The organism is Hungatella sp. L36 (assembly GCF_014288035.1).
On record NZ_JACOPC010000010.1, the window covers coordinates 1 to 115,343 of the forward strand.

The following is a 115,343-nucleotide window of genomic DNA, read 5'->3' on the forward strand; positions in this document are numbered from 1 at the left end:
CACCTGTCTGAGCGCAGCGAGTTTGGGGATTTTCACTGGTTTTTAGAAAAATCCTGCACATTTAGAAATGCTTATGCCCGAAACCGGAACTGGAAAGGTCCAGGAAACGAAAGCGCCGGGCCGGGCAGCGGCAGCTGGAAGCGGAGGCTGAACTGTTACATAATATCTTTACAGGGTCTCACGCACAGCCCGAAGCGCCGCAGTGCACTCCTCCGGCCGCTCGTACATGGGATTATGCCCTGCTGCCGGAATCATGGCCATCGTTTTAAGAGGTGCATCAATCGTATCAAAGTATGCCTTGCTGAGCGCCGTTGGCGTAATGTTGTCGTTCTCCCCAAGTATGTAGTGAACCGGCACCTCATAGTGCGGCAGGATTTCGCCAAGATTAAATGACAGCATCTGCAGATGGAGTGGATGATTGACTTTCATAATCCGCATAAAACTGACGAGATCGCCCCATTGGAAGGAAGGGCTGCGCCGTAAGGTTTTAAATAGCTCACCTATACCGGAACCGGAAACCGGGCCATTGTCGTATGCCTCCTGTATTTTTCGTAATTTGGGAAGCTGCTTCAGCAGTAATTCCGGATTATCGGGGGGATAATCTCCCATACGCTCCAGCGCCTGTATATGCTTTTTGTTTCCCGCTTTCCTGGCCAGCTCTGATACTTCCTGATATGCAGTCCGTTCATTCTCCATGATGCTGATTACCTGCCCTATACCGATATAGGCCAAAACATTTTCCGGATGCTGCAGCACATACAGGCTGCCTAGCAGGCTGCCCCAGGAATGACCCAGGATGACAAGCTTCTCCACTCGATATTTCTGCTGCAAATGCTTGACGATGCCATGTAAATCTTCCAGCATCTGATCCACATTTTCCGGCATGCCGGTCTTCTTGTTTCTGCGGAGCGTTTTGCCCGCACCGCGCTGGTCCCAGTGTACGTGAGTAAATAAATCTCCCCAGGCTTTATCCAGCTCGTATGCGAAAAGCGATTCAAAGCTTCCGGGGCCGCCATGGAGATACAGGAGCACCGGGGCGTCGGAGGTTTTGGGGTAGTGTAACAAAAAGTGCTCGATGCCGTTTACCAGGATGTACTCTTCTTCAAATTGATTCATGGTCAGCTCCTTTGTTATGTAGTTTCATCGCATTTTACCCGCTTCGATGAATTCTGCTCATACCAGCCACTATTTAAAATTTTTACATAAGCTTTCAATATACTGTCTCTTAGCAACCGCGTTCAGCCATTCGGATGGAATGTTTTCGCTCCCGTAATAAATCCCTGCCAAACCTCCGGCGACTGCTCCAACCGTATCGGTATCATCCCCGAGGTTTACAGCCTTTAAGACACAGTCTTTATAGGAATCTGTATTCAGCAGGCACCATATGGCGGCTTCCAGTGTATGGACTACATATCCGCTGCTCTTTATCTCATGATCCGGCAACGCGCTAAACCCGTTTATGTTTCTCAGCCTTTCATAGGCCGCCGTCTCCGGATTCCCCGCTGCATCATAACAGGAAAACGCTGCATTGACTCCCCGTTCTACGGAATCCTTTAAAGTCCCCTTCTCCCGGATTAATTCTTTTGCAGTGAGGACATAGATCCCGCAGCCCACGAGGCTTCTCATATGGCGATGCGTTAAGGAAGACACTTCATGGATCAGCCTGATTTGATCCTTCACAGGCAATTGATCATGTAAATACAGATAAAATGCCATCGGCAGAATGCGCATTAAGGAACCGTTGCCATTTTCGTATTCAGATACCATACCGCACTGCAGCGGTGCAGTCCCGTGTCCATAATTCATGATTGCCCTGCCTGTAGCATTCCCTACATCAAACACCTCGCCCGCCGCCGTATAATCTCCATACAGCAGCCATGACGAAAATCTTTCCATGATATCCTTGTAATCTATACCGCTGCATTTTACAATGCTGTCCACCAGAGCAAGCGTCAGGCTTGTATCGTCCGACCATACGCCCCTGGCCTGATGATGGGTTCCATATTCCCTCATTTCCCGAACGGGATTCTCCTCTATTTCCTGCCGCGTTTTAAACTCAACAGGTACACCGAGCGCATCTCCGATTGCCAGACCAATCATTCCATCGTATAATTTCTTCAAAATCTCCTCCATTAAAATAATTCATTGCCAATACCATGCCGCTTGCTTCCAAAAATATATAGACAATTATACCATGGCCTTTTCAATAATGCTATAAAAGTATAGCGCAGTACTGTTTTGTCTCGTCATGAGTTCGGGAAAAGCGGGCAGAGGGAACGTCAAAAAAGTAAACAAAAGAAACGCCCGCATTTATTATCATGAGGCGTTTCTTCTTATAATTAATTTTAATCTGTATTTTCCTTTCCCTATCGCTAATTCCGTATCCGGCGCAGTTTAATTACCTGGTGATCCTCATTTGCGTGCGTTGGGAACAGGAATAGATCGCCCTGCTTATTGGCCGCCAGATCGTGGGCACGCAGATCGCAGTTCATGGCAGCTTCTGTTTTTGCGGTCTACGCTATAATTTGCCATTTATAGTAAGCATAACACAGTTTATGCAATTTTCACAATCAGAAAACAGGGCGTTATAGAAAATAATCATTTTCTACAACGCCCTGCCTTCTGGTAAATTCTTTAATTAAATTCTTCTGCTAAATCCTGCTGTTCCGGTACTCGTTCGCCGATATCCCTTCCAGCTTCTTAAAAACCTTGGAAAAATGTGCCACATCCATGAATCCCACCTCTTCTGAGATATCACCGATCCGAAGCGACGGATCCTTTAACAGCTTCTTCGCCTCCTCGATCCGGATGTGGTTTAACAGTTCGGAAAAGCTCTTTCCGGTATGGCCGTTTAACAGCTTGCTCAAATGCCACTGGCTGACATACGTCTTTTCCGCCACCTCAGCCAGGGTGATCTTCTGGGTGTAATTCTCTTCCATGTACTTGAGAGCCGTCTTCACAATAAAACTTCCGGCATTATGTTCAGATGAATCTTCATTACCGCCAGTCTCCTGCTCCGCAGCCCCTTCCGGTTCTGCTGCCGGAGAACCGGGGACTTCCGCCGTGTTCTGCGTCTTTAAAGCGTTCTCCTGTTCCTTTCGTTTGTTCAGCGTATCCGCCATGAACTGAAGCGCTTCCTTGATCTCATCCATATTGGACGGTTTCAGCAGGAAACGGTTCACCCCCAGGCGTATGGCCTTCTGCGCATAATCAAAGTCCCGGTAACCGGTCAGGATGGCGATCATCATCTCCGGGAACTCCACACGGAGCGCCGCAATCATGGACAGCCCATCCATTCCGGGCATGGAAATATCCGTAAAGATAATATCCGGCCGCAGCTTTCGGATTATCTCCAGCCCCTCTAAGCCGCTGCAGGCGGTCGCTGTCACTTCACAGCCATAATCCGCCCACGGCACCACCTTGGAAATACCTTCTACTATAATCGGTTCATCGTCTATAATCACCACTCTATACATCTGCTGCCCACTCTTCCCCGAACGTCATTTTTACAAACGCTCTGCTGCTATCAGTATACCATATTCGGGCGTTTCAAAGAACCCCGAAAATAATTTTCCCTTTTATCAACCCTTGACAGCGCCGGCCGTCATGCCCTTGATAATATACTTCTGAAGGAAGATATAGACAATCAGGATCGGAATGATAACCAATGCCACAGATGCGGCCATAAGGCCGAAGTTCGTTCCTTCATTGGAAGTCAGCTCGTTTAACAGACGCGTGATGGCACGGTGCTGCGGAAGACGAAGCAGGAACATCTGTGTAAACAGATCGTTATAACTCCAGAGGAAGGAAAAGATCGCTACTGTCGCAAAGGACGGTTTTGCAAGGGGCACTACAATCTTGTAAAAGATCTGGAATGGATTACAGCCTTCCAGATAGGCCGATTCCTCCAGTTCAATCGGGAGACTCCGCACGTAGCCGGTCAGTACGACTATGGCGAAGGACATATTGCCTGCTACCTGCGGAAGAATCACGCTCGTTAAGGAAAGCGCCAGACTCTCCGTATTGACCATGTGGGCGGAACTCAGCATACGGTATACCGGAATGATTGTGGAGAATACCGGGAACATCATGCCTGCCACCACCAGTGAATTAAGCGGTTTGCGAAGCTTGAACTCGTAGCGGACCAGGCCGAACGATGCCATGCCGGCCAGAACGATAACGATAGCCGCCACCGAAGTGGATATAATCATACTGTTGCGGTATGCGCTGAAAATACTGAGACGCTCAAATGCGGTCCGGTAGTTGGCCAGGGTAAACATTGCTCCTGTAGGAAGTGCAAAGGAGTTCGAAAGGATCTCGCCCTTCGCCTTAAAGGAGTTGATGATGACCCAGAAAATCGGATAAATCGTGGTAAGTGCCCAGAAGCCCAGAACGATGTAGATTACCACACTTCCCAGCGATATTTTTTTCCCTCTGCTCATGATGAATCCCCTCCTAATAATCTTTCTCTTTGAAAATTGTGTTGATCACTTTCGCCGTCACAATTCCAAGAACTACGATCAGAACCGCTATGGCGGAGCTGTAATCGACATTTTTCGTATTAAAGGTCTGGTAGTACATGTATGTGCCGGTCAGCCATGTCTCACCCAGCGGAATTCCCTTCGGGAACATAGTCCATGGGAGGTCGAATACCTTTAATGCACCGGTAACGCCGAGGACCACACAGGTACACATAACATTGTGAAGCAGAGGAATGGAGACATATCTTACTTTCTGGAATCCTGTTGCACCATCGATAGCGGCCGCCTCATACAGTTCGCCGGATATATTATTGAGTCCGGTGATCAGGATTACAAAATAGAAGCCCACATACTGCCACATAACAGGCAGCATCATCGTGATGAGCGCCAGCTTCTCGCCTTTCCAGTCGATGAGTTCGGTGACGCCGAGACTCTCCAGCAGCTGATTCACCATGCCCTTGTCGTACAGGAAGATCAGATTGAACATAAGACCTAACGCAGTGGCGGAAATGACGATGGGGAAGAAGTAGACAGTCCGGAAGAATTTTGCTCCGTGGCTGATATTGTCAACCAGAAGCGCCAGGACAATGGCGATTCCTACCTGGCCGATGATGGTGACTACCATCATGAGGATGGTGTTTCTGACTGCCACACGCATGTTCTCATCCTGGAACATGGTCACGTAGTTGGTGTACCACGGATCATTCCATCCCTTGCTGGCGGCTCCCAGTTCTGTAATCTGCTTAAAACTGTTTAAGATGTTCTGTATAAATGGATAGTACAAGAAAATTGCCATGAAGGCGAACGCCGGAACCAGAAAAAGGAACAGCGGCTTTTTGTTTTTATAGATATTTGCTCCCATATTCTCACCCTATTTTTCCGTAAAAAAGCCAGAGACGAAAGGCCATTACGTCTCCGGCTTTGTATTGACAGTTATTTAGTTTGCGTGGTAAATCTCCAGGCCTTCCTTGACAGCGTCTTCTGCTGTTACCTTGCCTGTTACGATCTGCGGCATGCCGTCAAAGGTTGACGTTCTGCATTCGCCCTGGAAAATATCCTGAACAGCCGGTGTTAAGGAGGTAACGCCGCTCATCATATCCATTGCCTTTACCTGTAAGGAGTTGAACTGGCTCTGGTCTACCGCCGGCGCTTCTTTCAGTGCGGAAGCTGTATGCTGTGCGAAGATCGGTACGATTTCATTGGAAGTCATATACTCTACGAAGTTGACTGCAACCTCTCTCTTATCCGGATCATCCCATGCTTTCTTCGAGATGTAGTAGCCCATGGATAAACCGCCGATTAAATCAGTTGCTTTTCTGTCTCCCATGCCTGGTACGTAAGTAACGGTGAATTTGTCGAGCTTCTCGGTATCCATGGTGGTTGGGTCATTCGGGTCGGACTGGCATGCGCCTGCGATTCCGCCGACTTTCCAGGAACCGTCGATTAAGAATGCAGCCTTATCTTCTGTGAAGGCAAGGAATGTATCATCATCGGTTGCGGATAATGTATTCTTCGGGAAGTACTCTTTTTCATATAAGTCTTTGACATCGTTAATGCCTGCTACCCATGACTGGCCCTGTGTATCTTCTACGGTTTCCGGAATGTCACAGTGGTTTGCCGGTGTGTTGTGATTGAAGATGGTGTACTCCCACCAGTAATGAGGAATGTTGCCGAGCGCCGCTGCGATTGGGCTGTAGCCTGCTGCCTTGATCTTCTCACAGTCTGTCAGGAACTGATCCCATGTGTAATCCGGTCCCGGTACAGCTACGCCTGCTGCGTCCAGAACTGTTGTATTGACGAACATGGCCTCCCAGAAACCATTAACCGGCACTGCGTATTTCTTTCCGTCTACGAGAGATGCGGCGATTAAATCGTCGTTCATATTGGAAGCGTACTCCGGATATTCCTTGCGGATATCATCGATGGACATAACCTTGCCCGCCTCGATGAAGGAGTTGGCGTCTGCGCCGTTAAACCAGAACAGTACGTCCGGCTCGGAACCCATCTGAAAATCACTTGCCACACGGGCCTTTACGGTCTCGTCGGAAACTGCTGAGGAATCGTTTACGGTGTTTCCAGTCGAAGCTTCCCAGTCCTTCACTGCCTTCTGGTAGTTCGGAGCGTTGCCATCCTCGCCTGCGAATGTGGTCATAACGTTTAATGCGACTGCCTTCTTTGCTTCGGTCGGGGCCTCTGTCTTCGCCTCTCCCTCTGTTTTCGCCTCGGTTCCTGCCTCGGTCTTCGGAGCAGCCGTCGTATCTGTTGTGGACTGTTTGGAGCAGCCGGTGAATACGGTTGTTGTCATAGCCCCTGCCAGTAATAATGCCATCGTTCTTTTCTTCATATTAATTGCCTCCTGTTTTTTTATACACCCTTTGCATTCCTGCAATTTGTATACCTCATGTCATTATTATCGCTGATTTGGGTGCAAAAATGAATAACCAGTTCTGCCATTTGTTGTATTTTCTTGTTCATTTATCACAGAACAAGAAAATACAACAAATGGCAGAACTGGTGCTCTCTACTGGACAGCTATCGTAAGACGTGCGATGACATGCTGTTCCTCGTCTTTCTCTATTGTAAGGCCGCATGGCTCCCCATACAGGATCCTCAGACGCTGGTTCACGTTGGCAATGCCCAGGTTTCCCGAGGGTTCCCGGCTGAAGTCATAATCAGGCGACAGAAGGCGGCAGATCTTCTCCTCCTCCGCAGGTGTCAGGGTTCCGTCATTCACGATATCCAGATAGAGAAATCCCTCCTTCTCATAGCCCCGCAGGATCACGGTTCCCCGGCCGCTGGGCCTGACGCCGTGTTCGATGGCATTTTCAATAACGGGCTGCAGAATCAGCCGCGGCACTTCATACTGCATGATGGATTCATCCAGCTCCTTGATTACGGTGAGCCGTTTGCCGAAGCGCTCGGAATTGATGTATAAATAGGCGTTCACATACATCATCTCCTCGGAAAGAGGGACAAAGGTCCGCTTCTTCCGGTCCATGGCCGCATCCATCAGCGTAGCAAGGGCCTCGATCATCCGGGATACCTTCTCATTTCCGCCCAGGCGGGCCTCCCAGTTGATGATCTCCAGCGTATTATTCATGAAATGAGGGTTAATATGGGACTGGAGCGCCATAATCCTGGCATCCCGCAGCGCGATCTCCTCCTCATAGATGTGGTCAAACTGATACTTCAGCCGTTCGGACATCTGGTTAAAGGACTCCATCAAGTACTTAAACTCCAGATTTTCCGGTTCCTCCTTAATCTGATAGCCAAGATTTCCCGTCTCAATCTGATCGGCTCCCTCCATCATGTCCGTAATCGGCTTCGTGACATTCCGGTTGAATACGCGAAGCAGAATCAAAAGCAGAGGCACCAGGAACAAAAGCATGCCTGCGACAACGAACGGATAGCCATAAAACGGCGCCTGAATAATCCGTTTATCCGCCTGCATCATCACCGACAGGGTGAAATACTCTTCCTTCTGCGTGTCATAAACGTAGAGATTTCCGTTTTTGCGGCTGTATCCCGTCTGCCGTGCGGCGGCGCTGCTTTCTTTTATCATCTCTTCGATATCTCCGCCCTTCAGCAGAATGGCCTGGCCGTCGAGGCGGACGAGGACATTCTCCCCCTGCGGGGAATCGATGAGGGGGCCAAAACAGTATGATTTGTCCAGGCGCATGATCAGCGCTCCGAACTGATAATACGAATTGTCAAGGAGGTTTCTGACCATGTAGATCCTGCCGTCCAGATTGATGTACCCCAGTGCCGTGTCCAGGGTGGAGAGAAACGCCTTAACCCTTTCATGATCCTCTCTCCAGTAGGTCTGCACCTGCTGATACGTACCGCCGGCCGCGTTGTTGTAGACGCTGCAGTTCATCCGCTCCGGCTCCTCGTAGCACCACAGAATGGTAGTGGAAAAACACTGGTTCTGGCGGTACTCCTTATTTAAATAGTCATTGCTCGCGGAATAGAGGCCACCGTAGCTTAAGCTGCCGCGGGTATACTCTCTCCACGCCTTCTCCAGCGTTTGGTCATAGGTCGCCTTCCGGGACGCGTTGATGCCGTAATTCAGCCGTTCCACACAGATCTGCCCGTCATAGACCACCTGGTCCACGACGCCCTGCGCCACGGTCCCGTAGCGGTTGCTTAAAATATAGTAGCCCGCCACTCCGATGATCAGGCAGAACGGCAGCAGCCAGCACATCAGCATGATGCCTATCATTCGCCATTTCATGGAAATTTCGTTTTTTTCCTGCTTTTTCATCTCTGCTCCCCTGCCGTGCCTGACGGCTGTTTTCCTATTTGAATCCCATTTTCGGCCCTAAGGCCATATGCATAAATTGTACTATTATTATTAAAACAAATCAATATCATAATGTCCCGAACGTTCCTGGAAATAAAAGCGGCGCCCCCTGTATGATCAAAGACCATATAAGAGACGCCAATTCCATAATTTATCTTTTCTACAGTAAGCCCGGCAGATGTGCCTGGAATACGGATAAGATGCAGACGAACACAAGTGCGGCAACTCCCGTTATAAAACCTCCGATCGTCCATGCACGTATCGTATCCTCAACTGAGATTTTGTAAAAACGGTTAATCGCCCAGAAGCCGGAATCATTGGGAAGGGATAAACCGATTCCGCCTGCGCAGATCGCAATACCGCAGAGAACAGGCGATATCCCGCTGGCGGCAATCAATGGGGCAAACATGGAGGAGGTCGTAATCAGCGCAACTCCTGTTGAGCCCTGTGCACAGCGGAGTATCTGGGCTATAATGAAGCACAGCACCAGTACCGGGATATGGAACTGAGACAGTGAGGCAGCTATAAAATCAGCGATTCCCGTTGACTGAAGCATCTTTCCAAAGGCACCGCCCGAGCCGGTAATCAGAAGCACCAGGCCCACCTGACCGGCGGCATCGTTCATCACATCTCCAACCGGTTTTTGCAGATATGGAAGAGAAACAAGAGCGGCATAAATAACGCCGATCAGCATCGCAATATTCTTATCCCCCACAAAGTTCAGTATCTTAACGAGCGTCCCGCCCTCCGGCAGGATCATAGGTCCAAAGCTTCCAAAGAGTATCAGCATAATTGGAACCAGAAGAATTGATACCGCCACACCAAAGCCCGGAACCTTTCTTCCCGCAGCCGATGTTCTGCTCTCCTTTTCAAAATCCTCGATATCCTCAAATGCATATTCATGATGATTTTTCCGGTCCTGCCAATCCAGGAATCTGCCATATCCCAAGCCGCCTACAATGGTACCGAACAAGCCTGCAAGCGCAGCATAGAGGAAGAAGACACCATAGTCCAGCTGGAGATTTTCCGCTACTGCCATGGGATTCGGAGTCGGTATTACCATCGCGCCTGTCGCCACAGTCGCACAGACAGTCGCACAGCACAGGGAAACGATTGATACCTTCGTTTTCTTTGAAATCACACGCACCATAGGCGCATACATAATATGTACAACGTCTCCAAAGACAGGAATTCCGGTGATAAAGCCTGCCATAGCCACTGCTATTCTGGATTTTGAGCCATTGAATCTTTTCAGGAATGTATCCGCAATGACCTCAATTCCACCGGATTCATACAAAAATCTTCCCAGCATTACACCCAGGCCGATAATAACACCGATGCTCCCCAGTGTATTGCCGAATCCGTTTCCGATTACTTTCGAAATATCCGAGACCGGCATCCGTACCATAAGGCCTGTTCCAATTGTTGTTACCAGCAATGCAATAAAAGCGTTGACTTTGAATTTAATAATTGTAATCAGTAAAATTGCGATCGCAATCAGAAAAATAACGATTAACCATCCTCCAGTAACCATATAAACCTCCCACTTAATCTCCCTTAATCATGCCCAGATTTACCAGGCCCCTTTTAAGCTTCCTCATTTCCTCTTCCGTCAGATCTCTGAACGGAAAACGAGACGGTCCCATATCAAAGCCTTTTAATTTTAAGGCTTCCTTATGTGCGATTGTCGGCATAACAGAGCGAAACAGTTCCCGAATCTGTAAGACTGTTTTCTGCGACGCTTTGGCCGCCTCTATGTTTCCTTCTTTAAAATTCGACCATATGCTGAATGAAAGTTCAGGAAATACGCTGGCAACAGCGATAATCCCTCCGGCGGCTCCTGCCATAAGGGCAGGGAGCACCTGGGCATCATTTCCCGTGATCAGCTCAAAATCCATCTTTTCCATTGCAACCTGATAGTTGAGCAGGGTCATAAAATCCATGCTGCTGTCCTTCACTCCGCAGATATTCCGATGCTGCTCTGCCACTGTTTTCAACACCATCGGCGTGATGGGATTATTCGTCATGCCGCTCATATTATAAAGATATACCGGCATTCCCTCCGCCGCTTCCGCCACTTTTCCAAAGTACCGGCACAGCGCCTTCTCATCATATCTGTGATAGTACGGAGCGGTAACAGAGACCGCATCCGCACCTTCCTTCTTAGCCCATTCGATCATATGGTACAATTCATGCTCGTTCATGGCAGTCACATTAAAGAGTACTGTTACATCCTCTTCTGCCGCATCTTTCGCAGCAGCCAGGAGACGCTCCCTCTCTTCCGTTCTGAGATTAACGAATTCACCGCTGGTTCCGCCTACAAAAATCCCTCTTATTCCGCAGCCGGTGATATACTTAATTAACCTTGCATACTCTCCGGTATTGACTTCACCATTTTCGCAAAAGGGAGTGAGTACCGGAGCTGTAATTCCCTGCAATGTTATATTCTTCATTTACTTTCTCCTCACTTTAAGACAGCGCCTTCATCCGCAGAGGAAACTTCCCTCGCATAACGGTAAAGATACCCCTCTGTAATTTTATATTGAAATTCCGGCAGCTTTTTCAGCCTTCCTTCTATCTCGTCCTCGGACAGTTCCACCGACAGGCTGCCGCCATCGATATCGATGGATATTCTGTCTCCATCCTGCAATGCCGCGATGGGCCCCCTTTGTGACGTCTCCGGTGAAATATGGCCGATGCACGGCCCCCGTGTCGCACCGGAGAAGCGGCCATCCGTAATCAGAGCCACCGTTTCTGAATATCCCATGCCTACCAGTGCTGCCGTAGCGGTCAGCATTTCCCGCATTCCAGGGCCCCCTTTCGGACCTTCGTTGCGTATGACGATGACATCTCCCTCCTTAACCGCACCTTCGTAAATCGCCTTTACCGCGTCCTCCTCACACTCAAAGCAGCGGGCTGGTCCGGTATGCTTTCTCATCTGCGCCACAACCGCGCTCTGCTTGACGACGCAGCCCTTCGGCGCCAGATTTCCATGCAAAACTGCAATGGAGCCTTCAGGTGCATAGGCGTGTTCCACAGTCCGGATCACCTCCTGATTCCAGCTTGTCAGCCGGTCTGCATTCTGTCTGTGAGTTTTACCATTCACCGTCATCAGGTCCAGATCTGCCATTCCGGACAGGGCTTTCAGCACGGCGCCCACTCCGCCGGCTTCGTCGAAATCCAGCATGGTGTGCACACCGGACGGCTTAATCTTAGCCAGATACGGCGTTGTCTTTGATATCTCTCCCAGCTCGTTCATTGTCATATGAAGCCTGCCTTCTCTCGCGATTGCGGGATAATGAAGTGTGATATTGGTCGAACCGCCGACACTGACGCATACTCTCGCCGATAATTCCAGCATCTCCTGGGTGACAATATCCCGCGGACATATATTTTCCTCTACAAGGGAGACAATCCGGACACCGCTCTGTCTTGCAATGCGCTTCTTTTTGCCCGCCACTGCATGGGCTCCCGCACAGCCCGGCAGGGTCAGTCCCATTGCTTCCGCTGCAATGGACATGCTGTTCGCAGTCCCCATCATAGCGCAGGAACCGGGTCCGGGTGACATAATGCCTTCCATTTCCTCATACTCTTCCTTTGAGATCTCACCCTTTAACAGTTTTCCAGCCATTTCCTTCAATTCGTAAGTTGCATAGCTCTTCGACTGATAGACGGCAGGCATCATCGGTCCGCCCGTTACCAGAATTGCCGGTATATTAATCCGCAGCATGGCCATCAGCATGGCCGGGACAATCTTATCGCAGCCGCCTAACAGTACAAGCCCATCCAGCATATGGGCGTTTACATACACTTCAATGGAATCCGTAATCACTTCCCTGCTGGGAAGCACACTGCACATCCCGGCATGGCCCTGCGTAAAACCGTCGCAGATGGAGATTGTATTAATCTCAAACGGCACGCCTCCTGCCTCCGATACCCCCGCTTTAACCTGCTCTGCCAGCTTATCCAGATGGACGTGGCCCGGATGCATCTCATTATGTGTGTTGATAATTCCAATGAATGGTTTTCTTAACTCTTCATTCGACAGGCCCATCCCCCTGAAGTGTGCTCTCGGCCCTGCCATACTCATTCCATTTACGACAACCGCACTTCTGTATTTCGTATTTTTATAAGTAAAGTCCTCCATATGTCCTCCTATGCCTGTAATTTTTCTGTTATTGCCGCTGCGCTTCGTTTCACCTCTTCCGCAAAGGAACAGGCCTTCTCCGGTGAGAATCGGTAATCCGGAGCAGATATTCCTATCGTTCCGGCAAGATTTCCATCAATTCCAAAGATCGGTGCCGCAATACAGACGATATCCGGATTATGCTCCCGGTTATCCAGTGAGTATCCCTGCTGCCGGATCAATTCCAGCTCTCTGTGCAGAGTTTCTTTATGGATAATCGTATTATTCGTATACTGCTTAAGTGGGTTATAGTTCAAATAACTGTCCACCCATTCTCTGCTGTGATACGCAAGAATCAGCTTTCCTCCTGATGTACATTGAAGAGGAATCTTCCATCCAATCCTGGATCTCAGCTGAATCTGGTTTTTTGCATCCATCTTTCCTATGTATACTGCCTTATCGTTATCCGGCGCGATCAGATGAATGGTCTCTAACGACAGCTCATTTAACCGGATCATCTCCTCCTGCGCCGCTTCCAGCAAATAATCCGACATATTTACTTTCAGGGCAATATTCATCATGCCCATCCCCAGTTTATACTGCCTCGCCTCTTTGTTTTTTGAAACAAAGCCGCATGCCTGGAGTTCCTGCAGAATCCGATGAACCGTACTCGGGCTTAAACCGGTTGCTTCTGCGATATCACTGATATTCACCCAACCTTTCTGCTCTGCTAAAGCTAGAATGATCTGAAGTGCTTTCAAAGCACTATACTCTTTCATTTGTTCCTGAAGGTCCATGGCTCCTCCTTCTATTCCATATATGGAATCATCTTTTTAAATGTAGAATCAATTGATATTGTCATTATAAAAAGATTGGATCGTATCGTCAATGGATAAAAAGCAAAAAAAGCAGCCGTTTTTTTGTCTGATAGTTACAAAAAAATGGCTGCTTTTTTCGATATATTTCAAATATAAAATATGATATTTTTCATGCTCTTTTCTATTCTAAATATGAAATTCTCAGGGGAAGCCGGTCAGAACTTACAATCAGAGAGGATAAACAAAAAAATCCCCCATAAAAAGGGAGGAGCCGGTGGAATGTGGGTTCCACCGGCGAGTTATGAAAAAAAGTCTTTTTATTAAACAAGTTTTTCTTGTCTATGTTTATAGTATACGCAAGAGTTATGAAGTAAGTTTGTAGAAGATGTAAATAAATTTTGTACAACTTGTGAAATATGTGTGAAATATGAATTCACTTTCCAAAAAGTTTCCAGAAAGACAAATCCTGGCCATCTCTTCATCAGTCGTAGTAATCGTCTGTCAGCACTCCATTCGTCTCAAAGTAGTACAAGGTTCCGTCGATTTCCATATCCCCGGTCACCATGTGGCCGTCAGAGGCCAGATAGTACCAGTCGTCCCCCAGAATGAGCCAGCCTGTTTTCATATAGCCGTTGGCGTCGAAGTAATACCACCTGCTGTCAATCTCCTGCCAGCCGTCTTTGTAATACTGGTTCTCCCCTTTGCAGTAGTACCAGCCGCTCGCGTCCTGATACCAGCCAATGGCAGCCGCCTGGGTCTCCGGCTGAGTCTCTGCCTTCGTTTCCGGCTGTGCTGCCGGCTTCTGCTCCGCCTGCTTTGATGTCTGCTTGTCCTCCGAGGCATTCCCCGACTGATAAGGGCATACGCCGTTGGGATGCAGGTGCGCCGGATGGCCGCCGCAATGGTAATGGTAGCTTCCCAGGCCACTCTTATTCTTGTTGTCTTTGTGGCCTCCGTTGGCATCCGTACGCCCGGGGTGCGCCTCCGCCTCGATGGAAAACGGGGTTCCGGGAACCACGGTGAAGGTGGACACCAGAAGACTGCCGCTCATGAAATAAACCGCCAATTTTTTGCATTGCTTTTTCATATAGTCCCTCCTGCAAATCGTATTTCTTTCATTATACGATAAAGTGCAGGGGAAAGCTATAGCAGCCGCATCTTTTCATCTAATGAATCAGCGCATTGGCAAGGGGCAGCCCTACCAGAAGCGCCAGCACCAGTTCCAGCACCACGTACATGATGTTGTAGCGGTAGATATCTCCGGATTTCAGCCAGCTCTTATTGCTGAACAGCATGGCCGCGAACGGAGATGCCGCCGGAGTCGCAATGGCACATGAGAGCACAAAGATTCCCATGATGGATACCAATGGAGCGGAATTAATCCCGGCCTGGAGGCAGTAGGTGGCTACCACCGGCTGAAGGATCATGCCGATCACCAGGGAATTACAGACATTGGTCAGCACACATCCGATGATCAGGAGCATGGCGCCGAAGACCAGCGGGCTCATACCCGTAAAGATCGGGGAAAGGATTGCATTTAAAAATGCAGTCACTCCTGTGCTCTCATTCGTCAGCACGCCTCCCAATAATATCGCGGATGTCACCAGGAAATACGTTCCCCAGGCAAATACCTTAACATTTTCTTCAATTGTGATAGCCGGAGCCCCATCGATTTTCACAGCAAATAAGATCACCAGGAACAAAAGGGCCATACCGAAGGAATTGGCGCTGAGCCATGCCATGCCCGGAAGTGTGGGGAAAAGGCTTGGCAGAAGCATGCTTAGCAGGAAACAGACACAGATCAGGGCCACAGCCTTCTGTCTTCTGCTCAGCGGAGGCAGCGGATTTTTGTTGAGCTGTTCCAGCGTCAGATTCTTCAGCCTGCTCACGTCGGGATGCAGGACATATTTAGTGAAGAGGATCACAGCTGCGCTGCACACGAAGCCGTAAATCAGCGCAACGAACAGCCACTGACCGTTGTTGATAGTAACGGTTGTTCCCAGAAGGTTCTGAGACACGGTTGTGTAGTTGGAGATCAGCGCGAGGCCGTTGCTCATATAAGGCGGAACCGGGAAACCGATGGCACAGGCCACGACAATCAAGATAATCATAATTGTCGGATACGCCTCGAAGGGCTTCATGCCGATATCATCAAAGATATCGTATAGGATCGGCCAGAACAGGAAAATCGGCGCAAAGCAGCCTACAAACGCGGCTATCAGCATGGAGCCTACAAAGAGTATGGCGGTAAACGCCCACGGACGGCCGATAATAAATTTTCTCGTCAGAAAGAAGCGGCCGATATACGCGCTGATCCGGTTGGTCTGGAGACTGTTCATCAGGATCATCAGAAAGAACAGCTGGACAACCGTTGGATTGCCGAATGCGGTGTTCAGTACGGCTCCCATCGGCGCATAGCCGGAGGTGCCGATCATGAAAATACAGAGGATGCTGGACCAGACCGGGTCGACCGTCGTCCATAAGTAGAGCGTTCCGATGAAGATGCCGAAGATCTGCTTTCCCACAGGCGTAATGTTGGGCATGTTAATCGGAAGCAGACGAAACAGGAGCATAATCGCGATGCCGATCAGGCAGTGAAACGGATACATATTTTTCTTTTGTCTCATGGTATTTCCCCCTAGTACGTTTTATTGTCACAATATTAACATACTGATATCACACATACCAATAGCAGGTGCTAAGATTCAAAATGCATTTTTCAGTGGATACCGGAGACAAGGTGTGCTATAGTTATATCAGTAAAAAAAGATTTATACGGGAGGATGACCATGGAACCATATCAGATCAGAGAAGATTTTATTCGCTACGGGGTTCGAAAAGAGGCGAAAAAGAATCAATATCTGTTTGATCCATCGCGGGAGGGCTGTGACAATATCTGTTTTCTGGATGAAGGAATCGCCGCACTGACGCGGATCAATGATGATGGAGAGGAGCATATTTACCTCTATTTCGGAGAAAAACGGCTGGTCGGCTTCGCCAATGCGCTGGTGAAGCACTTCCCCTATGACTGGCAGCGCTACATCACTCCCTCCCCGTTCTGGATCACAGCAAAGACAAACTGCGTCTACTACAGCATGAGGGCAAAACAGTTTGAGTCCATGATGGATTCTTCCCCGTATTTCACCCAGTGCGTTCTGGGCGCAACGACCTTAAATTATCTGGAACTGGTGAATAAGATCCAGTGGATGATGGACGGCGACAAAACTGCGCAGTTCTGCAAGTGGCTCCTGACCTACTGCATCAAGAAACAGGGGAAATCCATGATCCCCAAGGCTTTTTCCTTCGTAGAGGTCGCCAACTATCTGGGCATGCATCCGGTGACCGTAAGCCGCATTGCCAGGAAGCTGAGAGAGACGGGAATCCTGGCCCGGGAAGACGGGTGCCTGATTATACAGGATGAAGAAAAGTTAAGAGCGATGACGATGCTGCAAAACGGCTGATCAAGGTAATTCATTTTCAATAACGGAGGGCAAAACTGAACGATTCAGTTTTGCCCTCCGACATCCGTTTACCAATCTGTTTACTTTCTTTACCAGTCAATCCATTAATTCCTGTTTCCCTTAATATCAAGAAACTCTTCAAAACTCTCGCACATTCTCACCGCGTCCTTCGGATCTCCCATCTCACAGAATATCCTCAAAAGCGGTTCCGTTCCGGAAAATCTTGCGATAATCCAGCCGCCGTTCTTAAAGTACACCTTGCAGCCATCCAGATAGGAAATCTTATCGATCTCCAGATCCATTTCCGGAAGCTGTTTCTGGATTAAGAGGGTGTCATAAATCTGATCCTTCTTCTCCTGGCTGAACTTGTAATCGCGCTCCTCCATATGGATCGCGCCGTACTCTTCTTCGATATCCTTAGCGATCTGGGACAGCTTCTTACCGGTAACGGCGATCATCTCCACCAGAAGTGTGGATGCGTAGATACCGTCCTTGCCGTTGATGTGGCCCCGAACCGTCAATCCGCCCGAGGACTCGCCGCCGATGATGGCATTCGTCTCATTCATCTTCGCAGAGATATACTTAAAGCCTACCGGCACCTCGTAGCACTTCTCTCCGAAGCCCTCCGCCACCTTGTCGAGCATATGGGTGGTCGCCACGTTGCGGACTACCGCGCCCTTCCAGCCTTTGTACTTAACCAGATAGTAATAAAGCATGACCAGAATGTCGTTGGGATGGAGGAATTTGCCCGTATCGTCGATAACGCCCACGCGGTCGGCATCTCCGTCGGTGGCGATTCCGATATCGCACTTGCGGTCTACCACGTAATTCTGCAGGCTTCTCAGCGTAAATGCGGACGGCGCCGGCAGTTTTCCGCCGAACAGCGTGTCATGCTCTTCGTGAATCACCTGTACGTCACAGCGTGCCGTCGCCAAAATGGTCCGCAGCGACGTGTTGCTGACACCGTACATGGGATCGATGGCAATTCTTAAACCACGGTCCCGGATGGCCTGCATATTGACCGCGCCGATAATATTATCCAGATACTCATTTAAAGGATTGATCTCCTCGATGATTCCGGTCCCGATCCCTTTCTCATACTCCATGATGCGAACCGCCGGTTCCCCGGCTTCAGAGCCGCGGCTGACACAGGCCGCTTCCAGAACCTCCTCTTCGATTCCGTGAATATACCGTTCAATCTCCTGGGTCTGGAGTTCATCCGCATCACGGCCGCCCTTTGTGAATACCTTGATTCCGTTGTAGACCGCCGGATTATGGCTGGCCGTAATCATCATGCCGTAAGGCAGTTCATGGCGCATGACAAAGAACATGATGAGCGGGGTCGGTGCGGAACCGAGGATAAACTTCACCGGAACGCCCTCTGCCGCGAACACTTCACTGGCCCAGATCGCGGATTCCTTCGATAAGAATCTCCTGTCGTAGCCGATAGCCACGCCCTGTTCCGCGACTCCCTCGTCCTTCATCTTGTTTACGAGAGCCTTGGACAGCTTCTGGATATTCTCCCTCGTAAAATCATCGCCGATGACGGCTCTCCAGCCGCCTGTGCCAAATTTAATCATGATTCTCCTCCTTCATTTCCCATGACAACAGTTACTTCATGACTGCTTCCTGCTTCGAAAGCAGGTATCTTACTTACCTTTTTGCCATCCAGTATCAATTCCTTTACGCCCTTCATCACGCTCTCCGGATTCTTCACGGAGATACGGTACTCTGCGCCGCGCCATACGCGTTTTACAGAGAATTCCTTCCAGTCGGCCGGAATACAGGGATCAATCTGAAGGCAGTCAAACTGCGGACGGATCCCCAGCATATAGCGGGTGGCGGAAAAATACGCCCAGCCGCCGCTTCCAGTCATAAACGGGTGGCGTGCCCGGCCGTAAGCCGTGTGATCCTTTCCCATAATAAACTGACAGTAGGAATACGGCTCCGCCTCCCTGATTTCTATTATATCATTCTGATAGTAAGGACACAATGCATGATAGAACTTCATTGCCCGGTCGCCTCTTCCCAGCTTACATTCCGCGGCCCACGCCCATGGGTTCGGGTGGCTGAAGACGGATCCGTTTTCCTTTACACCGGGATAAACTCTGGTGACAAAGCCGATATCATCGTCAGGAACCGTGTAGGACGGGCCATTGAGCATAATTCCGTACGGTGTGTATAAGTATTCATCCACAGCGTCCATCGCCTGGATTCCCTTTTCGTAATCCGCAGCGCCGGACAGAACCGCCCAGCTGTTGGACTCCAGATGCAGCCTGCCTTCCCGGTCCTGATGGGTGCCGATCTTCCTTCCGTTTTTGGTGATGCCGCGGATATACCAGCCGTCATCCCACAGCTCCCTGTCACAGATCTCCTTCACGGTATGGCGCATATCGGTATAGTGCTTCACATCGTCCTCTCTCCCCAGCCAGGAAGCCGCCTCCAGGAAGTTGTCGATGGCCCAGTAATGAAGGAAGGATACGAGTGCGCTCTCTCCGCCTCCCAGATTCAGGCAGTCGTTCCAGTCGGCACGAAGCCCCTTGCAGACGCCGTGACCCCCGATCTGCTCCGCGGAAAAATCCAGGATTTTCTTCATATGCTCATAGACCGTGCCGCTTCCGCCGTCGGCATAGGTGATGACCTCATCGAAGAATCCGTACTCTCCGGTCTCCTTTACATATTCCACAATGGAGGCGATCAGCCAGAGCGCATCGTCAGAGCAGGTATCCTCAAGGCCGTGAATCATATCAGAAACCTTCGGAGTCGGCACAACCGTAGGCGATTTAAACGGCTTCACCTCCGTGTCCGGATCGAACCACTCCGGCTGGAATAAGTGCAGGCCGTATCCGGCCGACACGAGGCCGCGAAGCAGCTCTACCAGCCTCTGGCGGCATTTCTCCGGATTGGAGTGAGGCACCGTCATGGCATCCTGCGCCGTATCCCGGTATCCCAGTCCGGTCCGGCCGCCGACCTCGATAAAGGAGGCGAACCGGGAGAACATGACGTTGATCTCCGCCTGGTACAGCGTCCACGTATTGATCAGCGTGTTCATGCCTTCGTCCGGGGTATCGATCTGAAGCCGGTTTAATTTATTGTCCCACAACGCTTTCAAATCGCTGTATGCCTGATCGACGGCGCTGTGATCCGCATACTTTGCCCGCATGGCGCGGCCATCCTCCCGCTTCCCCTCGCCCAGCAGGAAGATGAGTCTCGATTCCTCTCCGGGTTCCAGTTCCAGGCATTTTTTCAGGGCACCGCAGTGATTGCCGCCCTTTTCGAAGCTTCCGCTCATCTCGCCGCGTTCCACCGCCGCCGGATTATCCTCGGTGCGGTAGAGGCCGATGAATTTGTCCCGCAGACAGTCGAAACCATCCGGATCAAAATCTGAGGTGAAATACTGGTATCCAAACTCCTCGTAGAACAGATCGTGTTCGATAATGCCGTCTTCATACGTAGATCCTGCGGCATACAGACTCATCTGAAAGTTCTTATTATCCATTTCGATGTGGTGGAAGGAAAGCTCGCAGTAAGAGTAAACGCTTAATTTCCGTTTTCTTCCACTCTGATTTTTGAGCTTTACATCCCAGAGCTCCACCGGATCATCTGCCGGAATAAACAGTGTCTGCTCCGCCTCGATTCCCTGGTAATCACAGCTGTACGTCGTGTAGGACAGGCCGTGGCGGCATGTGTATTTCGCCTGATCCAGAGGTTTTCCCACTGGCTGCCACGAAATACTCCAGAATTCCCCCGTCTCATCGTCTCTCACATAGACGTAATGGCCCGGCCGGTCCATCGGAACGGCATTCCCCCGAAACCGTGTGATTCTATGGTATTCCGGGGATTTATAGAAGAGATATCCGCCTGCCGTATGGTTCACGACGGCGCACATATCCTTCACTCCCAGGTAATTGGTCCACGACGTGGGCAGGTCCACCCGGTCGATCACATATTCCCTTTTTTCATTATCAAAATGTCCGTACTGCATCCCGTTATCCTCCTCGCTATGAGCACTTAGAGACTGTATTTTAGTCTCATACGTTCTATCTCAATTATAGATTTTTCAAAAAAAATAGGTATGGCTGAGAGTGTGAAAATTTGTCTAACCTTGCGCGATCACAAAAAGCGGGGGTTGCAAAGCCATCGTTTCTATTATAGAATAGGAGGAGCGTCAAAAAAGGAGAATATACACATGAAGAAAAATGCAATCGTTGGCCAGTCCGGCGGCCCTACCGCCGTCATCAACGCGAGCCTCTACGGCGTCATAAGGGAAGGCATAAACCAGGAAGCCATTGATCACGTCTACGGTATGATTAACGGAATCGAAGGCTATATGTCCGGTACCTGCATGGATTTAACCGCGGATTTAACTTCAGATGAATTAGAGATTTTAAAATTAACACCGGCGGCCTATTTAGGTTCCTGCCGCTATAAACTGCCGGAAGACTTATCCTCACCGTTCTACCCGGCCCTGTTTGAGAAGTTTCGGAAGATGAACATCGGATACTTCTTCTACATCGGAGGCAATGATTCCATGGACACGGTCAGCAAGCTGTCCCGCTACGCCTCCCATCATCACAGCGAGATCCGTTTCATCGGTGTTCCGAAAACCATAGACAACGATCTCGTTCTGACCGACCATACCCCCGGTTACGGAAGCGCCGCCAAGTACGTGGCCGATACGGTCCGGGAAATCGTTCTGGACTCCTCCGTCTATCAGCAGAAATCCGTTACCATCGTGGAACTGATGGGCCGCCACGCCGGCTGGGTAACCGCGGCCAGCGCCCTTGCCCGCAAATACGAGGGGGACAACCCGGTACTCATCTATCTTCCGGAGACTCATTTTGATTTTGAACAGTTTACAGAGGATGTGACTGCCGCCTTATCGAAGAACAGCACTGTCGTCATCTGTATCTCCGAGGGCATTTCCGACGCCAGAGGCAAGTTCATCTGTGAATATGCGGATGCCGCCCGGCTCGACACCTTCGGCCATAAAATGCTGACCGGCAGCGGTAAGATGCTGGAAAACTTCATACGGGACAAGTTCGGCGTCAAGGTCCGTTCCATCGAGTTAAACGTTAATCAGCGCTGTTCCGGCATGATGGCTTCCGCCACCGATATTGAGGAATCCGTTCTCGCCGGCCGTGAAGGCGTAAAGGCCGCCGTCTCAGGGCTTACCGGACGCATGATTTCCTTTATACGGAATGAAAACGGTCCATACCATCTGGAATGCGGCACGGTTGATGTTAATGAGGTCTGCAACAGGGAAAAACTCTTTCCATCTGAATGGATGAATCCCCGCGGCACCGATGTGACGCAGGCGTTCATCGATTATGCGCTTCCTTTGATTCAGGGCGAAGTGCAGAGGAAGACGGAATCAGGCCGGCCGGTTTATCTTTATCGCAAGAGTCCGGTTCAAAAATAAATAAATATTCAGCGCCCTCAATACCTTCTGTTTCAAAAGTATTGGGGGCGCTTTTTTCTGTTTTATTCATACCGATAACTGACAAACACAAAGCGACAGCTGTCCGGAGCCCAGGAATTCACATTGATTGTTCCCTGTCCTCCAAACAGGCTAACAATACATTTCGGATTACTGCCATCATAATCCATGAGCCACAATTTCACATTTTTGTCAGATACATGCTGCCACACCTCCAAATCATCCTTTTGGAAGGAAAGATACACTACTTTTTTGCCATCCGGCGATACATGTGGAAACCAGTTATTGCTTTCACTATCTGTCACCTGTATCAGACTGCTGCCATCTCGATTCATTCGATAGACCTGCATGAGTCCATTCCTTGTACTGTTAAACCAGATATGGCGGTCATCCGGTGAATATTCCGGTCCATCATTATACCCTACCCCATCTGTCAGCCTTCTTTCCATGCCCCCAACTATCGATGTTGAGTAGATGTCAACACTTTGACCACGAATTGCACAGTAAGCTAATTCCTCCCCGTCATTGGAACAGCCATGCAAATATGATGGTCCATTCTCTACTACCAGTCTGGGGATTCCACCACCTATAGGCAGAACAAAGATTTTGGATACCTGTTCAAATTCCCCTTGAGCTGCACAACTGATATAAAGTTCTTCGTTGCTTGATGACGGAACGTGATCGTTGTTACAATGATTGCACTCTCCTGTGTCTAACTGATGCGATTTTCCGGAAACAATGCTGTATTTCCATATCCGGCCATCTTTATTGTATAATAACGTATCTCCATCCTTAAGCCAGTTTGGTGCCTCAATTACACCTTCAAACTCATGAAGCACTTTTCTCTCTGCTTTTTCTATATCATATACTTCCAATACACTTATTTTTTTCATAAGTAACCTCCCGTTTCGTTTAGAAGTCTTGAAAATCCGGATTATATCCAAATCTCTTATTCATGTTAAAGGAATCAATTTTACACATTTCCTCTTCTGTCAGTTCAAAATCAAACACATCCTTTGCATGCTCCATTTCTGTCCGAAAAATTCCTTTCACCAGAACAACCGCACCATGCTGCAGTACCCATCGATTAATAACCTGTCTGGCATCTTTTTCATACTTTTTTCCGATCTCTACGATTGGCGCAGCGTGCTTATAAAAGTCCTCCTCTTCTCTGGGATTATTGTTTCTGTCAAATGGATCAACGCTGGATTTTTCACTGTTTCTGCTGTGCGTGCTTGTATATATCAGTTGTTCTGGATGGCAAGCCTCATAGTATGCTCTTAAGCCATTCCGATTCATCTCGATCCCCATCTGATTCGCCTTCCTGTGGCGTTCATCAACTTCCCATAATTCTCCATTCTTTCCAACATCTGTTGCATATGTAGCATTCTGGACCTTCACCAGTTCATTTATTTCGGTCCCCTGAATAAATACAATTCCATTCTGTCTGCAGTATTCTCTAAGCGTCTCGCAGGTATATAACGGATGAAATTGATTTTCATCTGTAAAAGGCAAGATTTTAAAATTTGTACTCTTCTTCAGTTCCTCTAGATGATGGATATCAAAATTACATACACCTATCGCACGTGTCAAATCCGTTCCTAAATCCTGCATACTGATTCGAAATCCATTTGCATTTTTAGGCAGATCCGGATCTCCATTCCACACAAGATCCATTGTCATAAAATAGGGCCATGACATTGTCAACAAATCAATGGGACCGCCAAAATCATATGCAATTTCATCCGCATAGGCTGCTATATTGGCATTTGTGCGTCGCGGTACACTGCAGGATACAAAGAATTCGTCTCGATCTATCCCACTTCTTTCAATAGCTTTTTTTAACGGAATAATACACCGATCCATATAAGAAGTGCTGAAATAGCGAAATCCCAGGTCTATCGCTTCTCCAAAAAAATCCATCTGTGACTTTAGATTCTCAGAATGTTTTTCTGTACTATATCCCATAACCGGCATTTTCAGCCCATTTCGCAATGAAACCGTTGAATTAAAATTTATGTTGCTCAATGACAACACCTCCCTTTTAAAAATTGAAATTATCCATGTCTCTGTTTGAGATGGCCTCTACATTTAGACTATCAATTTTTCTCATATCCTCTTCTGCTAATTCAAAATCAAATATATTTGTATTAGCAAAGATATGATCCCTGTTTGCCGATCTCGGCACTGGCGTAATCCCGTGCTGAACATCCCAGCGCAGTATAATCTGATTTACCTCTTTATTATATTTATCTGCCATTTCCATCAATATCTTGTTGTTTACTAATCCACTCCTCTGTAATGGTGAGAACGCTTCAAAATAAATATTGTGCTCTTCACAATAAATCCTATTATATTCATTCATACGAAGCGGATTAAATTCATCCTGCTGAACCTGCGGCTTCACATTACAAGATATCATAATCTCCAGCCAGTCTCTTCTTTTACAATTTGAGATACCGAGTGCTCTGACATGACCGCTGTAATAAAAGTACTCCATAAGTTTCCATGTCTGCTGCAGCATCCCATGCGGCGGCCAGTGAATCATGTATAAATCAATATAATCGGTTTGAAGATTTCGGAGGGAATCTTCAAAATTACGGATAATCTCCCTTTCCCCCAGATGAATTGCCATAGAAGCCAATTTAGTCGTAATAAAGAAGTGTTCTCTTGGCAGACCACTTGCTTTAATCGCTTCTGCAACGCCTCTCTCCGTCTGGTAACTCCATGCTGTATCCAGCATTCTGTATCCAGCTTCAATTCCATACCCAAAGATCCTGGCCTGTTCTTTTATCGACGGGGAGGTTTCAGATGTCCCCAGACCTAAAACCGGTATCTTTACTCCGTTATTAAGCAGTCTTGTAGAATTGATCGTTAAATCACTCAATTTCCCTTCCTCCTGATTCACTGAATAATATATTTTTCTAATAGCCTGTCCGTTTCAAAATTTGCCTTTAGTATTCCTTCATCAACCGTCCCCCCAGAATATAATGCAGTCAAAACATCGGTCAGGCAGCCACTGGAAATCAGCTCATTAGCATAACTCGGATAATGTGGCTGTGGGTAAAAAATGGTTGATACATTGTTTACAAATAAGTTTTCCTCAAGCCAGTCGCAAATCAAATTATTATCTTTATAAATTCTCACTGCATTTTTCCTCAGGCATGGTACCCTTTCTGCATCCGCCTCCGTCCAAAGTTCTGTATTATGCTCATACCACCACTTCAGCACTGCTAACGTATCACTGTCATGGCCGCTACGAATTCCATAATATCCCTGAAATGATATTGGATGATACGAAATTCCTTTTGCTTCAGTTCCGCTTAACATGGGTAACACTCCATACTTTCTGGTATCTTCAGGGATAAAATTGGGAATGCCTCCGGAATACATTGCCGCTTTTCCATCTAAAAGTAATTGTTTTGCCTCCTCTTCTGTATACTGTAAAACATTTTTAGGCTGATACGCATTTTTTATGTTCCCGTCGTAGAAAGACCATACCTCCATACATGCTTTATTGCCATAATCCGCCTTACCTGCCGTATCTATCATAGACGTGCCATTAGATCCGAGCCAATATGCAAGACACTTCAGGCTTGGCCCACCTGTGGTCTCTGTACCATTAATCCATGGTACAATATCCTTCTTTACCAACTGATCACAGACCAGCCCCCACTCTTCGTATGTCTGCGGCAATTCCGTTATCCCTGCCGCTTCAAATATTTCTTTGTTGTAGATAACTCCATATCCTGTCTGTGTAACTGGAATTCCATTTTGAATCCCTTTTGTTTCAAAGAATTTCCAGGCAAGCTCCGGCAGTTCTTTCAGATAAACGCTGTCTTCCTGTTCCCATTGCTCCAAAAGCGGCCTCAGATCAATTGTCACCCCGATTCCTGTATATAAAGATGGATTTTCCGGTGTTCCAAAGACAATATCTGGGGCTGTTCCCTGAACATATGCTTTTAAGAACTCCTGTTCGTATGCTTCTTCCGGTACTGCCATTGCTACCACATTATATTTTTTTCCATTGATATCCGCCATGCTGGCTTTTTCTGCCAGCCCAGACAAAGTCTCCTGAAACTTTTCCGTTCCTCTGTCATATTCCCATATTATGATTGTTTGTACCTGTTCTTCCACCCCCCAGGTGCCTCGTTCTGTCTGTTCATATAATTGCATTTCCTCTTCAGACTGATTTAAACGACACCCTGCCAATAGCAGGACAGGCAGAATCAATATTCCTGCTTTACTCAATAAATTCATTATATTTCTTCCTATATTGTCCCGGAGATATTCCTTCTACTTTTTTAAACTGACGGTAAAAATAACTTACATCACTGTATCCAAGTGTTATCATAATTTCATCCATGGTTTTTGTTGTATAACGCAGCTGTCTCTTCGCATCTTCGATTTTCAGCCTCGCCACATATTCTCCAATACTCAGCCCATACTTTTTTTTAAATACTGTTGTCAGATATTCTTTGTTATAATGAAACTGATCTGCCAGAATATCGAGGCGGATATTTTCCATATAGTGTTCATTTAAATGGGTCAACACCTCATCCAAAGAACGTTTCCTATCACTCTTCTCCGCCTCGATTTTATCAATCAGAACATGTATGGTCTGACGAACCAATTTGATCGCATCTTCAAAAGAACGAACCTTTGCCTGCTCAAACTCGTCGACTTTAATGACGTCCATATCATTTTCAGCCAGATATCTCTGTATAGAAGCAAGTATCACTCGATATACTGCAAGTCCAGAACCCTCACGAATATTTTCTCCCATCAATTTTCCGCATAAATCGTCCAGACACCGGTCGCCTTCTATGTGATTTCCATAGCCTATCATTTTTAACAGTTCATTTGTCTGCTTCAGGATAATTTGATAAATCCGGGCATCAAGCGTCATCCACTCATTGCTGTTACAGATAGAAATCTGGTGTGACCGAATTACCTTCTTACAGCATTCACCTAATGCCCTTTCCAGATTTTTCGGATCAATCGGCTTTAGTATATAATCCTGAACATTTGCTTGGATTGCGGCATGCGTATAGGAATAATCAAAATAACCACTGACGACGATAACTTGAATATTCTTCTCATTTTCCTGTAAATACCGCATCAGGGATATCCCATCCATTACTGGCATATTCATATCTGTTATGACAATTTCCGGTGGATTGGCTGAATTAATAAAAGACATTGCCTCATCACCGTTATACGCTTCCCCAATCACCTCAATATCGTATTGTTCAAAATTAATGATCTTTTTAATAATACGAATTGTTGCGCGTTCATCATCTACAATTAGTAATCTGATCATTCTTCCTCCTGTCCCGGCACTTCAGAATCAATAGGAATCTGAATATAGAAAGTTGTTCCCTCCTCTTCTTTACTGGTAAAACGCAGGCGATAAGCAATTCCGTAAAGCAAACAGAGTCTTGCATTCACATTGCGAATTCCAATATGGCTCGTACCAGTTTTCAGCGTTTTATCCGGATCAGCGAGTTCCGCATCCAACCTCTTTATCTGATCCGCCCCCATCCCAGTGCCATTATCCGAAACACTGATTGTAAGAATCCGGTTCCTGATCCTGGCTCCTACCTTTATCCACCATTCCCCATCTTTCTTAACAAAGGCATGGCTGAAACAGTTTTCAATCAATGGCTGTATAATAATTTTAGGGACAACAATGTCCTGACATTCCTGCTGAATTACTTTTTCGAACTTCAAATTGTCCGGATATCTAGCCTGCTGAAGCGTAATATAGTTATCCAGAAACTCCAGTTCATCCTCTAGCGTAACGTAGCTTCCTCCTTTAAACTTGATACTGTAATAAAAAATTCTTGAAAATGCCAGAACAATCTCATAAAGATCAAACATATCCCTGTCAGCGGCCATCGCCCCTATTAACTGCAGTGTATTGTTTACAAAATGAGGGTTAATCTGGTACTGAAGAGAATTAATCTGGGCTTGTTTCAAAGCCAGTTCTGCCTTGTATTTTTTGTCGATATTTTCATTTACTTTTGTTACCAGCTCGTTATAAGCGTTAGCCAGAACTTGTGTTTCCTCGTCCTGATATTTTTTGCTTATTGTCCTCAAATTATCCGGATCGGTATTTCTGATATATTCTGTCAGCTCATTCAACGGATTTAGTATAAGTTTGATTAACACCAGCGAAAGCACAAGAGAAAACGCAACACTCACGATAATCAGCATAAATATTCTTTGGAAATGCAACCTGAGTCTGCTAGCTGTAAACCGTTTATTAATTCCTACTACATATAAATCGGAATTTTTAAGAGATTTCACATAAACGCTGTCTTCTCCCAGAAGCTGCATCGATTCATTCTTCAGTTCGATATCTTCTATCTGGTAGGTTAGTTCCCGTTTCAGCGGTGCATATACTATACTTCCTCCCTCTGTAACAACATAAATATCACCGTATGTGTTATGAATTTTTTCTATATATTTCGTAAGTTCCGATGACGGCAGTCTTGCAATTATTAAACCACGAAATATCATGGTACGGTAATCCCGAATAACCTTAATACAAAAAATCGTATGAGTTTCTGTATCCATTACAATTTTAAAGTCATTCGAATTGATTGACTGGTCTTCTTTCATTCCTTCTACTGCTCTTTTTACTTCATCTGGGATAATGCTGCCAAAAGCCGCGTAATAACTGTTTAAACTATTGATATACAAATAAAGGTTAATCGCTCCTGTGTCCACGCATAATTCTGGTAGGGATATCTTTATCTCCTGGATCGTTCCACTCCTTGAATAATTCTCATTCATCAATCGCGTTACTGCCGGTCTGTTCCCGAAAGAATTCATTTTCTGAAAGACGATGTTAAAATTATTTCCGATATTATCCTCAATGGTTTCGACCTGCTGCTGCGTTGCTCGTTCTATATCCTCTTTTATCAGTTTTTGATAGACCTTTGTTAAATAAACTGTTATCATGACTGTCGGCAGCACGATAAATATAAAAATAAATATTGTAATCTTCGTTGATAGTTTTGATTTAAATATCCGTCGCATGAGATTCTAAACTTCTTTTTTTCCTGGTTTGATACATAGATTCGTGCCCATTATTTCTTCTGTATCATGTACCGGCCAACGATCAATATTCAGATGATACGTATCAACAATATAAGGATAACCAGCAGCTTCCAGGGCATCATTCAGGGCATCGCTGTCATTACCGCAACGAAATGCTATATGATGAATACCGGTTCCATGCTTTTCATAATATTCTTTGAATGGTCCCTTCTCCGGTTCCGGCTGAATCAGCTCAATCCGAAGTCCATTGGGGAAATCTACATCAGCTTCCCAAAAGCCATATCCCTCATGCATTCCATAATCATAATCCTTCCTATAATGATTCCGCGGGTCTTTATCTTCTTTCGTAATTCCTTTCAAACGCATATTCATCTTTTCAACAGGTATACCTGTCCATTTCGACCATTCTGCCACTGCCGTCTGTACATCATTCACCACAATTGCAATATGAATCATGCCAGCTAAGTCAATCAAGGGGTGTTTTTCACTCATTTTCTTATCTCCTGTTATAGTTTCAATATTTTTTTGTTACCTCTAGGATACCTGCAATCTCATCCTGAGCCGGAAAATATTCCAGCCCGACGTATCCATCGTAGTCGGTTTTTCCAATCTTATCAAAGATGTAATCATAGTTCAGCTCTCCGTCCGTTAGCTCATGCCTATCCTGACTTCCAGCCACATGAATATGTCCAATTTTATGGATGTTTTTCATAATTCGTTTTACTACGTTCCCTTCATCAATCTGCATGTGATAAATATCATACAGCACCTTCAGATGTTTATCCTGAATATCATCTACAAGTTGAAAGGCCAGTGAGGAATTATCCATAAATGTATTTGGCGCCTCGTATACGGAATTTACTGGCTCGATCACAATCGTTATATCATATTTTTTCGCAATTCCAGTACACCTCTGCAGTGTGTTCCTCATATTCTGATACTGCACTTCATACGCCTCTCCCGTTTTATCCAGCGGCTTCGTAATAATCGTATTACAACCGATTTTTTTCGCAGTCTCACACGTCTCCTGAAAACCGTTCATATAGGTTTCCCGTTCGCCAGTATCGACCAAACTATAAAACTTTGAACAAAAAGCTACGTATGTAAGCTCATACCTTTCTTTTAATTCCAGCAGACGGTTAATATCCTTATCCCACCATGTCCAGAATTCAATATTCCTGATTCCATTCTTTGCAAGAAGTTCTATCGACTCATATACATCTTTTCCGTAAAAAACCGCATCAATACAAACTGAAAATTTCATTTGACCTCCTTATCCTTTAACTGCACCAGACGTAAGTCCCTGTACAAGATATTTCTGTGCAAAAAACATGAAAAACAAAGCTGGAATAACAGCCAATGTGGAAGCCGCCATTAAATATCCCCAGTCGATAATATCCAGAGACTGGAACTTTGTCATTCCGACTGTCAATGTCTGAAGATTATTATTTCTTAGCAGTAGAGAAGACATTGTATATTCATTCCAGGAGTTCAAAAAAACCATAATGGAAATTGTTGCAATTCCTGGTTTTACCAGCGGAAGAATCAATTTCACAAACACTTGGAAATTAGTAGCTCCATCCACCCTACCAGCTTCTTCAATCTCAACCGGAGTAGAATCATAAAAGCTCATCATCATCATTAGATTAAATCCCAGATTTCCTCCCAGGTGAACTAATACCAAACCAGACAGATGATCAACCAGCCCCAGCTTAATTGCCATCAAAAAAAGTGGTATTGTACTCAGCATTCCAGGAAACATCTGCATTAACAGCATCAGGAACAGATTTAATGTATAAAACGGCCCCTTAAATCTGGAAAGTGCATATCCGCTGAACGTAGACACTAATGCCCCAAGAATCGTTGCTGAAACTGAAACGACCGCGCTCACAATCATGTTTCTTCCATAGCTTGTTTTTCTGAGTACTCCTGAGAAGTTCTCCAAAGACCACTCTCCCAATCCCGGAAACATGGTCGTACTGGAAGCGACTGCATCATGTTTCGTAAATGCTGTTCCAATCATGGACATCAACGGAAGCATCATAAAACAAACTACAATAATCAGAACCATATGTGTCAGAATATCTTTTATTATCTTTTTTCTTTTTCTTATCACATCCGGCTCCTTTCTCTAATCATTCTCTACTTTAGCAGACATTCGGAATCTTACAAATGTAAATACCATCATAAATAACATCACCACTACCGCAATCGATGATGCATACCCAATTTTATTTTTTAAAAATGCCTCTTCATAAATCTTAACTGGCAGCGTCATTGTGGAATCATTTGGTCCGCCAGTTGTCAACAGCCATATGGACTCAAAATTATTAAAATTCCATATAAACTGCAGAGTTGTCGCCATGATCGTTACAGACTTAATTCCCGGCAGCGTGATGTAACGGAATTTCCCCCAGAAAGACGCACCATCCATATCTGCGGCCTCGTAATACTCTAATGGGATAGACTGAAGCGCAGCCAAGATAACAATCACCATAAAAGGTACTGTTTTCCAGATGCCGACACCAATCACCATCGCTTTTGCCACCTCCATATTGGCAAAAAACTGCACTGGTTTGCTGATAATACCCAATTGGATCAAAACGCTGTTGACAATACCATACCGATCATTTAATATCCATCTGAAATTTGCTGCCACCACAGTATTGGAAATCACCCAAGGGAGCAAAATTAATGATCGGTAGAGTCCTCTTCCCTTAATACTACGGTTCAGAAGCATTGCCAAACTTACTCCTGCAATATAAGAGAGCAGCACGATCAAAAACGCGTAAATCAAAGTAAAACCTACAGTATCAAGAATCTTCTTATCCTGTATGACTCCAATAAAATTTCGAATTCCGGTAAACTCGATCGAACTCACAGGACGATCCATTCTTCGGTTCGTAAAGGAATACGAAATTCCTTCTACAATGGGATACATCTTTAAAAGGACTATCACCAGAAATCCAGGCATCATCATCCATATTCCGAACCATTTTACACTTTTGTTTTTTGTCTTCATTGTTCACCTCAATGGTTCCTTACTGCCCAACTCCATATGCTTCAAAGATTTCCTTTGTTTCTGCAATGGATTCTTTCAGACCGAGACGATAATCTTTTCCTGTAAAAATATTCATGAGTGCCTTTGTATTCACCTTGTTTCCGTCAAATACCCCATACCATGTTTCAAAATGTTCAAAAGGATATACAAAGGTAGTCTGGCAGCCATTGTTATCTACATATTCATGAAAGAAGGACTGGAGAACTTCATCATCTCCAAAAACAGAGTTAAACTGTGATGCCCGGAGCGGAACTGTAGAATTCCCGCCTTCTGTATAAAGAATATCGTTGTTTTCATACCACCACTTCAGAACTGCCAGCGTCTCATCCGGATGATCAGAAGTATTATATGCATAGTAAGCCTGATAACTCATGGAATTATGTTTGGTTTCTTCCGTCGCATCCGGTCCTACCGGAACCGGCATTATTCCAAGCTTTGCTCTCTGTTCTGCGGATGCCCATGTAGGGATATTGGAGATTATCATTCCCACATCACCATTGATCAGCATTTTTCTGATATCATCAGCTGAATATCCAGCTGTTCCCTCTGCAACATAACCATTATCCCACCAGCTTTTCATCAGATCAAGCATGCGAATTACCTTTTCATCATCCAGAAGAATCTCATAATCCAAGCCAATGTTATAGCCTCCATTGCTGAAAACAAGGAAATTATTGAGAGAACAATGATCTGCTCGGAAAGCAAATGGTGTCACACCTGCCGCAGAAATCTTTTTTGCAGCCTCGGTAAGTTCTTCATAGTTTGTAGGTATTTGCGTGATACCCACGCTTTCAAAAACATCTTTATTATAAATCATACCAGTGCCATCGATTGCAAAAGGCAAGCCAATCTGCTTCCCTTCCGCATCCTGTTCAAACAGAATTGCAGTCTCACCAATTTCGTTATAGAAATCCGGGTTTTCATTTTTCCATGCATCTGTAATAGGACTTAAATCCAGCGCAACTCCCAGATCGTTATACTGAGCTGGCGCCGTAGAGGCCTGACATGCGATATCAGGGTTAGTTCCTGTTGTATACGCAGTCATAAATGTTTCGTAGTAATTATCCCAAGGAATGCACTGTACTTCTACTCTAATATTTTTTCCATCAATATGCGCGGCAGTCGCTTCTTCTGCAAGTTTTTTCAGAGTGTCTTCATAATTCTCAGTTCCCCACTGTGTTTCCCAGATCGTCACTACAATCTCCTCTCCAGAACCCGAATCAGAATCACCTGTAGCCACAGCACTCGTGTTGACCTCCCCTTCCGTGGTACTGGCAGGTACTGTGTTTTCTGACGTTCCTCCTCTGCTGCTGCAGGCGCCAAGCAGTGCAGCTGCACTCATTGCAGCAACTAAAAGTGCTGGTATAACTGTTTTCTTCATCTTTTGAATCCCCCTTCTCTTTATTTACGTTATAAACAGGCCATCTCTCCTGTTGATGTTTTCAGTTTACCTCACCTGGCATCTCTTTCCAATGCACATTATTTTAAAGCTACATGGATAATTCTTAGATTTATTATTTTTTCCATTAATAAGCAAATGATCGTTCATTCTTTATAAAAATAAAATCCTTTATAATAATCTCAATAAATAAAAACAATACAGGAGGTTCCTATGTCTCAACGAAAAAAAATCAGTGTTGCTGTCATTGGCTGCGGGGCAATCAGCGATGCCTATATGACTAATTTCAAAAACAGATTCTCTTCTATCCAACTGGCTGCCTGCTCTGATCTCAATACAGCACGAATGAATGAGAAAGCATCTTTATATGGTATCCCCGCAATGTCCTTTGAAGATATCTTAACTAATCCTGAAATTGATATGATCATTAATCTCACTAATCCTGCTGTACACTACTCTATTACTAAAGCGGCATTGTTCGCAGGAAAACATGTATATTCTGAGAAAATGCTAGCTACCACTTTTGATCAGGCAAAAGAGCTCTGTGCGATTGCGAATGAACAGCAGAAATATCTGGGAGTCGCCCCTGATACATTTCTTGGTGCAACGATACAAACCGCCAGATATCTAATTGATCATGGCATCATCGGAAAACCACTCTCCTATACGGCTTCCCTCTCTCGGGATTTCGAGATATTTGGTGAAATTCTTCCTCATCTCCATAAAGTTGGAGGTGATCTGGCAATGGATACAGGCTGCTATTATCTCGCTGCCCTGGCAAGTTTGTTTGGGCCTGCAGATACGGTTACCGCTTTTAAATCCTCGAATAATCCCGACAGGATTGTACACAGAATTGACAGCACCAATTTTCAGGAACCCTACCATATTGATGTAGAAAATGTCATGGCTGCAGCCATTCAACACAAAAATGGTGTTTTAGGTTGTTTTCATATTAATTCAGACTGTATTTTTAATGAAAATCGTATTCTGCGTATTTTTGGCACTGAGGGAATCGTAAACATTGACGATCCTAATAAGTTTGGAAGCCAAATAACACTTCAAAAACCATTTTCTGAAGAGATTTCTTTTCCGCTCACACATGGATTTCGAAATGAATGCCGTGGAATCGGAGCTGCAGAAATGGCATGGGCGATCATCCATGGTCGTCCAAACCGAGCAAGTAAAGAGATGGGACTGCATGTGCTTGAAATGATCCATGGCATGTTTGATAGTTCTGATTCCAATATATTTTATCATCTAAAATCTACCTTTGAACAACCCCTTCCCCTGCCTTCCGGTTATATTGGCGGTGACGAATATGGTATGTGGGCTCCCACGGAAGAAACTGCCTTAGTATAAACAGAAACGGAGATCATAGAATGGAGAAATTGAATTTTCAATCGACTATACAGCTAAGAAATGGTGTCAAAATGCCACTCTTCGGATTTGGTACTGCCGAAATTGCTCCCACTTTAATGGAACAGATCTCTATTATAGGGGATGCAATCGATGTTGGCTACCGTCTTTTGGATACTGCACAAATTTACCATACCGAACGCGGTGTCGGGGAAGCTATAAAAAATTCTGGTATTGACAGAGATGATTTTTTTATATCAACCAAAATCTGGAATGGAGAAGCCAGACGCGGCAAAACTGCAATTTTAAGAGCTTTTGAGGAAAGTCTTCGCCGTCTGAATACAGAATATGTCGACCTTCTCATACTACATTGGCCTGTCCCCGGTAAGATTGTCGAGACTTGGAAAGTAATGGAAGACTTGTACTACTCTGGCAAAGTACGCGCCCTTGGTTTATCTAACGTGGAACGCTATCAACATTTAGAGTTAATTCAAAACTGTGATATCATGCCTCATGTTCAGCAGGACTCCTTTAATCCTCTTTGCCGTAATCTTTACAATAAGATTTTCTGCGATTCACATGGAATCGCCTTTGAGGCTTTCAGTCCAATTTTACGTGGAAAAATCAGCGCAATTAATACAATTAAAGAGATTAGTGATAAATATGATAAAAATCCAATTCAGGTTACATTGCGCTGGGACCTGCAAAACAATGTTATCACAATTCCCAGGACTTCTAATAAGAAACATATGATCAGTAATTCCGACATTTTTGATTTTGAACTCACAGAAGACGACATGCAAAGAATTAATAAACTAAACAAAGAAGAAGATAATAACTGGGATATTAGGTATTTTAATTTCTAAATAACAGGAGGTGAAGAACATGACGAAGTTAAATCCATATTCAACCGTAACTCTTTCAAACGGAGTAGAAATGCCCCTGTTCGGCTACAGTCTCGAAAACATCGGTACTAAGGTATACAATCTAAAAAGTCAGGCGGAACTGCTTCTGGCTGCAATTAATACAGGATACAGATATTTTGATACTGCAGAGGAGCATGGTGGTCTTCGAGCACTGGCAAAAGCCATTCAAAAGAGCGGCATTCCACGGAGTGAATTTTTCATATCTTCTAAGATGAGGATTGATGAAATGGGTGACGGCAGATACTATCAGGCAATTGACGAGACACTTCTGGAGCTGAAGACCGATTATCTGGACTTATATTCTATCCATTGGCCTTTAAAGACGAATCGTTTCTGGCCCGATCTGGATGCTTACGTAGGTGCCTATGTAGGCAGAGAGATTGCTAAAACTGATAACGGAGATTCTGACGGACTGATCTCACTATATAAAATGGGATTGGCCAGGGCCATCGGTGTTTGCAACATGGAAGTACATCATATTGAAAAGATTCTTGCCAACCCAAAATGCTCAGTCCTTCCAATGGTAAATCAGAGTCATTTTCATCCTTTGCATTCATCACCAGAGCTTAGGAAATTCTGCCAAAAGCACAATATTTTGTTTGGAGGACTGTTTGAAAACAGCAATCTTTCCACTCCCACAAAGCCAAGAATCTATACTGATGTAAACAGATATGGTCTGGTATTTCAGACAGATGAAGACCACATACGGGCAAATGATTTTGTCCGTATTGACTCTTCGAGACGTTCTGCAAACATTCAGTATGACCCATTTATTCGGGGCAGAAATCCACGCAGAGAAAAAGATTATTATGACGATTTTGATGAGATCACGAAAATAGCAGGTCATTATGGTAAAACCAATACGCAGCTTATTACAAGATGGTCGTTGCAACATGGGGTGATTACTACTGTAAAAGGATTGCTTCCTGAGAAAATGATATCCGATTTTGATGTGTTTGATTTTAAAATAAATACAGACGATATGGACAAGCTGGATTCTTTTAACATCGGACTACGGATTGGATATCACCCTGATTACATAGATTTCTAATGACTTCTGTTTTACAGAAATATATGCTCATAAAAAACGGTTCCACACCCCAGGCAAACGTCTGGAATGGAACCGTTTTTCTAATTAATATTCATACTAGATATTTCCTGTCTTTCCTACTTCAAAAACCCATTCACAATCTGCGCTTCCGCTTCCGCCTCGCTGAGCCCCAGCGTCATCAGCTTGATAATCTGGTCTCCCGCTATTTTGCCGATGGCCGCCTCGTGGATCAGGGCTGCATCTGTGTTGTTGGCTGTGATCTTCGGAATCGCGCTGATGTTGGCATGGTCCATGATGATGGCGTCACATTCGGAATGGCCGGCGCATCTTGAGTTGCCGTTGATCTCCGCTAAGAAGGTCTGTCTCGAATCATCTCTTGCCACCGCACGCGAAATGACGTTGGCGCTGGAATCAGCCCCGTTTAAATTCACCACAAATCCGCTCACCGCCTCCTGAGCGCCGTGTGTCATCAGTCTCTCCTGGATAACCAGCTTCGCGCCGGCTAAAAGCTCGGCCTTCGTGTTCCGGTTTGTGGAATCCACGCCCTTGATCTGGACCATCTCCATCTCCATGTAGCTGTTTTCCTCCAGATACACCTCCGTGCCCGGATTCATGATTCTCTTGCCGTTGCCGTCGCCCTCACCGTAGTGTTTCTCCACGTATTTCACTTTGGAATTCTTTCCCAGGTAAAAACGATGGATTCCGTCGTGCCGGGAATCCTGCTGCCCGCAGTTGCTGATGCCGCAGCCCGCCACGATCACCACGTCTGCGTCGTCTCCGATATAAAAATCATTATAAACCACCTCGGTCAAGCCGCTCTCGCTTAACACGACCGGGATATGAACACTCTCATGCTTCGTACCCGGCTTAATATGAATATCGATGCCGGTGCCGTCGTCCTTCGATGTGATATCGATGTTGGCCGTCGTGTTCCGGCCCGCCGTCTGGCCGTTGGCGCGGAGATTATATGCGCCTTCCGGCACGTCATGTAAATCAGCGACTTCTTCTAACAGCCGCTTCTGAATCTCATCTATCTTTGCCATGTCATGCCTCCTCCTTGTTGTAAAACTTCGTACAGGCATCCACTGCGGAAGCTGTCCCCAGAAGATGAGGAAGGATGTCATCCTTCGGGCCCTGCATGCTGATCTGACCGTTTGCGATCACCACAATCTCGTCTGCGATATCCAGAATCCTCTCCTGATGAGAGATGATTAAAATCGAACCATTTTTGATGTTGTGGCGCATGCGTTCGAATACTGCGATCAGATTCTGGAAGCTCCATAAATCGATTCCCGCCTCCGGCTCATCGAAAATAGACAGCTTCGTTCCGCGCGCCAGCACGGTAGCAATCTCGATCCGCTTCAGTTCGCCGCCCGATAAACTGTCATTCACCTCGCGCTTGATATAATCCTTGGCACATAAGCCCACTTCGGATAAATACTGACATGCATCCGTAATATTAAGCTCTTTTCCCGATGCAAGGCGCAGAAGATCGAATACTTCAATCCCTTTAAAACGGACCGGCTGCTGGAATGCATAGCTGATTCCGCTCTGAGCGCGCTCCGTAATGTTCTTCTCTGTAATATCTGCCCCGTCCAGTAAAATCCGTCCTCCGGTCGGCTTCTCAATTCCCGCAATCAGCTTCGCCAAAGTCGATTTCCCGCCTCCGTTGGGACCTGTGACGACGACAAATTTATTGCTCTCTATGGTCAGGTTTAAATTCCTGATAATCTCTTTCTGGCTCTTCTCATCCTGTACGCCAAAAGATAGGTTTTCTAATGTAAGCATATGTCTCCTCCTGTATCTCTTACTCAAACACCCGCACATGCTAGTATACACCATTTTTCCAATCTTTACTATATTTTTTTTCATATCGGTTCTTTTTCCCGCCTCCTCTTCATACACTTATAACAATATCCGTTTTACCATTCATAAGAAAACACACTTAAGGGAGAAATGTATATGAAATCCGATATGATACTCGACAATATGCCCTGCGGCATTGTAAAACTGAAGGCCGAAAGCGGCTTTCCGGTCCTCTATGCGAACCATGAGCTGAAACAGCTGAACGGAGCCGGAAAACGCCTGGAAGAAATCGTGGAACCACAGGATTATCCGGAACTGGAGAAAGAAATCCTGGGACACTTAGGGAATTCACCTGCGCGTTTTGAACTGGAATTCCGAAGTCCGGCAGAGGGAGGAGACTCCTGCTGGTACCTCATCCGCATAAACTACGTCCCCGGAGGCGGAGAAGAGGTTCTCTACGGTATCATCATCGACATAAGTGACAGAAAGAAACGTCAGGAAGAATTACTCATCCGTGAGGAGCAATACCGCCTCGCCAGCCGGCACTCCGGATGCAACATCAGCATTTACGACGTTCCGTCAAAAACTCTCTGTCAGCCACCCGATTCAGCATTTTCATTTCCCGGTCCCATTTCATTCCCGCCAACCCCTGATTTTATCATCGACAACGGTATTATCCACCGAGAGAGCGTCCAGGAATTTCTGGACTTTTACGATTCCATGGAAAATGGAGTCCCCGAAGGAAAATCGATCATCCGCATGAAAATGAAAAGCGGGGAATACCACTGGTTTTCTGCCTGCTACTCTCTCATATACGGACAGAACCGGGAACCGTTAAGAAGTATTATCTCCTATCAGGATATTACCGGGCAGTATGAAAAAGAACTTGCCTACCAAAAATGGATGGAGTACATGAATGAACAAAAAAAAGACTGTATCGGCTATTACGAATACAATCTTAAATACGATCTGTTTGAGGAAATCCTGGGCGAGCTTACCTCCACCCTTCCGGAATACGCCCGGAACACCTTCTCGGACATCATCAATTACATCGCGGAACACTTCATATATGAAGAGGACCGCGAAAACTACTTAAAGGTGTTTAACCGCAACCAGCTGCTCTACCACTACTACCACGGCAACCGCTCCCTTCAGACGGAACACAGAAGACTCCGTCCCGACGGCACCGCCTACTGGTGCCTGGGGCTGATTCAGATCGTTCCCGATCCGTATACCGACACCATCAAGGCATTTATCCTGATTAAGGACATCGACGAAGAGAAGAAAGAAGCCTTGACGCTCCAGGAAATGTCGAAGCAGGATTCCTTAACGGGCCTGTTGAACCGCGGCACCTCAGTCCGCGCCATCCGCCATATTCTGAAGAACAGCCAGGACCACCACATTCTGATCATGCTGGATATCGACCGTTTTAAACAGATCAATGACCGGTACGGCCACCAGTTTGGAGACAAGGCCCTCCGCACCGCAGCCGTGCGCTTAAAATCAGCGCTCCGCCGTGATGATGTCTTCGGACGCCTGGGCGGAGACGAATTCATCATACTGTTGAAAGACGTCTCCTACTCCATGGACTTATACGCCCGCCTGGAGAATCTCTGCAGCCTGATCGGCAGCGCCCTGGAGCCGGAAGCACATATATCCGGAAGCATCGGCACAGCGGCCTTCCCCGAGGATGGGACTACCTTTGAAGCACTCTATGAGAAGGCCGATATCGCTCTGTACCATGCCAAGCTGCACGGACGCAACCAGTATGCCGTGTACGAACCGGGTATGAGCATGTCGGAGAATATGGATTGATGCCTCCTCTGATTATTCCCCCGTTTCTTGCGGCGGGGTACCTGGCTCCGAAAGGGCCGGTGCTTTTCCCTGTGAGCCGAACAGCTTTATTTTTTCTGCGGCCACAGCCCGCATCGCCCTTTTGGACTTCTGCATGAGGTCAAAATAGCCCAGACTCCCGGCATCTTCTATGAGAACCATTCTGGCCGCCTCCGCGATTTCCGTGTAAATGTTTATTTTGGAAATGCCCCCCGCTATGCAGTCTTTAAAATCCTGATCACTCAGTCCCGATCCCCCGTGAAGCACAAGGGGGATGGAGACCCGCCGGTGTATTTCCTCCAGAAGCGGAATATTTAAATTTGGTTTTTCCCGGTATCTTCCGTGAACCGTTCCTATAGATACCGCCAGCGCATCGGCCCCGGTCATCTCCGCAAAATATGCGGCGTCCTCCGGTTTCGTATACACACTCCCGCCACTGCCGTCTGAATTCCCTTCCTCTCCGCCTACATGGCCCAGCTCCGCCTCGACGGAAGCGCCGAACGCTCCCGCCAGACGCACCGTCTTCGCGGTGTTTTCCAGATTTTCCTCAAGTGAAAGGGCAGAACCGTCGTACATGACAGAGGAGAACCCCAGCTCCATAGCCCGCACGGCCGTCTCCACCGACACCGCGTGATCCAGGTGGACGGCAACCGGGACTCCGGCCCGTTCAGCGGCCCGAACGAGCATGGAGCCCACCGCGGTCAGCTGTCCCGGCTGTACGGCATGTACTTCCGCCAATGCCAGGATGACGGGAGCTTTCCGTTCTTCCGCGGCTTCCAGAACCGCCTCGGCCATATCAGAGTGATGCACATCGAACATTCCCACCGCGTACTTCCCACGGCCGGCATTCTTCAGTATTTCTCGCAGCGTAACTACAGGCATATTCCTATTCCTCTCTATTTACCGGCGCAGTAATCACTCATCGCCTTTAATACAATCCACATGGAGGTGGCTCCTGCGTCCTGATGCCCCAGAGACTTCTCCTGAAGGAATTTCGCACGTCCCTTCTTCGCCACCATCTTCTTTGTCGCCTCCACGCCCTCTGCTCCCGCATCGGCCGCCCTCATAAGGGCCTCGGATAAATCGGCTCCAGCCCCGGCCGCCTCCTTCAAAGCGCACACCGCGGGCGCCAGACAGTCTACCAGCGTGCGGTCCCCTTCTTTGGCGCCGCCGATCATCTTGACTTCCTTAAGCCCCTGCTCCAGCATCTCCCCCAATTCCACTGCCGTCAGCCGGCTCCGCCCTGCCGCGCTCTCCGCCGCGCCTTCAAAGATGCTGCCGAAGATCGGGCCTATGGCTCCTCCCATCGTCTCGCTGAGCGTTTCCGCCGCTTCCTCCAGCAGCTCTTCCATTGACTGATACTGCTTTGATTCCAGCACCTTTTTCACAGCCCGGAATCCACGCGCCGCCGTGACACCGTGATCCCCGTCTCCCACAAAGCTGTCCAGTTCACACAGTCGGCGTTCTTCTGCGGCTACGCTGTCACAGACGCAGATCATCATTTCCCGCAGTTCCTCTACCGTTATAACGTTCATATCCGCCTCCCGCTCATCCCCTTATTTTTGCACCCACAACGGGCAGTCACACGGTCTTTCCCATAGCTCTTTCATGGTATCATCCACGGAACAGATGGATACAGACACACCGGCCAGTTCCTGGGTCGTAAGGAAATTGCCGACCCGACAGCCTGCGATCTCAAAGCCTTTAGACCGGAAGGTCTTCTCCAGCTCATTGTATAAGATATTTAACTCCATGGCGGTAGCGGCACCCGTGCCATTGACCAGTATTAAGAGTGACTCTCCCGGACGGTACGGCTTATCCTGAATCAGCGCATCCGCCATCAGTTCCGCCAGCCGGCCGGCCTTTGGCATGGGGATGCGGTTGTCTCCGCCGCCTTCCCCATGAACGCCCATCCCCATTTCCATCAAATCGTTATTCTCCAGGTACTCAAACATTTTAAGGCCCGTGCCCGGATGCGTACAGCTGGAATACGCTGCCGCATACGTCCGCGTGTTGTCCCTGACGCGTTCAAACATCTCTGCGCATTCCTCTATGGAGGCCCCGGCCTCCGCCATGGCGCCTACAATCTTCGCATAAAACAGCATGCCCGCGATGCCCCGCCGCTCCTCATTCTCTTCTCTCGGCGCGGAGGCAATATCGTCATAGAACAACACCTTTCGGATATCGATTCCGTGCTTTACCGCCTTCTTCCAGGCGATATTACCGTTGATTACATCACCCGCGTGATTCTGGATACACAGTAAGACCGGACTTTTGTCGTCGATCTCCTCGATCGCCTGAAACATCTTCTCTCCGGATGGCGCCGAAAACAGATCCCCGACAATATCACAGTCAAACATGCCTTCTCCTACCCAGCCGATGACTGCCGGTTCATGACCGCCGCCGTTTCCCATAACCAGCTTCACTTTTCCGGCAGACTTCGGAACCGCTCTGACGACTGCGGTCACACTGTCCGCCAGCTTCACCTGACGGGAATATATTTTTGCAAAGCCCTGCAGTTCATCTGCGATGAGAGTGTCCGGTTCATTCATGATTTTTTTCATTCGATTGCCCCCAGTTCTGTCCACTGCTGTTCTATTTCTTTCACGGCCTCCTCGCGGGTCTTGCTTCCGGCCACGTAGCTCTGCATGATCTCGCCGAATTTCTGGTGGAAGCTGTCGAGAGAGTAGACTGCCGACGGAACTCCTGGTTCTCTTGTCTCCATAAAGCTGGTCAGCGCAGCCGCGACATCTGTATTCGGCAGAGGTGTATCACCGATCGGCGGAATCGCATTCATCACTTCCGGGAACCATGTCTTTCCGTAGTCACAGTAGAGCCAGTTTAAGAAATCCAGTGTCTCATTTAATACTTTCGAGTCCTTGTTGACGCGGTACGCCTGCTCCGCCCCTGCTACGATGAAGAAATGCTCCGGATTCTCATCGACCTGATAGCCGCAGAAGCTGATCTTCATCTCAGGTGAGATCGCCTTTACGCTCGGCTCCATCGGTGCTCCGATTCCAGTCATCATCGCCGCTTTTCCGGTTGAAAATGCCGTAATTTCCGCATTCAAATCCGTCTCCAGAGGCTTGGCATCCCCGTATTTTACAGTGAGATCCACGTAGTCAAAATAATTTTCAGCCAGCACCGGATAGTCCGATACCTTTGCCGTACCGTCGATGAAGCTCTGTACAAGCGCCTCCGGGTCTCCCTCGCTGGCCACGTCTATAAAGTTCTGGAACACATACTTATAAACCCACCACTCCTTGTATCCGTTGGTAAATGGCTGAATACCCGCGGCCGACAGCTTCTCGCAGGCCGCCTCCAGCTCCGTAAAAGTGGCAGGCATGGCAGAGATTCCCGCCTGGTCAAAAAGCTCCTGATTGTACATCATGCCAAACGCGTTGGATATGACCGGAATTCCGAGCAGCTTGTCTTCATAGGTCATGGTGGCCTTTGCCGAGTCCGTCAGGGAAGACGCCAGAGGCTGGCCGGATAAATCATAGGAATACTCCGCATAGGCCTTCATCTCCTGGCCGCCTGTCGATGCAAAGATATCCGGTGTGTCGCCCGAGTTCATCTTCGCCTTTAATAAGGTCGGATAGTCCGACTGTGTCGTTTCGTAATTAATTGTGATATTGGGCGCTACCTTCTTGTACTCTTCGATCGCATTGGCAATCGCGTCTGCATTCTCGGGACAGCTCACAAACATGTAAATCTCTTTCTCTTCGGCAGCCGCCGCGGAAGCCCCCGTTTCCGATACCGGCGCATTGCCTGCACAGCCGGCCAGAAGTCCTGCCGCCATCGCGGCGCTCATAACCATGGAAATCATTCTCTTTCTTTTGTTCATAACCCTTCTCCTTTTGATTTTTTTGGAATAATCACCCTTTTACAGCACCGGCGACAACTCCTTTTATAATGTGTTTTTGCATGAAAATGAAGAACAAGATGGAAGGCAGCAGCGCTAAGACCATGGCAGTCATGGCGTATTGCCACTGCGTGTTGTACTGGCCGACAAAGGTATACGCCGCCAGCGTCAGAGTTTTGGTCTTCGGCGAACTGTTGACCATCAGCATCGGAAGCAGGAAATCGTTCCAGATCCACATGACGTCGAGAACCATGACCGTTGCGGTAACCGGCTTAAGCAGAGGAAATATGATCCTCACATAGGTGCTGAATGCGGAGGCGCCGTCTATGGTAGCACTCTCGTCGATTGCCCGCGGAATCGTCTTGATAAATCCCATATAGATAAACACCGCCATGGGAATTCCAAATCCCCAATACTGAATTCCGAGCCCCAGCAGGCTTCCGGAAAGGTGCAGCGTCTTCATGACCTTCACCAGCGTAATCATAATAGTCTGGAACGGCACCAGCATCGGTATGATACAGAACATATAGGCAGCTCTCGTAAACCTCGTATTCCTCCGGGCCAGAATATAGGCGGCCAGTGAGGAAAAAAACACGATTCCCATAATTCCCGTAAATGTAATCGCCACATTGTTAAAGAACAGACGTCCATAATTGATTTTTTCTATTACGTGGGTATAGTTGGCAAACTCCAGATGCGTCGGCAGCGCCACAACGTTGACCAGCACCTCTTTAAATGATTTAAAGGAATTTGTAAACATCAGGAATACCGGATAAATGTACACCGCGGCGCACAGGATCAGGATCACTTCCAGAATGATAAGGCCAACGCTTCTCTTCGGCGTCTGTTCCGCTCTTTTTCTTCTATTCATCACAGTTCAACCTCTCTGCTCTGCAGTAATTTTAACACGACATTGGTCAGCAGCATGACGGTAACAAACAGGATCAGTGCCTTCGCCGAGCCAAGTCCAAAGTTGTTGTTCTGGAATGCCTCCCGGTATACATCGAGGGTCGCGCTGTAGGTAGAGCCGCCCGGTCCGCCGGCAGTCAGAGCCAGAATGATATCAAAAATCTTAATCGCGTTGGTCAGCGCCATGAAAATACAGGTGGTGACGGTGCCTCCGAGAAGAGGCAGTGTAATTCTGAAGAATTTCGCCGTTCCACTGGCCCCGTCCACCACTGCGGCTTCCAGCACGTCCTCCGGAATGGCCTGGAGCCCTGCAATATACAGGACCATATAGAAGCCGACTGCCTGCCAGATGGATACGATCAGTATGGATACGAAGGCCAGTTTCTCATCTCCCAGCCAGCTGAGTCCGAAGATTCCCCATCCCGTCATCTCGCCCAGCGTATTGAACCCCTGCAGAAAGATAAATTTCCAGATAAATCCCACAATGATCATGCTCATGATATATGGGACGAAGAACACCGCCCTTAAGAGGTTGGCCGTCTTTAATCTCTTTACCAGCATCACCGCCAGAAGAAGTCCCAGGACATTGACGATAACCACAAAAAAGATCATATATTTTCCGGTAAAAAGCATGGCGTTTAAAAAGGTCTTATCCGCCGTAAAAATCTGAATAAAGTTGCCGAATCCGATGAACTCCGGTTTTTTAGCGATTCCATCCCATTTGGTCAATGAGTAGTAACCGCTCATAAAAAATGGAATGTAAAACACCACTGCGACGAGAATCAGCGCTGGAAATACAAAGATAAAATTTTCCCTGCCCTGCTTCGATTTCATTTTATTTTCACCCATCCCCGTAACTCCTTTTTTCCTGTTCTGTCTGAAGCTGATACTATCATACCTGTTTTGTGCAGTTATTTTAATGGAATTTTCAGGAATTATTATATGGAATAAAATGAACAGCATTTTTGACAATTTCCGATAGCATATCGCCCTGTTTTTGGTATAATATAAGAAAATACGAAAAATTCGGAGAGGACTCTTTATGAAACTTTTTCATGCAAAAAAACTTCGCAGCGGCTTAAAAACGCTCTTTTCTCATATATCCGTTCAGATTATCATGATTGTGGGCACGACCGTTGTTCTCGTACTTTTATGTACCGTTATGTTTTTCTATCACTCCACCGTTAAGATCATCCGCACGAATGCGGTCCGGTCCAATGAAATTATACTGGAGCAGTTTAACAACGGGTTCGAGACCTACATCGCGGAGCTTAAGAATTTTACACTGAATGTCCGCATGGACAGCGGAATTCTTTCCATAATCGAGTCCCCCGACATCGGCTATATCGAGCAGGAAACTCTGGGAAACTATATGAAGGCCATGTTCTATTCCCGCCACGATCTGTATGATATTTCCGTACATATGCTGCGAAACGATACCATGATCCGTTTTTCCCGTGATACGAAGAAGGTCTCGGTCTCACATGAAACGAATATCGAACAGGAAGACTGGTTTCTGGCTGCCGCCTCCAGCCCTGACTACTCCTGTATCGCCCCTTACCGTCCGGATGTCTGTTATCCAAAAGAAAGCTTTGCCTCTTCCGCCCCCTTTCTCCGAATCTACCGGGTTATTATCAACGCCTATACGAAAAAGCCCCTCGCCGTCGTGGAAGCCACCTGCGACATGAGCATCATGAATTCCATAATCAAGGATTTAGGGCAGGACAAAAGCAGCCTGTTCCGTCTGTCGGATCAGGACGGAACCCCTTACTTTCTCAACAGTCCGCAGCTTACGGATCTGCCCGTGTTCCCCCTCTCCACGGAGGATACTGCAAAACAGGAATCAGTCATGTTCCGCAATGACGAATATCTCTGCGTGACCCATTTGTCCAGGGACGGCCACTGGCTGCTCACGAAGCTGATCTCCGTCGATACGCTGACTGCCCAGAATATCAGCAGCAGAAACATCAGCCTCCTCGTACTGATTACAGCCACGGTCATCTCCATTACGGCAATCGCCTTTCTGGTCCACTTACTCACCCGTTCCCTAAAACGGCTCTCCAGCCAGATGGATCAGGCCGGAAAGGGCGATTTAAAAACGACGCTGGAGGAAACAGGAAGCTACGAGACCCGCATGCTGGCCCATCGGTATAACGCCATGATCCGGCAGATTGACGAACTGATCCAGAAAAATTACGTCATGGCTCTGGGGGAGAAAACCGCCAAACTGCAGGCGCTGGAATCACAGGTCAATCCCCATTTTCTCTATAACTCCCTGCAGGTCATCTCGTCGCGCACCATCGTAACCGGAGACCGGGAAATCTATAAAATGATCGAGGCTCTGGCTGCAAACCTGCGATATGCGTTTAAAGAGTCCGTTCTGGTTCCCGTCAGCCTGGAAGTGCAGTATGTCCGCAATTACCTTCTGCTGCTGAAGGCACGCTTTGAGGACCGCCTTTCCACGGATATCGAGGCCGGTGACGATGTCTCCCGGATCATGATCCCCAAGCTGGCCATATTCACGCTGATCGAAAACTCGGTCAGCCACGGCCTTGAGACGAGCATGAAGCAGCTTCGTATGGAGCTGAAGGTCCAGCTGGATCAGGGCTCCCTGATCATATCCGTCACGGATAACGGTCCCGGAATTCCTCCCGACACGCTCGAGCGCATCATCACGGATTTTTCTGCCGGAGACACGCTGGTATCAAACGGAGAACACATAGGACTCCGCAATCTAAACACCCGGTTAAAAATTTATTACGGGGACCGGGCTTCCCTGCGCTTAAGGAGCAGCCCCGGGATACGGACGGAAGCTGTAATAACCATTCATTTAACGGACGAGGAGACGACAGACGCATGTATAACGCATTGATTATTGACGACGAAAAACACGTAAGACAGGCAATCTCGTTTTTAGGCATGTGGAACGAAAACGGAATAAATCCGCCGTTTGAAGCAACTGACGGTCAGAGCGCGCTCGACTTTATGGAGCAGACGCCGGTCGACATCGTGCTTGTGGACATCAAAATGCCGGTGATGAACGGTATGCAGTTTTTGGAAGCCGCCACGCACCGGTTTCCAAAGGCAAAATACATCATCATCAGCGGTTTTAACGATTTCGAATATGCAAAGAAGGCAATCCGGTTTCAGATCATGGACTATCTGTTGAAACCGGTGTCGGAAACGGAACTGAACCACTGCCTGGAAAATGCCGTGAAACAGCTGAACGATGAGCTGGAGCTAACAAGAGCCAATCCGCTGGGGGATTTAATCAATCTCTTCTGTTCCAGAGACAGCGGCGGATCGCACTGTGCCATCGCCTCCATCCGCACAGGAAAGCCGGTGCCGGAGGACTTTTCCTGGGACAGCGAAAACATTCGGCTTCTGTCCTCCCTTCTTGCAGACCACGGGGCGGCCGGCGAGGAATACATGCTCCGGATGGATCAGCCATGGCTCCTGATCGCCGGGATCTTTACCGCAGGAGGCCATCATTCGGCAAGCCTGTCTCCCGGCGCGCTTTCCCTGTACGCCGCAGACCACATGGGACAGGCCATGGAAGCCTTCTGCCGGCGCACCGGGGTGGTGACGCTCACCGGAATCGGCAGTTTCGCACCGGCCTCCGCGGCCACGCTGAAGGAGTCCTCCAGAACGGCCGCGCTCATCACCTCCCGTATGAACTTATATGCGGCTGCTCCTATTGTATCTGCGGATTTTGAGATGTACGCTTCCCGAATCCCCGTCTCCCTGTCTTCCAGCCGGGAACTGCTGCGCCGTGCCCTCGGCAAGTGGGATGAAAAGTATTTCCGCAGCCTTCTGGATCAGTATTTTGAGACCCAGCGCGGAAAGTCCCTCATAACCGCCGAGGCGCTGAAACACAATGCGATGGAGCTGCTCATAATCATGCAGAACTTTTCACAGGAAAATTTCATCGAAAAGTATCAGGAGATCCTGCCCTCCTCCATCGAGGCAGAAGAAGAGGCGGCGATTACCGGAATCCGGTCGTTCACGGATTACTTCTGTTCTCTTTTCAGAGAGCTGAGTTTTAGAGCCGAGGGTTCCGCACAGCTGACTGTCTCGGAAATTCTGCAGGAAATTAAGACTTATATCGAGGTGAATTACGCCAGAGAGATTACCCTGACGTTCTTTTCAGAAAAATACCATCTGACCAAGGAATACTTGTCAAAACAGTTTAAGGAAAAATACGGATATGGGATTTATGAATACTTACTCTCGTTCCGCATGCAGAGAGCCGGTGAACTGCTGGTCACCTCGTCCATGAAGATTCAGGAGATCTCTGACCGCGTGGGCTATACGGATACCAATTACTTCAGCAAGGCGTTCAAGACGTATTACAGCATGTCTCCCAAAGAGTACCGGCAGAAAAAGCCGTCTTGACGAACGGACAAAATACTGTTATATTAAGGGCAACCTTTCGGACTCTTTGTTTTAAGTGTTTTGCATGAAAGTGAAGAAGCATACAAAAACATGGAAAAACAGGAGGAAAGAATCATGACAGAAACAAAATTATATGACAAGGTCTACGGAGCGGTGATGGGATTTGCCGTCGGTGATGCGTTGGGAGTCCCTGTTGAGGAGATGCATTACAGGAATATCCGGAAACAGTATGGGGAGGTCCGCCGGATGCTCCCTGTTGCTCCGCGCCTACTGGGCGGACAGCCGCATTACGAGCAGAGTATCAATCATGGGGATACCGCGCAGCTGGAGGCCGGCCGTTATGCCGATCCCTTCGGCTCACACGACATCCGTCCGGGCTCCTATTCGGATGACACGCGCTACTTACTGCTCTGCGCCAGGGCTGTCGTTCATTACGGACGGCGGATTACTTCTCTGGAATTTGCGCAGTTTTTGACCGAGTACGTACAGAATCTGGCGGTTACCAGACCGGCGGACGATTTGGAGCGGACGTGGGCCACTGCGATGTTCCATTTTGAAGCCCTCAACAGGATATCCACCAGCCGCCATTTTTTCTCTGCGCTCTACGAGATCTGCACAGGCTGGGATGGCGTCGGCGGTTTGATCAATCCCTTTGATCCCCGTGAAGCCGCACTGGATGGCGGTCCCATGGCCGCGGGTGTCGCCGTGGCCTTACGGCCGGACGCTACAGTTGACAGCATTGTCGGAGCCGTCAGGGACGCTTACTGGAGTCTGCCCGGCCACTTCTGTGAGCAGGGCGTCGATTTCCTTCAGAACTCCTACGTGAAGCGTATGGATCAGATTCTGGACTATGCCGCCCGCGTCATGGATCCCGAGGCGGTCATCGAGGAACTGTATGCAAAATACCTGGTTACATTTCCGCCCTACAACTTCTTATTTCCACTGGAGATGATACCCGCGGCCTGCGCGATCTTTAAGGCCTGCAATGGCAATTACAGCGATACGGTTTCCTTCTGCGCCGCATTCGGACGGGACTGCGACGGGACTGCGGCAATGGGCGGCCAGCTGGCGGCGGCGCTGAACGGCGCTTCTTCCATTCCATCCGACTATATCGAAGCAGTCAACTCCACCAGTACCATCGATATCTCAGCTTTGTGCGGTGACCTCTATTCCGTAATAACCGCACGCCTGGATTTCGACCGGTGCAAGGCAGACTGTTATGATAAACTGACGAAGTAAACCATTGATACACCTCTTTTTTCGAATAGCGGGAAACAGAGTCAGCAGCCTGAAGGCTCACAGAACAAAAGCGGCGGTATCATTTACGATACCGCCGCTTTTGTTCTGTGCATCTTTCGTGCAGAAGAAGGGACTTGAACCCTCACGGTATTGCTACCACACGGACCTGAACCGTGCGCGTCTGCCAATTCCGCCACTTCTGCATTGCTATACAGCATATAATTGTACGAATTGGTTGTCCAATTCATACAATTATATTACTATATTTATCCAAAATAATCAAGTACTTTTTTCAATTTTTTAAAAATAATTCAATTTTGTTATACGTAACCCAGTAATCCCGGCAGCCACAGCGACAGAATCGGCACGTAGCTGACCAGCAGAAGGACGATGAAAATGGCCGCAAAGTAAAGAAGAAGCGGTTTAATGACATTTTCAATCTTCGTCTTACCCACCTTTACACCTACGAACAGGGTCGTACCGACCGGAGGCGTGATGGTTCCGATACATAAGTTAAAGATCATCATGATGCCGAAATGTACGGTATTCATCCCCAGCTTCTGGCAGATCGGAAGGAAGATCGGCGTGAAGATCAGACAGGCTGGTGTCATATCCATGAACGTACCGATAATCAGCAGAAGGATATTGATGATAAAGAGAATGACGTAACGGTTATCGCTGATGCTTAACATGGCCTCTGAAACGGCCGTTGGAATCCCGGTAAAGGCCATGACCCAGCTCATGATGCTGGAGACACCGATTAAGAAGATGATGATACCCGTCATCTCCGCGCTGTCTAAGAATATCTTCGGCAGCTCTGAAATCTTAATGGACTTATAGAAGAACAGGGACAGGATCAGGCTGTATACCACCGCAACCACACTTCCCTCTGTCGCCGTAAAAATACCGGAGATAATACCGCCGATTACGATGATGATCATGAGCAGACAGGGAATCGCCTGGAAAAATACTTTCACTTTCTCACTCATGGAATACCGTCTGGTGCTGCGGTAGCCGCGTTTTTTCGCAAAATAGAAAATAACGGCCATACAGGCAAGGCCCCACAGGATGCCGGGGATATAGCCCGCCATGAAAAGCGCTGCAACGGAGGTTCCGCCGCTGACTAAGGAGAAGGTAATCATAACGTTGCTGGGAGGAATGAGCAGGCCGGTAGGCGCCGTCGCAATATTGGCCGCCGCCGAGAAATCACGGTCGTATCCCTCTTCCTCCTCGATCGGTCCGATGATGGAACCCATGGCGGAGGCCGCCGCGGTACCGGAACCGGATATCGCTCCGAACAGCATGTTGGCAACCGCATTGGTATGAGCCAGCGCTCCCGGAATTCTTCCGGTAAACAGTTTTGCAAAATTAATGAGACGGATCGCGATTCCGCCTTTGTTCATGATATTTCCCGCCAGGATAAAGAACGGAATGGCGAGAAGGCTGAACACTGAGATTCCTGAAAAGATACGCTGTGCTCCCGTAAGTACCGCCGCTCCCGTATTGAGAACCGGCAAAATCGCACAGATAGAGGAAACCGCCAGAGCCACCGCGATCGGTACGCCGGCCAGCAGCATAATCACTAAGAGGACCAGGATAATCAGTCCGCATGCAACCGCTATATTCATACTCTCGCCTCTCCCTTCTCACTGAAATCGCCATGCAGCATGTCCATGGCATTGGTAAAGCTAAAAAACATAATCAGAATTCCCGTCACCGGAACGATCATGTAGATGTATCCCATGGGAACCTGAAGGGAGGCCGTCGTCTGGATCATGGTCAGCTTCGTGATGGAGATTCCTCCGTATACCATGACGACCGCCGCAAACGCAAAGGTCAGAAAATCGATGGCGGTCTCCAGTACCTTTCTGGGAGTTCCCGTTATTTTATCGGCCAGGAAGCCCATTCTCATATGGTCTCGTTTTCCAAACACATAAGCGGAGGCGAGCAGAGCCATCCAGGTGAAGGAATACGTCAGAAGCTCTTCCGACACGGTGCTTGGCCGGTTAAAAAAGTATCTCGTAACAATCTGGTATGTGCCGATGATCGTCATCATGGCAAACAGGAAAATAATGAACAGTCCCAGAATCTTCATCAGGACTTCTCTGATTTTATGCAGTGCTTCCATTCTTACTCTTCCCCTTTCGCCTGTTCATTAACGGTCTGAATATGCTTGTAAAAATCGCCGATTTTCGGATTGTCATTCAGCATCTTCTCATGGAGCGGAAGTACTTTTTCCTTAAAGGCATCCACATCGACATCGATGAATTCCACGCCCATGTCTTCTGTGGCGATCTTCTTCGCCTCCTCGATGCTCTTGTCCCATTCCTTCATCTCCACTTCCGTGGAAAGCGCTGCCGCGTCCTTAAAGATCTGATACTCTTCCGGGCTCAGTCCCTCTAAAAACTTTAAGTTGGCGACCAGCATGTCCGGTACCATCTGATGCTTGTTGTAGCTGTAGTATTTTGCAACCTCACCGTGTTTATTATTCGTCAGGGCCAGCTCGTTGTTCTCCGCGCCGTCAATCACGCCCTGCTGAATCGCGGTATAGACCTCGCCGAAGCCCATGGGCGCCGCCGCCGCTCCAAAGGAGTTGACCATGGAAACGCTGGCCGGGCTCTGCTGTACTCTGATTTTCTTTCCCTTTAAGTCTTCCGGAGTACGAATCGGCGTTTTTGCATAGAAGTTTCTCGTACCCGCATTATACCAGGTAACGACGCGGAATCCGGCCTCGTCGGTGGACTCGTAAACCTGTTCCATATAGTCGGAGTCTTCCATGACAGTTTTATATACATCTTCCGAATCAAACAGATACGGCATGCTGAAAATTTCGTAGACATCTGCAAACGTCTCTAAGTTGGCGGTTCCTGCCACAACAAAATCGATGGCTCCCGTCTGTGTCAGCTCGATCGCCTTCTGGGCGGAACCAAGAATCTCATTCGGGAATATCTGTACCTCATACTTATCCCCCAGCCGTTCCTCCACGTATTCCTTAAAGGCCAGTAGTCCCAGATGCTCCGGATGGGTCTCTGACTGTGCGTGGGAAATACGGATAATCCGTTTTCCTGAAGTGATGGAACCACAGCCGGTCAAGGATACCGCCATGGCCGCGGCCATTAAAACAGCGGCTGCTTTTTTAATCATTTTTTTCAATGCTCTCCATTCCTTTCCTTCTCATACATTACATAGTTCACATACTATTTATCCCCGTTCCAAGGTATGTATATACTTCGAAACGGCCGGAATACTCTCCGGCAGCAAAAACAGCCGGCAAAGAGTCTGGCAAGCCGGACTCGCGCGCCGGAAAGCCTTCCCATGAAACAAAAAATCTCCATGGCTGCTTTTGTGTTACGAAATCGTTAAGATCTTGACATTTTCTTAACAGTAACATTATAAAGCCATGGAGATTAAATGTGTACAGTAAAATATTGACATTAAGGAGGGTAATATTACCCAATTTTCCAGTATTAGGGCGTGTTTTATTTCTATGACGGAAGACCGTCCCGATATTCCGACGGCAGCTGACCTGTGATCCGCTTAAAGATTTTTGAGAAATATTTCGAATCGCTGTAACCCACGCTTCTGCTCACGTCCTTAATATTGGCCCGTGGGTCCTCCAGCAGTTTTTTCGCCTCCTTCACCCTTAAATGGGTCAGATACGCGGTAAAATTCTGATCGAAGCACTGCTTAAACAGGCGGCAGAAATATACCTCTGAATAGTTCATGGCGCGCGCCGCGTCCTGCATGGAAATATCGCGGCTGTAGTTCTCCCTGACATAGGCGCGGATGGCGGCGGCTACTCTGGAGTACCCGTTCTCCGGTTCCTGATCGGGGTCATCCTTCGCGTCCCGGCTGGTTCCTGCATCGGTACCGCGGATGCCTTCCCCGTCTCTGCCGCCTTCTCCGTCTCTGCCGCCTTCCCTGCCTCTGCCGCCTCCCCCGGCAGCAGCTAAACCGCTCCTCGCAAAGCCTGCTCCGCCTGCCGGGCTTTCTGCCTTTCTCCGGCATAGATCCACCTGGCGCATGGCTTCCTCCATCACCGGGATGAGCTCCTCGTCATCACACGGCTTTAAAAGGTATTCCAGCGCATGGAGGGAAACTGCCCGCTTTGCATAGGAAAAATCGTCATACGCGGTTAAAAAGATGATAACGCAGTCCGGATGGCTCTTTCTGATCCACTCCGCCGCCTCCACGCCGTTCATCCCCGGCATTCCAATATCCATGATCACAATGGGCGTGTCGTTCTTATCCACCGCCAGGATCGCCTGCATGCCGTTTTCCGCATGAAAGACCTCACAGCTCTCTCCAAAATACTTTTTGAGCTTCCTGCTGAAGGACAGCCTCTCTATTTCTTCATCATCTGCAATCAAAACCCGGTACATGACTCTTTCCCCGCTTTCCCCTTTGTTTTCTGGCCTCTGTTTCTGTATCTCTGTATTTCTATATCTTTGTATCTCTGTATTTCTATATCTTTGTATCTCTGTATCCCCCCATCCCATGATCCCCTACATCTCAGCCACAGTAAACGCCATACGCACGACAGTTCCCCGCCCTTCTCTGCTGTCGATCAGCAGTTCTCCGTCGGGATACATGGTCTTAATCCGCCGGCTGATATTGCTGACTCCAATTCCCAGCTTCTGGCTCTCACCGTTTCTCAGCTCTTCCCTGATTTCTGCAAGCCGCTCCGGCGCAATCCCGGCTCCGGTGTCGGATACGGAAATAAAGATTCGTTTTCCCCTTATCCAGGACCGGATATGGAGCCGTCCGCCTTCCGGCTTTACCGCAAGGCCGTGGACAATGGCATTCTCCACCAGCGGCTGTAAGGCAAATACCGGAATCATGACCTCCATGGTATCCTGGCTGCAGTCCGAGGTATACCGGATCCTGCTGCCAAACCGCATCTTCTGAAGATAAATGTAATCCTCCACCACCTTCTTTTCCCGCTCAAAGGGCATCACGGACGCCGTCGATTTTAAATTGTAGCGGAACAGCCTGCTCATGGCCTGTATCATCTTCTCTGTCGTCTCCGCCTCCTCCATCTCCGCAGCTCCGGCAATGGTATTTAACGTATTGAACAGAAAATGGGGATTGATCTGGTTCTTTAACATCTGAAGCCGGACCGCCTCCAGCTGCGTCTCGACCTCATGCTTCTCTTTCAGCGTCTCGATATATCCCTGTGTGGAACATTTCATCCGGCAGAACGCCCGGACGAGATCCGCAATCTCATCTTCACATTCCGTTGAAACGGGAGGACCGCTGTAATCATTTTCCGCGATCCGTCTGGAATCCTCCGCCAGCGCCTGCACCGGCCTGACAATGTGTCTGCCAACCGACCGGTTCAGCCATAGGACGGCGGCCAGCGCAAGCGATCCCCAGAGAATCGTCAGCGCCGGAATCAGGAGAAACAGCGGAATCTGCTTTTCATATCTCCGGATTCCCGCGGCCACATTCATCTCCTGAAGGCTTCCGGCGTAGCTCTTGATGTAGTTCTGTATCTGATAGATCTCATACAGCTTCTGAACGTACTCAGGGTCATCCTCAGACATCGAAAGCAGCTCGGCCTTCCTCTTCTCATACGTATCGTAGCTGTTCTTCACGGACCACGTCTTTGCGAAACGTTCCCGCCCGATCTCGTCGTAATCGTACGGCAGAGCCTCCAGAGCCTTTCTCGCCGCACCGCACGCCTCTTTGTAAGCGGCTCTGTTATCCTCTGAACGGTCCCGGATCATGGTCTTAAACGTCCGGCTCTCCGTCTCCATCGCCGCCTGAAAGGATGCGCTGCGGGAATTGTCCTCCAGGATCTTCCGAAACCCGTTCATACCGAAGCCTGCGGTCACAAGGTTCATCAGGATCGAAAATGACACCGCAAATGCGGCGAGCACCGTAATTGCGCCCACCTTTTTGCGCAGAGGAAGCGAGAGCCACGTCCTGCGTACCTTATCACCAAATGATCCATTTCCCTTCACCCTGTCCATCAAACTGTCCTTTCCCTGCTGCATACCGCTGTACCGGTAAATCGAAAAAAGGATTTCATAAAAGGCTTTCACCTTTCACAAAATCCTCACCTGAGCCTTCGCTCTTATCATGCGGGAGATGGGACTTGAACCCACACGAGCATTCACCCACAAGATCCTTAGTCTTGCCTGTCTGCCAATTCCAGCACTCCCGCACAGCCATATCATAATACCAATAAATGGAGAAAATGTCAATATGTTTTACAATTTTAATTTTAATTTTTTCTCTGTTCCGGCTGCAATTCCACTATTTCCCAAGTTCCGCATTTCTCCGGTAATCGGTCGGTGATATGCCGCAGATCGATTTAAATGACTTCAAAAAATGCTTATCGCTCTCAAATCCCACTCTCCGTCCGATATCCTGTACCTTCTCATCGGTTGTTTCCAGGAGACGCTTCGCCTCCTCAATCCTGAGATTTTTTAAGTAGCTCACAAAATTAACGCCTGTGTATTCCTTAAATGCGATCGAGAACAGCGAATAGTTCATCGACACGTAATTCGATACCATGGCCATATTTAAGTCCGTCCGGAAGTTTTCCTCCAGGTAGCGCACCGCGGTCCTGATCTTGTTCCGGTTCTGATTGCTGTCATATACTTCATCCATACAGCTGCGGATCTGTCTGACCCAGGTGCAGAAGCACTCCTCGTACTCCTCCGCGTTCAAGAAGGCCAGAGGCGGCTCCATGTCAAACAGCGGCTGCTTCTCTTCGCTTACCATCTTCCTGTAAGACCCGCTCAGCTCCCTCTGAAGCCTGTCCGCCGATTCTATCACATCCGCCATGGCCAACTGGCCGTGCCGCGCCTGAAAGAGCAGATGCTTAAAAGAGAGCACCGCCTTTTCCATATGCTCCGTCGGAAACTGGCTCACGAAATGAGAGACGAACTCTTCCGGCACGTTCTCCCCGTCTTTTCCGGCTGCCATATCTGCCGGACAGCACCGGGAAAGTCCCCGGAAATACGCGTAAAGCCTGGCCTCTGCCGCCTCACGGTACGCATCCCCGCACGCTTCAAAGGAGCGGTGTTCCCCGCTTACGCCCACAGCACCTGCCAGTCCGGCATTCTGTAAAAACGCTTCCGAATGTGCTGCCTGTAAAAAGCGGATTTCCTGTCCATCCATCTCCAGTTCCAGACAGCCCGGCTCCGGCTCTTTTTCCTCTTCTTCCCTCCGCCTGGCGCTCACCACCGCATAATAAGGCTCCTGTCCCATATACTGTTCAAACTTCCACCGCACCGATTCCAGTTCCTTCTCCAGGACAGACGGCTGCTTCAAATAGAGCTTAAGCTCCCTGGCAAATGCCTGAAGCTCGATTCCTTCCAGCCTCTTCTCCCCATTAATCTCTGCATCCAGCTTCTTTAAAAGTTCTTCAATCTTCTCGCGTTTTACAGGTTTTAAGATGTAGTCCTTCACCCCGTGCTTCAGCATCTCCACCGCATAATTGAAGTCGTCGTATCCGCTTACCACGACGATCTTCGGACACTTTTTTAAATTCTCCGTCTCCTTTACCAGTTCAATCCCATCCAATTTCGGCATCCGGATATCGGTAAACATGACGTCTATCTCACGGTTTTTCAGGATCTCAAGCGCTTCCTGCCCATTTCTGCACTCCAGAATCTCCGATATCTCCACACTGCTGCGCTTCGCCATGACAGCAATTCCCTGACGTATCATCTTCTCATCTTCCACAATCAACAGCGTTCTCATCTGCTATCCCTCCATTACCGTTCATGAAATAACCCATTCTCATGACTGCCGTTTAAATTTCCTACAGCCTCCCTGTGTGTATAGGGAAGACGGATGCTTACCTTGGTAAAGCACCCTTCCTTCGATGCAAAATGAAGTCCGAAGCTTTCCCCGAACCGTATGTGAATTCTGTCCTGCACATTTTTTAAGCCGATACCATTGCCGGAGCCTCCGCTCACCTCGATTTCGCCGCTGACCTTCTTTTTCAGCAGCCCCACCTGATTTTCGTCCATTCCCTGCCCGGAATCGGTAATCTCAATCTCATAGTCTTCATCGCGGCAAACCGCCTTGATGTAGATGGTCGCATCGTTTTCCGTCTCCTCGATCCCATGGATAATCGCATTTTCCACGATCGGCTGGAGCGACATCTTGGGGACCTGCTGCTCATAGATATAATCCGGGATCCGGATCGAGAGCAGGATCGCAAAATCATACCGGAGGTTCATGAGCTGGATATAATTCTTAATATACTCCATCTCCTGGCGGATGGTCACATCACTGGAGGTCCATTTCATCCCGTACCGGAGCAGTTCACCGAGCGCAGTCACCGAATCCGATATCTCATACTCTTCTTTGATTTCTGCCATCATTTTTACCGCCTCCAGCACATTGTAGATGAAATGCGCATTGATCTGATTCTGGAGCGCCTTGATCTCCGTGTTCTTGATCAGCACCTCCCGGTTCACATTCTCCGCCATCAGGACAGAAATCCGGTCCAGCATCTTATTAAACTGCGTGCTCATCTCTCCCATCTCGTCTCTTCCCGGTTCGTAAACACGCTGCTCCAAATCGCCCTCCTGGACTTTGCGCACCACGGAAAGCATCTCATAAAACTTTTTTAAGAGTGCCTTCACCACGCCGTTTACCGCAAAAGCCAGGCACACGAAAATCACCAGCAGTACGGCAATCAGCAGATTCCGCTGTCTTGACAGCCGGTTCATCTCCGTCTTCATGCTGGTAATCTGTATATAGGTTCCGGAAAGCTCCTTCACGGGCTGACAGACCACGATCATGTCATCTCCGCCTGCTTTTACATACTCGGCCAGGAAGCCTTTTCCGGAGGCCTCCCCCTTTAAGACTGCTTCCAGCACCTCCTTATCTGGCTGCCACTCCTGTCCGTCAGTGCCGTTGTCATGCACCTTTCCGTCCGCAGACACAAAGCAAGCCCAGCTTCCGGCCTTCGCCTCGTACAGCTCCGGAAAAAACGTATCCATGGAGACTGCGGCCTCCACCACGCCGATGGGATTCCCATAATCATCCGTCACCTCCTGAACGAGGGCCATCAGATGATCCGAGGTATTCACCGCAAAATCCTTCATAACGGTGTCGGGATAATCAATCTGCCATTTCCCCGGCTCATAGTTCTCTCCCCACGGCACCTCCAAAAGCCTGCTGCCATGGTAAAGAACCGGCATCATCTCCGGAAAACCGTCGTTGTAAGCATACACCCGCACCTGATATAAGTAAGGATTGCTGTTGACCAGACGTTCCAGCATGGCAATGTCATTTCTGTCAAACTCCAGATAATCCTTTGCCGAAATCACCTCATCATTTTTCAGGCGGACCAGCATATCCTTAAGCCCCTGATTGTTTATAAAGGACTGAACGGACATATTGGAAAATTCAATGATACTCTGCATATTACTGTAATTTTCCTTCACCCGGTTTGCGTTCTCTGTCTTCGCCTGCCAGATGATATTCCCGGATATATTCCAATACAGAAAAATGGAAAAAGCAATCATCGGTACAACGACGATCACCATGACCGCCAGCGTGAATTTCTGATTCAGTTTAAGATTTCTGAAAGCCTTCTTCATCCTCAATTCCCAGCTTCTCCTTGTTCTTGTTGTAAAGCGCATCCAATTTCGCCGTATAGCCGTCGTAGTCATTCCTGTCACGGACCTGCAGATAGTCGTTCAGAATACGGTCAAACTCCGCCTCGTCCTCCGAAAGCAGCAGCTTCGGCAGTGTCTCTCCCCATATCTTCTGCTGCCTTTTATGAAGATCCATGCCCTCTCTGTCGCTGCCAAAATGAATACTGTACTGGGCGGTATAGACCGTATAGGGATACGTCCATTCCTCCAGCTGGCGGATTGCGTAATCCGACTCCTCCTTCCACTGGCTCTGAACCGCATTGTTTTGCAGCATCCAGTACGTGTTGTCTGCGCCGTACCGCTCGTCATAGGCCTTTCGGTCAGAATAGAGCAGCTCCTTTACCTCCGGCTTCGTGCACGCCTTTCCATCCACCATGTCATACATGGTTCCCTCGACGCCCAGGCAGACCATCTTCTGCCCTTCCTCGCTGATTAAGTACTGGAGCAGTTCCAGTGCCTTCTCCGGGTCCTTACAGTTTTTCGATATATACGTCACCGTCCATCCATAGATTCCGCTGACCGGAAGCTCCGGATCATCTCCCCTGGAGTTAGCAGGGCCTTTCACCGCCATGTACACGCTGTCCGGATTCCGCTCCGAGAGCATCCTCTGCTGATTCATGATATCCGAGGCCTGGAAAAACAGGCAGAAATACTGCCCCTTCGCCAGCTTTTCATTGATCTGCGCCCGCCTGTCGATAAAGATCTCATCTTTTAAATAGCCTTCCTCCCCCAACTGCCGGAAAACCTTCAGCCATTGCAGAAAATCCGGGTCCGTATTCCTGTCGTAATACCTGCCGGACTTTTCGTACGGAACCGCCAGAAAGGACTGGAGATAGGGACCGAAGGAATTACAGCCCTCGCTGGTAAATTCCTCCGCCCCTATGGGGATCAGCGGTTCTCCATCCACCTCCGGAAACTGTGACGCCGCCTTGCGGACCGCGTCGCAGAAGCCTTCCGGCGTTGACATATCCGGGCTTCCGATCGCCTCGTAGATATCCTTTCTCACCATGAAATTCTGGTTGGACGAGATTTTCTCCGTCCGGTAATCCTCCGGCGTGTAAAAGGAATTGGGATAGCCATACAGATTTCCGTCAGGCTGCTTGTACCAGCTCACCACATTCTCATCCAGCTCCCCGTAAAAAGCGGGATCATACTGATCCGCCAGCTCGTTTAGCGCCCAGACCTGTCCTTTCTCGATCATATCATAGTTCTGTTTTTCCGACCATCCCAGAGTAACCAGATCCGGGAGCGTGTCGGCGGCGATCATGGCATCCATTTTCTCGCTCTCATCGCCCTTCGGGGTCTGATAATGAACGCTCACTCCCGTGGCATCCGTAATCGCTCTGGCAACCTCACTGTCGCCCCAGACCGTTGCAAACCAGGAGTAGTTGATGTACCAGTTTAAATCCACGACACCGGGTTCTGTCCCCGGCTCTTCCGAAGACGGCGGAAACGGTTCCCGGACCTGTCCGGACCGGCATCCGCTCACCGCGCATCCCAGAATCAGCAGAACCAGGCACAGCGCTCCCTTCGTTCTGCCGTTTATACTTCTCTTTCCCATAAAACGGCTCCTCTCAATTCCAATCTGCCTCACCGGCAGCAGTCTCTCACCAAGTAAAACGGCCAAAAGCCGCTGCCTCCATTATACCATGGACGCAGCGGTTCTGTCCGCAGGATTATGAAAAATCTACTCTTTCACGCCTCCTGCGGAAAGGCTTCCGATGATGTATTTTGAGCAGAATGCAAATACGATCAGGATCGGTATGACAGAGATTGCCACTGCCAGGTAAATAGCGCCCTGGTTCGACGCGATATCCTTCGAGGAATTCAGGGAGGCGATCATGACCGGCAGCGTAAACTTATCCGGAGAATTCAGCAGGATCAAAGGCAGCAGATAACTGTTCCAGTTGCCGATAAACGCTCCGATCGCCATGGTCGCAATTCCCGGCGACATAAGCGGTAAAATAATCTTGTGAAAAATGTGCAGCTCCTTCGCCCCGTCGATTCTGGCCGCCTCGATTAACGCCGGCTGGAGGGAGCCTTCGCAGTACTGTCTCAGGAAAAACACGGTTCCGGGGGAAGCAATCGCCGGAAGGATCAGCGGCCAGTATGTATCGATCATGCGAAGCCCCGTAATCAGATCATAGAAGCCGATCAGGCTCAGCTGCCCCGGTATCATCATGAATATGATGATCACACCGCTTAATAGCTTATTTCCCTTAAACTTATACATGACGAGGGCGTACGCCGCCATGGCCGAGAAATACGAGGTGAAGAGCGTGGCCGGAAGCGCTACCAAAAGGCTGTTGGCCATCCCCTTGAATAAATTGAAGTAGCTGGATACGATCGCCCAGTTCACGGACAGCGCGTGTCCGGGCACCAGGGTGAAGGATTTGACGATCTCCGATCCCGTGCGGGTTGCATTAACCATCATAAGCAGGAACGGCATCAGACAGATCACGGCCAGGAAAATCAGAATCGCGTAAAGAAGGCCTTTTTTTATTTTCGCTGTCATCTCTTATTCCCCTCCTTTTTCTTTCCATACATCATTTGAAACTGCAGAACAGAAAACAGCAGAATGATGATGAACAGGACGTATGCAACCGCCGAGGCAAAGCCAACCTGATTCGTCTCAAATCCGAACTTATACAGATACATAACGACCGTCTGTGTGCTTCCGCCAGGATTTCCCGCCGTGCCGCCGCAGATCAGGAATGGTAAATCGAACATCTGGAGCCCGCCAATTAAGGATGTAATCCCCACATAGAGCAGAATCGGCTTCAGCAGCGGAAGGGTGATCTTTGTAAATGTCTTCATCCTTCCGGCACCGTCGATCGCCGCGGCTTCAAAGTAATCCCTGGAGATTCCCTGCACTCCCGCCATCAGCATAATGAAGGAATTGCCGAACCACATCCAGGCGCCGATCACTGAGAGCACGTAGGGCGCCGTGGCCGTGGAGCCCAGCCAGTTTATCGGATCGGCGGTAATCCCCGCTCCGACGAGAAGCTGATTTAAAGTGCCGTAACGCCAGTCTAAGAGTGTCTTGAACAGAAACGCAACCGATGTGGCCGCAATCAGATTCGGAAGGTAATATAATGCACGGAAGACCGCCAGGCCCCTGATCTTATATTTAATATCGCTGAACGCGATTGTAAGCGCCAGCGCCAGGCCCAGCTGGAGCACGATATTGACGCTCCAGATTCTCGCGGTGTTGCCCAGCGCCTTCCAGAAAAATTTATCCTGAAGAACGCGCAGATAATTGGTGCCGCCCGTAAACATCGCATCACCGAAGCCCTTGTAATCGGTAAAGCTTAAGTAAAAAGTACGAACTACGGGATAGACATTAAATATGAAAAATACGATCACAAACGGGGCGACAAAAAAGTATCCTGTCCGGTCCACGCTTTTCTTTCTTCCGCCCTCCAAGGCTTTTCCTGCCATAGTCTCTCCTCCTGCCGCTTAATCAGCGCTCAATCTCAAGTTCCGGATACGTGGAAGCCACCACATCGTAAAAGTTATTGACCGCGTCCTCCTCCGACATCTCTCCCATCTTAATGGAATTGATTGCCGCCGCCCACGCGTCTCCCACCTTTTTATCGTATTTCGTGACTCTGGAATAGTCGATTCCCTCCGCCTGCTTCAAGAAGAACTCATACAGCTTCTCACCGCCGTATACTTCATTTTCGTCGTTCTTATGCTTTTCCAGGCACGGCAGATAGGAAACCACATCGCCCTGTGACGCCTCTACCCACCAGTCGAGAGTCTCTTCCGTCAGTGTACAGAACTTGATAAAATCCCATGCCAGATCCTTATTTTTACTGAAGGTGCTGATTCCGATAAAGGTACCGCCGCTGAACCCGTAGGCAGGTCCCTGGCAGACCTTCCACTTGCCGGACAGCTCGCCCACGTGATCGCGCATGGTTCCCACGCCCCAGGCCGGCAGGCCGTAAGCAAAGATCTCCGTCATCTGGCCGCTTGCCTCTGCCGCCTCCTGAACCGCCGTCTCATCCCAGACATTGGTTCCCTTTGCGATAACCGGAACCGCTCCGCCCATCGCCTGATACCAGGTTGCGGACCAGGAATCTACGTACGCCGTCATATCATTCTGATATAAATTCACGCAGAGGTTCATGTAATCCTTCCGCTGCTGGTCCACGATCAGCTTTCCGTCCTTCACCCAGGTGCTGTCTCCGGAGAAAAAGTTCATCTCGCCGTCGGAGGCAAAGATCTTATAGCCTGCGTCTTTTAAAGTCTGGCCAGTCTGAAGGATGGTGTCGTAATCCTGAAACAGCTTCCCGATCTCCTCCGGATCATCCGTTCCGAAAACCTTCTCAGCGATATCCTGTCTGTAATAAATTCCGCACGGGGTAATCTGGTAGGAAATGGCTCTCTGAATGCCCTCGGAGTCCTGGCCCACCTTCCATACGTAATCCACAATCTTATCCGCGTAATCCTGGGCATTGTAGGGAGCCTGGTTTAAATCCTCGAAGTAACCCGCTTCATACATATCCTGAAGCATCTGCGGCTCTCCCACGATGATATCAGGCGTCGTCTGCTTTCCGCGCATGGCCGTCTGGACCTTTGTCGGATAATCGGCCGGTGCAATCGTAACCGTCTCGATCTGTACATCCGGATTGGTCTCGCAGTATTTGCCGGCGAACTCCTTTAAGTCCTCTGCCAGGGTCCACACCACCAGCTTTTTGCCGACTGTTTCATTTCCCGCCTTTGCCGGAGCTTCCTTCCCGGCTTCCGTGCCTGTCTCTCCACCCGTATTCCCGCCGCCGGAATTCCCCGATCCGCACGCTGTCATGGAACACGCCATGAGTCCTGCCATTACCGCTGCCACTGCCCTTTTTAACTTCATAAATCAAATCCTCCTCTTCGTCTGCCGTCCTTTCGGACTATGTTTTTCACTTCTGAATGCTGATAGCCTTATTATATCTGCCGCGTCAGAAGCGCATAATGTCTCAAATTTTTCTAAGGTGTCATTTTTTTATTTTTCATTTATCTTCAGAGCTTCCCTGCCAGCGAAACCGTGATGGAGCGAACACGTCCCTCCCGCACCATCTCTGCCGCCGGCCCTGTCACAGTCCGGGAGAAGGACTCCTCCCCCTGCTCCGTCTCTACGGTGATTTGTTCCACCGTGTAAGTGCCCGGAAGGACCTCTCTCTGCTCCGGCAGTTTGTAGGTGACGGGAACGCTTCCCAGAAATGTCGCCGTAATCGTCTTCTCCTTCCCTGTCAGATATTCCGGGAAACACGGTTCAAACGACAGCTCCAGCTTTCCATCCCTGACGGAAAACGGCTGTTTTCCAAACATCATGATCTCCCACATCTCCAGGAACTCGGCCGCCCCGCCGCTGAGCCTTGCCACAAAGCCTTTTCCATGGTATCGCGGATTGGGATTGGCGCTGCTGGCGATAAAGGAAGAATTTTCAAGCAGGCTTCTCCCGTACTGTTCCTCATTAAGAAACGGTACCGCGGCCTTGTGGAAGTCTTCTGTAAACTCCTGATACATTCCGGCCTTCAGCAGCTCCAGAAGGTATTTATACTCCATATGCAGCCAGACAGACTCATTCTCCAGCCATCCCGGGGTAAATGCACAGGCCCGCCCCAGCTCGAAGGTCGCCTCGGAGAGCGACGCGTTTACCTTGTACATCGAAAGCGCATCATCGTACAGCCTGCTTGCGCGGACACTCTCATAAACCGCCTTCCTCTCCTCTTCATCCGCCGCAATTTTCATATAGTGCACCGATCCCTCCAGAAAATCCGGCGTATTATGGACCCGGAATGCCTGCGGAAGGATTCCATCCAACTCCTCCTTCCACTCCGTCACCTCATAGTAAAAATAGGTAGGCCGCACAGTTCTTCCCAGTCTGGCCGCCTTCCTGATTCCCATACGGAGGATATCGGAAAACTGCGTCAGCACGCGGACGGTCTCCTGCGCTTCCCATGTCACGCGCTCCCCCGATACCTCCCTGGAAGTGGTATCCCAGAAATGCTCCTTCGCATCATTCACCGCATTCCAGAAGCCGGCCGCAGAGGTCCCTTCCGCCAGTTCCTTATGGAACTGCTGTCCGGCTCTGCAGACCGCGCCTGCGAGACCGGCCGTCTCCTCCAGCAGTATCATGGATTTTTCTGTTTTCTCCAGCGATTCGATCAGGAACGCGGCACAGCGCAGCAGCTCGTATGTTTCCGCCATGGAGGAGCCCAAAAGCCCCGGCAGGCCGTTCAGCGCATCATACCAGCCCGGCTTGCCGCCTTCCATCTCCAGTCCCATGCCGTACGGGTCCAGGGCCGCCATGCGGGTAATCACAAGCGTCATCATCTTGGAGGCCAGACTGGCCGTCACCACACAGCCGTTTTGATCCTTCAAATACCGGTTTTCCTTCCTTTCAGTGTCCGCGTTGTCCTCAAGGAAATGGTACTGCCTGATCCCCTGTTCCGTCTTAACGTACCGTTTCCTGCGGGGAAGGATGCGTTTTTCCGCCTGACGGTAGCTGTAGCCGTCCTCCTCAAACAGAAGCGCTTCCCGGCGTTCCGGATAGACGGCCAGATACGCCTCCACCAGATCCAGGTTATAGGTCCAGTGGTCGCACCAGTAGCCCTCCCCGTACCTGGTCCGGTCCTCACTCCGGGCCAGATCCATGATGCCGGCGAAAATACGCTCCCGGTCCGCCCTCTCTTCCACCCCTTCTGCCAGAATTTCATCCAGCTGTCCCGGTGTAAACTCTTTTGTAAAAAGGTCCTTAAGCGCATCTGCCGCGGCCGCCTCCACCCCTTCCAGAACCGGCATTTGCCCCTCCGGCATCGTATAGGTGACTTTTTCGATTCCCAGCGGATTGTATCCATTTAACTGCAGCGCGTTGTAGAAGGTCCGAATGCTGCTGTCCCCGACAAACGGTGAAAAATAGACGTCACATCTGCGGTTCTGGCAGACATCGCGGAAATTGCCGTTTCCCTGGGTATACGGCTCAGGCAGCATGGAAAAGAAATTATAATCCCGCTCCATATCGCCGTGTTTTCTCGAATAGAGGTAAAAGGTCTTACTGCTTCCGATGCGCACCGGGTACCCGCCCCTTAAGAGATTGTCTAAATAATCCTGGCGGCAGTATGCGTCAAATACCGCATGGCCCGTCTTTACCGCAATCCTGGATGTGATCTGCTCCGTGAGAGCGAAAGCCTCCCTCTGTTTTCCCAGGAACCATCCGTCCTCTCCGGACAGCTTCCATACCCGGTCGATGCGGGTCTGTTCCTTCGCCGTTCCATACAGCTCCCGCATCACCAGCGTCTCTCCGGGCTTCAGGATGCGGGAAGCGAGAAAGAAGCTGCACGGGGTATCGTTGCATGTAACCTGCTCCTTATGATCGGGCAGTCTGACGCCTTCCCGCTCAAATCCCCAGGCCCGCAGAAGCGCCGTATCCGTCTCAAACAGAATCTCCCGGTCCACAATGACAGGCAGAATCTCCCCTTCGCCGCCCCGGGCAAAGGCAAAATTCATCCCTTCTGCTTCCGTCACCTCGGCGCTGTCCTCCATACTGGCTCTCACCCTGAATTTCGGCACACCGTTTCGGACATCCCTTACCTCCATCCACGCCTTTGCCGTCTGTCCCATATCCTTCATGGTGGTGCTGCTCACGCCGCAGGGGATCACCTCGGCCATGCCGTCTGCCGCCTCGACTGCCAGGTCTTCGCCTGTCACATTCGTGATTTTCACCTCTCTCATCAGGGCCGCCACGGGTTCCTGGGGGAGCGTTTCATATTCTGCCGAAATCCGGTACTGCCCGGTCTCCTCCTCAATCGTCAGGCTGTTCATGCCGATCACCATGCGCCGCGCCCTGTCTCTCCCGGAAAATGGTTCCTCATACGCTCCGTTCACTCTCAAAAAGGTACGAAAGCCCAGAAGCGGCGTCCTCTCATACGCCTGGTGAGCCGGATAAAATTCCATAATGGGATGGTCCTTATCCTGAATCCCAAAGCAGGAGACACACTGGCCCCGATTCACGTAATAGCACCACAGGGGAATTCCGTGCTCCCCGCTGATCCCCGGCAAAAAGCTGGAAAAGGCCGATTTTAAATGGTAGTTTTCTATAACATAGTTTTTATTTTTATCTAACATGGATATTCCTTCCTCTCTTAAAAAGCAGTATCATTCCAGCGTGACTCGCAGAGTATGTACGGGGTCACCAGAAAGCCGCAGCAGTGTTTCCCGGGAAACCACCGGGTTCTTTTTATCAAATGGCAGCGGCCTGCCGTCCAGGCAGATCTCCACCACCTCGTAGTCGCCCACCTCCAGGTGTTTCGGATTCTGGTAAATCAGATTCATCTTCCTGCCTGCAAAGGAAAATGCAATCCGGGCATTTCCCTCCCGGTCAAACTGTTCCGCCAGAAGCTGCGGATGGAGCGTCAGACTCCCGTACTCCCCTTCCGCGCCGAAGATCTGGGTCAGAAGGGTCAGGATGAGCCAGCTCCCCGCTCCCGTAAGCCAGGGGTACATTCCCCTGCCCCTCTCGTTAAAATACTCCGGGATACCGGGATAGAGCCTGGAGGTCTCAAAATCCATGCACTGCCCGTACAGGCTTTCGATAACCCGATACCCCTCCCTGGCAAATCTCCTCCGGTACAGGGCATAGGCATACATCACCGCCATATGGCAGAAGACGGCTCCATTTTCCTTATGGCCATAGGCGAAACCGAACATTCGTCCCAGATCCAGCTTTACTTCCTTAAAATCGGTATTCAGCCGGTAGCCGCCCGCGCTTTTTTCATAGAGATAGCGGTCCGCCGCGCCGACGATCCGCTCCACCTGCTCGTCGGTTGCAGTTCCCGAGAGTATGGAGAAGACCTGACTGGTCAGCATCATTCTCACGTTTTCTTGAAATACGCCCTCCGCCTGCATACCGTGATTGTCGTAGTATCCGTTAAACCAGAGGTTATCTTCCCCGTCCTTTATGGTCTCCGTGAGACGGATGTGCTGCTGGATCCACGCTCCCATGGCATCGAGAATCCCGGACAGCCGTCCCGTATCGACCGTCACGGTTCTGCCGCAGAAGCCATGAAGACAGCGTTCACAGTAGGCTCCCAGCAATTCCTGCTTTCCATGCGGCCTGTCATACAGTTCCCTGTCCGCGCAAAGCAGTGTCCCCAGTTCTTCCGCCACTTCCACCGCAGCTACGCCTTTTTCCTCTCTGAGCCAGGTGATCAGTTCCGCCAATTCTCTTAAATTACCGCTGTAGGCCGCTGTGAAGGCCACACTTTCCCCATTTTCCCCCGCCATGTCGAGGGCGTCGTTCCAGTCTGCGCCTCGCAGCCGCATATGGCCGTGGAGTCCCACGTCATAAAACTGGGTCAGATGCTGAACCAGCAAGTGTTCCAGAAGCGTTCCCCGATACGCTTCTCTGCCTTCCTCTCCCGCACTCCCCTTCTCCCGGCCTCCTGCTCTGGTTCTGACTCCGTCCACAAAATAGGTATTCTTCTCAAACAGGAACTCGACATCCCCCGTCGCGTCCAGATAGAGGCGCACCGTCCGGTAAGGCCAGTAGCCATGGTCCATCCACATTCTCACAATTGCGTTTCGGTCGGCCTTGAAAGTCCCCCTGCCGCTTCCGATGATGGTGGCATTGCTGCCATCCGGTCTGATTCCGGCGAAAAATGCCGCCATATCTTCCCTCACGGCGGCGGGATTCTTAAGGATCAGGGCGAGGCAGTCCTGCCACAGATCCCTCCAGCCTCTCCCGCCCCTTCCGTAATCGTGATGAGGCAGGAAAGAACAGCCGTAGATTCTTCTTAATTCAGGCTGCAGGGATACCCACTGCATCCACCGGTCAAAAGTCTGATTCCCCGTACTGCACCCTGCGATTTTCTGCATATTCCAATACCGCTTCATCGACTCAAACGCGGCTTCCGCCTTTTCCTTCTCCAGGTACTCCTTTCCCTCTTCCATATAGCTGAGCACCAGATAAAAGCTGCATGACGCCCCCGGCTTCAGCGTCATCTCTTCAAACCGTATAACGCCTGCGCATTCGTATCCCTCCGTACTGTAACCCGGTTTCTTCCAGACCTCATGATCGGACATCTTTTCATCAGCAAGCGCACGGGGCCATAAAAGGCTTCCGCCTTCGCCCATAAAATCCGCTGACACGGGGATAAAGCCGTCAGGCCGCGCTCCATCCTCCCGCCTTCCGAACACGCCGTAGCTCATCTCATTTTGATGATGCCCCCGCTCATCAAAAGCCATGGATGGCTTCAGCACAATCCCGTCAGCCGTGACCGTCATACGATTTAACAGAGAGGTCACATGGCGGTGATCTCTGATGTGGTCGGCTCCGCGCCCGTAGAGGCTGACCGCCGCCACCGGACGAACCGTGAGCTCCCTGTTGCCTTCATTTTTCAGTGTGACCTTCATCACCTCTGCCCGGGCACCGGCTGCTTCAGAATCATCTACAGGACAGAAAGAAAGTACTTCCGCCGCCAGCCCGCTGTCCGGGCATTTTCGTTTCACTTTCTGCCAGAAGGCGCCTGCCTCCAGTTCGCTGAGGTCTTTGTGTCCGCTGAAACGCCGCGCCTCCTGTTCCGCAGACTGACCGAACACGGACCAGGGGCCGTGCCCTTCTGTCAGACACCAGAAGTTCCTGGCCGGCGCCTGGCTGTGCAGATCTTCTGCACCAGCCGGTTCCAGCAGAAACTGATCCTGTGATAACTTGCTGTCCCCATGGCCGGTTGGTGTAATGGCCCCCATGACTCCGGCCGGATTTACCAACGGCAGATAGAGACCGGTACTTTGCTCCGGTTCCGCCAACACGAAGTCGCCTTCCTGATTCACAAACTGATATCCCACTTCATCCTTCCTCCTTTTATCCCTTTGAATGCTCCCTTTTCGTATCCGTACATTCATTATAAAAAAAGAAAAACCCGGCTGACAGTAGCCGGATTTTAGATTGGTGTTATTTTTTTAGATTTTATCCGCCCATCCCTTTATACTCTTCCTCTGCCGGGTGCGCTGTCCCCCTGAGTTGTTTTGGATCACAGGACAAAATTTCCTGTGAAACAAAAAAAGAACGCCTTTTGGCGTTCTCGGCGGCTCCTTACTGCCGTACAGGGATATACCGTTTCAATGTTTGAATTAATTCTGCTGCATTTACAGGTTTGGCAACATGGCCGTTCATCCCGGCCTTCTTGCATAACTCAATGTCTTCAGGAAATACATCCGCAGTCATGGCCAGTATCGGTACCGCCGCAGCCTCTTCAAACGGCATCTCACCGCAGATCATCCGGGTGGCCTCATAGCCATCTCTCACCGGCATATGGATATCCATTAAAATCACATCAAACTGGCCAGAATACTCTTTAAATCTCTCACATGCAATTTCCCCATTCTCCGCTTCAACCACTTCAATTCCCGTTTCTTCCACTATATTTTTTATAATTTCGCGGTTGACCTCCACATCCTCTGCCAACAGCATACGGCGGCCCAGAAAAATATCTTTTTCCGGCACTTCGGTATAATCCGGCCTGTTCAGCTCCTTCTCGTCTCCGCCCAGGCACCGGCCGGGACTGTCCAGTATTGCATTCCCTTTCTTTACACAAATATCAAAGACAAAGGAAGAACCTTTACCGGGGATTGAATGAACCCATATGCGTCCGCCCATCTTTTCTACGATATTTTTAGAGATCGCCAGTCCCAGTCCGGTCCCTCCAAAACGTTTGGAAATGCTGCTGTCCGCCTGCTCAAACGCCCGGAACAGATGAGACTGCTGTTCTTTCGTCATTCCGATGCCATTATCACTGACCGCAAAGCGCAGAACCATGTCCTCCCCTAATTCCTGCTGCAGCTCAATCGACAGCTCAATTTTCCCTTCATTCGGTGTGAACTTGGCCGCATTGGAGAGCAGGTTGGTAATCACCTGTGACAGCCTTTGCTGGTCCGTAATCATTGCAGCTGGAACATTCTCCCCTACAACAATGGAAAAGTCCTGAGATCTTTGATCAAAACGGATCTGATTGATACTGATCACCCGGTTCAGCAGATACTCCAGGGAAAAATCGGATACAGACAGTTCCAGTTTTTCCGCCTCTATCTTTGACATATCCAAAATATCGTTAATCACTCCCAGAAGATGCGAGGAAGCATCATCAATCCTGACCAGACATTCCTGGATTCGTTCCGGATCATCTATTTTCATGGCAATTCCATTCATTCCGATAATCGCATTGATCGGTGTGCGGATTTCATGGCTCATCATGGAAAGAAAGTCGCTCTTTACCCTGGCTAGCTTTTCAGCCTCCTCTTTCGCCTGAATGAGTTCCTCTTCCGCCCGCAAGATCTCGATCATCTTTCGGTTATCCGCAGCCTTCAGCCGTCCTACCAGAACCACGATAGCAGTAACCGCCATAATTATGATCACAAGCTTTTGCCACGCCGCATCATCCTCTGTCAGAGCAATAAAAAAACAGGCAGAGTATACAACCGCAGTCAGCCCGCTCAAGCCGCCGCTGACATACCCCTCCAGATATGTAAAAAATACAACCGGAATGATGAGAAGCATCATGGGATTTGGTATTTGAAAGGCATATACAGCCAAAATAGCAATTAAAGAAACTGGAACACTTAAGATCCTGTAAAGGACCGAACGGTTTTCCCTCCGAAAGGAAAGGACACTGTTTTCTCTTTCACACGGCATATGCCATACCTCCAATCGTTATCTGCTTCAGCAGCCATATTTCCTTGGCGCGAAGTGCGCCTCCTGCCCGGAGGGCTTTTTATATAATAGGAGCAAGTTCCTGTTACGTAAAAAAAAAGCCCTGCAGACACTCAGTCTACAGGGGCTTCTGATGCAGAAGAAGGGACTTGAACCCTCACGGTATTGCTACCACACGGACCTGAACCGTGCGCGTCTGCCAATTCCGCCACTTCTGCATGTCTCTGCAATCTCTCGCAGCAACAGTAGTTATTATATTATAAAAGGGGCTTCCTGTCAATCATATTTTTACATATTTTAGAAAATATTTTTTTGTGTATATTTTTCAAAAAATGTTGACAATTCTTCTTAAAAATGGTATCATAGTCTTCGTTGCGCGGGAGTGCTGGAATTGGCAGACAGGCAAGACTAAGGATCTTGTGGGTGAATTCTCGTGTGGGTTCAAGTCCCATCTCCCGCACGAAAAGATGAATCGGTTTTTAACCGGTTCATCTTTTTTTGTGCTTCTATGGGCTAATGGCGCTTCTCTGTCTCTATCTGGCAGAGGAAAGGGGAGGCCGGCAGCTTTACTGAATTGCACAGATTGGCTCCTGACGGGCTGTTGGACCAGGAATATACGAGCGCATCCGGAAGCCTGTCCCGCATCGGCCACGGAACCACTGCCGTGTTTCCTTCGATTCGTGCCTCTGCCGGCATCATTCTTACCTTCCTGCCGTCTTCTTTCCCTTCTCCTCCATAGAAACAGTACTCAAATCCGCCCGGCGCAGTTCCGTCAACCGTCTCCAGACCGCCTTCCGAGTGATTGAAATGCAGAATCATTCCCTCCGCTGTCCTTTCACCGTGAGAAAACAACGGGCTCAGCCATACTCCGTCTTCTCCATATGCCATTTGAAACGCCGCCATGGCCAGGCGCTCTCCCACGGGTTTCTTGCTCACCGGATGCAGGTCATTTTCCTCTCCGCAGTCCATTGATACCACCATGGCCGTACCGGGAACCGAAGTCAGCTTCCGCTGCATTTCCCGGAACTGTACCCAGTTTTTCCCATCCTCCAGATCATAACTGGGAAGCTGTACGAAGAGTACCGGTAAACCGGCTCTGTTCCATTTCCGCCTCCAGTCCTCGATAAGCCTTTTAAAATAACCGGGATAGCGTTCATACTCATCCGCGTTCATCTCTCCCTGATACCAGCAGATTCCCTTCACCGGGACACGGTGCAGGGGGGCAATCATCCCCTGGTACATCCCCGCCGGCTTCCGTTCAAAAAAGGTCTGTTCTCTCAACGGCTCCATCACCGCTCCTCGCCGGTATTCCCAGCCATCGGTGATGTCCCGCTCCTCTCCGTTCTCCCAGATCAGCCGATGGCTCTTGCCGCGCGTAAAGCCCCCCTGTCCATGGACGGCCGCAACGCGCAGCACAAGCCGGCTGCACCCCGGCCTGAGAGCCGTCGTCTCATACTCTCTCGGCGGATATCGGTAGGAGGTGCTTCCTGTCTTTTCCCCATCTGCAAAGAGGCAGTCCGCATCGGTGATTGTTCCCAGCGATATTCGGACCGGCTGACCAGCTAAACCGGGAGGAATCTCCACACAGTTCCGAAGCCAGACGGTTCCGGCGCCTTTTAAGTCCTCCCGGTCATCCCAGCGGTCCGCAAGGCTGATTTTCTTCCAGAAGCGCCTGCCTCCTCCCGCGGCCCAGTTCTCCGTAAGCCCCTGATCTCTCTCATCCAACAGCCTCCACCATGCGGCAATGCGGGTTTCATCTTCTTTCCGTATCCGTTCCACGTACCCGGGGGCACTGCAGGCATCCAGTTTCTTCTGTTCATCGGGAAAATCGCTGAGCGCCTCCCGGCTCATCCATGCCTGTACAGGTGTTCCCCCTACCGCGGTTAAGATCAGGCCGACCGGGATATGGTAACGCTCATACAGCTTCTGCGCAAAGAAAAAGCCGACGGCAGAAAATACCGGAGTATGTTCCGCCGCGGCCGTCTTCCACTCCCCGCCGGACAGCGCGTCAGAGTCAGAGTCAAATTTCCACTGAATCGGAACCGCAAACTGACGGATCATGGGTGATGCGCCCTTTTTATATTCTTCAGGATACCGGTATTTGACCCGTTCCATGGGTAGCTGCATATTGGACTGCCCCGCCATAACCCAGATATCTCCGAAATAAAGATCATGAAACTCCTGTTCTTCTCCTTCGGATTCAACCCGCAAACGGTATGGTCCTCCTGCGGGAAGCGGAGGCAGCTCCACCAGCCACGTTCCAGCCGGTTTCACCACACCCCAGCCGGATTTCGGCTGAATCACGCCGTCTGCCTTTACCCACTCAGGCGTCAGCTCTGCCCGCACCCTGGCTCCGGCTCTTCCCCTGCCGTGCACCGGAATCACTTCATCCCGCTGGAGCACCGCATGGTCCGAGATGAGCGGTGTCACAGAAAGCCGGACATTCTGTTCCATATCCGATCACCCCTTCACTCCAGTCGATGTAACGCCCTCCACGAAATATTTCTGTGCGGAGAAGAACAGGATCAGGGCCGGGAGCAGCGCCAGAAATGACATGGCGAGAATCTGATTCCATTCCACGATACCGCTGCTCTGGTCGATGGACATTTTAAGCGCCAGCGCCACCGGATACTTTTCCAGGCTGGTCACATAGATCAGCGGCCCAAGGAAATCATTGAAGCTCCATACGAACTGGAAGATCGTACAGCTGATCAGCGCCGGTTTTAAGGACGGCAGCAGAACCCTCATCAGAGTCTGGAAGGAATTACAGCCGTCGATTGTAGCCGCCTCGTCCAGATACGTGGGGATCGACCGCATGAACTGAATCAGCATAAACACGAAAAAGGGTTCATTGGCAAACATGGTCGGTGCGATCAGCGGTACATACGTGTTGAGGAGTCCCATCTGCTTCCACAAAATATAGAGTGGAATTCTTGTCACGACGGCCGGAAGGAACATGGTAGCCATCAAAATCGAAAAACAGATCTTCTTAAATGGAAATTCAAACCTTGCAAAGCCATACGCGACAAGCGTACTGGACACGAGGCAGAAGACAATTTTCGGCACCACGAACCGGAAGGTATTTAAGAAAAACGTGGTGAACGTATACTTTGTCCGCGTCTTCCAGCCTTCTATATAGGGAGTAAAGTCGATCCGTTTCGGAATAAAACTGATCGAAGTAAATATTTCATTATTGCTCTTAAAGGTAGCGCCCACCAGCCATATAATCGGATAGATCATGACGAGCGCCACGACAATCAGGACGATATAACGGATGACAGAGCTGATGACCACCCGTCTGTGCCTCCGCACTTCCACTTCGCTGAATCCTCGCGTTTTCTCCATCTTTTAATTACCTCCGTCCGAATAATAGACCCACTTGTCCTGTGTCGCAAAGAGGATCAGGGTCACAGCCACGATGATGAGGAACAGAATCCAGCTGGCGGCACTGGCATACCCCATGTTAAAGTACTTAAATGCATTGTCATAAATATACATGGAAGTCAGATAGGTGGCATTTAACGGTCCCTTACCCGTTACAAGATACGGGCCGTTGAATTCCTGGAACGCATTGACCAGCTGCATGACCAGATTGAAGAAAATCGTAGGTGTGATCAGCGGCATGGTAATATGGATAAAGGAATGGAGCTTGGTGGAGCCGTCCACGCTGGCCGCCTCATAGAGATCCTGAGGCACGTCCTTGAGCGCGGCCAGGAAGATCAGCATCGCAGAACCAAACTGCCAGACCTTCAGGATTATGATGACGCTCATCGCCCCGCCCGGGGAAGAGAGCCACGCCACCGGCTGTATCCCCACAACGCCGATGATGCGGTTGATAAGCCCGTCCTGCTGAAACAGGAATCTCCACAGCACCGCCACCGCCACGTTTCCTCCCAGCAGGGACGGAATATAGTAGGCTGTCCGGAAAAAGTTAATGCCCTTCAGCTTAAAATTCAATATGTATGCAATAAACAGGGCAAACGCCAGCTGTAACGGCACCGTAATCACAGTGTATTTTAACGTTGCGGTAAGCGTACCCAAAAAATCCTCATCCTGAAACAACTTGGTGTAGTTGGCCAGACCAATGAAATTCGGTTCTCTCACGAGATTGTAATCCGTAAAACTGATAACCAGCGCGTTAATAAACGGATACAGGGTAAGAAAAACCATACCGATCAGCCATGGAAGGATATACACCAGACCCATTTTGCTCTTTCTCAAAGAATCTCCTCCTTCCTGCGTGCTCTTTATTTGCCGTAGTCCTGTTTCAGTTTTGCAACCTGCTCGCTGGTGGCGTCAAAGATGGCCTGCGCAGCTTCCTCGGCCGTGCTCTTTCCAAACTCAAACTTCTCGTAATTACTTTCATAGGAATTGGTAAATATGGCGTTCTCAAAGATCGGAGAATTGTTGATTACTTTCGCTGCATCGGTAAAGTCGTAGGCCTGCTTTACGGCTCCTGTGATCTGTCCGTCTGCCTCTAAGGAAGCCTTGGCCGCCCTGGAAGCCACCATGCCGCGGGTGGAGCCCATGAGCTTCGTTCCTTCCGGATCGTTTAAGATATACTGTAAAAATTCAGCCGCTTCCTTTGGATTCTTGGAATCCCTGGAGATTGCAAACAGCAGGGAGGGCTTTGCCATAGTTCCTTCAAATACGGCTCCGTCGATCACAGGGAGCGGCGCTACCACCAGTTCGTCCCCCTTGTCCTCCAGCGTCTTGGCGTTCGAAGCGATTCCTCCGGTCCATTCCAGTACGCCAACGTAGCTCCCATTGATATATTTTGCATTCTGGGCAATGGATACCGGCTCATTGCCTACATTCTCGATATAATCTTTTCTGGAACAGAAGACATGGGCATCCGCTAAGTCCTTATACCAGAGAATCGCTTCCTTATAGTCATCCACGGTGTAATTCATGCTTAAATCTTCTGCAAATTCGCCCTTCCCTGTCTTCTGCTGCAGATAGTAGACTGCTGCGAAACGGAACGTAGGGCTGACGATCATATACGCATTGGGGTCCTGCTGGGTAAAGATTTCCGCCGCCTTCTTATATTCCTCGAACGTCGTTGGAAGCTCGGTGATACCTGCTCTGTCAAATGCGGATTTATTGACGTATAAGCCCAGCGTGTTCTGGCCGTATGGGACTGCCTGCATCTTGCCGCCCGTCTTTCCAAATTCCAGGAATCCCTCGTCGTACTGGGAGAAATCAAAGATATCCTTCACCTGATCGAGATCGTAGAAGCCCTCTCCGTTTGGACTGTACTGGATAACCCAGGGATAGTTGACAGTCATGACATCTGCGGCGGTTCCGCCTGCATAGCGGGTGGCAAAGGTCTCTTCCAGGTTGCCGAAGCCGGAAGGCTCTCCGGTCACTTCGATGGCGCCAGCGTGAGCCGCGTTGAAGGCATCGATGGCGTTCTGTGTGGCCTGATGGCGGTCGTCATTGCCCCACCAGGAGAAGCTTAATTTCGCGGTCTCTCCCGATGCTTTAGACGCCTCCGGTGTTTTTACGTCCGCTGCCTTCTCCGTCCCGGCCGCTCCGGTGCTTCCGGCTTCCCCGGTATTGCCCGTTTCTGCGGTCTTGCCGCCGCACGCGGTCATTGCCATGCTCGCTGCCAGTACGGCCGCACATACGATACCTGCTTTACTCCATTTTTTCATCATACTACCTCTTTCTTTTTATTTATTGGTATATTTTTCTACCCTTTTCATCGGGGATTCCCGACTTACGGTAAAAGTACGTGTTTACCTGGTCACGCCAGCTGACGGCGTTTTCCAGCTGCCAGAAGAGGCGCTCCTTCATATTTAAGTAGCTCTCCTCATCCAGGGAATCCTTTAAGCTTTCCCATACTGCCTGATATTCTCTCACCCGCTCCACGCCCTCAAAATGAGTGTCGTAGATGTGCTGAATCACCGTTTTTCCCGAATGCAGCACATGGGTGTACGGCACATGGTGGAAAAAGAGCAGCAGCTCATCGGGGCAGGACGAAAGGTCCTCATATTCAGAAAATCGCGCGTCGGAATACTGCCTCGTATAGGAGGTCCCCGTCTTCACGGTCCTGTCCCTTCCGACTCCGTCTCTGTCGGCATAGTGGTATGTCCCCCACCGGTCGTACTCATAGCCATCGATATCGACGCCGTAGTGGACGGCGGGTTTACACATGAAGCCAACGCCAAGAGGACAGGTATAAGCCTCGTACACGTCCCTCGATGTCGTCAGAATCGCCTCCAGCTTACCGCACTTTTCTTCGGTCAGGCAAAAGCTCTGGCGGACCCATTCTTCGGCGATCGCCTCTGCTGATAATTCATGATTCCAGACCAGCCTTCCGAAGCCGTAGAGATTGGCCTGGGCCAGCTTGCTGCCCGTCCAGTTGGCGTCCATTCCCACGTTTCCGACGCCCGCAATGCCGGATCGGCCGCGGACAGGGGAGTTCTCTCTCACCGCCTCCTTCACCGTCAGGCCTTTGCCGTGTTTCGTATCAAAATCCATGGTTTCCTTCCACATCGGAACGAGGTAACAGATATCCCTCTGATGTCCGGTATACTCCTGTGTAATCTGAAATTCCAGAATTTGATTTGTCTTTTTTAAAGCTCCAAACAGCGGGGACACCGGTTCTCTGATCTGGAAATCGATGGGGCCGTTCTTGATCTGAAGAATCACATTGTCCAGGAACCTGCCGTCCAGAGGTTCGAAGATATCGTAAGCGGCGCGTGCGCGGTCCGCCTCCCGGTTCCACCAGTCCTGGGAGCAGTCGTATACGAAGCAGCGCCAGATAATGACTCCTCCGTAGGGCCCTGCCGCCCTCGCCAGCATATTGGCACCGTCGTCATGGTTCCTGCCGTAGGTGAACGGCCCGGGTTCTCCTTCCGAATCCGCCTTTACCACGAAGCCGGCAAAATCAGGAATCTCCTCATAGATTCGTTTAACCGTCTCCTCCCACCACGAAGCCACCTCCGGCTCCAGGGGATCTGCGCTCTTTAACCGTCCCACCGTGATGGGCGCCGCAAAATTAACGGATAGGTACGTCTTAATTCCGTAAGCAGCCAGGACATCGGATATCCTTCTGATTTCCGCAAGAGCTTCCCCTGTTACGAAAAATGTTTCCGGTCTGTGTACATTGACATTGTTGATCAGAACCGCATTGATCCCCACCGAGGCCAGCAGTCTTGCATACTGCCGGATAAGCTCCATATCCCCCCGAAAGGTGTTGTGATCGTAAAATATGGACTCTCCCGCGTAACCGCGCTCGATGGAACCGTCGAAATTATCCCAATGATCGATCATGCGGATGCTCTGATCCGGTACCGACTCATACGGAAATCCAGCCTCATTTTGTGTGGTCAGAAGCCGGTGCAGCCCGTACATACCGTATAAATATCCCGCAGGAGACGCGCTTTCTATCTTATAACCCTCCTCCGTCTCCACGATCCGGTACCCTTCTGTCCCCAGCGCCGTTTCATCTCCCGGTAAAAAAGCAATCGAGGCATCCGGCGAACCGGATCGTCTGATTTCTTTAAACAGCAGCGGCATTTCCCGCTCAATGGTCTCTGTAACTGCCGTTTTCTTCCCATCATCCAGATAATAAGTAATTATATTTTTGTTTTGCACCTGTTTTGCCAGCCAGCAGAAGTCTCTCCGTCCGTGCATGATTTCCGTCCTCCACAGCGCCTCATTTCTGATGCGCCTCTTTCTCATAAAAATGCTTTCCATTTGCCAAAAATCCTTTTTTCGTATAAAGGGGCGCATCTTTCGGCAGCGGCAGCGTGACCGTCTGGCCCGTAAAGCCCGACTGGTATATGGCGGTTATCACCTCCAGCGCCAGGCGGCCGTCCGCGCTGCTCTCCGGCGGCAGTTCCCCGCTCTCCAGGAAACGCAGCACCGTATCGATCTGGCCTTTATGACCGGTATACCGGGGCGGCGGCATCTCCTGGTAACGCGTCTGAAGCTGTGCCTCAAACGCCTCATTTTCGACAGGAAAGCCCGTTGATGCGGACCTGCTGCTCACCGCCCTCCACGGCGACGCCACGCCCGCCTTTTCGCACTGAAAGCTCAGCCTCTGCCCTTCCCCGTGCGTTACGAGAGAGGCCGTTACCGTCACGAGCGCGCCGCTTTCATAGGTAAGAATCGCGGCGGACACATCCTCCACCTCGGCATTGTCATGTGCTGCATTCCCCAGGACAGCCGTCACCGTGCGGGGAGCTCCCATGATCCAGTTCAGCAGATCGATCTGATGTACGGCGTGGTTTAGGGTACAGCCTCCGCCTTCCATTTCCCACGTGCCCCGCCACCATAGATCGTAGTATTCCCGGCCTCTGAACCACAGGGATTCCACCTGCCCGAACAAGACCTTTCCCACGGCTCCGGAGGAGATTACGCTCTTTAAGCTCCGGTTGTCCCGAAGGTAGCGGTTCTGAGAGACAACCTCCAGATAACAGCCGGTCTCCCGCTGAACCCGCATCATCTCGTCGCACTCTTCCAGTGAAGACGCCATGGGCTTTTCCACCAGGACGTGTTTTCCCGCTTTCATGCAGGTCACGGCATTCTCCCCATGGGTAAACGGCGGGGTACAGATGCTGACCAGACGGATGTCGCTCCGCTCTGCCATCTCTTTGCAGCCTCTGTAAACTGCGGTGTCTTTTAAATGGTATTTTTCTTTCAGCGCCTCCGCCTTTTGGGGAACGAGATCGCACAATGCTGCGATATGGCACCTGTCCTGAAAGGCCAGATACGCCTCGATATGGCTCTCTGAAATTACGCCTGTTCCGATCACTGCGACGCCGGTCATGGTCTTCCCTCCTTTATACTTTTTACTTTTGCGCAGAGACCGGTTCCGCCGGGCGGCGTTACTTCCCTGTGCAAAGTGTTTTTAAATGTTGTTTATTTACAAATGCATTATAACAAGTTGCACAATAAAAAAGAATGAAGGAATCAAAGGCCATTTGTAATTATTAAAGATAAAATTCTGTTTAAAAACTCCGTTGCGCAATTGTTTTTCCTCCTCTATAATGAAGCCATACCACAGACAGCGTTATCTCTTCATCACGGGAGGAAAAGGAGCTTTTATGATTCCTGACTTTAACAACATGATTCCTGAACTTCATTATTACATCCACAGGAAGTGCACGCCCAACTGGAAAATCGACGCGAATGTGATCCCCTTCATCGACATTACATACGTCATAGACGGAAAGGCCGAGTACAACATCGGAGGCCACATTTATACTGTAAAAAAAGGCGATTTAATCTGCATCCCTCAGAACACCTACCGGGCGGCCGTCAACATCCCGGAAGACCTGATGGAGTGCTACTCCACCAACATCTTTCTGCGGGATCAGTTCGGCCAGGAGGCCCGCCTGCCGCTTCCCATCATCAGCCACATCGGGATCATCCCCCGGCTGATCTCGCGTTTCCACGAAATCCACGAGGAATGGCTGCAGAGGGATTTTGGATATATGCTGAAGATACGCGGAATCCTATGCCTCATCCTGTATCAGATATCCAACCTGATCCTGAATGAAAACCATTTAAGCCAGGAAGACCCCCGCATCAAAAACAGCATCCGCTATATGAGCATGCATTATTCGGAACCGCTGACCATCGATCTGATGGCCCGCCAGTTCCATCTCCATCCCGTCTACTACGGAAGTCTGTTCCGGGAGGCCATGGGGATGACCTTCAAGCAGTATCTCATCTCACTCCGTTTAAACTATGCGGAGAATATGTTAAAAAGCGGGGAATACAGCGTCAGTGAGGTGGCGCTGCAATGCGGATTTTCAGATATCTTCTACTTCAGCAAGCTGTTTAAGGAGAAGAAGGGGATTCCGCCCTCCGGCATGTTTCCGCCGGAAAGAAGAAAGAAAAAAGAAGACACGATTTTACTACCAGGAGGAAAAGAAGAATGAAAGCACTGATTATCGGAGGAAGCGGCGGCTTAAGCGGTATGCTGGCTTCCATGGCGAAAGAAACGTATGAGGTCTGGGCGCTCACCAGGGGAAAACGCCCTCTCGGCGCTGGAATTATCCCGCTCTGTGCGGACCGGGACGACAGGGAAGGATTTAAGAAGGCCATCCTGGGAGCGGGTGTCACCTGGGATGTGGTTTTCGACTGCATCTGCATGAACGAACGCCATGCAGAGCAGGACCTGGAGGTGCTGCCTTTCGTGAGCAGCCGGCTGGTGGTCATCTCGACCGACTCCGTCTACGATCCGGCGCGCAAGGCGACACCTCAGGCGGAAGACGGATTCTTCGTGGAGGAAAAGGGCGCCCCGGAGGAATGCAGCTATGCAGGGAACAAGCGGAAGATGGAGAACGTCTTTCTCCGCTATTTTTCCGGAGAAGGGGAGCACAGACTTAACGTTACGCTCTTTCGTCCCGGCCATATCTACGGCCCAGGCTTTCTGCTGGGCTGCTATCCGGAGCACAGCCGCCAGAAGGAGCTGCCGGATCTCATACTGGCAGGACAGCCCCTCTCCCTCGTAACCGGCGGAATCCACATCACACAGCCGGTCTTCGTCCGCGATCTGGCGCGCACCATGCTGGACTCGGTAAACCGGGAAGGCGCCTTTCAGCAGATCTTCTGCATCGGCGGCCCGGAGGCGGTGGAAAACCGCCTGTATTACGAAATCCTGGGAAGGCTTCTCGGTGTGGAAATCACCATACGGGAACTGCCTCTCACCGGATACCTTGATGCCCATCCCGAATATTCCGGCCATTTATGCCACCGGATCTACGATTTATCGAAACTAAAGGCCGCCGGCGTCCGGCTGCCCGATACACCGCTGGCAGAAGGCTTAAAACTCCATCTGGAATCTCTTGGATATTTATAAATCCCTATGCCGCCAAACGCTCATACTGGCAGGGTGTCTGGCCCGCTGTACGAGCAGACAAAGAGGCTGTCCGGAATACCTTTTTCTTTCCGAACAGCCTCTTCACCTTTACTTCTTATTCCTCCGACAAATACGCCTCAAACCGATTGATATTATCCCGCTTTCCGATCACCACGATTACGTCTTCCTTCCGGAACCGGTAGTTGGGCTGAATGTCAATGGTTGTATCATGCTCCCGCTCCATCGCCACGATATTTAAGCCGAACTGGTTGCGTATTCCCGCCTCCATCACGCTCTTGCCCTCCAGCACCGTTGTAAGCCGGATCTCCGAGACCGCGATGTCGTCGTTCAGGCTGATGAAATCCAGCGCATGGGGCGATACGAGGCGCCTGGCCAGACGGATGGCGATATCTTTCTCCGGGTACACCACCTCGGCTCCGATCTTCTCCAGCACACAGCCGTGCTCCGCGCTGGTGGCCTTCGATATGACCCTGGGCACTCCCATAGATATGACGGTCAGGGTGGCCAGTATACTGGTATCGATCTTCTCACCGATGCATACGATCACCGTCTCACAGTTCTGAATTCCGGCGCTCTCGAACGACGCCTTGTCAATTCCCTCGACGACGAAGGCCTCCGAGACCATATCACGGATCTGCTTTACCTTGCTCTCCGTGTTGTCAACCACCATAACTTCTTTTCCTGCCTCGGAAAGGGCGGTCGCCAGTGCGATCCCGAATCTTCCCAGACCTATAATTCCATACTCTATCGTATCTTTCCTGCGTTTCATTGTCTCTCTCCTCTACCCTATTGTAATAGTTTCTTCCGAGTACCACGCGCCCGCCTTCGGTTTAAAGCTCCAAATGGTCGCGATGGTAAGCGGTCCAAGCCTTCCGATAAACATGGTAAGCACCAGAATCAGCTTCGCGCATCCGTTTAAATCCGGCGTAATTCCGGTGGAAAGGCCTACGGTTCCGAACGCGCTGACCGTCTCAAACAGAAGCTTCATGAAATCGTATTCCGGCTCCACGAGGCACATCAGAAAGGTCTGCATACAGACCACTCCCAGCGCCAGTATGGTGATGATAAATGCCTGTGAGATCACCTCCGGCGAAATCCGGCGTTTGAACGCGCTGCAGTGCCTGTTGGTCGCCGCGCTGAACATGCTCTTTACCAGCACAAATGTGGTCGTAGTCTTGATACCGCCTCCGGTCGATCCCGGCGACGCTCCCAGAAACATCAGGATCGCCAGGACAAACAGGCCCGCGTTGGAAAAATTTCCGATTGGATAAGTGGAGAATCCCGCTGTTCTGGCGGAAGTACTCTGAAACAGGGCACCCAGCCACGTAATCTCCTCTGTCATTTTTAACAGTATGGTTCCCGCAGCCAGCAGCACGGCAGAGGTCAGAATGACGACCTTCGAGTGGAGGCTCAGCTTCTTCCAGGAGCGCTTCGCCCACACCTCCCGGATTACGAGAAATCCCAGGCCGCCGAAGATAATCAGGCCGCAGGTGGTAAGATTCAAGAGGACGTTGTCCTGATATGGAATCAGGTTTGTCAGTCCTCCCAGGATGTCAAAACCCGAGTTGTTAAACGCCGCCACGGAATGGAACACGCTGATTCCCAGCGCATCCAGAGCCGGATAATCCCTGGAAAATACCAAAAAGCTTAAAAACGCGCCGATGCCCTCGAACAGCAGCGTCATAAAGAGAATGGATTCCACCAGCGCCACCACGCCCTTTACCGTTGTTAAGTTCATGGAATCGCGGATCAGCACGCGGCCATGAATTCCTATCTTCTTGCCTGCCAGCAGAATAAAGCCGACGCCGACGCAGGTAACTCCCAGACCGCCGATCTGGATTAAGAGAGCTACCACCGTCCTGCCGAATACATTAAAGGTATCCGCCGTATCTACTGCGATCAGCCCCGTCACGCACACCGCGCTGGTGGACGTAAACAGGGCGTCTATGTAGTTCACGTGAACCCCCTCGTTTGCCGAAATGGGGAGCCACAGAATCAGGCTTCCTGTCAAAATAACGAAAGCAAAGCCCAGCACGACAATCCGGCCCGGGCTCAATTTACGCAAATGTTCACTCATCATGCACCTCTCTTTTTATGATATGGCTAAGTTAGCACAAACATGCCCGGGATTCAATCCTTTATCAGAATACTTAACACATCCTTAACTTTGAAAAAACTTTTTTTTACTTTTTTCCAAAATACCCTTGACATTTTATTTCCATTGGGTATAATAATGTCTATATTCCTCGATAGCTCAGTCGGTAGAGCACGCGGCTGTTAACCGCGCTGTCGTAGGTTCAAGTCCTACTCGGGGAGTTTTTTATAAGAAAAAGATCAGATATCTGTCACGATATCTGATCTTTTTTTGTTGTTAAGTATGGGATTACGCTTCCACTGCCTTCTCAATATCCATATTTTCCGGCAGAATCAGGTTAAGTACGAGAGCCAGAACAAATACAACCGCCACACAGTTTTCCGCAAACACATCCTGGAGGATGGCAGGGAAGATCTGGAAGATCTCCGGAAGCAGGGTAAATCCGATTCCCACGCTCAGAGACAGGGAGCTGATAATCGTGTTTCTCTGGCTGAAGCCAGCGCGGGCAAGCATCTGCACACCGCTGATGATGATGGAGCCAAACATCATGATCGTACATCCGCCCAGAACGGCATCCGGAAGAGATGCGAAGAAGGAGCCGATCGGCGGGAACAGTCCGGCCAGAATCATGCAGATAGCGCCCGTCATGATGGTAAAACGGTTGACGACCTTCGTCATGGCAATCAGCCCCACGTTCTGGCTGAAGGAGGTTACCGGAAGACATCCGAACAGTGAGGAGATACTGCTGGCGAATCCGTCACAGGCCAGGGAGCCGGATATCTCTTTCTCCGTAATATCGCGGTCGAGACCGGATACGACCATGGCGGTCGTGTCGCCGATCGTCTCCGTCGCCGACACCAGGAAGATCACAACGACAGACAGAATGGCGCCGGCGTGAAACTCCGGCAGAAACGGCAGAATACGCGGAAGGGATAAAATACCGCCTTCCAGCATCCCGGACAAATCCACAACGCCAAGTACGATGGCGAGCACATAGCCCACCACCAGGCCAAACAGGACGGAAAGCTGTTTCCAGAAGGACTTTGCAAATACATTAAACAGAATACAGCTGAGGAGCGTAACGGTACCGATTAATAAGTTGGTTGCAGAACCGAAGGAATCGGAATAACCGCCGCCGAAAGAGCGCGCGCCCACTGTCAGGAGTGAAAAACCGATGGAGGTCACGACACAGGCCGATACGATGGGGGAAATCAGCTTTCGCCAGTACTTGGCGAACAGGCCCAGAGTTCCCTCCACCAGGCCGCCGACGAGAATGGCCCCCAGCATGGAGGGATAGCCGTATTTGGCCCCCACAGAGCTCAAAATGGTCACAAACGTAAAGCTCACTCCCATAACGATCGGAAGCTTCGCACCGATGCGCCAGACCGGATACAACTGAATCAGCGTAGCAACCCCTGCGATGAACATGGCATTCTGGATCAGGGCAGCCGTCTGGCTGGTCTCTAAGCCCGCCGCCGCGGTCACGATGACGATTGGAGTCAGATTCGCCACGAACATTGCCAGTACATGCTGCAGACCGAAGGGGATCGCTTTTCCCAGAGGCACACGCCCGTCCAGTCTGTAAATGTTGTTAATGCTGACTTCTGCATTGCTTTTCATGATATTCTCCTTTATCATTTTCTTATTTCAATGTTTTTGCCGTCGTCTGCTGAACTGTCCGCGTTCCGCCCCCTGTCATCAAAGCAGAGAGCACCGTCTGCAGTTTCCTTCATCTACGGCACTTTTCAGTCATCGTTCACCCCCTCTTTACCATGAGAATCGGAATCTGCCGTATAGCGTGTCATACCGTCCAGCCGGGAAGTCTTTTTTGTTCCTTAGGACGTCCTTTTTGGTGAAACAAAAAAGACTTCCCGGCTGTCGGAGACAGGCAGCTTAAAAGCTGCTCCTGTAGCCCTGACATTTAGGAAGTCGGATAGAAACGTCCAGGCCATTATCCTGGACATATACAAGATGCATACGGTTATTTCTATTCAATTTTCACAAAAACATTGATTTGATATGTTTTATTATAAACATTTTTATCAATAAAGTCAACATATTTTTTAGGTATTCTTAAATTATTTTAGATATCATGCATAATAAAACTTTTTATTTTAATCTGCATATTTTTAAGATTTGTGAATAGAAAAATCCGATCCATCTTCTATAAGTTCAACCGTTCCGCCCGCCGGAACCGGTACGGTGAGAATCCCGCCGTCGTCGGTCAGAAGGCCGGAGGACAGCAGCCCGCCCGTACACTCCCGCACCGTCATTTTATACACCGTTTTGCCGCTTCCCAGGCGGAGGAGCAGTCCCTCTCTCCCGGTTCCATTGACAAACACCATCTCTCTTGCCGGCTGACGCACGGAGACCAGCTCCCGGCTGTGGTAAGTGCAGGCCAGCTGCTCCCCCGCACGGCCCATGATGACGTTATAACGGCACTGCGGGTTCAAAGGTTCAAAGCTCCCCTCCAGAAACGCCTTCTTATACCGTTTCCACAGGCCGCAGTAGTAAGCTAGCATCTCCTTATGCTCCCGCGGAAGCTCCTCCAGCCTCATGGAGAGCTGCGGCACGCTGAACAGAATCTGTATTATCTGCAGGGCCGCCCCCGCCGCAGTATCCTCCCGATCCCACATGAGCATATCGGAGTGCACCGCGCTCTCCCCTGCGATCAGCCGGAGGTCCGTCACGCGCACATGGTTCTCTGCATCGTCGAAGGGGCAGTCCACGGCGCGGAAAATATTGCCGAAGCTGCGCATGCGCGGCCCGTTATACGTCTGCCGGAATTCCAGCATAATATCCGCCTTATGGCTTTTTAACCGCGCCATGCAGTCTTTCATCAGCCGGTCGGCCGCCTCGGTAAAGGAAGTGCAGTCCCGCCTTTCGTCCTCCTCCCTCCCGCCAAATGGCGTAACCACGAATTCATCCACAAAGTCCAGCTTGAAGCCGTCTAAATCCCAGTCCAGAAGCGCTTTTTCATAAATACCGATCAAAAATTCCCTGACCTCGGGATACCGCGGGTCCAGCACATGCCACTCCCGCTCTGCATCCGGGTCGATGAGCATGTCCTTAAACCGCTGGAAATTTTCCGATCGCTCACCGATAAAGGGAACCGAATACCATGGGATGACGCCCATGCCGATATCGTGCATCCGTTTTACAAATCCAGCCATATCGGGAAATTTGGAGGGGGCCGGTTTCCAGTCTCCGCAGTATGCATAACCGCGTCCGGTATCCTCCGTCTGCCATCCGTCATCCAGGAGAAGGCTGCCGCATCCGAGTTCCTTCGCCAGCTCCGCCTGGGCGAACAGCGTCTTTTCATCCACGTTCTGGTGGTAACTGTACCAGGTGGAATACATGATCTCCCTGGCCGCTTCCGGCACCACGGCCGGTTCATTGCCAGGAATGGTCTCCCACCATTTTGCCGTGTCCGCAAGCGCTTCATAATAAGGCAGGGGACGGGTATCCACGCGCACCGTAACCGAATACTCCAGCCCACGGTATGCCTCCCGTTCAAACAGGGCTATCTCCACATCGTACTGTGCGGTCTCCTCCACGGGGATGCTTTTCAGTCCGATGGTATGAAGCGTGTCGGACAGGGCGATAACGGCGCAGTTTTTATTATCCTGCGCGATCAGGCACTCCACCGGCGCCCCCGTGAATCCGCTGGTTTCATACAGGTTCTCGAACCAGTCCGAATTGAGGGCCTTGATCAAGTGGAGCTTGGGTGTCCAGCGGTAATGGATGCCTCTGGCCGGAACCGCGATGTGAACCCGCACCGGCGGAAATACCGTCTCCCGCTCAGCGCGGAAGGACCAGGACAGAAAGCGGACGCCGCCTTCCTCCCACGATTTCCTTACCACTAAAAGCTCCTCCGGCACGCCTTCCTCCCGGATTTCTATTGTTCGTTTCATCATGCTGCACAATGGCTTTTCCTCCTGTCATGTCAGTTTTTTCTGCCTTCGGCCGCTTTAGCTTTTAACAGCGCCTGCAATCATCCCGTCAACGATATATTTCTGTGCAATACCGTAGATCAAAAGAATCGGAAGGATCGACAAAACGATAAACGCACACACATAGTTCCATTTATACGTCATATAGCCGACAAAGCTGTAGATGCTGAGAGGCAGCGTATTCTTGGCCGTATCCGTCACAAAATACAGGGAGATCTGAAAATCGTTCCATACCCCCATAAAGGTGATAATGATATTTGTGAAGACGGCCGGCTTTAACAGCGGAAAAATCACCCGGTAAAACATGCTTAAGAGTCCGCAGCCCTCCAGCATGGCCGATTCATCCAGGGACCTGGGAATCCCCTTGATGACGCCCGAATAGATCATGATGCTGAGCGGCAGCCTGGAAGCCACATGGATCAGAATAATCGCGGCGTAGGTTCCGCTGAGTCCTAAAAACTTAACGATCATCACCTCTGGTATAAGAGAAAGGGGCGCGATCATGCCGATCAGGAAGTAATTGCTCAAAATCCGGCTCAGCCTGTCGGAACGCCGCGTCAGGACAAAGGCCGTGATCGAGGCCACAAACACCGTCAGCGTCACCGCCGAGCCGGTGATAATCAGGCTGTTCTTAAACGCCCGCAGCAGCTGTCCCTTCTCGATTACGTAGGCAAAGTTCTCCCACAGGAATTTTTCCGGAAGGGAAAATGTCACCACCGCGGCCTCAGACACGGATTTGAAGGAGGTCAGAAGGACCAGCAGAAACGGAAACAGCACGAGAAACGCCATAAACGCACAGATCACATAGACGATCCCGCGGGAAACTCTCTTTTTTGTCTTTGCATTCATCAGATATCCGGCTCCCTTCTTCTCAGTATGCCTAACAGCGGTGAAATAACGATCACGATCAGCAGGAACTGAATCAGGTTGATCGCGGAGGCGTATCCCATGGTTCCGATCCTCATGGCGTCATACGACAGCTTGCTGATCACCTGGGTCGCCCCGTTTGGCCCGCCGTTTGTCATGGACATGACGATATCGAATATATTGAAGCCGCCGATGACGCATAAGGTAATGGTGGTATTAATGGACGGCGTGACCAGAGGAAGCGTGATATGGCGCGTCGTCTGCCATGCGCTGGCCCCGTCCAGCCTGGCCGCCTCGTAGACATCCGTCGAGATCGACTGAAGGCCCGCCAGAATAATGGCCGTATTGAATCCGATCCACATCCAGGATTCCACGGCGCACACGGTAAACAGGACGATCTTCGGATCTCCCAGCCAGTTGAGCGCCAGCCCGCTAAGACCGATGCCGCGCAGAAACTCGTTGAGTACGCCCGTGTCCGGCTGGAGAATAAAGGTGAAGACGTAACCAATCACCAGTGCTCCGATGGTACACGGCAGGAATATGATGGCCCGGAAGAAATCCCGGCCCTTAAACGCCCGGTTTAAAAGGAGGGCGAACACCAGGCCCAGTCCCACTTTAATGACGGTGGTAATCACGGCAAACGAAAAGGTATGGCCGAGCGCTGGCAGAAAGCTCTGCGACGCGAATAAGTCCTTAAAATTCTCGATGCCGATAAACTCCGGGCTTTCAAAGTTGTAGATGCTCCAGTTTGTAAAGGAAAACACAAAGCCGCCCGCTATCGAGCAGACATAAAACAGGGTGAATATGATGAGCGCCGGCACGACAAACACCAGCGGATAATACTTTTTCTCCAGCTTGCTCACAAGACTGCCTCCTTTTAAAAAGGACTGTCATACAACCGCTCCCGAAAAAGCTCTGTAAGACAGTCCAAACGATTCAATCACATGTTTAAATCCTTACTTAAATCCGTCGAATCCGAGCTGCTTCCCTACCACGATCACCGCGTCGCTCCATATTTTAGCGCAGTCCTCCGGGCTCTTCTGGCCGAGAAGGACGGAAAGGAATGAGCTGTTGGCATCGTCGGATGGGGTAATTACATACGTCTGGTTATAATGAATTTCTGTCAGCCCCTGATCGATATAGCTCTGGGTATCCTGAAGCGTCACGCTTAGATTTTCCGCGTCAACAGACTTCCAGACCGATGTACACGCTCTCGTATCCATGTTCAGCTTTAAATTCTCATCAGATGCCATGTAATTTAAGAAATCCTTTGCCGCATCTACATTGGCAGACTGATTCGAGATATAATATCCGCCAGGGCCTGCGATCGCAAGACGGCTGTCGCCATCCTTCGTCGGCGCCGCGAACATGCCGATCTTTCCTTTTCCGGATGGCTCTGTCTTGGCATACTCCGGGTCTGCCCAGTCGCCCATGTACATCATGGCGGCGGTTCCGGAAGCGATTGCCTTCTGTCCCATCTCGTACGTTGCAGTAGCCATGTCGCTGTTCACATATCCGTTGTCCACCCAGCCCTTCATTCTGACGTATAAGTCATTGAATTCCGGAAGGGAATCCCAGCGGATCTCGTTCTTATTCAGCTTCTCCAGCGCGTCCGGATTAGCAGCCAGAATATTGGGCCACTCGCCGTTGATGATCTGGTTTACGGTCCAGGCATCCGCCATGGACACGTAGACCGGTATGATGCCTGCCGCCTTTAACGTGTCGCATACCGCGTTAAATTCCTCGAAGGTCTTCGGCACTTCCAGGCCGTTTTTCTCAAATACCTCTTTGTTATAGACGATTCCGAAGGAATTGACTCCTCCGTTGGGGAAACAGTAGATTTTACCGTCGCTGTGTGTGACAAATTCCTTCCCCGTATCGGTTAAATTGGCGACCCATGGCTCTGACGACAAATCCACCAGATTCTTTGCATGCTGGTAGGAAGCCGCCTGCGTACCGGTATCTCCAATGAAAATATCCCACATGCCGTTGGTGGACATCTTCGTCTGAAGCAGGGAGTCGAACTGGTCATCATCGATGGCCTGCACATCCACGGTGTTGCCCGTAGCCTCTTCCCAGCCTTTCTTAAAGGTCTCAATATTGGATATCTCCACATGCGAGGCCTTTAAGCCTACGGTGATGGTTACGCCCTTTGCCTTCTTCTCTCCCTGAGTCTCCTTCTGGCTTTCCGCCGCAGTCTGTCCTCCTGCCGTTTCCGTTGTCCCGGCCTTCTGGCCGCAGCCTGCCAGCATTCCGGCCGCAAGAGCCGCGCATAACAGAACACCTGTCAATTGTCTTTTCTTCATAGCTACCTCCTTCAATTTGTTTCATCTGTTGTGCAATCAGTATAATTGATTCTCAGAAAAAAGCGAATGGAAAAATTTCTCTTATCCGTTTGTATTTTTTTGACCTCTCTTTTTTCCATTGTCATTCCACCGATTTTTCGCTATGATATAGGTAATCACTCAGAAGGAAATGGAGACTGACATGGATTTAAAAAAGAGGCATTTCAAACTAAAATTCAAATTCCGGCTGTTTCTTTCCGTGGCCGGAATTTTCCTGTTCATCGCGCTTTTCGTATCCCTTTTATTTTCCATGACTTCACTTAAAAATGCAAAGGATAATGATTACCGCGGCTCCGCCATGGTTCTGGAGCGCATCTCCTCCCAGATCGCGTCGCTGTATGAGCAGATGGATGTGGCCGCCACCTCCATCACAAAGAATTCCACGCTGCGGGGCACGGTGCTGAATTTGAATATCCGTGATTCCCAGCTCACCCAGCAGCAGATGATGGAGGAGCTGGAAAAGACCAGGACAATCCAGAAGACACTGATTAACATGATGTTTTCACCCATCATCTCCAATGTGCTTCTCTACAACCGGAATCTGGACTATTTCTATTATACGGGCCTCTATCTTCACGATGAAGGCCTGTTAAAACGCGCCCTGTCGTCGGACCGCTCCTTCGAAAAGCTTATGGAGGCACGGTACGACCAGCTCTACTTAGGCCCCCACCTCTCCCCGTGGTCCGGCGACGACAAGGTCGTGCTGTCCGCCATACGGAATTTTTCCGACATCACCACGACTCAGGACACACTCGTCGAGATCCAGGTGCCCTATGCCCACCTGGATTCCATCTGCCGCCAGGAAAGCTTCGGAGACGAGAAGGAGATCGTAATCCTCGATTCCGGCTGCCGCCAGATTTATCCCTATGAGGAGACCGTCACCGTCCTTCCCCCTGAAACCATCGATCATATTGTTGCGCAGTTTAGGGACGGCGTTCCGGATTTCTACAGCGATGAATACGCCTATTACGGAAGCTCCATCTTAAATAACCGTTTTCACGTACTCTTAGTCTCCAACCAGAGCACGCTGGCACAGTATCGGAAGCAGAATGCGACCAATACCATCCTGGCCGTCATCCTCATTCTGACCACCACCTGCGCCATCATATTCGTCATTATCTCCATCGTTTCGAAGCCGCTGAACCAGATGATCCGCTACATCAACGCGCTGAGCCTCGACCAGGATGCGCCCTTAAACCTGTCCTCGGACTTCCTCGATGAGTTTGAGCTCATCAACAGCTCCTTCAATCAGATGCTGGTAAAGCTGAAGGACTCCATCAAGGAGGTATACGAGGCCCAGATCCGGGAGAGCAACGCCAACTTAGCGGCCCTCCAGGCCCAGATTAACCCTCATTTTCTCTACAACGCCTTAAACTCCATCAGCGCGGCCAGTGAGATTTACGGAAGCGAGGTCACCTCCAGGATGTGCCAGCAGTTCTCTTCCATGATGCGCTACATCACCTCCTCCAGCCCGGAGGCCAAGCTCACCGAGGAGATACGCCACACCCGGAATTACCTGGACTTCATGAAAATCTCCTATGACGGCAGCTTCGATTACACCATTGACGCCCCGCTCGAAACGGCCAATCTCTTTCTGCCCAGGCTGACCATCGAGCCGTTAGTGGAAAACTGTTTCAAGCATGGCTTCCGGGAGTGTCTGCCCCCGTGGCACATCACCATCAGCTGCGCCATCGAAGGCGCCTCCTGGTTCATACGGATCGCCGATAACGGCAGCGGATTTTCACCGGAGGCGCTCTCTGATTTCCAGGAATTCAAGGACGCCTACGGCTCCAGAAAAACGGCAGACTTATACCGTGACCTGGAGATTGACGGCCTGGGATTAAAAAATATCTACGGCAGGCTGTTCCTGTATTTTAACGGAAATGTGGATATGTACATAGAAAACGGCGGCTCCCGCGCCCTGTGCGTGAGCCGCCCCGACAATCAGAACAGCCCCGGTGGCTGTCTCATCACAATAAGAGGAGAAATAACACATGATTAAGATCGTCGTCGCCGAAGACCAGCCACTGATTCTGAAGGATTTGTGCTTGAAAATTGAAAAATGCGATCCGGATATGGAGATAGCCGGGACCGCCACCGACGGCAGAGCGGCCTATGAAAAAGCGGCGGAGCTCCAGCCGGATATTCTCTTTACCGATATCAAGATGCCGTTTTTGAGCGGATTGGAGGTGATCTCCCGGCTGAAGGCCGAAAACAGGCAGATCCACACCGTCATCATAAGCGGATACCGGGACTTTGAATTTGCCCGGGAGGCCATGAAGCTGGGTGTGGATGAGTATCTCTTAAAGCCGCTTTCGGCAGACGACATTGCCTACGTTCTCTCAGAGCTGAAAGAGAAAATATCCATGAAAAAGAAAGATTACAACCGCCATCTCCTCGAATCCCTGATTCAGTCTCCCGGCACCCGGACCGGGCATATCAACACGACGTTTCCCTACGACTGCTATCAGCTTCTTCTGATGACGGCGGGCTCTTATCCCACGTTCCTTCTGGATTACGCCCTGCCCCATGAGGACGTGGGGGCGTTTCACCTTTTGGAAACCGCATGCCGCTCCCGGAAGCAGGAGGGCGAGATGACTTACTTATTCTCCGGCAGGCACGAGAACGAACGCATCTGTCTCGTCTGCTGCAGCAATCCCGAATCCACGACGGCGAGGCAGATCGCAGAGGATGTTCTCTCCGCTTCCTCAGGGTCCGGCCTCCCCATAACCGTCTGTATCAGCCGCCGCATCCGCCATGTGGACAACATCGGCATGGAGGTTCAGATCATGCGGACTTATACGGAGCGGAACCTGCTCTTCGGGCGCTCCTCCCTTCTGGAAGCCAAACCATTTGAAATGAATATGCCTGACCTGTCGTCCTATCTGACCGCCGCACAGCTTCAGAAATTCCTGTTCTGTGTCAGGAACCAGGATGAAGCCAGATTCCAGGAGACCATGGCCGCGCTTTTGGACGCCCTCGAAAGTCAGAACGCGGCCCAGATCACCGTCGATTACTGCTTAAAAAAGCTGTTTAAAGACTGTTTTCCGGAGCAGACCTCGGTGGACTTTGATTTGGAGATCGACGAATACATCACCTACTCCAAGAGCTACGGGGATCTCTACTCCTACCTGAAGTTTTTCGTGGAGCAGCTCATGCAGAACGCCTCCCTCTGCAACACCTCCGGCCAGTCCGACTCTGCCAGAATGGCCGCGGATATTCAGGAATACATCGAGAAGAACTACGCCGCCAACATCAATATCAATGACATCGCCACCGCTTTTTCCCTGACACCGGCCTATTTCAGCCGCATGTTCAAGAAATATACGGGAACCCGGCCCATCGAATATCTGACCTCCGTGCGGATCCGCCACGCCTGCGAATACTTTGCCAACTCCGACTTTTCCGTGCGCCAGGTGGCGGAGTTCTGCGGTTACTCCGATCAGTATTATTTCAGCAAGGCGTTTAAATCCATTACGGGGAAATCTCCTTCCGAGTACAGGATTCTTTCCCAGCCGTAGCGCAGGTTCCCCATTAATCCACCGATATCTTAAATACCAGCGGATAACCGCCTGACACCTTCGTCCGGATATGAAGCCCGGTTTCATCGCGGCTCCACTCCGGCGGCTCTGCGCTTCCCAGGACCTCGACCGAGCGGATGATTCCATGGAATTTCGGCAGCTTCGACGCGTCCTGCTCCGCCAGGGATTCAATCACGTATTCCCCGCTTTCACTGCACGCCAGGACGGCAGCGTATAAGTAACCATTGGCCGTCGTAAACCGGAAATCCCGCGGGGTAAAATGCTTTCTGATTCTGTCGGTAAACTGTCCCTCCACCACCTTTGTGGGACCTTCGCCGTATTTTCTCCAGACCCTGCTGCCGTATACCGCCTCGCCGTTGACCTTCAGCCATCTTCCGATTTCGAGGAGCACGTTTCTGTCCTCCTGGGATATGGTCCCGTCTGCCTTGGGCCCCACATTCAGCAAGAGACAGCCGTTTTTGCTGACAATATCGATCAGGTCGCAGATAATATCCGCCGCCGGACGGTACTCGTTGTTTTCCGTGTAGCACCAGGAATTTAACGCGATAGCCGTGTCTGTCTGCCAGAAAAACGGCTTTACATCGGCAAACTGGCCTCTCTCCACATCGGGAACCGCCGTCCCGAACGGAAATGCATCATGCTTATAATTGATGACCACCGCTTCTCCCCACTGGACTCCGCGGTTATAGTAGTAAGCCGCCAGCTTCCGCAAATACGGTTTGAAGCTGCTGTGCTGAATCCACCAGTCGAAATACAGGAGCTTTGGATGATACCGGTCGATGATCTCGCAGGTGCGGACCAGCCAGTCGTTTAAGTACTCCTTTGTCGGCTCCGGCTTTCCATAGATGTCGTGATGGTCCGGCTCCGGCATGGCCGGCCAGTAGAAATCCCCCCGCTCCATCGGCTCCTTGATATCGCTGTCGAACTCTCTGCCGTGTCCCATGAAAAACCAGTGCTCCGCCCGATGGGACGACGCTCCGTTTACCAGCCCCCTCTTTTGGCATTCCTTTGTCAGTTCACCCAGAACATCTCTCTTCGGCCCCATCTCCCAGGCATTCCAGCGGGAAATCTCACTGCGGTACATCATAAATCCATCGTGGTGCTCCGCCACCGGCACTACGTAGGATGCCCCCGCCTCCGTAAACAAATCCGCCCAGGCGGCCGCATCAAACTGTTCCGCCGTAAACAGCGGAATAAAGTCCTTATATCCAAACGATTCGTGTTTTCCATAGACCGCCGTATGATGCTCATATACCTTCGACCCCTGGATATACATATTGCGGGAATACCATTCATTTCCAAATGCTGGGACACTGTAGATTCCCCAGTGAATAAAAATACCAAATTTACCGTCCCGGTACCACTTCGGCGGCTCATAGGCCGACAGCGATTCCCACGTATCCGTGTAGGGCCCCTGTTCAATCACCCGGTCGATTTCCTCCAAATACGGTTGTAAATGATACATGCTTCTCCTTTCCGCGCGCGGTTCACCGCACAGCGCAGCCACTCCTGTTCCTCTCTATCATACGGAATTATGGCCTGGAATCCAAGAGAAGGAGCTGACGTATTTTACCGGTATATGTCGTTTTTTCGAATGTTTATGTTTGACTTTTCTTTATTTACGGGATATGATAGTTCTGTCTGAAAACCAGAACACAGAACTTCATTTCCGCGGCACGGAGGCGTTATTTTATGCATGATAACAGCTTGAATTTTACCTTTCCATTAGAACATGTTTCCTTCCAGGTCTCCATGGTATCCACCGGCAGAATGGTCCGGTCCATCCCCGCCCACGCCCACGGCAGAGGGTGTTATGAGATTCATTATATCCGGCACGGCTCCGGGACCGTGGTGATAGACGGCGTCCCCCGGCGCGTCGGACAGAATACGCTCTATACCACCGGGCCTTCCATCCTTCATGAGCAGATTCCCGATCCGTCTGATCCCATGGTGGAATCCTGCATCTATCTGCGCGTATTCCCTGATTTCGAAAAAATGGAGCGCACCTCATTCCTGACGCCCTTTTTGGAACAGGCCTTCTGGATGGGGCAGGATACCCAGCAGGTTCTTCCCCTGTTTGATACGATTTTTCAGGAGCTGGAACAGAAAAAGCCGGGATACAGGCCGCTTCTCTCCGCTCTTTTTCAGCAGCTGATCGTCTGTATTGCGCGCAATTATCTGGAGCCGGAGGCATATCAGCCGGTTCCTGAAAACGGCTTTGAAGATGCTTCCGGGGACAGCAGCCTGTCTCTGATCGTGGAGGAAGCGTTTTTATATGAATACCGGACCATCACGCTGGAACGGCTTGCCCGGCGGATCCATCTCTCGCCCAGGCAGACGGAGCGGCTGATCCGGCAGTATTACAACAGCACCTTTTTGAAGAAACGGACCGAAGCCCGCATCGGTGCCGCCTCTGTTCTGCTGAAAACAACGGAACTGCCGGTCGGTGAGATCGCGGAGATGACCGGCTACTCCTCCTCCGAACACTTTTCCTATGCATTTAAAACGTATACCGGCATGAGCGCCCGGGAATTTCGCAGGAAATCATCTTTCGAAGCAGGTCCACGCCCCCTTTCGGAAAATGTTTTTTAGAAAAACGCAAGATTGGGTCACTACTTTGATAAAATACAATACAATAATTATAAAGACATTAATTAAGGAAATATCTTATGACTCAATTTGAAACGCTTCCTCTTTCCGCAACACAGGCAAATGATGACGATATCGATCCGGGATTTTTAGTACCGGACTATGGCAACGTAATCCCTCCATTTGATGAGGAGATCGATCCTGATTTTTCCGTTATGCCTCCATACCCGGATGGCGTTATCCCGGATCGCCCTTATCCGGAAGGCCCCTCTTATCCACCTTTTTACCCGCCGTTCTTTCCGACACCGATGCCCTGTCTGTTCTGCAACACCAACCAGTGGGCGCGCGGAAGCATCCGGTTCCTGAATGCGGCAACCGGCTATAATGCCTTTACCATCTACATCGATAACCGTCCGGTATACTCTAACTTAAACTTCCCTGAGCTGACGAGGTATCAGCAGATCTCACAGGGCTATCACAGATTTTCCGTAGTCGGAAACGGCTATACCTACGTGCAGAAATCCATGTATGTCGGAGACGGCATGGCCACCATCGCAGTGATCAATTCGTCCACCGGACTGGATTTGACATCGATCGCCGACACCACCTGCCCGACGCCCAATGCAAACGCATGTTTCAGGGTCTGCAATCTGGCCTACTACAGCGGGCCGGTGAACACGGTCATCGGAAATGTCTATTTTAACTCGACCAACTTCAATCAGGCGGCCAGCTTCAGCTCTATGGGAAGCGGAACCTACACGGTAAACGTCGCCCGCTCCGCCCAGCCGCAGAACACGCTGGTCTCCACCACCGTCACGCTGCGTCCAGGACGCACCTACACCCTTTACGTATTGAACTGGAGCCCAACTCCCGATACGATCCAGACACTGCTGGTGGAGGACCGGAGAAATTAATCCTGTAAGGCTGCCCGGCGGTTGTAAATGGGGATTGACAAAACGGTAAATACAGACGAAACACAAAAATCCCCTGTAAACACTTATCACGCGTTTACAGGGGATAGATTTATCATCAATTAAGCCACTTTTGTCTTAGCAAGTTCTGCTAACTTGGCGAAGCCTTCCGCATCATTAACAGCCATGTCAGCCAGGACTTTTCTGTTTAAATCAACACCAGCTAACTTTAATCCATGCATAAATACGCTGTAGGATAAGCCATTGATACGTGCTGCTGCGTTGATACGTGCAATCCATAACTGTCTGAACTGTCTCTTTCTTTCTTTTCTGCCTGCATAGGAGCTGGTTAATGCTCTCATTACAGACTGCTTTGCTACTCTATACTGTTTGGAACGAGCGCCTCTGTAGCCTTTAGCCATCTTTAACACTCTGTTATGTCTCTTCTTAGCGTTCATACCGCCTTTAATTCTTGCCATCGGTTTTTCCTCCTTCTTAACTTAAGATCCTATAAATATGGTAAAATCTTCTTCATTACTTTTGCATTGGTTGCGTCTGTAACGATATCTTTTCTAAGATTTCTTTTTCTCTTTGTAGACTTCTTAGTTAAGATGTGAGATTTGTAAGCTTTGTTTCTTACAAGCTTTCCTGTACCGGTCTTTTTGAAACGCTTTGCAGCTGCTCTGCTTGTTTTTAATTTAGGCATTGTATTTTCCTCCTTGATAATGTTCTATTAACGTTTTGGTGTTAAAAACATAACCATGCTTCTTCCTTCCACTTTGGACGGCTTGTCAATAACCGCTATATCGGCCAATTCCTTTGCGAAATCCTCAAGAATATATCTTGACTTTGACATATGCGCCATCTCACGACCTCTGAAACGTAAGGTTACCTTAACTTTATCTCCTTTTTCGAGGAACTTCCTTGCGGCGCCCATCTTTGTACTTAAGTCATTTGTGTCAATATTGGGAGATAAACGAACTTCCTTTACTTCGATTACCTTCTGTTTCTTCTTAGCTTCTTTTTCTTTTCTTGCCAGTTCGTATCTGTATTTACCGTAATCGATAATCTTACAAACCGGTGGCTTTGCGGTCGGAGCAATCTTTACAAGGTCCAGTTCTGCGTCTTTTGCCATCTGTAAGGCGTCTCTCGCAGGCATAACCCCTAACTGTTCTCCATCTTCACCAATCAACCGAACTTCCTTGTCTCTAATTTGTTCGTTAATCATTAAATCGCTAATTGTCGTGCACCTCCTATAGTGTGTTTGGTCGGAATTCACATTACTGCCCGTCAGGGCATAAAAAAAGTAGATAGACAAACGCTACCCACCATCAAAGTCTCTACACAGTATACCTATGTAAATAAGGCTATGAACCAGGGTCACTTACTCGTGCCGTGGTGAGGCGGATACCTACTTTCCTGACTGTTGTTTCCACAACTTGTTATAGTCTACAATATGACAGAAGAAAAGTCAAGTGTTTTTTATCGATTTCTTAAACTTACGAAATTTGCAAGGAATAAGTAAAGAACAATAAGGAAGATTGTGGTATTGTAAACATATCAAATATATGATACCACAGAACCGTATTAAAAAACAGGAGGATTGAATCTTGAATAAAAAAACAGTACTGCTTTCCGCCATTCTTCTCACCGCAGCGCTGAGCGCCTGTTCCAGCCGCCAGGCCAGCCCGGAACCGTCGGAGGATCCGAAAGCCACAGTGGAGCACATGACAACAGACTGCAGCGCGGAAGCGCCATCTGCCTCCGGTCCGGCGGAGGAAAGCAGCTCTTCTATCCCGGCGGAGGTCCCTTCCGATGCTTCTGACAGAACCGGACGATTTTTAAAATCCACCAGCGGAGACGGCATTCTGGTCATTGACAACTACGGTCCCGTCGTCTTCACCTATGCCTCCGGCGACAGAAGCGTCTTGGATACGCTGGACAACGGCGACTCCGTTTCCATGAAGGCCGGGCCCATTATGGAGACGTGGCCGGGACAGACCACCGTCTATAGCTGTGAGCTTCTCAGAAAGGGAAGACGCGATGCAGTCGATCCCGATACCCTGGCGTCCCTGATGGAGATGGGCCAGATCGCAAAAGAGCCGCTCTCCCCCATGTTCTATGCCAGAGATACCCTTTTTATCGGCACAGGCAGAACCGCCAGCCCCACCTGCGGAACGGAAGACGGCAGCTTTTCCTCCGTCATTGACAGCTTAAAGGTCCCATCGGAAAATGGCCAGTCCAACTTCGGAAACAAGGGCGACGGCTACATTTCTCTCTGGGATGGCGCTATGGCAGTCAGGGACGGCGACCATTACACGCTGTTTCTGGCAAACGGAACGTTGGAATATGAAGGCCGTTTCTTTCGTCAATCGGATTTGAGCGAGGATACGGTTGCCTGGCTGGAATCCTATAACAACCTCCCTGAGGAGGGCCGCAAGTCCATATCCTACGTCCCTTATGATCTTATGCCGGAAGACAATACAGGCATAACAGCAATGGAGACGGATGCCTCAGCTCCCTGAGGAATCCGTCTCCATTCTTCTTTCATCTTACCTATCTTTTTTTCTATTCTTTTTTTTCTATACTAATTCATTATATTTTCCGCGTTTTACGTAGTGGGTATGCAATAGCTTATGGGCCAGATGGCCGCCGGGTTCTCCCAGGAACTCCTCATACAGCTTCATAAGATCCGGATTCTCGTGGGACTTGCGCAGAGGCTTGTGTTCGTCCTCGCTGTAGAGCGCCGCCGCACGTTTTTTCCGGAAATCGTCCTCCTTCGGACGCGGCTGGCCGCCGCCTGCGATGCAGCCGCCCGGACATCCCATGACCTCAATGAAATGGTACGGCGAGGTGCCGTCCGCCACCTCTCTCATCAGCATGGAGGCGCCTTCCAGTCCGCTGGTTACCGCCACCTTCACTTCCACGCCTTCCAGATGCTTATACTCCAAAAGTGTGTCTTCGATGACGAAGGACGCGGTCTTAATCTGTTCCAGACCCACGATCGGCGTCACGTGAAGCCCTTCAAAGGGCAGTTCCCGTCCCGTTACCAGTTCGTACACGGTACGCAGCGCGGCCTCCATAACACCGCCGGTTACACCGAAGATATCGGCGGCACCCGTGGAGAGTCCCAGCGGCGCGTCAAAGCTTCCTTCCGGCAGATTGACGAAATCGATGCCCGCCGACTTGATCATCCGCGCCAGTTCCCTGGTCGTCAGAACCGCATCCACATCCCGGTTTCCGTCTACTTCCATCTCGCCCCTCTCGATCTCATACTTCTTCGCCGTACACGGCATCACGGAGACGACATACAAATCCCGGGGATCCATGGAAAGGCGGTCCGCATAGAATGATTTTACCACCGCTCCCATCATGGTATGCGGGCTCTTGCAGGTGGACAAATGGTCCAGCTCCTCCGGGAACTGGTGCTCGATGTGCTTGATCCATCCCGGTGAACAGCTGGTAATCATCGGCAGAACCGCGTCCCCTCCGGTGAGCACAGCAAAAAGCCGGTGCAGAAGCTCTGTTCCTTCTTCAATTATCGTTAAATCCGCGGAGAACAGCGTATCGAAAACGTCGTCAAAGCCCAGCTCGTGGAGGGCCGAAGCCATTTTCCCAGTAACCGGAGTTCCGCAGGGAAGGCCAAATTCTTCGCCGAGGGCCGCGCGGACAGCGGGCGCCACCTGAACGACCACGCGCTTGCCTGGATCTCCTAATGCCTTCCAGACCCGGCTTAAGCCATCCGTCTCCTGCAGCGCACCGGTGGGACAGACCACCGTACACTGGCCGCACATGGCACAGGCCGTGGAATTAAGCGGAAGCCCCATAGCCGGGCTGATGACCGTGTCGAAGCCGCGGTTCTGCGCCTGTATGGCCCCCACGTGCTGTATCTCGTTGCACACGGTCACACAGCGGCGGCACAGGATACATTTGCTGGTATCCCTGGTGATGGAAGGGGAAATGTCCACGCTGCATCCGGAGCGCTCGCCCTCCAGCCGGGTCTCCGTGATTCCCAGCTCATAGCCCAGCTCCTGGAGTTCGCAGTTCTGGTTTCTGTTGCAGCTTAAGCAGTCCTTCGGATGGTCGGAAAGCAGCAGTTCATACAGGACCTTTCTGGCCGCACGGACCTTCGGCGAATTCGTATGAACCACCATGCCATCCCTCGCCCTGACGATGCAGGAGGCCTGGAGATTCTTCATCCCATCCACCTCCACGACACAGATCCGGCAGGAACCGTATGTATGGACATCTTTTAAATGACAGAGGCTTGGGATTTTGATGCCGGCTTTTGCCGCCGCCTCCATGATGGTCGCTCCCTCTTCTATTTCTACTGTTTTTCCATTGATTGTCAGCTTTATCATCTCTCTTACCTCCTGTCACAGTGCAGGCACCGGAACGCCTCACCGATTGCGTCTAATTTGTGGAAGCCGCACGCCACTTCTTTAAAGTTGTCGATCCTCTCATCCACAGGAAGCGTTCTGACCGGGAATCTCATATGCGGCTCGGTCACTTCCATGTCGGGGATCACCGGAATCTCCAGCCACTCGCCCATATTCAGTTCTCCGCTGCCGCCTAAGTACTTGTCGATATTGACGGCCGCTTTCTTTCCGTCGGCGATGGCGTTGACGGCGACATTGGCTCCCCACGGGCTCGTATCGCCTCCCGCAAACACGCCTTCCTCCGAAGTGCGGCTGGTGAACTGATGAACGTCAATCCTGCCCTTTCTGTCGAAGTCCAGCTGGGTTGTCTGATGGAATTTATGATCCACATCCTGGTTGATGGCCGTTATGATGCCGTCACACTCCAGAAGAAACTCGGAGCCCTCGATATGTGCGCTTCTGCGCCGGCCATCCGGACCGTAATCCGTAAGCTGCCGTTTTACCAGCTCGATGCCGCAGACAGCTCCGTCTTTCTCTGTGATTCTCACAGGGGATGCCAGGGTGATGATGCGGATTCCCTCTTCTCTCGCTTCCTTTACCTCCTCGGCGCCGGCCGGCATTTCCCGCTCGGTTCTGCGGTATACGACCGTTACCTCCTTTGAGCCGAGCCGGACCGCCGTACGCGCCACATCCATGGCCGTGCTTCCGCCGCCTATGACGACAAGGCGTTCGGGAACTGAAAGGCTCTGTTTTAAGCCGATTCGTTTTAAGAAGATAAGGCCGTTTTCCACACCCGGTAAATCCTCACCCGGTATGCCCAGGGTTCTCGACTGCTGTGTTCCGATCGCCACGTAGACGGCGTCGCTCTGATTTTTCAATTCCTCAAAGGAGATCGCTTCCCCGATTCTTACATTGCAGTGGATGTTCACGCCGCTCTGTTCGATGGCCTTCACCTCTTTCGCCAGCACCTCCTTCGGAAGGCGGTACTCCGGAATTCCCCAGTAAAGAACTCCGCCGGCAACACTCTCCGCCTCGTATACGTGAACCTCATGGCCTAAATTAGCCAGATAATACGCACAGGTCAAACCGGATGGTCCGCCTCCCACTACAGAAATTCGTTTTCCCGTGGCCGGCTTCGCCTCCACCTTCGGAATCTCGTATCCATCCTGAAGCACATAGTCTCCGATGAAGCGCTTTAAGGAACAGATGGAGACGGCTTCGTCCACCTGGGCGCGGCGGCAGCGGTCCTCGCACGGATGCGTACAGATGCGGCCGCAGACGGACGGAAATGGATTATCCTGGCGGATCAGCCGGTATGCGTCCTCAAACCTTCCAGCGGAGAGCAGGCTGATATAGCCAGGTACAAACACGTTGGCCGGACAGGCGTTGCGGCACGGCGACGTCTGCAGCTCGGAACAGACTCCGGCGCGGCAGTGTTTCTCGTAAATATGTTCCTCGTATTCATTTCTGAAATAACGGAGTGTGGAAAGCACCGGATTCGGGGCAGTCTGGCCCAGGCCGCACATGGCTGTCTGCCTGATGGTCTCCGCCAGCTCCTCCAGAAGCTCCAAATCGCCTTCCTCGCCCTTTCCTTCCGTAATCCGTTCCAGAATCTCCAGCATCCGCTTTGTGCCGTTCCGGCAGGGCAGACACTTTCCGCAGGACTCATCACGGATAAAGTCCATAAAGTATCTGGCGGTATCAACCATACACGTGTTTTCACTCATAACCACCAGGCCGCCGGATCCCATGATGGCTCCCAGCTTCGCCAGGGATTCATAATCCACCGCCGTGTTTAAATGTTCCCCGGTGAGACATCCGCCGGAAGGACCGCCGGACTGAATCGCCTTGAATTTCCGTCCTCCCGTGATGCCTCCGCCGATTTTATAGATAATGTCTCCCAGCCGTATTCCCATGGGGACCTCGATAATTCCCGCGTTGATAATGTCTCCCGCAAGGGCGAATACCTTGGTGCCTGCGCTCTTTTCCGTGCCGAACTGCCGATACCACTCCGCGCCGTTCAAGATAATGGGCGCCGCGTTTGCCAGCGTCTCCACGTTGTCTATAATCGTCGGCTTATCGAATAAGCCCCGCTCAAACGGGAACGGCGGTTTCTGCCTCGGCTCCCCGCGTTTTCCCTCTATGGACGCCAGAAGGGAGGTCTCCTCGCCGCAGACAAATGCGCCCGCGCCGATCCGGATCTCCAGATCGAACTGAAATCCGCTTCCCAGAATATCGGTTCCCAGAAGTCCCCGGTCTCTGGCCTGCTCGATGGCGGCGGAAAGGCGCTCCACTGCGATGGGGTATTCCGCCCTGACATAGACGTAACCCTTGTCTGCGCCGATGGCATAGGCGCCCAGCATCATGCCTTCGATGATACTGTGAGGATCGCCTTCCAGAATACTGCGGTCCATGAACGCGCCGGGATCACCTTCATCGGCGTTGCAGACCATATATTTCTGTCCGTCCTCGGACACGGCTTTCAAGCCCGATTCCCATTTGATTCCCGTCGGGAAACCGGCGCCGCCGCGGCCGCGGAGTCCGGAGGCCTTCATGATCTCCACCACCTCTTCTCTGCTTAAGCCGTCCAGTGCTTTCGCAGCAGCCGCGTAGCCATCCCTTGCAATGTAAGCTTCCATGGAGGCAAACTCCATGCGCCCGCAGTTGCGCAGCGCGATGCGGACCTGCTCTTTAAAGAAATTGATGTCGTCCAGCTTCGGAATGTAGCGTTCCTCCTCCGCATCGTAAAACGTATACTCTTCACAGACCTCCCCGCCGATCAGATGGCGCTCCACGAGATCCGCCACCTTCTGCGGATTCATGGCCGTGTAGAAAATTCCGTCCGGCTCCACCAAGAGAACGGGCCCCGCCGCACACGTTCCCATACAGCCTGTCACCAGAATCTCCACCTCCGACTCCAGCTGATGCTCTGCGAGAGACATTTTGAGCGCCTCCTGTACCTCTCCGCAGTGAGAGGAGATACATCCGGCGCCTCCGCAGACCAGAATCCGGCGTTTAAAGGCTTTTCTTTTTTCTATGTAATCCTTTTTTATATCTGCAAGCATGGCAGAATTTGTGATTTTATTTTCCATTCCGTTATTCCTCCTAGTTATGAGCACTTAGAGACCGTATTGTGGTCTCTTACGTGCGATACATGCCACTCTGCCTGGTGAGGTCTTTCACGAACCTAGCAGTGTGGTCCATCATAATATCTTGCAAGAATCTGCTCCAGCTTATCCGGATTCACCTGCTTGTAAACCTGGCCGTCAATGGACATCGCCGGGGCCAGACCGCAGGCGCCGATGCATCGCGCCACCTCCAGCGTAAACTTCCGGTCCTCCGTCGTATCGCCGATCTTCACATCCAAAAGCTCCTGAAGCCGTTCCGATATCTTCTTTCCGCCCCGCACATAGCACGCCGTTCCGAGACAGACGCGGATCGTGTGCTCTCCTCTCGGCTGCGTGGAAAAAAAGGAATAAAAGGAAACCACCCCGGATACCTCGGACAGCGGAATATCCAGCGCGTCCGCAACCGTCCTTTGTACCTCCAGGGGCAGATATCCATAGATTCCCTGCGCCATGTGAAGTACAGATATCAGCGACCCCTCCTTTCCCCTGTACTCCGAAGCCAGCTCCCCAATCCGCCCGAGTAAAGTCTCAGGACTGCTGTCACACCCTTCGCAGCAGCAATGTTCCGTGTTTTCTTTCATCATGATTCCTACCTCCTCATTATATTGTGAAAAATTATACAAAGTTAAAGAGAGAGCAGCCTCATCAGCTGCTCTCTCTCATCCACCATGTATTATTGAAACACCAAAACCTCTTATGCTCAAAACAGTATCCCGACATCGTCATTCCTCACTATTCTGAAATCTAAAAAATTTTTAGGTAATCTAATTTTTTTATAGTCTCATACTATCATGCAGTGACAACGCCTGTCAAGCCATTGTTTTTTTTTTGACACAATCTGTGTTGCCGCGAACGCTGCGCTCCAGGTGTTTTACGAATTTTCAGGATTGAATATTTGCGGGAAATATTTTACAATGATCCTATCAGGCTTCATGGCCGCCGCATTTTATGAAGCTGCGGATGCGGTCTGAAGCATTTTAAAGGGGGAATCTCATCCATGTGGTTTTTGTTTGCTCTCCTCTCATCGGTTTTTGCCGCCCTGACCTCCATACTCGCAAAAGTGGGGATCGAAGGCGTCAATTCCAACCTGGCTACCGCGGTCAGGACCGTCGTGGTCGTGATTATGGCGTGGGTCGTCGTATTCATGACCAACACCCAGAGCGGTCTTCCCGATATCGGCAGGAAAAGCTGGATTTTCCTGATTCTTTCCGGCCTTGCTACCGGTGCCTCCTGGATCTGCTATTACAAGGCGCTGCAGATGGGGGAAGCCTCCAAGGTGGTGCCCGTAGACAAGTTCAGCATCGTGCTCACCGTCATCCTGGCTTTTCTTTTCCTGCATGAGCAGATCACCATCAAAAAACTGATCGGAATCCTGCTTATCACGGCCGGAACCTTTTTCATGATCCTTTAGGAGGCAAAAACACCGCATGGCAAGAAGTTTACACGCTTCCCGCCATGCGGTGTTTTTATTTTCTATTATCTTTCCCTGAATGATGCACATTCCGTGTGGCTGGCCTCACTCGCACCGTCTCCGGCGATACCGATATGATCCGCGGAACAGTGGCGGCCTTCGTTGTATACACATTTTACCGCTTCACAGTCTACTTCCAGTCTGTTTTCAGGTGTCTTGAACAGGTTATGGTAAGCACCGTCCTTATTCTCGTCAAAGCTGCCGCAGCACGTGTCACACGTTTCTTTTGCCTGCTCGCCCTCTACGATGATTGCAGCCTTACAGCAGCAGTTTTCCGCATTGTGAAGGCAGTTTGTCACGTTACAGTCCAATCTCGTCATGGAATATCCCTCCTTGAGAATTCTTAAATTCTATCGCTTCTGCAGGAGTTATTATGCGCAGGCGGGACAGGAACTATTCGACATTAATTGTTTTAATTTCCTTTGTACGGATTTCACGGCTGATGGCATCGATGAAATCGGAAAGGGACTTCTGCCCTTCGTCTCCGTTAAAACGGCTGCGGACAGACACAAGGCCGTCCTCCTCTTCCTTCTGTCCAACGACCAGCATGTACGGAAGCTTGGCCAGACGCGCCTCTCTGATCTTGTATCCGATCTTCTCCGCGCGCTCATCCACAGTCGCCAGAATACCGTTAGCCTTAAGCTCTGCTTCCACCTTTTCCGCGTAATCATGATACTTCTCGGATATCGGGAGCACTCTCACCTGTTCCGGACACAGCCATGTCGGGAACGCGCCTTCGTACTTCTCGATCAGCCAGGCCAGCGTTCTCTCATAGCAGCCCATGGAGGTGCGGTGGATAATATACGGACGCTTCTTGGTGCCGTCCTTATCCACGAAGCTCATGTCGAACCGGTCGGCTAAGAACATATCCAGCTGAATGGTGATCATGGTGTCTTCCTTGCCGTATACATTTTTCGCCTGGATATCCAGCTTCGGACCGTAGAAGGCAGCCTCGCCCACTTCTTCCGTGTACTCAATGCCGATGTCGTCGAGAATCTTTCTCATGGCAGCCTCAACTTCATCCCACATCTCAGCATTTCCCAGATAATGGCCGGCATTCTCGGGATCCCATTTGGACATACGGTAGGTCACGTCTTCTTCCAGTCCCAGCGTCGTCAAGCAGTATTTTGCCAGGTCCACACAGCCTTTAAACTCCTCCTCCAGCTGGTCCGGTCTCACCACGAGATGGCCCTCGGAAATGGTAAACTGGCGCACACGGGTCAGTCCGTGCATCTCACCGGAATCCTCGTTGCGGAAAAGTGTGGAGGTCTCGCCGTATCTGCATGGCAGGTCGCGGTAGGACTTGGGGCTCTGTTTGTATACGTAATACTGGAATGGACAGGTCATGGGGCGCAGTGCGAACACTTCGTCGTCCTTCTCCTCGTCACCCAGCACGAACATTCCTTCTTTGTAGTGATCCCAGTGATCGGAAATCACGTATAAATCCTTTTTCGCCATCAGAGGAGTCTTCGTCCTCATATAGCCGCGTTTCTCTTCCTCATCCTCGATCCATCTCTGAAGCGTCTGGATGATCTTTGCGCCCTTCGGCATCAGTAATGGAAGGCCCTGTCCGATTACGTCCACGGTAGCGAACAGCTCCAGCTCACGTCCCAGCTTGTTGTGGTCGCGGTTCTTGATATTGGCTAAGTACTCCAGATATTCGTTCAGCTCTTCCTTCTTCGCAAAGGCCGTTCCGTAGACGCGGGTCAGCATGGCGTTCTTCTCACTGCCCCTCCAGTAGGCTCCTGAGGAAGAGGTCAGCTTAAAGGCCTTGATCGGCTTCGTGCTCATCAGATGAGGTCCTGCGCATAAATCCGTAAAGTCCCCCTGGCGGTAGAAAGAGATCTCCGCGTCTTCCGGTAAATCCCGGATCAGCTCCACTTTATACGGCTCCCCTTTTTCCTCCATAAATTTGATGGCTTCCTCGCGCGGAAGCGTAAAACGCTCCAGCTTTTCGCCGGCCTTGATGATCTTCTTCATCTCGGCTTCAATCTTATCTAAATCATCCCTGGAAAAGGAAGGAGTCTCAAAATCATAGTAAAAACCGTTCTCGATGGACGGTCCGATGGCCAGCTTTGCCTCCGGATAGAGGTGCTTCACCGCCTGTGCCAGCACATGGCTCGTCGTGTGACGGTAGGCCGCCAGTCCGGCCGGATCATGAACGGTCAGGATACTTAAGCTGCAGTCCTGCTCTACCGCAGTTCTCAAATCCACTACCTTGCCGTCCACCTCGCCTGCGCAGGCATTTCTCGCAAGGCCTTCGCTGATATCCGCCGCAATCTCATAAACGGACATCGCCTGTTCGTATTCTTTTACTGAACCGTCTTTTAATGTTATCTTCATCATTAAGTTTCTCCTTTTCTATCATCTTTCCCCTTTGTCAGAGGCAAAATACGTTTTATCTTTCATCTTGTTTCAATCCACTCCCGTCGCGGAACGAACCGGAAGCTCCGTACCAGTACTTCAGTACCAGTACCTCCGTACCGGAAGCTCCGCATCGGAACCTCCGCACCAGAACGTCGTCAGGAAAGCCCTTCACCGCGCCCCAGCGTAAAATAGAGTATCACCGCGATCACAAGAGGCGCCAGAAATCTCACGATAAAACTCCACGTTCTCCTCATCACCATCGGATATCTTCCCTCCGATTCGATCTCCTCCACCGCGTTCTTCGTCCCCCATACCCATCCGACAAACAGGCAGAAGGCCAGAGCGCCCAGAGGGATCATCAGGTTGTCCGTAAATTTTTCCATCACTGCATTCATCGGCAGCATGGTAAAGCCCTGTGAGAAATCGAACCACGGAAGCTTAATACCTCTCGCATCGGACTGTGACAGGGAGTATCCGGCGCTCAGCACCGTCATCGGCACCGATAAGACAATCGTGGATTTCAGCCTGCTGAAATGAAACTCTTCGCTGATAAATGCCACGCAGCTCTCAAGAATACTGATCGCACTGGTCAGCGCCGCAAAGAACAGCAGGATAAAGAACACCAGTCCGAACAGCTTGCCGCCCGGAAATCCGGCGAACACCTCCGGCAGCGCCATAAAGGCAAAGCCGCCGCCCATTCCCAGTCCTTCCGCCCCCAGCGTGACAAACACAACCGGGATGATCGCAAAGGCCGCCAGGATGGCCACCATGGTATCCAATGCGCAGATGCTGACCGCACTCTTCACCAGATGATCGTCCTTCGGAACGTAGGAACCGTACGTCACCATGATCCCCATGCCTACGGAAAGGGAAAAGAAGGCCTGTCCCAATGCCCCTACCAGCGTGTTGCCGTTAAACGACTCCGGCCGAATAGTCAGCATAAAGGTAAGTCCCTCTTTCGCCCCCGGAAGCGTGACTGCCCGGATCACGCAGGCCAAAAGGAGGAGAAACAGCGCCGGCATCAGGACCTTGCTGACACGCTCAATTCCTGAAGAAACGCCCTTTACCACCACATAGATACAGAGGAGAAGAAATGCCGCTCCCCAAAGAAGCGGTTCCACCGGCTTCGCAATGAAGTCCGCGAAATACGTCTGGTACGGATTCGCCGCAGCCCCGAAATGCGCGCCGCTCGCATAGACCCAGATATATTTCATCACCCATCCGCCCACAATGCTGTAGTAAGACATAATGACAAAGAGAGTCAGAACGCCGATTCCTCCCACGAATGTGAATCGCTTATCCAGCTGCCGGAACGCCCCGATCACATTTTTCTGCGTCCTCCTTCCGATTGATAATTCCGCCAACATTACCGGAAAACCAATCAGGGCGACGATAATGATATAGCAGAGAATAAACGCGCCTCCGCCGTACGCCCCCACCTTTCCCGGAAACTTCCATATATTGCCCAGGCCGACGGCAGAACCTGCCGCCGCCAGTATGAATCCCACGTTGCTTGCCCACTGGCTTCTCTTCTGATGCATAGTTTCCTGTACTCCTCTTGTCTGTTCGTTTTGTTATTCCCGCGAGCAACGAGTCAGGCGGGCGCGCTTGCGGGTCCACCTAACGACTGCCGCGAGGGTCAAAAATCGCGCCGCTCGCGGCGCTGCGAGTTTGATGCCCCGTTGCTTGCAGCGGGGTTTTTGACTTACAGCAGTATAATAAGTGCGGCTGTAATCGCTGCGATGCTTATGATGATGGAGAGGGAATTGACCGCGCTCGCCATCTCTACATCTCCATTCAAGGCTCCCGTAAATGCCGGAGCGATCGAGGCCACCGGCCCCAGAGACACGATTGCCAGAGTCTGGCGCACTTCCAGCCCGAAGGGGGCAAAGAAATAAAAGCCAACCGCCATCAGAACCGCAATGCCGTAGCGCATCACGAGAATCTGCACGATCTGTGCAATTTTTTCCCGGTCCATGTGGATTTCAAATCCGATCCCAAGCATCAGGAGCGCCAGAAACGCATTGGCGCCGCCCGCTGTATCCGCGAAGCTGATCATCACTGCCGGAAGCTGCAATTTTAAAATGCTGAGAATTGTCATGACGATATATGCGTCAAACGGAATCGAGGAAAAGAGCTTCTTCGTCATTCCCAGGAGAGACGGCTTTTCATCCTCTCCCACCACCATACCTGCCAGTGTAAACGTCATCCCCGTACACATAATGGAGTTGCCCGCGTCAAACAGACTGGTGGCCGCAAATCCCACAGGGCTTAAAAAGCTCTGCACAAAGGGCATGGTGAAATTGCCGATATTGTAGCCCGACATATTGAGCATGGCAAAGGCCCTCGTCTCCTTCGGCTTTCTTATATTGATCCCATATCCGACGGCGATCGTCACAAAATTGCAGAGAAGTCCGATTACGCACATGGCAAGCAGTGAATAATCCATGGTTATCTTGCTGAAATTCGATACAATAGCCGCCGGCAGTGTTATTTTAATCACGATATTGGAAATCAGGTAAAAATCCTTTGCGTGAAAAAATCCCACCCGCTTCAGAATATAGCCCATGGCGATGATTGCAACAAACGCAAACGCTTTTGTCAGTACTGCTGTCATATCCAGTCCCCTCCCGGCCATTGATCACGGCCATCTTTTGCTTCTTATTTATTTCTTTCTTTCAATCCACATTCTAAGTCCAGAATACAAAACTTAGAATGACATAGCAGCTATGCTACCATTAAAATTTGCACACAATTTTCATCCTAACCTGTTCTGAACATTTTGTAAAGAGTAATTTACGAATCCGTTTCAATTTCTTTGTCCATATGCATTACATAAGAGACATCCGGCCTCAGTTCCGCCTCCACACGCTCAAAATTCTCCTCCAGAACCGGAAACGGAGGCCATGCGTAATCGCAGATCAGCTGAAGCGCCGCCTCTTTCACGGAAAGTGTATTGTCACTGACGATGACCACCTGCAGAAGGTCCA

At 50.1% G+C, this 115,343-nt stretch carries 90 protein-coding genes, 5 tRNA genes and 1 riboswitch (1 of these 96 running past the window's edge); of the genes, 19 read left to right on the forward strand and 76 right to left on the reverse strand.

What is annotated here, in order from left to right:
- Nucleotides 1-168: 168 nt before the first annotated feature.
- From H8S80_RS21210 to H8S80_RS21270, 13 genes are all read right to left on the reverse strand, one after another.
- Nucleotides 169-1,116 carry an alpha/beta fold hydrolase gene (locus H8S80_RS21210; RefSeq protein ID WP_117632809.1) on the reverse strand — a complete coding sequence of 316 codons (948 nt, stop codon included), beginning with the start codon at nucleotides 1,114-1,116 and terminating at the stop codon, nucleotides 169-171.
- A 69-nt stretch (nucleotides 1,117-1,185) separates the two neighbouring features.
- Nucleotides 1,186-2,121, reverse strand: a complete 936-nt coding sequence (locus H8S80_RS21215) for an ADP-ribosylglycohydrolase family protein (protein WP_117632890.1) — start codon at nucleotides 2,119-2,121, stop codon at nucleotides 1,186-1,188.
- A 530-nt stretch (nucleotides 2,122-2,651) separates the two neighbouring features.
- Nucleotides 2,652-3,476 carry a response regulator transcription factor gene (locus tag H8S80_RS21220; protein ID WP_002603741.1) on the reverse strand — a complete coding sequence of 275 codons (825 nt, stop codon included), beginning with the start codon at nucleotides 3,474-3,476 and terminating at the stop codon, nucleotides 2,652-2,654.
- 105 nt (nucleotides 3,477-3,581) lie between these two features.
- Nucleotides 3,582-4,442 carry a carbohydrate ABC transporter permease gene (locus H8S80_RS21225; RefSeq protein ID WP_002603740.1) on the reverse strand — a complete coding sequence of 287 codons (861 nt, stop codon included), beginning with the start codon at nucleotides 4,440-4,442 and terminating at the stop codon, nucleotides 3,582-3,584.
- A gap of 13 nt (nucleotides 4,443-4,455) precedes the next feature.
- Nucleotides 4,456-5,343, reverse strand: coding sequence for a carbohydrate ABC transporter permease (locus H8S80_RS21230; protein WP_002603739.1), 888 nt, complete (start codon nucleotides 5,341-5,343; stop codon nucleotides 4,456-4,458).
- A gap of 75 nt (nucleotides 5,344-5,418) precedes the next feature.
- Entirely contained in the window at nucleotides 5,419-6,825 is a 1,407-nt protein-coding gene (locus tag H8S80_RS21235; protein WP_025532479.1) for an ABC transporter substrate-binding protein, read from the reverse strand.
- A 177-nt stretch (nucleotides 6,826-7,002) separates the two neighbouring features.
- Entirely contained in the window at nucleotides 7,003-8,745 is a 1,743-nt protein-coding gene (locus H8S80_RS21240; protein ID WP_029467697.1) for a sensor histidine kinase, read from the reverse strand.
- Between the two features lie 199 nt (nucleotides 8,746-8,944).
- On the reverse strand, nucleotides 8,945-10,318 hold the full coding sequence (locus H8S80_RS21245; protein ID WP_029467698.1) for a GntP family permease: 1,374 nt from the start codon (nucleotides 10,316-10,318) through the stop codon (nucleotides 8,945-8,947).
- Between the two features lie 13 nt (nucleotides 10,319-10,331).
- The gene (locus H8S80_RS21250; protein ID WP_117632810.1) at nucleotides 10,332-11,237 is read right to left on the reverse strand and encodes a dihydrodipicolinate synthase family protein; all 906 of its coding nucleotides are present in this window, start codon (nucleotides 11,235-11,237) and stop codon (nucleotides 10,332-10,334) included.
- Between the two features lie 11 nt (nucleotides 11,238-11,248).
- Entirely contained in the window at nucleotides 11,249-12,931 is a 1,683-nt protein-coding gene (ilvD, locus tag H8S80_RS21255) for a dihydroxy-acid dehydratase (protein ID WP_117632811.1), read from the reverse strand.
- 8 nt (nucleotides 12,932-12,939) lie between these two features.
- The gene (locus tag H8S80_RS21260; protein ID WP_025532197.1) at nucleotides 12,940-13,707 is read right to left on the reverse strand and encodes an IclR family transcriptional regulator; all 768 of its coding nucleotides are present in this window, start codon (nucleotides 13,705-13,707) and stop codon (nucleotides 12,940-12,942) included.
- A 502-nt stretch (nucleotides 13,708-14,209) separates the two neighbouring features.
- A complete protein-coding gene (locus H8S80_RS21265) occupies nucleotides 14,210-14,815 on the reverse strand; it encodes an N-acetylmuramoyl-L-alanine amidase family protein (RefSeq protein WP_117632812.1) in 606 nt (201 codons plus the stop codon).
- A 79-nt stretch (nucleotides 14,816-14,894) separates the two neighbouring features.
- Nucleotides 14,895-16,355, reverse strand: a complete 1,461-nt coding sequence (locus H8S80_RS21270) for an SLC13 family permease (protein WP_002603734.1) — start codon at nucleotides 16,353-16,355, stop codon at nucleotides 14,895-14,897.
- 162 nt (nucleotides 16,356-16,517) lie between these two features.
- Between H8S80_RS21270 and H8S80_RS21275 the strand changes: the two genes are divergently transcribed.
- Entirely contained in the window at nucleotides 16,518-17,189 is a 672-nt protein-coding gene (locus H8S80_RS21275; protein WP_002603733.1) for a Crp/Fnr family transcriptional regulator, read from the forward strand.
- 104 nt (nucleotides 17,190-17,293) lie between these two features.
- On the opposite strand, the gene H8S80_RS21280 is transcribed toward H8S80_RS21275, so the two are convergent.
- Entirely contained in the window at nucleotides 17,294-18,769 is a 1,476-nt protein-coding gene (locus H8S80_RS21280) for a phosphoglucomutase/phosphomannomutase family protein (RefSeq protein ID WP_029467700.1), read from the reverse strand.
- A complete protein-coding gene (locus tag H8S80_RS21285) occupies nucleotides 18,766-21,174 on the reverse strand; it encodes a glycoside hydrolase family 94 protein (protein ID WP_117632813.1) in 2,409 nt (802 codons plus the stop codon). Before H8S80_RS21285 ends, H8S80_RS21280 begins: the two co-directional genes overlap by 4 nt.
- A 204-nt stretch (nucleotides 21,175-21,378) precedes the next feature.
- Here H8S80_RS21285 and H8S80_RS21290 point away from each other — a divergent pair, with 204 nt between their 5' ends.
- Nucleotides 21,379-22,611, forward strand: coding sequence for a 6-phosphofructokinase (locus H8S80_RS21290; protein ID WP_002603730.1), 1,233 nt, complete (start codon nucleotides 21,379-21,381; stop codon nucleotides 22,609-22,611).
- 62 nt (nucleotides 22,612-22,673) lie between these two features.
- On the opposite strand, the gene H8S80_RS21295 is transcribed toward H8S80_RS21290, so the two are convergent.
- Genes H8S80_RS21295 through H8S80_RS21345 form a run of 11 tightly spaced genes read right to left on the reverse strand, consistent with a single transcriptional unit; the run spans nucleotide 22,674 to nucleotide 34,139 of the window.
- Complete coding sequence (locus H8S80_RS21295) at nucleotides 22,674-23,522, reverse strand: TolB family protein (RefSeq protein ID WP_118033044.1); 849 nt, start codon at nucleotides 23,520-23,522, stop codon at nucleotides 22,674-22,676.
- Nucleotides 23,523-23,541: 19 nt separating this feature from the next.
- The gene (locus H8S80_RS21300) at nucleotides 23,542-24,657 is read right to left on the reverse strand and encodes an aldo/keto reductase (protein ID WP_117632815.1); all 1,116 of its coding nucleotides are present in this window, start codon (nucleotides 24,655-24,657) and stop codon (nucleotides 23,542-23,544) included.
- Between the two features lie 16 nt (nucleotides 24,658-24,673).
- A complete protein-coding gene (locus H8S80_RS21305) occupies nucleotides 24,674-25,516 on the reverse strand; it encodes an aldo/keto reductase (protein ID WP_181988010.1) in 843 nt (280 codons plus the stop codon).
- Nucleotides 25,517-25,533: 17 nt separating this feature from the next.
- Nucleotides 25,534-26,889: an ABC transporter substrate-binding protein gene (locus H8S80_RS21310; RefSeq protein ID WP_117632817.1), complete on the reverse strand. Its 1,356-nt coding sequence runs from the start codon at nucleotides 26,887-26,889 to the stop codon at nucleotides 25,534-25,536.
- Entirely contained in the window at nucleotides 26,873-27,952 is a 1,080-nt protein-coding gene (locus H8S80_RS21315; RefSeq protein WP_117632818.1) for a response regulator transcription factor, read from the reverse strand. The genes H8S80_RS21310 and H8S80_RS21315 overlap by 17 nt, the downstream gene beginning before the upstream one ends.
- Complete coding sequence (locus H8S80_RS21320) at nucleotides 27,949-29,676, reverse strand: sensor histidine kinase (RefSeq protein ID WP_117632819.1); 1,728 nt, start codon at nucleotides 29,674-29,676, stop codon at nucleotides 27,949-27,951. Before H8S80_RS21320 ends, H8S80_RS21315 begins: the two co-directional genes overlap by 4 nt.
- A 6-nt stretch (nucleotides 29,677-29,682) precedes the next feature.
- A complete protein-coding gene (locus tag H8S80_RS21325) occupies nucleotides 29,683-30,189 on the reverse strand; it encodes a VOC family protein (protein ID WP_117632820.1) in 507 nt (168 codons plus the stop codon).
- Between the two features lie 22 nt (nucleotides 30,190-30,211).
- Nucleotides 30,212-30,961, reverse strand: coding sequence for a TIM barrel protein (locus H8S80_RS21330; RefSeq protein ID WP_117632821.1), 750 nt, complete (start codon nucleotides 30,959-30,961; stop codon nucleotides 30,212-30,214).
- Nucleotides 30,962-30,970: 9 nt separating this feature from the next.
- Nucleotides 30,971-31,813: a carbohydrate ABC transporter permease gene (locus H8S80_RS34360; RefSeq protein ID WP_117632822.1), complete on the reverse strand. Its 843-nt coding sequence runs from the start codon at nucleotides 31,811-31,813 to the stop codon at nucleotides 30,971-30,973.
- Between the two features lie 15 nt (nucleotides 31,814-31,828).
- Nucleotides 31,829-32,719 (reverse strand): carbohydrate ABC transporter permease, encoded by an 891-nt coding sequence (locus tag H8S80_RS21340; RefSeq protein ID WP_117632823.1) that lies wholly within the window; start codon nucleotides 32,717-32,719, stop codon nucleotides 31,829-31,831.
- A gap of 19 nt (nucleotides 32,720-32,738) precedes the next feature.
- Nucleotides 32,739-34,139 carry an ABC transporter substrate-binding protein gene (locus H8S80_RS21345; protein ID WP_117632824.1) on the reverse strand — a complete coding sequence of 467 codons (1,401 nt, stop codon included), beginning with the start codon at nucleotides 34,137-34,139 and terminating at the stop codon, nucleotides 32,739-32,741.
- A 231-nt stretch (nucleotides 34,140-34,370) separates the two neighbouring features.
- On the opposite strand from H8S80_RS21345, the gene H8S80_RS21350 reads away from it, so the two are divergent.
- From H8S80_RS21350 to H8S80_RS21360, 3 genes are read left to right on the forward strand one after another with little or no spacing between them, the layout of a single operon-like run.
- Nucleotides 34,371-35,516 carry a Gfo/Idh/MocA family protein gene (locus tag H8S80_RS21350; RefSeq protein WP_117632825.1) on the forward strand — a complete coding sequence of 382 codons (1,146 nt, stop codon included), beginning with the start codon at nucleotides 34,371-34,373 and terminating at the stop codon, nucleotides 35,514-35,516.
- A gap of 20 nt (nucleotides 35,517-35,536) precedes the next feature.
- Nucleotides 35,537-36,379 carry an aldo/keto reductase gene (locus tag H8S80_RS21355; protein WP_117632826.1) on the forward strand — a complete coding sequence of 281 codons (843 nt, stop codon included), beginning with the start codon at nucleotides 35,537-35,539 and terminating at the stop codon, nucleotides 36,377-36,379.
- A gap of 19 nt (nucleotides 36,380-36,398) precedes the next feature.
- Nucleotides 36,399-37,490: an aldo/keto reductase family protein gene (locus H8S80_RS21360; RefSeq protein ID WP_117632827.1), complete on the forward strand. Its 1,092-nt coding sequence runs from the start codon at nucleotides 36,399-36,401 to the stop codon at nucleotides 37,488-37,490.
- A gap of 116 nt (nucleotides 37,491-37,606) precedes the next feature.
- Here the strand turns inward: H8S80_RS21360 and H8S80_RS21365 are convergent, their stop codons facing one another.
- Both H8S80_RS21365 and H8S80_RS21370 read right to left on the reverse strand, forming a co-directional pair.
- On the reverse strand, nucleotides 37,607-38,533 hold the full coding sequence (locus tag H8S80_RS21365; protein ID WP_117632828.1) for a SufB/SufD family protein: 927 nt from the start codon (nucleotides 38,531-38,533) through the stop codon (nucleotides 37,607-37,609).
- 1 nt (nucleotide 38,534) lies between these two features.
- Nucleotides 38,535-39,278: an ABC transporter ATP-binding protein gene (locus H8S80_RS21370; protein ID WP_002603728.1), complete on the reverse strand. Its 744-nt coding sequence runs from the start codon at nucleotides 39,276-39,278 to the stop codon at nucleotides 38,535-38,537.
- Between the two features lie 174 nt (nucleotides 39,279-39,452).
- Between H8S80_RS21370 and H8S80_RS21375 the strand changes: the two genes are divergently transcribed.
- Nucleotides 39,453-41,111 carry a sensor domain-containing diguanylate cyclase gene (locus tag H8S80_RS21375; RefSeq protein WP_002603727.1) on the forward strand — a complete coding sequence of 553 codons (1,659 nt, stop codon included), beginning with the start codon at nucleotides 39,453-39,455 and terminating at the stop codon, nucleotides 41,109-41,111.
- Nucleotides 41,112-41,123: 12 nt separating this feature from the next.
- Here the strand turns inward: H8S80_RS21375 and H8S80_RS21380 are convergent, their stop codons facing one another.
- Genes H8S80_RS21380 through H8S80_RS21405 form a run of 6 tightly spaced genes read right to left on the reverse strand, consistent with a single transcriptional unit; the run spans nucleotide 41,124 to nucleotide 46,752 of the window.
- Entirely contained in the window at nucleotides 41,124-42,011 is an 888-nt protein-coding gene (locus tag H8S80_RS21380) for a class II fructose-bisphosphate aldolase (RefSeq protein ID WP_117632829.1), read from the reverse strand.
- A 14-nt stretch (nucleotides 42,012-42,025) separates the two neighbouring features.
- Nucleotides 42,026-42,664, reverse strand: a complete 639-nt coding sequence (gene dhaL, locus H8S80_RS21385) for a dihydroxyacetone kinase subunit DhaL (protein WP_002603725.1) — start codon at nucleotides 42,662-42,664, stop codon at nucleotides 42,026-42,028.
- Nucleotides 42,665-42,685: 21 nt separating this feature from the next.
- Nucleotides 42,686-43,693 carry a dihydroxyacetone kinase subunit DhaK gene (locus H8S80_RS21390; protein WP_117632830.1) on the reverse strand — a complete coding sequence of 336 codons (1,008 nt, stop codon included), beginning with the start codon at nucleotides 43,691-43,693 and terminating at the stop codon, nucleotides 42,686-42,688.
- Nucleotides 43,690-44,976: an ABC transporter substrate-binding protein gene (locus H8S80_RS21395; RefSeq protein WP_117632831.1), complete on the reverse strand. Its 1,287-nt coding sequence runs from the start codon at nucleotides 44,974-44,976 to the stop codon at nucleotides 43,690-43,692. Before H8S80_RS21395 ends, H8S80_RS21390 begins: the two co-directional genes overlap by 4 nt.
- 31 nt (nucleotides 44,977-45,007) lie before the next feature.
- On the reverse strand, nucleotides 45,008-45,865 hold the full coding sequence (locus tag H8S80_RS21400) for a carbohydrate ABC transporter permease (protein ID WP_025532374.1): 858 nt from the start codon (nucleotides 45,863-45,865) through the stop codon (nucleotides 45,008-45,010).
- Complete coding sequence (locus H8S80_RS21405) at nucleotides 45,865-46,752, reverse strand: carbohydrate ABC transporter permease (RefSeq protein ID WP_025532373.1); 888 nt, start codon at nucleotides 46,750-46,752, stop codon at nucleotides 45,865-45,867. Before H8S80_RS21405 ends, H8S80_RS21400 begins: the two co-directional genes overlap by 1 nt.
- A gap of 193 nt (nucleotides 46,753-46,945) precedes the next feature.
- Here H8S80_RS21405 and H8S80_RS21410 point away from each other — a divergent pair, with 193 nt between their 5' ends.
- From H8S80_RS21410 to H8S80_RS21420, 3 genes are all read left to right on the forward strand, one after another.
- Nucleotides 46,946-48,775: a sensor histidine kinase gene (locus H8S80_RS21410; protein WP_117632832.1), complete on the forward strand. Its 1,830-nt coding sequence runs from the start codon at nucleotides 46,946-46,948 to the stop codon at nucleotides 48,773-48,775.
- The gene (locus H8S80_RS21415) at nucleotides 48,760-50,298 is read left to right on the forward strand and encodes a response regulator transcription factor (RefSeq protein WP_117632833.1); all 1,539 of its coding nucleotides are present in this window, start codon (nucleotides 48,760-48,762) and stop codon (nucleotides 50,296-50,298) included. The genes H8S80_RS21410 and H8S80_RS21415 overlap by 16 nt, the downstream gene beginning before the upstream one ends.
- Nucleotides 50,299-50,412: 114 nt before the next feature.
- Nucleotides 50,413-51,537 (forward strand): ADP-ribosylglycohydrolase family protein, encoded by a 1,125-nt coding sequence (locus H8S80_RS21420; RefSeq protein WP_002603718.1) that lies wholly within the window; start codon nucleotides 50,413-50,415, stop codon nucleotides 51,535-51,537.
- A 119-nt stretch (nucleotides 51,538-51,656) separates the two neighbouring features.
- Here H8S80_RS21420 and H8S80_RS21425 read toward each other — a convergent pair.
- The 17 genes from H8S80_RS21425 to H8S80_RS21505 all read right to left on the reverse strand — a co-directional run bounded on the left by H8S80_RS21425 (nucleotide 51,657) and on the right by H8S80_RS21505 (nucleotide 74,081).
- Nucleotides 51,657-51,740 (reverse strand) — tRNA-Leu (locus H8S80_RS21425).
- A 117-nt stretch (nucleotides 51,741-51,857) separates the two neighbouring features.
- The gene (locus H8S80_RS21430; protein WP_025532040.1) at nucleotides 51,858-53,165 is read right to left on the reverse strand and encodes a TRAP transporter large permease; all 1,308 of its coding nucleotides are present in this window, start codon (nucleotides 53,163-53,165) and stop codon (nucleotides 51,858-51,860) included.
- Entirely contained in the window at nucleotides 53,162-53,665 is a 504-nt protein-coding gene (locus H8S80_RS21435) for a TRAP transporter small permease (protein WP_025532038.1), read from the reverse strand. The genes H8S80_RS21430 and H8S80_RS21435 overlap by 4 nt, the downstream gene beginning before the upstream one ends.
- Before the next feature lie 2 nt (nucleotides 53,666-53,667).
- A complete protein-coding gene (locus H8S80_RS21440) occupies nucleotides 53,668-54,681 on the reverse strand; it encodes a TRAP transporter substrate-binding protein (RefSeq protein WP_117620512.1) in 1,014 nt (337 codons plus the stop codon).
- A gap of 341 nt (nucleotides 54,682-55,022) precedes the next feature.
- A complete protein-coding gene (locus tag H8S80_RS21445; RefSeq protein WP_117632834.1) occupies nucleotides 55,023-55,919 on the reverse strand; it encodes a response regulator transcription factor in 897 nt (298 codons plus the stop codon).
- A 123-nt stretch (nucleotides 55,920-56,042) separates the two neighbouring features.
- Nucleotides 56,043-57,536, reverse strand: coding sequence for a histidine kinase (locus H8S80_RS21450; protein WP_347561620.1), 1,494 nt, complete (start codon nucleotides 57,534-57,536; stop codon nucleotides 56,043-56,045).
- A gap of 86 nt (nucleotides 57,537-57,622) precedes the next feature.
- A tRNA-Leu gene (locus tag H8S80_RS21455) sits at nucleotides 57,623-57,706 on the reverse strand.
- A 92-nt stretch (nucleotides 57,707-57,798) separates the two neighbouring features.
- Nucleotides 57,799-59,253: a response regulator gene (locus H8S80_RS21460; RefSeq protein WP_117632835.1), complete on the reverse strand. Its 1,455-nt coding sequence runs from the start codon at nucleotides 59,251-59,253 to the stop codon at nucleotides 57,799-57,801.
- A 14-nt stretch (nucleotides 59,254-59,267) separates the two neighbouring features.
- Nucleotides 59,268-61,109 carry a cache domain-containing sensor histidine kinase gene (locus H8S80_RS21465; RefSeq protein WP_243007964.1) on the reverse strand — a complete coding sequence of 614 codons (1,842 nt, stop codon included), beginning with the start codon at nucleotides 61,107-61,109 and terminating at the stop codon, nucleotides 59,268-59,270.
- Nucleotides 61,084-62,727 (reverse strand): type 2 periplasmic-binding domain-containing protein, encoded by a 1,644-nt coding sequence (locus H8S80_RS21470; protein WP_117632892.1) that lies wholly within the window; start codon nucleotides 62,725-62,727, stop codon nucleotides 61,084-61,086. Before H8S80_RS21470 ends, H8S80_RS21465 begins: the two co-directional genes overlap by 26 nt.
- A gap of 126 nt (nucleotides 62,728-62,853) precedes the next feature.
- Nucleotides 62,854-63,681: a carbohydrate ABC transporter permease gene (locus H8S80_RS21475; RefSeq protein ID WP_002603709.1), complete on the reverse strand. Its 828-nt coding sequence runs from the start codon at nucleotides 63,679-63,681 to the stop codon at nucleotides 62,854-62,856.
- On the reverse strand, nucleotides 63,678-64,607 hold the full coding sequence (locus H8S80_RS21480; protein WP_002603708.1) for a carbohydrate ABC transporter permease: 930 nt from the start codon (nucleotides 64,605-64,607) through the stop codon (nucleotides 63,678-63,680). The genes H8S80_RS21475 and H8S80_RS21480 overlap by 4 nt, the downstream gene beginning before the upstream one ends.
- A gap of 22 nt (nucleotides 64,608-64,629) precedes the next feature.
- Nucleotides 64,630-66,030, reverse strand: coding sequence for an ABC transporter substrate-binding protein (locus H8S80_RS21485; RefSeq protein WP_117632837.1), 1,401 nt, complete (start codon nucleotides 66,028-66,030; stop codon nucleotides 64,630-64,632).
- Nucleotides 66,031-66,176: 146 nt separating this feature from the next.
- A complete protein-coding gene (locus H8S80_RS21490; protein WP_117632838.1) occupies nucleotides 66,177-69,284 on the reverse strand; it encodes a hypothetical protein in 3,108 nt (1,035 codons plus the stop codon).
- A 30-nt stretch (nucleotides 69,285-69,314) separates the two neighbouring features.
- A complete protein-coding gene (locus H8S80_RS21495; protein WP_243007959.1) occupies nucleotides 69,315-72,002 on the reverse strand; it encodes a GH36-type glycosyl hydrolase domain-containing protein in 2,688 nt (895 codons plus the stop codon).
- Nucleotides 72,003-72,249: 247 nt separating this feature from the next.
- Entirely contained in the window at nucleotides 72,250-73,845 is a 1,596-nt protein-coding gene (locus H8S80_RS21500; protein WP_117632840.1) for an ATP-binding protein, read from the reverse strand.
- A gap of 152 nt (nucleotides 73,846-73,997) precedes the next feature.
- Nucleotides 73,998-74,081: transfer RNA gene (locus tag H8S80_RS21505), tRNA-Leu, on the reverse strand.
- Nucleotides 74,082-74,239: 158 nt separating this feature from the next.
- Between H8S80_RS21505 and H8S80_RS21510 the strand changes: the two genes are divergently transcribed.
- Nucleotides 74,240-74,323 (forward strand) — tRNA-Leu (locus H8S80_RS21510).
- 53 nt (nucleotides 74,324-74,376) lie between these two features.
- Here the strand turns inward: H8S80_RS21510 and H8S80_RS21515 are convergent.
- Genes H8S80_RS21515 through H8S80_RS21540 form a run of 6 tightly spaced genes read right to left on the reverse strand, consistent with a single transcriptional unit; the run spans nucleotide 74,377 to nucleotide 82,645 of the window.
- Nucleotides 74,377-76,317: a sialate O-acetylesterase gene (locus tag H8S80_RS21515; protein WP_117632841.1), complete on the reverse strand. Its 1,941-nt coding sequence runs from the start codon at nucleotides 76,315-76,317 to the stop codon at nucleotides 74,377-74,379.
- A 6-nt stretch (nucleotides 76,318-76,323) separates the two neighbouring features.
- Nucleotides 76,324-77,208 carry a carbohydrate ABC transporter permease gene (locus tag H8S80_RS21520; RefSeq protein WP_117632842.1) on the reverse strand — a complete coding sequence of 295 codons (885 nt, stop codon included), beginning with the start codon at nucleotides 77,206-77,208 and terminating at the stop codon, nucleotides 76,324-76,326.
- 3 nt (nucleotides 77,209-77,211) lie between these two features.
- Nucleotides 77,212-78,084 carry a carbohydrate ABC transporter permease gene (locus H8S80_RS21525; protein WP_117632843.1) on the reverse strand — a complete coding sequence of 291 codons (873 nt, stop codon included), beginning with the start codon at nucleotides 78,082-78,084 and terminating at the stop codon, nucleotides 77,212-77,214.
- Nucleotides 78,085-78,110: 26 nt separating this feature from the next.
- A complete protein-coding gene (locus tag H8S80_RS21530; RefSeq protein ID WP_243007960.1) occupies nucleotides 78,111-79,523 on the reverse strand; it encodes an ABC transporter substrate-binding protein in 1,413 nt (470 codons plus the stop codon).
- Between the two features lie 19 nt (nucleotides 79,524-79,542).
- Nucleotides 79,543-81,555 (reverse strand): glycoside hydrolase family 20 zincin-like fold domain-containing protein, encoded by a 2,013-nt coding sequence (locus H8S80_RS21535; RefSeq protein ID WP_181988012.1) that lies wholly within the window; start codon nucleotides 81,553-81,555, stop codon nucleotides 79,543-79,545.
- Nucleotides 81,530-82,645, reverse strand: a complete 1,116-nt coding sequence (locus H8S80_RS21540) for a Gfo/Idh/MocA family protein (protein ID WP_117632846.1) — start codon at nucleotides 82,643-82,645, stop codon at nucleotides 81,530-81,532. Before H8S80_RS21540 ends, H8S80_RS21535 begins: the two co-directional genes overlap by 26 nt.
- Before the next feature lie 277 nt (nucleotides 82,646-82,922).
- Here H8S80_RS21540 and H8S80_RS21545 point away from each other — a divergent pair, with 277 nt between their 5' ends.
- Together H8S80_RS21545 and H8S80_RS21550 are read left to right on the forward strand one after the other, a co-directional pair.
- On the forward strand, nucleotides 82,923-83,762 hold the full coding sequence (locus H8S80_RS21545; protein ID WP_117632847.1) for an AraC family transcriptional regulator: 840 nt from the start codon (nucleotides 82,923-82,925) through the stop codon (nucleotides 83,760-83,762).
- Nucleotides 83,759-84,685, forward strand: coding sequence for an NAD-dependent epimerase/dehydratase family protein (locus tag H8S80_RS21550; RefSeq protein ID WP_117632848.1), 927 nt, complete (start codon nucleotides 83,759-83,761; stop codon nucleotides 84,683-84,685). The genes H8S80_RS21545 and H8S80_RS21550 overlap by 4 nt, the downstream gene beginning before the upstream one ends.
- A 115-nt stretch (nucleotides 84,686-84,800) precedes the next feature.
- Here the strand turns inward: H8S80_RS21550 and H8S80_RS21555 are convergent, their stop codons facing one another.
- Both H8S80_RS21555 and H8S80_RS21560 read right to left on the reverse strand, forming a co-directional pair.
- Entirely contained in the window at nucleotides 84,801-85,475 is a 675-nt protein-coding gene (locus H8S80_RS21555; RefSeq protein WP_002603695.1) for a potassium channel family protein, read from the reverse strand.
- A gap of 12 nt (nucleotides 85,476-85,487) precedes the next feature.
- Nucleotides 85,488-86,783, reverse strand: coding sequence for a TrkH family potassium uptake protein (locus H8S80_RS21560; RefSeq protein WP_117632849.1), 1,296 nt, complete (start codon nucleotides 86,781-86,783; stop codon nucleotides 85,488-85,490).
- Nucleotides 86,784-86,949: 166 nt separating this feature from the next.
- Here H8S80_RS21560 and H8S80_RS21565 point away from each other — a divergent pair.
- Nucleotides 86,950-87,022, forward strand: a tRNA-Asn gene (locus H8S80_RS21565).
- Nucleotides 87,023-87,089: 67 nt separating this feature from the next.
- Here the strand turns inward: H8S80_RS21565 and H8S80_RS21570 are convergent.
- The 5 genes from H8S80_RS21570 to H8S80_RS21590 form a co-directional block, all read right to left on the reverse strand.
- Entirely contained in the window at nucleotides 87,090-88,421 is a 1,332-nt protein-coding gene (locus H8S80_RS21570; RefSeq protein WP_117632850.1) for a uracil-xanthine permease family protein, read from the reverse strand.
- Between the two features lie 269 nt (nucleotides 88,422-88,690).
- Nucleotides 88,691-88,791, reverse strand: a riboswitch (purine riboswitch).
- 139 nt (nucleotides 88,792-88,930) lie between these two features.
- Entirely contained in the window at nucleotides 88,931-90,718 is a 1,788-nt protein-coding gene (locus tag H8S80_RS21575) for a glycoside hydrolase family 36 protein (RefSeq protein ID WP_243007962.1), read from the reverse strand.
- Between the two features lie 54 nt (nucleotides 90,719-90,772).
- Nucleotides 90,773-91,603 (reverse strand): carbohydrate ABC transporter permease, encoded by an 831-nt coding sequence (locus H8S80_RS21580; protein WP_002603691.1) that lies wholly within the window; start codon nucleotides 91,601-91,603, stop codon nucleotides 90,773-90,775.
- A complete protein-coding gene (locus tag H8S80_RS21585; protein ID WP_002603690.1) occupies nucleotides 91,603-92,484 on the reverse strand; it encodes a carbohydrate ABC transporter permease in 882 nt (293 codons plus the stop codon). Before H8S80_RS21585 ends, H8S80_RS21580 begins: the two co-directional genes overlap by 1 nt.
- A gap of 93 nt (nucleotides 92,485-92,577) precedes the next feature.
- Nucleotides 92,578-93,927 carry an ABC transporter substrate-binding protein gene (locus H8S80_RS21590; RefSeq protein WP_117632852.1) on the reverse strand — a complete coding sequence of 450 codons (1,350 nt, stop codon included), beginning with the start codon at nucleotides 93,925-93,927 and terminating at the stop codon, nucleotides 92,578-92,580.
- A 181-nt stretch (nucleotides 93,928-94,108) separates the two neighbouring features.
- Here H8S80_RS21590 and H8S80_RS21595 point away from each other — a divergent pair, with 181 nt between their 5' ends.
- Together H8S80_RS21595 and H8S80_RS21600 are read left to right on the forward strand one after the other, a co-directional pair.
- Entirely contained in the window at nucleotides 94,109-95,968 is a 1,860-nt protein-coding gene (locus tag H8S80_RS21595; protein WP_181988013.1) for a histidine kinase, read from the forward strand.
- On the forward strand, nucleotides 95,961-97,487 hold the full coding sequence (locus H8S80_RS21600; RefSeq protein ID WP_002603687.1) for a response regulator transcription factor: 1,527 nt from the start codon (nucleotides 95,961-95,963) through the stop codon (nucleotides 97,485-97,487). The genes H8S80_RS21595 and H8S80_RS21600 overlap by 8 nt, the downstream gene beginning before the upstream one ends.
- 13 nt (nucleotides 97,488-97,500) lie before the next feature.
- Here H8S80_RS21600 and H8S80_RS21605 read toward each other — a convergent pair whose 3' ends face one another.
- Nucleotides 97,501-98,973, reverse strand: coding sequence for an alpha-L-fucosidase (locus tag H8S80_RS21605; RefSeq protein ID WP_117632854.1), 1,473 nt, complete (start codon nucleotides 98,971-98,973; stop codon nucleotides 97,501-97,503).
- Nucleotides 98,974-99,200: 227 nt separating this feature from the next.
- On the opposite strand from H8S80_RS21605, the gene H8S80_RS21610 reads away from it, so the two are divergent.
- Together H8S80_RS21610 and H8S80_RS21615 are read left to right on the forward strand one after the other, a co-directional pair.
- Nucleotides 99,201-100,100, forward strand: coding sequence for an AraC family transcriptional regulator (locus H8S80_RS21610; RefSeq protein WP_117632856.1), 900 nt, complete (start codon nucleotides 99,201-99,203; stop codon nucleotides 100,098-100,100).
- A 77-nt stretch (nucleotides 100,101-100,177) separates the two neighbouring features.
- Nucleotides 100,178-101,011 carry a DUF4397 domain-containing protein gene (locus H8S80_RS21615; RefSeq protein ID WP_002603684.1) on the forward strand — a complete coding sequence of 278 codons (834 nt, stop codon included), beginning with the start codon at nucleotides 100,178-100,180 and terminating at the stop codon, nucleotides 101,009-101,011.
- Between the two features lie 119 nt (nucleotides 101,012-101,130).
- On the opposite strand, the gene rplT is transcribed toward H8S80_RS21615, so the two are convergent.
- The 3 genes from rplT to infC are packed head-to-tail and all read right to left on the reverse strand — an operon-like array spanning nucleotide 101,131 to nucleotide 102,236.
- Nucleotides 101,131-101,487, reverse strand: a complete 357-nt coding sequence (gene rplT / locus H8S80_RS21620; protein WP_002603683.1) for a 50S ribosomal protein L20 — start codon at nucleotides 101,485-101,487, stop codon at nucleotides 101,131-101,133.
- Nucleotides 101,488-101,516: 29 nt separating this feature from the next.
- Nucleotides 101,517-101,714 carry a 50S ribosomal protein L35 gene (gene rpmI / locus H8S80_RS21625; RefSeq protein WP_002603682.1) on the reverse strand — a complete coding sequence of 66 codons (198 nt, stop codon included), beginning with the start codon at nucleotides 101,712-101,714 and terminating at the stop codon, nucleotides 101,517-101,519.
- A gap of 27 nt (nucleotides 101,715-101,741) precedes the next feature.
- On the reverse strand, nucleotides 101,742-102,236 hold the full coding sequence (gene infC, locus H8S80_RS21630; RefSeq protein WP_025531319.1) for a translation initiation factor IF-3: 495 nt from the start codon (nucleotides 102,234-102,236) through the stop codon (nucleotides 101,742-101,744).
- Nucleotides 102,237-102,618: 382 nt separating this feature from the next.
- Here infC and H8S80_RS21635 point away from each other — a divergent pair, with 382 nt between their 5' ends.
- Nucleotides 102,619-103,533: a hypothetical protein gene (locus tag H8S80_RS21635; RefSeq protein ID WP_117632857.1), complete on the forward strand. Its 915-nt coding sequence runs from the start codon at nucleotides 102,619-102,621 to the stop codon at nucleotides 103,531-103,533.
- 57 nt (nucleotides 103,534-103,590) lie between these two features.
- Here H8S80_RS21635 and H8S80_RS21640 read toward each other — a convergent pair whose 3' ends face one another.
- The 3 genes from H8S80_RS21640 to H8S80_RS21650 all read right to left on the reverse strand — a co-directional run bounded on the left by H8S80_RS21640 (nucleotide 103,591) and on the right by H8S80_RS21650 (nucleotide 109,096).
- Entirely contained in the window at nucleotides 103,591-105,369 is a 1,779-nt protein-coding gene (locus H8S80_RS21640; protein WP_117632858.1) for an NADH-dependent [FeFe] hydrogenase, group A6, read from the reverse strand.
- Between the two features lie 5 nt (nucleotides 105,370-105,374).
- On the reverse strand, nucleotides 105,375-108,452 hold the full coding sequence (gene nuoF, locus H8S80_RS21645; protein WP_034561949.1) for an NADH-quinone oxidoreductase subunit NuoF: 3,078 nt from the start codon (nucleotides 108,450-108,452) through the stop codon (nucleotides 105,375-105,377).
- Nucleotides 108,453-108,574: 122 nt separating this feature from the next.
- Nucleotides 108,575-109,096, reverse strand: coding sequence for an NADH-quinone oxidoreductase subunit NuoE family protein (locus H8S80_RS21650; protein ID WP_117632893.1), 522 nt, complete (start codon nucleotides 109,094-109,096; stop codon nucleotides 108,575-108,577).
- Nucleotides 109,097-109,512: 416 nt separating this feature from the next.
- Between H8S80_RS21650 and H8S80_RS21655 the strand changes: the two genes are divergently transcribed.
- The gene (locus H8S80_RS21655; RefSeq protein WP_002603676.1) at nucleotides 109,513-109,926 is read left to right on the forward strand and encodes an EamA family transporter; all 414 of its coding nucleotides are present in this window, start codon (nucleotides 109,513-109,515) and stop codon (nucleotides 109,924-109,926) included.
- A 65-nt stretch (nucleotides 109,927-109,991) separates the two neighbouring features.
- On the opposite strand, the gene H8S80_RS21660 is transcribed toward H8S80_RS21655, so the two are convergent.
- The 5 genes from H8S80_RS21660 to H8S80_RS21680 form a co-directional block, all read right to left on the reverse strand.
- Nucleotides 109,992-110,306, reverse strand: coding sequence for a DUF1540 domain-containing protein (locus H8S80_RS21660; RefSeq protein WP_117632859.1), 315 nt, complete (start codon nucleotides 110,304-110,306; stop codon nucleotides 109,992-109,994).
- A gap of 73 nt (nucleotides 110,307-110,379) precedes the next feature.
- Nucleotides 110,380-112,329 carry a threonine--tRNA ligase gene (thrS, locus tag H8S80_RS21665; RefSeq protein ID WP_117632894.1) on the reverse strand — a complete coding sequence of 650 codons (1,950 nt, stop codon included), beginning with the start codon at nucleotides 112,327-112,329 and terminating at the stop codon, nucleotides 110,380-110,382.
- A gap of 179 nt (nucleotides 112,330-112,508) precedes the next feature.
- Nucleotides 112,509-113,894: a sodium-dependent transporter gene (locus H8S80_RS21670; protein WP_002603670.1), complete on the reverse strand. Its 1,386-nt coding sequence runs from the start codon at nucleotides 113,892-113,894 to the stop codon at nucleotides 112,509-112,511.
- A gap of 164 nt (nucleotides 113,895-114,058) precedes the next feature.
- On the reverse strand, nucleotides 114,059-114,970 hold the full coding sequence (locus tag H8S80_RS21675; protein ID WP_002603669.1) for an AEC family transporter: 912 nt from the start codon (nucleotides 114,968-114,970) through the stop codon (nucleotides 114,059-114,061).
- Between the two features lie 179 nt (nucleotides 114,971-115,149).
- A protein-coding gene (locus H8S80_RS21680) for a hypothetical protein (protein WP_243007963.1) crosses the window boundary here: on the reverse strand, nucleotides 115,150-115,343 show its 3' portion. It continues 175 nt past the right edge of the window; 194 of the gene's 369 nt are visible here — the last part of the coding sequence; its start codon lies beyond the right edge, outside the window — the gene reads right to left on this strand; the stop codon is at nucleotides 115,150-115,152.

Coding starts and splice junctions, on each gene's coding strand:
- H8S80_RS21375 (WP_002603727.1), top strand. CDS start 39,453: ATGAAATCCGATATGATACTCGACAATATGCCCTGCGGCATTGTAAAA.
- H8S80_RS21470 (WP_117632892.1), bottom strand. CDS start 62,727: ATGGGAAAGAGAAGTATAAACGGCAGAACGAAGGGAGCGCTGTGCCTG.
- H8S80_RS21460 (WP_117632835.1), bottom strand. CDS start 59,253: ATGAGAACGCTGTTGATTGTGGAAGATGAGAAGATGATACGTCAGGGA.
- H8S80_RS21410 (WP_117632832.1), top strand. CDS start 46,946: ATGAAACTTTTTCATGCAAAAAAACTTCGCAGCGGCTTAAAAACGCTC.
- H8S80_RS21380 (WP_117632829.1), bottom strand. CDS start 42,011: ATGCCTGTAGTTACGCTGCGAGAAATACTGAAGAATGCCGGCCGTGGG.
- dhaL (WP_002603725.1), bottom strand. CDS start 42,664: ATGAACGTTATAACGGTAGAGGAACTGCGGGAAATGATGATCTGCGTC.
- H8S80_RS21370 (WP_002603728.1), bottom strand. CDS start 39,278: ATGCTTACATTAGAAAACCTATCTTTTGGCGTACAGGATGAGAAGAGC.
- H8S80_RS21675 (WP_002603669.1), bottom strand. CDS start 114,970: ATGACAGCAGTACTGACAAAAGCGTTTGCGTTTGTTGCAATCATCGCC.
- H8S80_RS21450 (WP_347561620.1), bottom strand. CDS start 57,536: ATGCAGCAGGGAAAGGACAGTTTGATGGACAGGGTGAAGGGAAATGGA.
- H8S80_RS21435 (WP_025532038.1), bottom strand. CDS start 53,665: ATGGAAGCACTGCATAAAATCAGAGAAGTCCTGATGAAGATTCTGGGA.
- H8S80_RS21655 (WP_002603676.1), top strand. CDS start 109,513: ATGTGGTTTTTGTTTGCTCTCCTCTCATCGGTTTTTGCCGCCCTGACC.
- H8S80_RS21590 (WP_117632852.1), bottom strand. CDS start 93,927: ATGAAGAAAAGACAATTGACAGGTGTTCTGTTATGCGCGGCTCTTGCG.
- H8S80_RS21555 (WP_002603695.1), bottom strand. CDS start 85,475: ATGAAACGCAGGAAAGATACGATAGAGTATGGAATTATAGGTCTGGGA.
- H8S80_RS21360 (WP_117632827.1), top strand. CDS start 36,399: ATGACGAAGTTAAATCCATATTCAACCGTAACTCTTTCAAACGGAGTA.
- H8S80_RS21235 (WP_025532479.1), bottom strand. CDS start 6,825: ATGAAGAAAAGAACGATGGCATTATTACTGGCAGGGGCTATGACAACA.
- H8S80_RS21615 (WP_002603684.1), top strand. CDS start 100,178: ATGACTCAATTTGAAACGCTTCCTCTTTCCGCAACACAGGCAAATGAT.
- rplT (WP_002603683.1), bottom strand. CDS start 101,487: ATGGCAAGAATTAAAGGCGGTATGAACGCTAAGAAGAGACATAACAGA.
- H8S80_RS21310 (WP_117632817.1), bottom strand. CDS start 26,889: ATGAATTTATTGAGTAAAGCAGGAATATTGATTCTGCCTGTCCTGCTA.
- H8S80_RS21285 (WP_117632813.1), bottom strand. CDS start 21,174: ATGCAGTACGGACATTTTGATAATGAAAAAAGGGAATATGTGATCGAC.
- H8S80_RS21420 (WP_002603718.1), top strand. CDS start 50,413: ATGACAGAAACAAAATTATATGACAAGGTCTACGGAGCGGTGATGGGA.
- H8S80_RS21295 (WP_118033044.1), bottom strand. CDS start 23,522: ATGAAAAAAATAAGTGTATTGGAAGTATATGATATAGAAAAAGCAGAG.
- nuoF (WP_034561949.1), bottom strand. CDS start 108,452: ATGCTTGCAGATATAAAAAAGGATTACATAGAAAAAAGAAAAGCCTTT.
- H8S80_RS21225 (WP_002603740.1), bottom strand. CDS start 4,442: ATGAGCAGAGGGAAAAAAATATCGCTGGGAAGTGTGGTAATCTACATC.
- H8S80_RS21445 (WP_117632834.1), bottom strand. CDS start 55,919: ATGTACCGGGTTTTGATTGCAGATGATGAAGAAATAGAGAGGCTGTCC.
- H8S80_RS21345 (WP_117632824.1), bottom strand. CDS start 34,139: ATGAAGAAAACAGTTATACCAGCACTTTTAGTTGCTGCAATGAGTGCA.
- ilvD (WP_117632811.1), bottom strand. CDS start 12,931: ATGGAGGACTTTACTTATAAAAATACGAAATACAGAAGTGCGGTTGTC.
- H8S80_RS21650 (WP_117632893.1), bottom strand. CDS start 109,096: ATGAAAGAAAACACGGAACATTGCTGCTGCGAAGGGTGTGACAGCAGT.
- H8S80_RS21340 (WP_117632823.1), bottom strand. CDS start 32,719: ATGAAGACAAAAAACAAAAGTGTAAAATGGTTCGGAATATGGATGATG.
- H8S80_RS21405 (WP_025532373.1), bottom strand. CDS start 46,752: ATGGGTGAAAATAAAATGAAATCGAAGCAGGGCAGGGAAAATTTTATC.
- H8S80_RS21660 (WP_117632859.1), bottom strand. CDS start 110,306: ATGACGAGATTGGACTGTAACGTGACAAACTGCCTTCACAATGCGGAA.
- H8S80_RS21315 (WP_117632818.1), bottom strand. CDS start 27,952: ATGATCAGATTACTAATTGTAGATGATGAACGCGCAACAATTCGTATT.
- H8S80_RS21365 (WP_117632828.1), bottom strand. CDS start 38,533: ATGGCAAAGATAGATGAGATTCAGAAGCGGCTGTTAGAAGAAGTCGCT.
- H8S80_RS21395 (WP_117632831.1), bottom strand. CDS start 44,976: ATGAACAAAAGAAAGAGAATGATTTCCATGGTTATGAGCGCCGCGATG.
- H8S80_RS21265 (WP_117632812.1), bottom strand. CDS start 14,815: ATGAAAAAGCAATGCAAAAAATTGGCGGTTTATTTCATGAGCGGCAGT.
- H8S80_RS21390 (WP_117632830.1), bottom strand. CDS start 43,693: ATGAAAAAAATCATGAATGAACCGGACACTCTCATCGCAGATGAACTG.
- H8S80_RS21290 (WP_002603730.1), top strand. CDS start 21,379: ATGAAGAAAAATGCAATCGTTGGCCAGTCCGGCGGCCCTACCGCCGTC.
- H8S80_RS21600 (WP_002603687.1), top strand. CDS start 95,961: ATGATTAAGATCGTCGTCGCCGAAGACCAGCCACTGATTCTGAAGGAT.
- H8S80_RS21325 (WP_117632820.1), bottom strand. CDS start 30,189: ATGAGTGAAAAACACCCCTTGATTGACTTAGCTGGCATGATTCATATT.
- H8S80_RS21230 (WP_002603739.1), bottom strand. CDS start 5,343: ATGGGAGCAAATATCTATAAAAACAAAAAGCCGCTGTTCCTTTTTCTG.
- H8S80_RS21530 (WP_243007960.1), bottom strand. CDS start 79,523: ATGATGAAAAAATGGAGTAAAGCAGGTATCGTATGTGCGGCCGTACTG.
- H8S80_RS21515 (WP_117632841.1), bottom strand. CDS start 76,317: ATGGAACAGAATGTCCGGCTTTCTGTGACACCGCTCATCTCGGACCAT.
- H8S80_RS21250 (WP_117632810.1), bottom strand. CDS start 11,237: ATGAAGAATATAACATTGCAGGGAATTACAGCTCCGGTACTCACTCCC.
- thrS (WP_117632894.1), bottom strand. CDS start 112,329: ATGAAGATAACATTAAAAGACGGTTCAGTAAAAGAATACGAACAGGCG.
- H8S80_RS21540 (WP_117632846.1), bottom strand. CDS start 82,645: ATGACCGGCGTCGCAGTGATCGGAACAGGCGTAATTTCAGAGAGCCAT.
- H8S80_RS21575 (WP_243007962.1), bottom strand. CDS start 90,718: ATGATGAAACGAACAATAGAAATCCGGGAGGAAGGCGTGCCGGAGGAG.
- H8S80_RS21320 (WP_117632819.1), bottom strand. CDS start 29,676: ATGCGACGGATATTTAAATCAAAACTATCAACGAAGATTACAATATTT.
- H8S80_RS21490 (WP_117632838.1), bottom strand. CDS start 69,284: ATGTTAGATAAAAATAAAAACTATGTTATAGAAAACTACCATTTAAAA.
- H8S80_RS21670 (WP_002603670.1), bottom strand. CDS start 113,894: ATGCATCAGAAGAGAAGCCAGTGGGCAAGCAACGTGGGATTCATACTG.
- H8S80_RS21240 (WP_029467697.1), bottom strand. CDS start 8,745: ATGAAAAAGCAGGAAAAAAACGAAATTTCCATGAAATGGCGAATGATA.
- H8S80_RS21610 (WP_117632856.1), top strand. CDS start 99,201: ATGCATGATAACAGCTTGAATTTTACCTTTCCATTAGAACATGTTTCC.
- H8S80_RS21260 (WP_025532197.1), bottom strand. CDS start 13,707: ATGGACCTTCAGGAACAAATGAAAGAGTATAGTGCTTTGAAAGCACTT.
- H8S80_RS21350 (WP_117632825.1), top strand. CDS start 34,371: ATGTCTCAACGAAAAAAAATCAGTGTTGCTGTCATTGGCTGCGGGGCA.
- H8S80_RS21535 (WP_181988012.1), bottom strand. CDS start 81,555: ATGAGAAAGAGGCGCATCAGAAATGAGGCGCTGTGGAGGACGGAAATC.
- H8S80_RS21280 (WP_029467700.1), bottom strand. CDS start 18,769: ATGATTAAATTTGGCACAGGCGGCTGGAGAGCCGTCATCGGCGATGAT.
- H8S80_RS21330 (WP_117632821.1), bottom strand. CDS start 30,961: ATGAAATTTTCAGTTTGTATTGATGCGGTTTTTTACGGAAAAGATGTA.
- H8S80_RS21640 (WP_117632858.1), bottom strand. CDS start 105,369: ATGATAAAGCTGACAATCAATGGAAAAACAGTAGAAATAGAAGAGGGA.
- H8S80_RS21440 (WP_117620512.1), bottom strand. CDS start 54,681: ATGATTAAAAAAGCAGCCGCTGTTTTAATGGCCGCGGCCATGGCGGTA.
- H8S80_RS21270 (WP_002603734.1), bottom strand. CDS start 16,355: ATGAGACAAAAGAAAAATATGTATCCGTTTCACTGCCTGATCGGCATC.
- H8S80_RS21520 (WP_117632842.1), bottom strand. CDS start 77,208: ATGGAGAAAACGCGAGGATTCAGCGAAGTGGAAGTGCGGAGGCACAGA.
- rpmI (WP_002603682.1), bottom strand. CDS start 101,714: ATGCCTAAATTAAAAACAAGCAGAGCAGCTGCAAAGCGTTTCAAAAAG.
- H8S80_RS21430 (WP_025532040.1), bottom strand. CDS start 53,165: ATGAATATAGCGGTTGCATGCGGACTGATTATCCTGGTCCTCTTAGTG.
- H8S80_RS21210 (WP_117632809.1), bottom strand. CDS start 1,116: ATGAATCAATTTGAAGAAGAGTACATCCTGGTAAACGGCATCGAGCAC.
- H8S80_RS21545 (WP_117632847.1), top strand. CDS start 82,923: ATGATTCCTGACTTTAACAACATGATTCCTGAACTTCATTATTACATC.
- H8S80_RS21580 (WP_002603691.1), bottom strand. CDS start 91,603: ATGAATGCAAAGACAAAAAAGAGAGTTTCCCGCGGGATCGTCTATGTG.
- H8S80_RS21465 (WP_243007964.1), bottom strand. CDS start 61,109: ATGAAGAAGGCTTTCAGAAATCTTAAACTGAATCAGAAATTCACGCTG.
- H8S80_RS21500 (WP_117632840.1), bottom strand. CDS start 73,845: ATGCCGTGTGAAAGAGAAAACAGTGTCCTTTCCTTTCGGAGGGAAAAC.
- H8S80_RS21550 (WP_117632848.1), top strand. CDS start 83,759: ATGAAAGCACTGATTATCGGAGGAAGCGGCGGCTTAAGCGGTATGCTG.
- H8S80_RS21220 (WP_002603741.1), bottom strand. CDS start 3,476: ATGTATAGAGTGGTGATTATAGACGATGAACCGATTATAGTAGAAGGT.
- H8S80_RS21355 (WP_117632826.1), top strand. CDS start 35,537: ATGGAGAAATTGAATTTTCAATCGACTATACAGCTAAGAAATGGTGTC.
- H8S80_RS21245 (WP_029467698.1), bottom strand. CDS start 10,318: ATGGTTACTGGAGGATGGTTAATCGTTATTTTTCTGATTGCGATCGCA.
- H8S80_RS21275 (WP_002603733.1), top strand. CDS start 16,518: ATGGAACCATATCAGATCAGAGAAGATTTTATTCGCTACGGGGTTCGA.
- infC (WP_025531319.1), bottom strand. CDS start 102,236: ATGATTAACGAACAAATTAGAGACAAGGAAGTTCGGTTGATTGGTGAA.
- H8S80_RS21485 (WP_117632837.1), bottom strand. CDS start 66,030: ATGAAGTTAAAAAGGGCAGTGGCAGCGGTAATGGCAGGACTCATGGCG.
- H8S80_RS21595 (WP_181988013.1), top strand. CDS start 94,109: ATGGATTTAAAAAAGAGGCATTTCAAACTAAAATTCAAATTCCGGCTG.
- H8S80_RS21400 (WP_025532374.1), bottom strand. CDS start 45,865: ATGAATAGAAGAAAAAGAGCGGAACAGACGCCGAAGAGAAGCGTTGGC.
- H8S80_RS21570 (WP_117632850.1), bottom strand. CDS start 88,421: ATGAAAAGCAATGCAGAAGTCAGCATTAACAACATTTACAGACTGGAC.
- H8S80_RS21475 (WP_002603709.1), bottom strand. CDS start 63,681: ATGACAGCGAAAATAAAAAAAGGCCTTCTTTACGCGATTCTGATTTTC.
- H8S80_RS21560 (WP_117632849.1), bottom strand. CDS start 86,783: ATGAGTGAACATTTGCGTAAATTGAGCCCGGGCCGGATTGTCGTGCTG.
- H8S80_RS21415 (WP_117632833.1), top strand. CDS start 48,760: ATGTATAACGCATTGATTATTGACGACGAAAAACACGTAAGACAGGCA.
- H8S80_RS21605 (WP_117632854.1), bottom strand. CDS start 98,973: ATGTATCATTTACAACCGTATTTGGAGGAAATCGACCGGGTGATTGAA.
- H8S80_RS21480 (WP_002603708.1), bottom strand. CDS start 64,607: ATGGCAGGAAAAGCCTTGGAGGGCGGAAGAAAGAAAAGCGTGGACCGG.